The sequence below is a fragment of the Segetibacter aerophilus genome, assembly GCF_007991655.1.
GTDB classification, from domain to species: Bacteria; Bacteroidota; Bacteroidia; order Chitinophagales; family Chitinophagaceae; genus Segetibacter; species Segetibacter aerophilus.
Genome location: NZ_BJYT01000019.1, coordinates 1 through 86604 on the forward strand (window position 1 = coordinate 1; position 86604 = coordinate 86604).

Here is an 86604-nt window from a genome sequence, read left to right on the forward strand (position 1 = left end):
AGTCCCGTTGCAAGAACGAAGCCCAGCGGCTTGAGCGTTAACTAGAGTTCTGAGCTTTTTAAGAAAAAGAAACTTCTAAGAACAAGACCACGAGGCTTTGGTCAAATACTGACAAAAAAAGTTTGATTCGCAGAAAGCCAATTTTTAGGCGGCAAAAGTTTGCCGCTACTGGCAACCATTAATCTTTCTCACATTTTTGAAAACAGCACTCAAATCATTCATTCAATCTATGCTTAACCCTATGTAAAAAAAAGTTAAGCACTCCGCTTTTGCTCAGGAATATATTTTAGATTTGGACAGAATATCTAACAATTGCAATAGCACAATGAAATTAGCTCCCTTCTTTTTTATTTGTTTTCTCCTTTTTACGATTTCGATTTCTGCACAAACTAAGGGATGGCAAAATCTGTTCAATGGCAAAGACCTGACTGGATGGCGACAGCTAAACGGCAAAGCAAAATACGAGGTTAAGAATGGCGAGATCGTTGGAACAACTGTTCCGAATGAACCCAACTCTTTTCTTGCAACAGACATAGATTACTCTGATTTTATTCTTGACTTAGAGTTGCTTGTTGATACTTCAATGAACTCAGGTTTGCAGATAAGAAGCCTCAGCACGCCAGAATATTCTAATGGAAGAGTTCATGGTTACCAGGTGGAAGTAGATCCTTCGGACAGGCAATGGAGTGGTGGATTGTATGATGAGGCAAGACGTGGCTGGTTGTATTCATTAGAACTTAATCCTGCAGGAAAAAAAGCCTTTAAAAAAGATGGTTGGAACAAATACCATATTGAGTGTATTGGCAACTCCATAAGAACATGGCTCAATGGAATTCCAACGTCTAATGTTGTTGATGCTATGACACCTAAAGGTTTTATTGCCTTGCAGGTACATGCTGTTAGAGATGCGGCACATGCAGGAAAGCAAATTAGGTGGAGAAATATCCGCATTAAAACAACCGATCTAAAACCTTCTCCGCCTGATAATATCTTCGTTGTAAACCTGGTTCCTAATAACCTTTCTGCCCAGGAACAAAAAAACGGCTATTCATTTTTGTGGGATGGACAAACGACCAAAGGGTGGCGGGGAGCTTATAAGCCCACTTTTCCCTCCAAGGGTTGGGAGATGAGTAATGGTGAATTAAGCATAGAAAAATCTAACGGCAGAGAATCTACAAACGGTGGAGATATTGTAACAGAGAAAATGTTTAGTTCCTTCGAATTGAAATTCGATTTTAAACTGACTGAAGGAGCTAATAGCGGAGTGAAATACTTTGTAACAGAAACGGAAGGTAACGCCGGTTCTGCCATAGGTCTCGAGTACCAGGTGTTGGATGATGACAAACATCCGGATGCTAAACTGGGGATGAATGGTAACCGAACTTTGTCTTCTTTATACGATTTGATCCCATCTAACAAACCTTCTGCGGCTATAAAGAAAATAGGAGAGTGGAACCAGGGAATGGTTAGGGTGTATCCGAATAACAAAGTGGAGCATTGGTTAAATGGCTATAAGGTGCTGGAATACCAACGCGGTTCTGCAGATTTTTTAAATTATGTATCAAAAAGTAAATTCAAGGATAGACCCAATTTTGGTGTAGCAAAACAAGGACGAATTCTGATTCAGGATCACGGTGATAAAGTTTATTTTAGAAGTATAAAAATTAGGCAACTGTAATTCACCGAAAAACATCTGTCATCCGTCATCATTCATCCGTCAACTCTTATTTCAATGGTACAAGTGAGTGACACAACGAGGTTGAAAAAAGATATAAAGCTCGTAACAGAAAAATCTTCATAAAATCGTAAAACAAATTGTTATGGATAAATCACGCAGAGAATTTTTAAAGCAAACAGCGATAACATCAACAGGAATGATCGTTGGTGCGAATGCTTTTAGTGCAAAAAGCTACGGTCGCATTATTGGCGCCAATGACCGTGTAAGAGTTGGTGTTGTTGGCTACTCCGACAGGCATCGCGGTTCGCACATGCCTTGTTTTATGAACCACTACAAAGAACTGAATTTTGACCTGGTGGCTGTATCAGACATTTGGAAAAAAAGGCGCGAAGATGGGTCAGCAGCATGGAAAGAAAAAATGGGTCATGATGTAGTTGCGTGCCGCAACAACGAAGAGATGTATGATAAGAAACTGGTAGACGCGGTGTTTGTAAGCACAGCCGACTTTCAACATGCGTTGCATGCCATTGAAGCTGTAAAAGCAGGTTGCGACGTCTATTGTGAAAAGCCGTTTGCAGAAACAATGGAAGATAACCGCGCCGCTTTAAAAGCCATTAAAAGCTCAGATAGAATTGTACAAATCGGTTCTCAAAGAAGAAGTGGCTCTAACTATCATGCAGCAAATGACTTTATAAGATCAGGCAAATTTGGGCCTATAACAATGGTTGAATTGACATGGAACGTGAATCAACCGGGACGTTGGCGCAGAACTGCTTTATTGAATCAATTGAAGGAAGAGGATACTGACTGGAAGAGGTTCTTATTGAATCGGCCAGCGGACAAGTTTGACCCGCGTAAATATCTTGAGTTCCGTTTATTCTGGCCTTACTCTTCAGGTTTAGCCGGGCAGTGGATGAGCCACCAAATCGATACAGTGCATTGGTTTACTGGTCTGCAACATCCAAGAAGCGTGGTGGCAAATGGTGGAATTTATGTATGGAAAGATGGAAGAAAGAACTGGGATACGATTTCAGCTGTTTTCGATTATGGTCCTGTAAATGATCCAACCTCTGGCTTCCAGGTTACGTTCGGCTCACGGATGCATAATGGTAGCGATAATCCTACTGAAATTTATTACTCAAACGGCGGAGAGCTAAACCTCGATACAAATAAGGTTACGCCAAAAGGTGGCTTGACAAAAAGACTTGCTGCGGAGATGAATATGGAAGCGAATCTGCTTCCCGAAACATCGCTGTCAGAAGTTGAGAAGGTGGTAACATCTGCAAATACCGGTGGAGACAAACTGACTTCAAACCACATCAGAAACTGGATGGAATGTATCAGGAGTCGCAAGCAACCAAACGCGCCGGTTGAAGCAGGATATAGCCATTCCATTGCTACCATCATGACGAATGCTGCCGTACAAACAGGAGCTAAAGTAACTTTTGATGAGGCAAAGCAGGAGGTTATGGCAAATGGCAAACCTTTTAAATATTATGCATAGTAAGTTGCTAGTCGGAACCTGTTAGTCGCGAGTTGTTAGTTGTTGTTGATCGCTAATTGTTAATCGCTAATCGTTGGTCGCGAGTTCTACAATGTTGATCCTTACTTGCGATTAACGACTTACGATTTCCGACCTCGTGGTTCATTTTTTGATACTATTAGCCAAAAAAACAATATGAGTAATCAAAACAATAATGAGGAGCAAGCGCCGGAACAAAAGTCGAACACGGTAAAAGACCCAGATCAATGGACAACAGGCGCAGAGCCAATGACTGGCGCACAAAAGTCTTATTTGAAAACACTGTCGGATGAAGCAGGAGAGGAAACAGACGAGAACCTGACCAAAGCTGAGGCATCAAAGAAAATAGATGAGCTGCAGCATAAAACCGGACGGGGATTGAATAACGGGCAGTAGTAAAGTTTAGGGTTTTGGTTTGATATGTGTCGAGTTTGAGTTCACGAGCTTTAAAGGAAATGGGAGTAAATATTGAAAACGGTCAATATTTGCTCCCATTTTCATTTCCGTTAATATTCCATTTTGCGAAGGGTGGGAGCTTTAAACCAGGTGATTATAACAACGAGCAAAGTCATTGTACCACCAAAAATTACTGATCGTACTACTCCTAACAGTTTAGCCATTACACCACTTTCAAACTGACCCAATTCATTGCTGCTGTTGATGAACATAGAGTTCACGCTCATGACGCGGCCGCGCATTTCGTCGGGCGTTTTTAATTGGACAATGGTGCCTCGTACAACCACACTTATTGCATCCAACAATCCGCTGACAAAAAGCGCGGCAAAGGAAATCCAGAAAATTTTTGAAATTGCAAAAACGATGATACAAAGGCCGAAACCTGCCACAACAAAAAGTAGCTTTTTGCCTTGCTGCGTCTTCAAAGGGAAAATAGTAAGTGTAATAACCATGAGAATGCTTCCAAAATCTGTAGCTGCATTAAGCCAGCCGAAACCGATCGGGCCAACATGTAAAATATCCCGTGCATATACCGGGATCATCGCAACCGCACCGCCGAATAAAACAGCAAAAAGGTCCAAGGACAGAGCGCCTAATACTTCCTTTGTGTTGTAAACGAAATTCAGTCCTTCACGTACACTTTCCCAGGTCCGTTTATTTACGGAAGTTGAAGCAGCAGGTTTCGACTTGATCTTCGACAGCATAAACAACGCCACCGACAACAATCCTGCAACAATCCCAAGCGTTCCCGTATTTCCAAATAATGCTATACAAAAACCAGCCGAAGCATGACCGACTACTGACGCTGAAAGATAAGTTCCCTGGTTCCAGGTGATAGCGTTTTGTAAAATTACTCTCGGTACCATTTGCCCTATGATCGCCCCGAAAATAGGACCTGCAAATGCCCGGATGATTCCTGAAATAAAGATGACGGTATAGATGCCGGCAATGACAATCGTCTTGGTCGTATTTGTGTTAAAGTACCTGGTTGAAATAAGCAACAACAGGAGGCTGCAACACAGGTAGCCGAAGATGCCTTTTAGGAGTAGTTTTCGTTTCTCGCTCACGTCGATTACATGTCCGGCATACAAAGCAAGAGATAAGGCAGGTATGACTTCAGCTAGTCCGATTAAACCAATTGCAAGAGGCGCATTTGTTAATTCATACATCCACCAACCTACCAAAGTGCCGAGCATTCTTAAGGCTGTAATGAAACAAAAGCGGCCGGCTAAAAGGCTTCGGTATTCAGGTATCTTAACGGCAGCTATTGCATTGTTGCTGTAAGTCGGTTCACTCAAAATCTTGCATTAAGGTAAAGTAATATAATGCTGACCTACCGGATATTTGCGTTGAAGTGCATCGAGGATCACGTCAACATGTTTTTCATTATCAATAAAATCAGCATTCGATGCGTCTACAAAAAGGGTCTTTAGGTTGTGTTGTTTTATGTAGCTCGTATAGGTTTCCTGTATGCTAAACAGGTAGTCATCTGGTATCGCCTGTTCAAATTGGCGCTGCCTTTTTTTAATGTTTTCCTGCAACTTTTTCACAGGCGCGTGAAGATATATAAGAATATCTGGATGTAACAATTGTTGATGAATAATGTCGAAGAGTTTTTGGTACAAATGAAATTCCTGTTCACCCAAATTCACCTTTGCAAAAAGCAGGCATTTGGTAAACAAATAATCGCTAACAGTCACGCTATGAAAAAGGTCCTCGGTGTGCAACAGATCTTTTAATTGCTTATAGCGCTCCGCCATAAAAAACAGTTCAAGCGGAAAGGCATATTGGCCGGGGTTTTCGTAAAACTTAGGTAAGAAAGGGTTGTCAGCAAATTCTTCTAAAATCAATCTTGCATCTAATCTTTTTGAAAGCGCGTTTGCAAGTGTTGTTTTGCCAACCCCAATATTTCCTTCGATTGTAATAAACTTATACTTCATGTGCTGCTTTCGAAACTAAGAGGTCAAACGTACAGCAAAATGATAGAAGAGTGTTGCTATTGACAGAAGAGATTATGAACAGGTAACCAGCAAGATGTTGAAAAGTTCTTTTTAAATATTGTGTTTTTGAAATCAGCTACTTAACTGTAATCAACATCGTTGTGTCACTCACTTGTACCCCAGTTATTTTTTTCGCCCAACAAATCTTATGACTGAACCTTGTCCATTATGAAATACTCCTTCGCTCAACTCAATTTCCTTTTCTACTAATTCAACAATCTCATAATTCTCAAAGTCCGCCTTTAATTCATCAATTGAAAACAACATTCCGAGGTCTTTTGGCCCACCGACCTTTTCGTTCCTTTCAATGTATTCAAGGTGTTTTTTACTAAATGCTTCAAAAATAACCGTCCCGTTTTTACGTAGATATTTGTCGAGAGCCTTGTGATAATACGATTTAACATCAGCCGGGAAGTGGGCATAGATTAAAGCGATCGCATCAAACTGGTCGGCGCTAAATTGTAACGCCTTTAATTCACCCACCTGGTAATCAATTGTCACTTCATTCGCTTCTGCAAGTTTGAGCGCTTTGCTCCGGCCTTCAACACTTATATCAAAAGCTGAGACTTTCCAACCCAGCCTAGCAGCAAAAACGGCGTTGCGCCCTTCGCCTTCTGCCGGAAACAGTATGGCGCCAGGCTTCAACTTCTCCAACTGTTCCTTAAAATAGTTGTTAGGTTCTTCGCCATAGGCAAAGTCTTCGCTTCTATACCTGTCATTCCATCTCTCTGTCCAGGAATCGTTCATGCTTTTTGCAGTTTATGTGAATGTAGTATTTAGTATCTCTTTTCATTCAAACCTATGTACACATTGTGTAGTTGCCTTTTTCTTTAACGTTAGGCAGCCTTCCTTTTTTGATAGGCTAAACTTGTATTACGGTTTTGATGTTTTTAATACCAATTCTTTATTTCCCGAAAAACCCTGCTTCTAACGATGCCTCAATCAATTCCTGTAAAACTTTTATGTCTACATCTTCCAGCTTATTTATGTAGAGGCAGCCAACACCGGTCTTATGCTTGCCTAGCTTTTTTAGAAGCGCCTCCTGTTTTTTAATCACTCCTGTCAGATACAACGAGAAGTTTGCTTTACGGGGAGAAAAACCGATCCGAAGCCACTCAACCTCCCTTCCTGTTCTGGGACTTTTGAGCTTTAAGTTACCAAACCCAATGAGCGAACTACCCCACATTTTTGGTTCTTCGCCGCTTGCCTTTTTCATCAGCTCAACAAGAACGAAACAGTCTTTACGCTTCTGTTCATCCATCACAGTATTGATAAAATCTTCAACACTTTCGGCCGTCGGTTTTGTTTTGATTTCTGCCATTGCAAGCTTTTTTGAAAAAGTGAAAAGGACTTTGGTTATAAGTTGGATTGCGCGGTATACTTTCCGGATCTGCAATCAGAATTAAAAATCACACAACTTAAAGTTGAGAGAAGTTACAACCTTATGATGTTAAAAATATAAACCGGTGGATCAAAATAACCGTCATCTTCAGGCCTGTTATAAATTGTTCTTACAATATTCATCCCTTTTACTACCCGTCCAAAAGCAGCGTAACCTTGCCGGTCAGGATTATTTACTCCACCATAATCAAAACCCGGTTGGTCACCAATACAGATAAAAAATTCGGTTGAACCGGTTCCCGGCTCTAGTCGTGCGAGCGAGATCACCCCGTCCTTGTGCGAGATGCCGGTTTGTTTTGTCGTCTCATGCTCAATACCTTTTACTAGCGGCTTATTCTTTTTCCTATAAATTCCGCCTTGAATTAGTTCAGCCTTTGAAGCATCAGAAGGCTGATTGTCGTAATTCAACACACGATAAAAAGTTGCATTCCTGTAGTAACCAGAGTCAATATAAGATAGAAACGCCGCCACTGTTTTTGGCGCTTTGTCAGCATACAGTTCTACTTCGATACCTCCAATCTTCGTTTGAATCTCTATATGTGGATTCGGGTATTTCTTTTTGCATCCTATAAGGGTGGCACAAAAAATTATGAATAAAATTCTGGTATACATGTTCTCAAAAGTATGAGCTAAAACCGTAAACAAAAGCAACAAAAAGCGCGTTACAATAAATCTAAAAAACTTTTATGGAAACAAATAATTCGCAAAAAATAGAGGTATCAAAGCAATTTTCTGTACCAGTCGAAAAATTGTATCAGGCATGGAACGATCCACAACAGCTAAAGCAATGGTGGAAACCCATGGGTAAAGATTTGAAAGATGTAACCAATGACCTTAAGGAGGGGGGTGAAGTGCGGTATACTTTTGAGGATGAAAGCTTGGTTATTGCCGGGAAATACGAGGAGGTGAAGCCGAATGAAAGGTTAGCTTATACCTGGGATTGGCAGTTTCCTAATGACGCTGCTAAAAATGCAGCTTATAAACTGACTATTGAATTTGCCTCAAAAGGTAGCGGGAGTGAAATTCGTGTGACGCAGGAAGATGCGCAAAGCGAGGAGAATTTACACCCCAATGAAAACGGTTGGGAAAAAGGCCTTTCTGATCTTGAAAGCTTTTTGGGTGGTGATCAACCACAGGGGAGCAGCGGTCAGCAGGAACAATCTAATGCTGCAGCGCATGATGAAGGTTACCAGGGTAGCCCGGAGCAAGAGAAAGTAGGGGGCGGATAAGTTTAAATAATTATTAAATTTTTAGGTCGATTTACTTTTTTAAACGTCAATTCCAACACCGTATTCTGTTGGAATTTTTTTATTTATATAGATTAGGCTTGTTAATACCGTGGCTATTAAGCTCAAATGACTAGAAGGAACAAAAGTTTCGCAGTTTCCATATTCTGTAAGAACAAAATCAACGGCTTTTAGCTAGTTGGCGCATGTTCGTTATTTTCATTATATCAGCGCATTGGCGTATTTTGCGGCTTCAATGAAAGACAGTTTTACAATTTTGCTTGCGGACGATGATCCTGACGACCAGGAGTTGATTATTCACGCATTTTCCGAGGTGGCTTCCACCTTTAACCTACACGTAGTAAACGATGGTCAGCAGGTCTTAGATTTTTTAACTACAACCTCAGATAATAAATTGCCCTGCCTGATTGTTCTCGACTATAATATGCCTGAATTGAACGGTGCGCAGGTCTTGCAACATCTTACTGGTCACGAACGCTACAAAGCCATCCCCAAGATTATTTTAAGTACTTCAAGCAATCCGAAATACATTGATGATTGCATGCATAAGGGCGCACACGCTTACCGGGTGAAGCCGGACAATTTCACCCAGCTAATTGTATTAGCAAAGGAAATGCTTGAGTTTTGTAGCAGTGCTGCTTAAGTAGTACGGGAGTATGCAAACTGCTACCTAAATAACAGTTTTATAACTTTTTTCTTCTTCAATCTTTACGGAGACTTTGAGATAATATTCTAGGCTATTTCAAATAGGCAAATAGTACACAAGTAGGAGGTAAGGTTTGTAGAAATTGTCGCAGTTTCCTGATAATTAGATAAATATCTTGGGGCAAGCTGTTTGTAATATGACTATAGGAAACGTGTTAAGAAAAGATTAGCTTAGTTATATACAAACAGACGAATGAGAAAATACAATGTATTGATTGCCGAAGATGATACGGATGATTATAATTTTTTTGTTGAAGGTTTTGAGAAGATTTCTACATCGTATTGCATTACAAGAGCCAGGAACGGACTTGAATGCATCACCTACCTAAAAACGCATAACAATCCCGAAATAGTTTTTCTCGATCTTAATATTCCCATTAAAAGTGGTTTGGAGTGCTTGAAATTCATAAAAGACTCCAATGCTTTTCAACACATCCCTGTTGTAATTTATTCAACGTCTCACTACATAAAACATATTGATGCTGCTTTTAAAGGCGGCGCACACTATTACATTGTAAAACCATGTAATGCTGATTTGTTGGTGGAAACTTTAAATATTGTTCTTGACCGTTTAGAGGAAAATTTACAAACTCCGGGCAAAGCAGGTTTTGTAGTTCGAAACCTTGTAACTTTAGAACACTAAAACCAAAAAAACATCGAATAAATTCGCATAACTCAACTCTATTCTATGCAAAAAGGAACAAGTTTTAAAAAGAACAGACCGGGTTACTATAACTACAAGTCGCCATTGTTGTTCTCGATACCTTTGGACGTCTACTCAGATGAGGTTGTAAAACTTCGTGACAGGGATTCTTTTAAGAAACTTCAAAAGCTGCAAAAGAAGTGTGAAGAGCTGAGGAAAAGTTTTGAATCTGTAAAGGAGCAACATTGTACGAGAATTGAAACAACACGTGATCTTGTTTTACGAACGATTGCTGTTAATATTAACATTCGCGGAAGAAGAATAGAATACTAATTCTTTTGGTCATTATATAGATTTTACTCCGCCATTAACAACGCTAGTTTTTTAGGGCAGGCATAAAAGCTACTGTCTATATCCACTCCTTCGAAAAAACCTTCTCCAGCTCTATTCTTAAGGCAATCAATGAGCTTGGTTTTGAAATAAAATGTACTGCTCCTAATTTTTTTGTTTGCTCTTTATCTTCCTCTAGCCGGGAAGTAGTATAAATAATAACAGGAATTTTTTTAAAGTTTGCGTCTTTCTTTAATTGTTCCAGACACTGCCTTCCATTCATTCTAGGCATATTCAGGTCTAGAAACACAAAATCAGGAAGAAGTGCCTCTTTTTTCAATACTTCAAGCGCTTCAAATCCATTCCCTGCCTTCAGGCACTTTATATCGGCCTGCAATTCTGCTACAATTTCTAGAAACATTTCCTTGTCGTCTTCGTCATCATCAACAATTAAAATGGTAGAAGTTTTACGCATCAGATAATAGAATTGTAGTTGGTCAAATATAAGAATTGAATACCCTTAATTCGAAAGTTAAAGAAATAATTGATAGTTTTTGTAACATTCGTACTTGTCGGATGGGAACGTTTTGTTACCGATATTTACAGGCACGAAATTTTTTTAAAAACTAGTATTAATGTTTATCGAAGCAATATTGTTTTAGGGGAAATATTGTTGCAGGAAACAGAATATTTTCTCTATACTTGCGCACAATAGAAGCTCTTTTGTCCCTAGAGTTTCAGTAAAATTGAAATTGTAGAAATCGTTGGAGTTTTATCTTCAACTAAGTACCTTTTGAAAGTATAATTAATGATGGATACCCGAGTGGAAGAAAATGGAGTGAACGGTGAAGTTAAACGTTTTCCTATTGTTGCAATAGGAGCTTCAGCAGGCGGCCTTGAGGCTGTTACAGAACTGATGCAGAACTTGCAAGGTGACACAGGGATGGCATTTGTATATATACAACACCTTGATCGTTCTCACAAAAGCGCACTTGGGCAGATTTTGCAGCGAGCTACAAAAATGAAAGTATTGGAAGTGCGTGAGGGAACAGTTCTTGAGCCTGATAGTTTATACATTATTCCGCCTAATACTGATATGACCCTCGATGGTCATACTTTCAGACTTTTTGATCGTGCCGATGCGCCACTCAAACATTCTCCTATCGACGTTTTCCTCCTTTCACTTGCAGAAAAGAAAAGAGAAGCGACAATTGCCATTATCCTTTCCGGGACAGCGTCAGACGGGGCTTTAGGAATGAAAGCTATAAAAGAAATCGGGGGGATTACTTTTGCCCAAGACGAAAGTGCATTATTTCAAACGATGCCGAAAGCTGCTATTGCTGAGGGAGTGGTTGATGCAGTCTTGTCTCCGGCGAAAATGGCAGAAGAAATTAGCCGTATCGGTGAGAACACTTCTCTACTATTAAACCTGGTATCTCCAGAAAACGAAGAAGGAATGGAGGATGATAGGTCTGAAATTTCAGAGATCAACCCCGACGACCTGAAAAAGATTTTACGCCAGGTTAAAGCGTCCACAGGAGTAGACTTCACTCACTACAAACAAAATACTATACGCCGCCGAATTATCAGGCGGATGTTGCTTCATAAGCTTAGTACACTTCCTGAATATTCAGACTACATAAAGAACAAGCCTCAGGAAGTAAACCAGCTTTACCAGGATTTACTCATCAACGTAACTCATTTCTTTCGAGATCCCGACGTGACTGATTATTTAAAAAAAGAGCTGTTGCCCAAATTGCTTAAAAACAAGTCGGTCGGCAACCCTCTGAGAATTTGGGTGCCAGCATGTTCATCTGGTGAAGAAGCTTATTCGCTTGCAATTATGCTTTGCGAAATAATGGACGAAGAAGCGGCGTATAAACCACTTCAAATCTTTGCTACAGATCTTAGTGAGGCAGCTATTACCAAGGCAAGAGTTGGTATGTATACTGTAACTGATGTTATGCAGCTTTCTAGTAAAAGACTGCAGCTTTTCTTTACCAAAGTAGATGGTCATTATCGCATCAATAAACGCATAAGAGATTTTTGCGTTTTTGCGCCTCACAATATTCTTAAAGATCCTCCTTTTTCCCGCGTTGACCTTATTAGTTGTTGCAACCTGCTCATTTATTTTGAGCCCGTTTTGCAGCGAAAAGTGATGGGAAATTTTCACTATGCATTAAATAAGAACGGGTATTTGGTGTTGGGTAAATCTGAAACTATTGGTGCCTCTACCAACTTTTTTACACCGGTTGATAAAACGGTAAAAATTTATTCAAAGAAGCCTGACGCAGTGTCGACCGCCGTTTTTGATATTAATTTCACGCCGGAGGAAATACCTGAAAGTTCCTTGCCAAAGCAACCTATGAAGCCTGTTATTAAAGAGCTAACAGCCTCAGAAAGCCAAGGTCTGGAGGATATCGTTGATAATATTCTTTTAGCAGAGTATGTTCCGGCGGGCGTAATCGTTAACTACGATTTGGACATTATCCAGTTTCGTGGCTCTACGAGTTTATTTCTCGAACCTTCACCAGGAAAAGCAAGTCTCCATTTATTAAAGATGGTAAGAAGCGGGTTGGAACTGGAGCTAAGAAATGCGGCACATAAAGTAATAAAATCAGGGGAACCCCTAAAAGTAACAGGTTTAGATATTACGCATAAGGGAAATATTCACCATATAGCATTTGAAATAATTCCACTATTTGAACGGACAAAGGAAAAATTACTCCTGATTATTTTCGAAGAAGTAAAGACGCCTTCGCCGGCAGATTTAAAAGCTAGTTTTTCAAAGGACAGGCGTGTTAAGCAATTGGAGGCAGAACTTGTTGCGCTTCGGCAAGACATGCGGTCACTCATGGAAGAGCAAGAGGCAGCGAATGAAGAACTGCAGTCAGCAAATGAAGAGATTGTATCGAGCAACGAAGAGCTGCAAAGTATCAATGAAGAGTTGGAAACTTCTAAAGAAGAATTAGAGTCAAGTAACGAAGAACTGATCACAATTAACCAGGAGCTACAGGTAAGAAATGAACAGCTTTCAGAGGCGAACGATTACACTGAAAAGGTAATAGAAACAATAAGGGAAGCGGTAATAATATTGGATAGTCAACTGTTTGTAAAGTTTGCCAACAACGCTTTCTATCGCACTTTCAGTGCAAAAATCCAGGAAACTGAAGGACGGTTAATTTTTGAAATAGGAAACGGTCAATGGGATATACCAAGGCTGAAAGAATTTCTACGGGAAGTACTGCCAAAGCATACCCAGTACTACTCTTACGAATTGAAACACAAGTTTGAGGGTGTCGGCGAAAAAGTTTTGCTGCTAAGTGCCCGAAAGATTGTACAAAAAACCAGTGGTCGGCAAATTGTTTTATTAGCCATAGAAGATATCACCGAGCATAGGCAGGCTAAAAAACTACTTGAAGAGCGGGAAGAGTGGCTGCGAAATATGGCTAACAATGTAACAGCAATGTTATGGGTGGCAGCCGTAGATGAAAGTATCACTTTTGTTAATAAAACATGGCTTGCCTTTACAGGACAGCCACTAAAGAACGAAGTGGGTCTTGGCTGGACGAAGGGAATACACAAAGACGATCTCGAAACGGTACTTACAACTTATCATTCAAGCTTTATTGAAAGAATACCGTTTAGTATAGAATACCGAATGAGGCGGGCCGATGGAGAATACCGTTGGATTTTAAATAGCGGCGTCCCTACGTTTGATGCTGATGGTAAGTTTTCAGGTTATTCCGGTTCTTGCACAGAAGTTCATGATAAAAGGATACAGAACGAGGAGCTTGAAAAGAGGGTAAGAGAAAGAACCCGCGAACTGCTGGAAGTGAATGTCGACCTCGAGCGATCGAATAATGACCTTGCACAATTTGCTTATGTGGCTAGTCATGATTTACAAGAGCCGCTTAGAAAAATAATTACATTCTCCACAAGACTTAAAGAACAGTTTCTTAGTATTATACCTACCCAAGGCAAAGAGCACATCCAAAAGATTAATGGGTCAGCGGAAAGAATGCGCAGCCTGATAGATGACCTGCTTAATTTTTCACGTATCTCCAGGTTCGACAAAAAGCTGATTAAGACAGACCTTAATAAAGTGTTGCGTGATGTGTTGAGTGATTTTGATTTGCTGATACAGGAAAGGAACGCTGATATAACTATCGACAAACTTCCGATATTAGATGCAATACCATTGCAGATGAACCAGCTTTTCAATAACCTCATCAGCAATGCGCTTAAGTTTACTTCACGCGTCTCTGTACCTACCATTTCAATTAAGTGTCGTGAGCTTCCTATGGAGGACCTGAAAAATTACAATCAACTAGAAAAGCACAATAAGTACTATGAGATTACGGTAAGTGACAATGGAGTTGGTTTTTCTCAGGAATTTGCAGACCAAATCTTCATAATTTTTCAGCGGCTAAATGATAAGGAAGATTACCCGGGAACGGGTATAGGTCTTGCCCTGTGCAGGAAGATTGTAAGAAATCATGGGGGAGAAATAGTTGCTTTTAGCGAGGAAGGAAAGGGCGCTACTTTCAATATAATATTACCCGCCGAGCACATTAGTAAAGAAGGCAAGGAGAATGAATATGCCATTTAGATGACTAAATGTTGACTAAAGTTTAGGCATAAGATATTCTCTTACTTTAAAAGATTTCGGGATATAAAACGGAGAATAGCAAAAACAAAGTTGAAGAGTGCGACGCAACAAAAGCTTATTTTTGTCATCAGCCTGGCTCAAAACCTTTCTATTATTTCTCCAAATTGTAAAGACTAAGAGTTGTTAATTCCTTTTGTGCTGCTAGCAAAAACTTTAGTGTTTAATTAAAAATGCAGTGAAAAGGGCGAAAGCTTAAAAACGTAAAATGGATAAAAAAGATATAATAGTAATAGGTGCTTCAGCAGGTGGTGTGAACGCTTTAATAGACTTCGTGAAAGGGTTACCTGCAAACCTGGATGCTTCAATTTTTGTAGTGCTACATGTTCATCCTTCTACACCAAGTAACCTTCCGCAGATTTTAGCGAATTATGGACCTCTGTTGGCCTCTCATGCTGAAGACGGAGAAAAGATAAAACCGCGGCGAATTTATGTGGCGCCTCCGGACCATCACCTGTTGATTGAAAATGGAAGGGTGCTTGTAAGAAAAGGACCTAAGGAAAACAGATTCCGTCCATCGATCGACGTTCTGTTTAGATCTGCTGCCTACAATTATGGTTCGAGGGTTATTGGTATTGTGCTTTCGGGAATGCTAAACGACGGCACTTCTGGAATGTGGTCGGTGAAACACTTGGGAGGTACATGCATTGTACAAGATCCGGAGGAGGCCCTGTATGAAAGTATGCCCGAAAACGTACTGAGGGAGGTAGATGTAGACTTCTCAATGCCTGTATCGAGAATGGGTAAATTGCTTGAAGAATTAGTTAATCAAAATGCACCTAAAATGCATGAAATCACGCCCGAGCAAATGGAGCTCATGAAAATGGAAGTCATTATTGCTTCTAATGACAATGCGTTTGAGTTGGGTATTTTAAATAAGGGAGAACTCACCCCTTTTACCTGTCCTGAATGTCATGGTACGCTTATCAGCCTCAAGGAAGGGACGACCGTCCGTTTTCGTTGTCATACCGGCCACGCCTTCTCATCAAGTACTCTATTAGCTGGCGTTACGCAAAGCATAGAAGAACAGATCTGGAGCACTATGCGGACGTTTGAAGAAGCGGTTATGTTGTTGGAGCAAATTGCAAAAACGTTTCAGCAAGCCGGCAACGAGGAGGCTGCAAAGGAATTTTTTGATAAGGCTGAAGAAAGCCGCAAGCGGTCGAAGATGATGCACAACATGGTAACTACCCAGGAACTAATGAGTGAAGATTTGGCACCGGCAGTATAGGTAAGGCATTAAGCAATTGAAACGGGAGGCGACAATTCTAACCTCTACTAATTATTCTTGCAGCGCGTTTCTGTATTTGCAATCCTTAGTTTCAATCAAATAATGGCAGATTTCCTAAACTGCTTAATTGTTTTAGGCTGTATTAACAAGAAAGTTCTAGAGCTTGTGTGGTTGATTATTTAAATCTCGTTAGGACTTGAAGCTTTTTGATTACCCCTTCGCTTCTTTTGTAAGGAAAAAATTCAACAAAAACATCTTTTTTATTAGGAGTATTTTTAATTAGTATTACACTAGGGCTTCATGGAGAACAAATATGAGTGGCACTCATATTTACTTCAGTAAGTAAACTAATTGCAAAAAGAAACATGAAAGAAAACTTTACTCCAATAGATTGTTCACTAATTAAAAATTGCATCGCCGGTGACCGGAAAAGCCAAAAAAGATTGTACGAGTTGTTATCTCCAAAGATGTATGCTGTCTGCCTAAAATTTTTTAAAAAAAGTATAGATGCAGAAGATGTATTGCAAGAAGGCTTTATTAAACTTTTCAATAATTTACATAAGTATCGTGGAGAAGGATCTTTCGAAGGCTGGGTAAGACGCATATTTGTTAATACTGCTATTCAGTTCTATCGTGTTCAAAAACCTGCCTCTATTTGTGCCAAAGACTTTGAAGATGTGTTACCTTGTTTTAACGCCTCTGCATTAGATAACTTGTACGAAAAAGACGTTATTCATACAACCCAGGAATTAAGTAGCGGCTATCGTACCGTTTTTAATTTGTATGCTGTTGCCGGCTTCTCTCATAAAGAAATTTCCGAGCTGCTTGGAATATCTGAAAGCACAAGTAAGACTCAATACCTCCGTGCTAAGGCGTCTATCCGTCAAATGATAGGCAAACGGGCATAAAAAAGGGGAATCATTTCCACTGTTATCCACGCTATTTCACTTCTACTTTTAACAGTTTGAAACATTTTTGGCTAAATAATCCTTTTGGGGAAAAGTAGTTTTTATACCTGCGACTAACAAGATAACTTCCGAGTTTTCCTTCGGAAAAGGTAGCTGCGGGATGTTTTAATCGACAAGTGGCAAAAGGTCGGTAATTAATCCGTGGAAGATTGTGGCATCATTTTATCAAAGAAAGGGGTGAAAAGAATTTCTCAAACCCTAATTTCTACAAAATGTCTACAGAATACATAAAGCAACCTTTTAACAAAAACACCGGAGACTCTAAGCTGAATGCACAAGAAGGAGAAAGTTTTAAGTCGTTCATTTCTTCAACAAGCGAAGAAGGAGACTTTCATGCTAAGAGAACAGAGACAAACTTTTTAGGTAATGTAAGTGAACAACTGCCTTACGATTTGGAAGGCGAGAGTTTATGGTAGCCTTAAATAATTATGGAAGCCTTGTTAGTTCTACAAGGCTTCATCACTTTCCTTTTTAGTAGGAGTTCTCATTATCCAAACGATATAATAAATAGCAGTAACAATTAATATAATTCCTGTTATTGTACTTAATACAACCGAAGTTTTTCCTTTGGTTACGGAGCTAACTACAATAAGGGCTATTACTAATATTAGTAGAAGTATTTTTCTTTTGAAGACTTTTAGGTATCTCAGTTGCATATTTTCAAAAGTACCAAAATAAATGATTTAAAAGGCTTTTGTTAGAGATGCTTGAAACGTTGAACGGGTTTACGTCATATGGCATTATTGCCTGATTTTCTTATAAAGTATTCATTGCTCTTCGCCAATCTTCATTAGCTTATGATGGAGTTGCAGTACTTGTGGAATAAGTAATTGCTGGTCGTCGTTGACTACTACAAAGTCACACAGTTTCATTTTTATTACTTCACTTATTTGACGGCTCATTCGTATCAATACTTGTTCGCTGTCAACATTGTCTCTTTGCATTACTCGTCTTACACGAAGGTCGTGAGGAGCATAAACACCAATGACATAATCTACGTTTGATGCAGAACCTGACTCGAACATAAGGGCAGCCTCTTTAATTACATAAGGAGTTGTTTGGCGAGCCATCCACCTATTAGCGGCATCTATAGTTGCCGGGTGGACCAGAGAATTTAAAACACTTAGTTTAGTTGGGTTGTTGAAAACAATTTTGGCTAGGTACGGTCTGTTAAGTATGCCATCAGTATAGCTTTCTTCTCCAAATGTTTCTTGTACCCGCCCGACCAACTCCAAGTCAGTCTCCATAATAGTTTTAGCCTCATAATCAGCGTCAAAAACAGGAATACCGAGTACATTAAATATGCGGGACACAGTTGTTTTACCACTGCCAATTCCGCCTGTCAATCCAACTTTAACCATACTCTAAACGCGATTTTGTGGGATAAAATATTAAAATAAAAAACCGACCACTAATTGAGAAGATCTCAAAATTAGTGTTCGGTTCTAAAAAAATATAAAATGAAGTAGCTTATTTAGTATCTGCCACTACTGCCGCAGGTTTATTAAGTGCCTGGCTCCACTCTAGACTGATAGCAGATTTTTCTATCTTGATATAACTACCCGGATTAACTTCCAATTGAATAGTTGTATTGTCGTCGTTTACTTTATGAATTACTCCGTGTATACCTGCAATGGTTACTATTTTGTCGCCTTTCTTTAGATCATTAATGAAGGTTTTTTGCATTTTAGCCTTTTTGGCTTGCGGGCGAATCATAAATAGCCAAAAAACAAGCATGATGGCACCCATCATAAGTAGCTGAACAGAACCGCCGTTTTTTGGATCACCCATCAACAGATAAGAAAATTGAAGCATTGAGATTAATTTTTAGTTGGTTTTAATAAAAGGTTTCTTTTTAGTTCTTTTGATTTTAGTGCATTCAACATTGCAGTGTCTATTTTTCTTCCGGGCGTTGTGTCTCCTGCATTTTTTATTGAGCCGTAAAAGTAAACGTAATGGCTTGTTGTACCATTCGTGTTAGTTGTCACGTGTATATTCTTTCTGAAATCTCCTGTAGTTCCTGAATTTACATTGTATGAGGCAGTTATTACTCCTTCCGAATTAGGGGTAATCGCTTCCTTAGGATAATCAGCAATGGTACATCCACACCCAGGCTCAGCGGAAATAATAAAAAGCGGTTTGGTGCCGGTGTTTTTAAACCTGAATTTTATTTCTGTTTTTTTGCCCGCTTCAATGGCACCAATATCTTTTAGAGAGTCTATCCATTGTATGTTGGTGAATTTAGTACTGTCGTTTACCAGCACAGACAGATCTTTTTTCTTTACATCCTGGTTTTGACAAGCAATGAAGGCTACGGAGGCTGCTATTAGAAATATGTAGGGTTTCATCTAAAGGAAGTAATTAAGCTTTTTGTTTAAAACTTACTTTATGTATTTTATCCTGGCTTGCTAATTCCTTATGAATGTTATCCAGTATACCGTTTACAAACTGTCCGCTCTGTGGAGTGCTATAAGCTTTTGCAAGGTCAATGTATTCGTTAATGGTAACCTTTGTCGGAATTGTTTCAAAAAACAATAACTCACATACGCCCATCTCCATTAAAATCATATCGAGCACTGCAATTCTTTCTGCATCCCAGTTCTTCAACTTTGGTTTTATCAGTTCAAGAACATACTCTCTTTTGGCTATGGTTGTTTGCAAAAGACTTTTTGCAAACAACCATTTTTCGGCGGACAGCATGTCTTGCAGATTATAGCTTGCCGGTTTTTGAAGGTAATTCAGCATCAACTGGTTCATCATATCTGCATCGTCATCCCAATTGGTAAAATGCTCTTCCACATGACCGGTAAAATCTTCCGAGGGAAGCATAAGATTAGTAAAAATGAAAATGACAATTTCTTTCTCTGACTTCTTGTCCCGGCTTTCGAGTTGAATGTAATTCTTATACTCTTCGGTCTTGGTCAGCTCGTTGTAAATCTTTTTGATTTGGGTTGAAGTATCTTCTATGAGATTAGGCTTTTCATCTTCTATCGCCTTTTTAAATGACCCGCCCTCTATTATTTTCCAGAGAAACTCATTGCCTGACAACTTTGTATTCACATTCAAATCCTGTTCGCTTGGGAGATTTTTTGAAGCTCGCTTAATCGCATCTTTTTCTGAATAGCGGGCTACTTCCGTCAACACGTAAAGAAGGTAAACGAATAGTTGTCTAGAAGAATCTACTTGTTTTTTCAACAATTTCACCGGCTCTGAAAAATTTTGCCCATCTGCGGTACTTAGTGTATAAAGCGTCTGCATCACCTTAACTCTAATATTTCTTCTGCTAATCATTTCCTAAAGAGCTTTATTGATTTGGGCAGCGAAGATAGCAATTCGAGTTCTTTCGTAATACCCTTAAGGAAAAATTATGAAATCTGTGAGAGGGAAGGTGAGGGTGACTGAGGTGTTAAGGAAGAGGGAGATGACAGTTGTAAGTTGAGAGATGACAGAAGGGGAAATATTGTAATTACGGAATGACGAGGGGATAAAAGATCACCAATAAAAGTTGACCGATGATAGAAGACACTGTAAGACATTAGTTACCAGAATTGATGGCAGGACTGGCTCACTCTCTACATCTTACATCTGCCCAATCTTATCGAACATCTGTCATCTAACGTCTGTCATCCAACAACTGTCATCTGTCAACTGATCTATGGCCTGTCATCTCTCAACTTCCAACTGTCATCTCCCTTGCCTGCTTCCTGTCATTAATGCAAGCAAGAGGTTAAAAAGTGACAGTTACTGCTAATTTGACTTTTTTATAACGAATGGCACAATAGTCGATGCACAGGAGAAACGAAATCACAATTCTTTTACACTAAATAAAAACTAAAAAGTATGGCTGAAAGTTTAAAAGTTACCCCTTTACATGACAGGGTAATTGTAAAGCCCGCTGCGGCTGAAGAGAAAACTGCTGGTGGTATCATTATACCTGACACTGCTAAAGAAAAACCTCAAAAAGGAGTAGTTATCGCAGCAGGTCCTGGAAAGAAAGATGAGCCGGTAACTGTAAAAGCAGGTGATACTGTTTTATATGGTAAATATGCAGGAACTGAGATTTCTGTCGAAGGTGGTGAATACCTAATCATGAGAGAAAGCGATATTCTCGCAATCGTTTAAATCCAAACCCCTGAAGGGGCTTTTTAAAAGCCGAATTGCGTGATAAACGTACAAGAGTGCGACGCAACGAAAGCTAAATAGTTTTAATTAGTTCGGTTCAAAACCTTACACTTTAAACTAAAAACTTCAAACAATTATAATTATGGCAAAGCAAATCTTCTTCGATATTGAAGCAAGAAATAAGATGAAAAAAGGTGTTGACACACTTGCTAACGCAGTGAAAGTTACACTTGGACCTAAAGGTCGTAACGTGGTTATCGAGAAAAAATTCGGTGCTCCGTCAGTAACTAAAGATGGTGTTACTGTAGCTAAAGAAATCGAACTTGATGATGCTATTGAGAACATGGGTGCTCAAATGGTGAAAGAAGTAGCTTCTAAAACTGCAGATATCGCAGGTGATGGTACTACTACTGCAACTGTTTTGGCTCAGTCTATTATCAGCGAAGGTTTAAAGAACGTAGCTGCCGGTGCTAATCCAATGGATCTTAAGCGTGGTATTGACAAAGCGGTACAAGCCGTTATTGCTAACCTTAGAAGTCAAAGCCAACAAGTTGGTAACGATAGCAGCAAAATCGAGCAGGTTGCGACTATCTCTGCTAATAGCGACGAGACGATCGGTAAATTGATTGCTGAGGCAATGCAGAAAGTTGGTAAAGAAGGTGTAATAACTGTTGAAGAAGCAAAAGGAACTGATACTACAGTTGATGTAGTTGAAGGTATGCAATTCGATCGCGGTTATATCAGCCCTTATTTCGTTACTAACAGCGAAAAAATGGAAGCTGAATTGCAGAACCCATATATCCTTATCTACGATAAGAAGATATCTGCAATGAAAGATATTCTTCACATTTTGGAGAAAGTTGCTCAAAGCGGACGTCCATTAGTAATTATTGCTGAAGACTTAGAAGGTGAAGCACTTGCTACACTTGTGGTAAACAAATTACGTGGTACGTTGAAAGTTGCAGCTATCAAAGCTCCAGGTTTCGGTGATCGTCGCAAAGAAATGTTGCAGGATATCGCAGTTCTTACTGCTGGTACCGTTATCAGCGAAGAGCAAGGTTACAAATTGGAGAATGCCGACCTTAGCTACTTAGGTACTGCTGCTTCTATCACTATCGACAAAGACAATACAACTGTTGTTGGCGGTAAAGGTGAAAAAGAAAATATCACTAACCGTGTTAATCAAATCAAATCTCAAATCGAGAATACAACTTCTGATTACGATCGCGAAAAATTACAAGAACGTCTTGCTAAATTAAGCGGTGGTGTCGCAGTTCTTTATGTAGGTGCTGCTACTGAAGTTGAAATGAAAGAGAAGAAAGACAGAGTAGATGACGCTCTTCACGCAACTCGTGCAGCTGTTGAAGAAGGTATCGTTCCAGGTGGTGGAGTAGCTTATGTTCGTGCTATTGAATCTCTTGAGAATCTAAAAGGCATCAACGAAGACGAAACTACAGGTATCCAAATCGTTAAGCGTGCTATCGAAGAGCCATTACGTCAAATCGTTATTAACAGCGGTATTGAAGGTTCAATCGTAGTTCAAAAAATCAAAGAAGGTACTGCTGACTTTGGTTTCAATGCCCGCACAGAGATTTATGAAAACTTGTTTGCTGCAGGTGTTATCGACCCAACTAAAGTTAGTCGTGTAGCGCTTGAAAATGCTGCATCTATCGCTGGTATGTTGTTGACTACTGAGTGTGTAGTTGCTGACAGACCAGAGCCTAAATCTGCTGCAGGTGCTCCAGGTGGAATGCCAGGTGGAATGGGTGGAATGGATTATTAATATCAGGACTCGAATTAATTCGAAATATAAAAACCCTTGTTGCGTTTGCAGCAAGGGTTTTTTGTTTTGTGGCGGGTCTTGCGATAGATTTTATTTTGAGACAATGCATAATCTGCACTTTAACTATATTAAGAAGCAGGTACGCCAAACTACTACTTAAAATATTAATATAGTTTTGATTTTCTATAAGATAATGGAAGCTAATGAGCTTTATTCTTAGGAACTTGCAGGACTGAAAATTTACTAATCCCGCGATTTCAATATTATAAAAAAGGTGCTTGTATATGTTAAAAGTGAATTTGCTAAAACTGTCTCTTGTTGCTGTGGCTCTGTCAGCTTTCATGGCTTCCTGTAAGAAAGACATGGATGTAATAGTTCCTCCACCATTGCCTCCTGCTGCTCCCGATACAACCGGCACGCTTAAAGATGCTTCAGCCTTTCCAATAGGCATTGCTATAGAATATGCTTTATGGAAAAATGATGCGGCTTATCGCTCTACCATCATACGTCAAGCAAATAGTGTAACCTTCGGATACCAAATGAAGCACGGTGCAATAGTGAAAGATGACGGCACTTTTCACTTTGCGGCGTCCGACGATTTGTTTAACCAGGTAACAAACGCGGGTTTGGATGTTTTTGGGCATACTTTGGCGTGGCACCAAAATCAAAATGGGACATATCTAAGATCGTTAACCGCTGGAACTCCAAATCCAAACGCTCCAAATGTTCTTACGAATGGCGATTTTGAGGCAGCTAGCACAGGAACTCCAATAAATTGGAATGTTTACAACACCAATGGAGCTACCGTATCTACAGGATCATCTGCCGAGGCGCACAATGGAACACGATCATTAAAAATTGTAAATCCAAATAACAACCCGGGCAATCAATGGAAAGTACAAGTTGCAAGTGATGTTTTTAATACCACAGTAAATACCTCTTATAAAGTTTCTTTTTGGATAAAGGCAGCTTCCGCAGGTGGAAGTGGCAGACTATCGACTCTGCCAACAGCGCAATACCAGAATGACTTCAATGTCACTACCGATTGGAGCCAAATAACCTGGACATTTTCTGCAAGGGATGCGCAGTCGAGAATTTCTTTAGACATGGGTGCCGTTGCTAATACTTATTTTATCGACGACGTAACTGTAACAGATGCAAGTTCTGTAGTACCTGCAAACGGTGCACAGGTGGCAGCGGCTGTAGATACGGCGCTTAGCAGGTTTATTAGAAGTACAGTGACCAAGTACGCAGGAAAAATTAAAGCCTGGGACGTAGTAAACGAATCTATGGCTGATGGTGTAAGCGGACTTAGAACAAGTGCTAACTCAGAGATAACTCCCGGTGCAACCGATTACTTTTTTTGGTCCGAATACCTTGGAAGAAACTTTGCTTTGAAAGCTTTCAATTATGCTAAAGCTGCAGACCCCAACGCACTCCTTTTTATTAACGACTATAACCTGGAGTCCAATACTGCTAAACTAGACTCACTTTTAAATTTTGTAAAAGAGCTGCAGGCTAAAGGAGCCAAAATAGATGGTATAGGTACTCAAATGCATATCGGTGTAAATAACTCAACTGCTGCTATAGATGCTATGTTTCAGAAGCTTGCTGCAACGGGCTTAAAAGTAAGAGTGTCTGAATTGGATGTTCGTATTAATCCAAGTGATGCTGCCGGTTTTACACCTACTGCTGCTTCGCTTCAGAGCCAGGCCGAGATGTATAAATATGTGGTACAGTCGTATATGAGAAACGTCCCTGTGGCACAACGTCATGGCTTAACAATTTGGGGTGTTACCGACAAGGATAGCTGGATCATCAATGCTTTGAAGAAAATAGATAATCCGCTTCTTTTCAACCAGGATTATAGTAAAAAGCCAGCCTTTTATAGTTTGTTATTGGGTTTGAAAGGGAAGTAAGAAGGTGACTGCTTTCCAAATAGTACCTTTCCCTTTGCTCCCTAACCGAATGGATTAAACCAATTAATATGATTCTTTATTCAACTGATTTATTAATAGAAAATTTCGTTATTCCATACGAGGTCAACAGAGAAGGAAATCGATTGTTCTTTAAACCTCTGAAAGATATTGACGGTTTAGATGTGCCAATTTTTTGGGTTGCGAAGATAAACGGCAACTGGATGCCACTTAATATTGACGATGCCAAATTTGTACAACAGGTGCAGGATGATATTTTAAATCACAAGATTAACTGATAGTGGCTCGGCGGTTGACAATTCAAGGCTTAGTAGTATGAACGTTTATTTGCCACTTCTGTCAAAAACGTAAAATCGAATTGATTGTATGGAGGATACTAAAATTGTTTCCGGGCTTTTGTTAACTGTTTGGCTTTTGTTGTGTCACTCCCTTGTACCTTAGTTTGCTGCTCAGCGCTCTTAAACCTTCCGCCATCTCCCACTCTGATTAAATTGGTAGGCTTGTTACAAAAGCCGCGGAGCTGCCGCTTATAAAACAAAAGTACAAGTGAGTGACACAACAGAAGATGCTATGAAATTCTTATGCTTGTATCATACAAAATCTCATCACTCGAAAACGTAATTAATTCGAAGCTTCCTGGCTCAAACTTTTCTCAGCATAAGCAAGTAGTTTGAAGCTTTTACCTAGGATTTTAGTTTATCGCTAAAAAAATCTATCGTACGCTTCCACGCTAATTCTGCGGCAGGCTTATCGTAACGCGGTGTTGTATCGTTATGGAACCCATGGTTTACGTTGGGATAGATGTAGGCTGTATATTCTTTTTTATTTTCTTTTAAAGCTGCTTCATATGCAGGCCATCCCTCATTAACCCGTGTATCAAGGGCGGCATAATGTAGAAGGAGAGGTGCCTTTATTTTAGGAACATCTTCTTTAGCAGGCTGGCCCCCATAAAAAGGTACTGAGGCATTTAGTCCCGGAATTCTTACTGCCATTTTATTTGCAATGCTGCCACCAAAACAGAAACCAACTACACCAATTTTACCATTACAATCTTTGTTGTTCTTCAGGTAGTCATAAGCAGCTATAAAGTCTTCTAACATTTCATTCTGGTCACGCTTGCTTTGCATTTCGCGACCGGCGTCATCTGTGCCGGGGTAACCTCCTAACGGAGTTAATGCATCGGGAGCAATGGAAATAAATCCCGCAAGGGCAGCTCTTCTTGCTACGTCCTCAATGTGCGGGTTAAGTCCGCGGTTTTCATGAACAACCACAATGCCGCCCAATTTCTTTTTATTGTCGGCAGGCATCGACAGCAATGCTTTGATCGTTCCGCCACCTTTTGGAGATGGGTAATTGATGTATTCAGATTTTAAACGCGGGTCGTCTTTCTTAATCTGTATGGCCCCCTGGTAGTCCGGCATTAAGAAGCTCATCAGCGCAGGTACTGTTAGACTTCCCACCGCAAAGGCTGACAGCTTCTGCATAAAATCGCGCCTATCAAGCCTGTTGTGCGCATAGTCGTCGTAAAGGTCAAACACGTCTTGTTTGATGTCTTCTTTTTTGATTTCGCTCATGTTAGTTCGGATGTTTAATTTTAAAATTAATCTATTCTCTATAACCACGTAGACTTAACACCTGTCTATCTGCGGTCCTCGCCGATATCTTACCGTCAAGTAAATTTGGGAAAAGTCACTCTTTATAAACTCTAAACTGTCCGAACCTTGTGTAGTTTTTTATGCCAGTAATAATACGAGACAATACCAGGTAGTATCCAAACCAGCATGGTAAGCATCATAGGATCAAACTTACCGTATGTGGCAACGGCGGAATAAACGGCGCCAGTAAGGTCGAAAAATAGACCTGCATAAGCCCATTCTTTTACACTGCGGGGTAAGCCGGGAATGAGTATAGCAATAGAGCCGATCAATTTGGCAATGCTCAGAAACTGGATAAAATATATCGGGTAACCAAGACCGTCATGCATCATCTGAATAGCCTGTTGAGAAGGTTGTAATCCGCCAACAGAGGAGAATATCATCAAGCCGGCAAAAACAAGGGTAGAGATCCAATAAATGAGGTTGGTTGTTTTGGCTGTCATTGGAATCTTTTTAAGTTGGGGAAAATTGCAAATAAAAATAATCGCTTCCCTTCATTTTAAGGAATCGATTTTCATAAGCTACTCTCATGATCATTTTTTTGAAATTCTTGTTCTTTAGGAAGGAGAGGTCTTTTGAAATTTTTAAGAAAGCATGCTAATATCTTTCAAACTGTTCGAAATTTTATAACTTTTAGTTTCAATTTCTGCGTCGATTATTCTGCCCGGAAGGGTAAGATTAAATAGTACTTGCGAAACAAAATGTGTTACTATAATATTAAGGCTATGAGAAAATTTAAAGATCTGTCGTTTCAATTGATTGTACACGTTTTCCTAATAGGGACAATTTATTCAGCAACAGATTGTCTTGCACAAACAACACCAAAGCGCACGTTGCTTGCCCTGTCGAAAGCCAATCATACCCTAGCTTTAGTAGACCCTTCTACGTTGAAGATTATTTCTCAAATACCGGTGGGAACTGATCCTCACGAGCTCGTAGCCTCTTCGGATGGACGCACTGCTTACGTTTGCATTTATGGTGGGGGCGCGCTACATGAAATAAATGTAATTGATCTTGTTGCGCAGAAATTATTGTCAAGTATTGACACCAGGCCTTTGTTTGGCCCGCATGATATAACCTATGTAGATGGAAAGGTTTGGTTTACCGCCGAAGGTTCTAAGGCAATTGGCAGGTACGACCCAGCGACAAGTAAACTTGATTGGAGCATGGGCACCGGCCAGGATAGGACGCACATGATTTATGTGAGTGCTGATGCAAAAAAGATTTACACTACGAATATCTCTTCGGGCACTGTAAGCATTCTTGTTAATAGCTTAATTCAGCCAGGAAGAACGGCGCCACCAAATGCCCGGCCGCGTGAGGAGTGGTTTCATACAGTAGTACCGACTGCAAGAGGATCAGAAGGATTTGATGTCTCACCAAACGGAGATGAATTATGGACAGCAGCAAGTGAAGACGGAACGATTTCGATTATAGATCTTGCTGCAAAAAAGTTAGCAACGAAAATCGATGCTAAGGTGTTAGGCGCAAACCGGGTAAAGTTTACTCCAGATGGAACGCGGGTATTTATTTCGAGTCTGCAAAATGGAGAATTGACTGTTTTTGATGCAAAATTGCGCAAAGAGGTAAAACGGCTCAAGCTTGGTAAAGGCGCAGCAGGAATTCTTATGGACCAGCAAGGTGCACGGGCATTTGTCGCCTGTTCATCTGATAATTATATAGCTATAATTGATCTTACAACTTTGGAAGTTACCGGTCGTTTAGATGTTGGTGGGGTACCAGATGGGCTTGCATGGGCTGTGCGTCCCTGAGTTTTCCCGCTTAAGTTTTCAAACGTATATAAGAATATACATTCACTGTCCTGCCAGCTCATCGTCTTTATTTTCTCAGTGTCAGGACAATGAATGTAATTAGTTATTAAAATTTAAACCCGAGTTTTTACGACTTTTTTGGTTCCTGCATTTTATTCATTTGTTCTGCGACCAATTTGTCAGGAATTACATTGCTCATCCCTACCATTGCTTTATTTTTTAATCCGGAGACTATTTTGTCATCTCCTTTCATCAAGGCCTGGTAGCCATCTTTAGCAACTTTTGCAGGGTCTGATAGTCCGGTGTCTAGTATTTTCGACGACTGCATATCTGCTTTATTAAAGAAGTCAGTGTCGGTTGCACCTGGTTGTAAGGCAGTAAGGGTAACTCCTGTATCTTTTAATTCGCTTATCAGTGCTTCAGTTAAATGCAATACATAGGCTTTTGTCGCGTGATAAACGGCCTGCCACGGACCCGGCAACTCTGAAGCAATCGATGCCAGTTGTAATATTTTACCCTCGTTGCGTGCTACCATATCTTTTAGAAAGAGCTGTGTTAGTACCGTAAGTGAGCAGACGTTTAACTGGATTATTTCCAATAGCCGATTAATGTCCTGCTCTACAAAAAGTCCAAATTGTCCCTGGCCTGCATCATTAACCAACACATCTACTGTTAAGCCTTGACGCTTTACTTCATCGTATAACTCGAAGGCTGCATTGGATTGAAAAAGGTCTTTAGCAATGGTCGTTACGTGTATGTTATACTGTTGCTTTAGTTCAGATGCGCGCTGTTGCAGGTCTGCTTCTGTTCGTGCCGAAAGAACAAGATTGTAACCATCTTCTGCAAAACACTTTGCGAGTTCATAACCGATGCCGCTTGTGCCGCCTGTTATTAGTACGTAACCTTTTTGACCATTATTTTCTGTTGCCATAAACATTGTTTTAATAGTTGAAATAATACAGTTTGAAGCTTTTGGAGCAAGAAAGGTGAAACAAGAATTATTCCTGCTAAAAGTGTTGAAGAACCTTCGGTGGAAAAATTGAAAAAGAAATATTTATTACGAGCAAAGTCTTAAACAAATGAATAAGTAGAACATTCGTGGGGTTTTAGATCAACAGTAAGATTTGGCATATTTTTATTTAATATGTTTCCTTAAGAGATATGAGCTCTCTCAATATAGAAGTCGGACCATCATGGAAGTAAACGAAATGCATCTTGTATGATTTCATCTCCGGAGTGTTTGCAAGGTCCAAGAGTTTTGCCTGTAGCTGAGAAAATAGGTGGTGCCCATGTGCAGAAATTTCTTTCATCCTTTTTTAGTTTTACAACTTTCACTTGAAAAATCTCTTTAACCTTTGCACCACTTTTTCGCGAATAGAATGGACTTTAAAAAAAAGTCGGTTTGACCGCGAAGGCTTAATAAAGATTTGCAGGTACAAGTGAGTGACACAACGATGTTGAAAGCGAACGAATGCCGGGGAACAAAAAATAAAAAGTATTAATGGAATTTGCACAAAGTATATCGGCTAAGCTACATGTGAGAACTGCACAGGTAGAAGCAGTTTTAGGGTTGTTGGAGGAAGGATCTACCATTCCATTTATTGCCCGTTACCGGAAAGACAAAACGGGTAATTTGGATGAAGTCCAAATCCAGCAAATACAGGACGAAGCTAAGTTTTTAAAAGAGTTTACCGAGCGTAAAGCTTTTATAGAAAAAGCAATTACCGAGCAGGGTAAAATGTCCGAAGAACTTCAAGCGAAATTAGATAAGACGACAACTGTTGCAGAGCTTGAAGACATTTATCTTCCTTACAAACCTAAGCGCAAAACCAAGGCGCAAACAGCACGTGAAAACGGACTGGAACTGTTGGCCTTGTTGCTGCTCGAGCAAAAAGATTTTGACATAAATGGAAAGGCTTCAGAATTTATTAATGAGAATGTAAAGAGCGCTGATGAAGCGTTGCAAGGTGCTCGTGATATTATCGCAGAAACGGTGAATGAAGATGCAGAGGTGCGGGCTAAAGTGAGAAAGTTGTTTGAAGACAAAGCAACGTTGCAAAGCAAAGTGGTGGCAGATAAAGAGGCCGAAGGCATTAAATACAAGGACTATTTTGATTTTTCCGAACTGATTTCGAAAGTTCCTTCCCATCGCATACTGGCTATACTACGTGGCTTTTTAGAAGGTTATTTGCGTATTGGCATTTCACCGGATGAGGAGACTGCGGTTGAACTGATAGAAAATAAATACATCAGGGGATTAAGTAATTCTAATGAGCAAATAAAGAAAGCGATTAAGGATGCTTATCGTCGCCTGTTGCAGCCAAGTCTCGAAAGCGAATTCAGAACAGCCTTAAAGCAAAAAGGGGATGAGGATGCGATTAATGTGTTTGCAGAAAATTTAAGGCAATTGTTGCTTAGCTCACCCTTAGGAAGTAAAAAAATTCTTGCCATTGACCCGGGTTATCGGACGGGATGTAAAGTGGTTTGCCTCGACGAAAAAGGTGAATTGAAGAAGACAAGCCTGATCTATATTCATGAAGGCAATAAGCAATACGAGGCGGAGCACATCATAAAAGACCTTGTTTCAAAGTACGAGATTGAGGTCTTTGCAATCGGAGACGGAACTGCGGGGCGGGAAACAGAACAGTTTATTAAGAAATTAAATCTTTGTCTGCCCGTGTTCATGGTAAATGAAGACGGAGCTTCGGTATACAGCGCATCGGAGACAGCCAGGGAAGAATTTCCTAACGAAGATGTTACGGTTAGAGGTTCAGTAAGTATTGGCAGACGACTAATGGATCCGTTAGCTGAGTTGGTAAAAATAGATCCTAAAAGTATTGGAGTAGGGCAGTACCAGCACGATGTAAACCAATTCAGATTGAAGGAGAAACTCGACCAGACAGTGGAAAGCTGCGTGAATGCTGTTGGAGTAAATGTAAATACAGCAAGCAAACACCTGCTGAGTTACGTTAGCGGAATTGGTGGAACGCTTGCGGACAATATTGTAAAATATCGAAGCGAAATTGGCAGGTTCAAGAACAGAAAGGAACTGATGAAAGTACCAAGATTGGGTGGGAAAGCATTTGAGCAGTGTGCAGGATTTCTGCGAATAAAAGAGGGTGAAAATCCACTGGACTCAAGTGCAGTACATCCCGAGGCGTATCCGTTAGTTCAACAGATGGCGAAAGACCTGGAGGTGGATGTAAAATCATTAATTGGTAATGAGACTTTGATAAAGACTATCAATCCAAAAAAATATGTTAGCGAACAGTTTGGTGAACTAACCATTCAGGACATACTGAAAGAACTGCAAAAGCCAGGACTTGATCCGCGAAGTGAAGTTCAACAGTTTGAGTTCGCAAATATTTATAAACTTGAAGATGTTACAGTAGGAATGGTGGTGCCGGGAGTAGTGACTAACATTACCCGCTTTGGAGCTTTTGTAGACATTGGTGTAAAACAAGATGGATTAGTTCATGTTTCTGAAATCTCTCATAAATACATAACTGATCCTAATGAAGCACTGAAACTGAACCAGCATGTACAAGTCAAAGTGTTGGAAGTGGATGTGGCAAGAAAACGTATAGCGTTATCTATCAAACAAACACAGGAAGCACCGGCAAGAACTCAGAGGCCGCAACAGGGTTTTAAGCCGAGTAATAATAGTGGCCAAAATCAGGGTTTCAAAAAGCGCGAGCCGGAAGAGGCGTTGCCAATGAACGACGCACTAGCGATGCTGAAGAAGAAGTTTGGGAAGTAGAACGGGAACTGGGGATTGAAGGGAATTGAAGGGATGCGGGGCTAAGCTGCAATTGCGTCTTTGTTTACAATGTTTCTTAGTTCTTGCTGTAAGAAACCTTTAAGACTTAAGTCTTCATCGAGCATTGGCCAATGTATTCCTTTACCGCCTGCTACCAGTTCATATTGAGCTAAATCTGTGGCTGAGGCATTAGATAGATTTTTATAAGACGAGATTTTTTGACGAAGTATTGCTTTCGTGTTTAAGATGACTAACATAAGGTCTAACTCCTTGTGTATATCGACAGATACAATTGATAAACTCTCTTCAACTATCAACTGCTCTAATGCATCGTATTTATTTTGAGAAGTATTCATTCCATCTGAGTTTAAGTTCTTTGAGATTTGATAACACCGCTTCCATAATTACCTTTTCTTCAGCTTTTGTAAAACCATCAAAGTAAGCTTGTTCGATTTCCGGCTCTAACCAAACTTTTCCTGAAGCATTGCCTTTTGTCACGTGTAGATGCATTGGTTCTCTATTTTCATTACTGTAAAAAAAGAAACGAATTCCATTTATTGTCAGCAATGTTGGCATTACTACAAATATAAAGTTTCCTGCAATAATTTTTCTGAGGCCATTCACCTCGCTCCCTTCACATACTCCATAAACACATCCCTCTCTATCATCCTTGCTCCCAGGCTTTCGAGGTGCTCGGTATATACCTGGCAGTCTATCAGTTGAACGCCTTCTTCTATCAGATGGCCTATATATTTTATAAATGCATACTTGCTGGCGTTACTTACATGACTAAACATGCTTTCACCAAAAAACATATTTCCAAGGCGTACGCCATACAAGCCCCCCGTTAATTCTCCGTTAACCCAAACTTCTGCGCTTTGTGCGTAACCCCTTTTATGTAGGTGCACGTATGCAGCTTCTACATTGTCTGTTATCCAGGTTCCGTCCTGGCCTTCCCGTTCTTTTTCTTTGCAGGCTCTTATTACTGCCGGAAAAGCTTTGTCTATAGTAAATTCAAAAGCGTTGCGCTTGAGAAGCGCTTTCATGCTTTTACTTACTTTTAGTTCATTTGGAAATAATACAAATCGTGGATCGGGACACCACCACATGGGCACGTCTCCATCAAACCAGGGAAAGATGCCTTTATGATAAGCCAATAACAATCGTTCTTCAGAAAGATCTCCACCAATAGCGAGCAGGCCATCCTGCAACGCCTCATTTACGGGTGGAAACCAAAGATTATTATCGAGAACATATAAAGGCATCCTTACTTGGGGGTGTTTTTGATAAAGTCTTATAAAATTCTTTCAGAAGACATTGATACTTACCGGAATGTCTTTGTCAAAGCAAATTACTTCAAGTACAAGTAAGTGACACAACGATGTCGATAAGAATTCCTGAAAATTCGGTTAATAAAACTTCTAACAAGAAATAAACATTTTATCACACCCCAGCTTTCGATCTTTTTTATATGATTACCTGATTTTCTTAAAATATTATGTTTGCAGCTTTATCAATTTAAAACGTGAGCGAATGGCAGTAGTGAAAGTTGAAAAAAAAATTGCAATATTATTATCACCACATGAGCTGGATAGCAAGTTCCGGTTGCTGGAGTCACTGCATATTCAGAAATCTGATAAAGGGATTGAGTACGACCTTTTTGATTTGCATAACAAAGAGCTGAATAAAAATTACCTGCACCTTCCGGAGGTCGTAAGAGATCTGCTTGTTCACTTCAGCCCCGACGCATTCACCAAATTCCAGTATAAAGTAGGTCAACCCTTTCTTGATAAAAAGCCGACAGACGCCGAATTAAATCTTATTCTTACAACAACCCATCGGCACTTTCACCAGTTATTTGATAAGCTAAAACCTTTTTCAGGTCTTCTTAAATGGTATCATAGAACCAGGCTTCCTGACGGTAAAAGTTTTCGAATGTCTCCCTGCGCTTTTAGTAGCTATAAGCCACAGCTCGTTTTTCATGTGGCTAACGAAAATGGCAGGCTTGTTTTAAAAACTGAGGTTATTCTCAATGGAGCGTCGTACAATCTGAAAGAGTTCAACCGGTATCATTTTTTGCTTGAAAATAGTAATGAGTATTTTCTGCTTTCTTATAAGGACTACCAGACTTTGCGATGGCTTGCTGAAAAAAATCGGGGTCAGTATGGTGACGACCCGGTTGCATTTTCACAACACATACTTACTAAACTCGAGCTTGATTATAAAGTAAATCGATATAATTTCTTCAGTAAAAAAGAGATTAGAACAATACCTGTTAACCGGGTGCTTCTTAGTGAATTGAATGGTTCTTTTTTAATGCTAACTCCACAATGGGTGTACGATGGGTTTGTGCTTGAAAACCCTTGGAAAGAAAGTTATGAAACGGTAGTGGACGGTGAGGCGGTAGAGATTGTTCGTAATAAGGAAGCAGAAGATGAATTCCTGAAAAAGTTAGTGGGTATGCATGCAAATTTTTCAAATCAGCGTAATGGGTATTACTATGTTTCTTTTGGGGAGGCACAAAAAAAACAATGGTTCTTAAAAACGTATCATCATCTTCTTGCCGAAGGTATCGAACTGGTAGGAATGGATATGTTGAACCATTTCAGGTACTCGCCATTTGAAGTAGCAACTACAGTAAAAATAAAGCAGGAAGAGAAGGGTAAAGTGCTGATGCAAATGACCGTGTCTTTTGGTAAAGAAGAATTGCGTTTGAGTGAACTACAGAAGATGTTGCTGGCCGGGCAAAAAGCAGTGTTGTTAAAGGATGGAAGTTTGGGGGTTTTACACGAGGAATGGATGCAACAGTATTCGTCGATCCTAAAGCATGGAAAAATAAATAAAGACGAAATAGAAGTTGCGCGGGTGATGGCGATAAGCGAGCAACAATCAAACGGTGAGCGGCAGGTTTTAAAAACACTGATAAAAGATCAGTGGTGGCAGAAGTGGCAGCAGTGGCAAAATGGAAGCGACAATATTTATGAACTTCCCGCCTCTGTGAATGCGAGCCTGAGGCCATACCAGCAAAAAGGATTTGAGTGGCTTACACTATTGGCCGAAGCGGGTGCAGGTGGATGTCTCGCTGACGATATGGGCCTTGGTAAAACACTACAGACAATTTGTTACTTGGCATATTATATTCATCATAATCCAGATTCTGTAAATATTATAGTTTGCCCTTCGTCTCTCATATTTAACTGGCAACAAGAGTTGCAAAAGTTTACTCCTGGAATTACATCCGTTGTATATCATGGTGCCTCCCGAAACGCCACAGATATTGCTAATACTAAAAGCCAGGTTATTATCACCAGCTATGGAACGGTACGTGCAGACTCGGATGTATTATTGGCAAATGATTATGGAGTTGCTGTAATTGATGAGAGCCACAATATTAAAAATCCTTCTGCCCAAATCACTACCGTCGTTAACATGATTCCTGCCCAGGTCCGCATTGCGTTGAGCGGTACACCTGTTGTTAATAATACTTTCGATTTGTACGCGCAACTCAATTTCGCGTTGCCAGGAATGTTTGGCAGTCGCGAGTTCTTTAAACGCGAATATGCAGATGCAATAGATCGAAATCATGATGAAGAAAAAATCAAAGCGCTTCAAAAGCTGACGGCGCCTTTTATCTTGCGAAGAACGAAAGAGCAGGTAGCAAAAGACCTTCCAGATAAAACTGAAATGATCTTGTGGTGCAAAATGAACAGCAGGCAACATGACTTATACAATAACATTAAGGACCAGATCAGGGGAAATATCTTTCTCGATATTAAAAATAATGGCTTAAATAAGAGCAAACTAGCAGTGTTGCAAGGGATGCTTAAACTAAGGCAAATTTGCAATTCTCCGTTATTGTTGCCGGTTTCGGAACAAGAGGCATGTACAGATTCAATCAAGACAGAAGTGTTGATTGGAGAACTGAAAAACATTTTAAAGGAACATAAGGCACTTGTTTTTTCCCAGTTCAGCAGTATGCTTAACCTGCTTGCGGAAGAGTGCGATAAGCAAGACATTGCCTATTATCATTTTGATGGTCAAACTCCCCCTGCAAAACGAATCGAAATGGTGAATGCCTTCCAGGAAAAAGACAACGCCACGAACTTGTTTTTAATTAGTCTGAAAGCAGGAAACACAGGTCTCACACTCACTGCTGCTGACTACGTTTTTCTGTTCGACCCTTGGTGGAACACAGCGGTGGAGCAACAGGCTATTGATAGAACGCATCGTATCGGCCAAACAAAGAATGTGTTTGCTTATAAGATAATTTGTAAGGATACAATTGAAGAAAAGATCATCCAGTTACAACAGCGCAAGAAGAAGTTAGCAGAAGAACTCGTAGGTGAAGATGACGGATTTATTAAAGCTCTTAATGAAGAAGATATAGCCTATTTGTTTAGTTAAGTTTTTGTTGCCGGCTTTGGTACACGCCCAAACATTGTTGTGTCACTCACTTGTACTTTAAAACATTTGGAGCAGAAATTCGTAAAAGAAAAAAATAGGAGTACTTGTCAACCGTGCTTTAAAACTATTTCAGCAAAGTTCTCAAACTTAAAAAGATAAGTAACACTCCAACTAAAATTGTAATTGGTTTTCGTGGTATTTTGTTTACGAGATACGCACTTAATGGAGCACCAATTAGTCCACCTATAACCAAGCCCGCAATTACCCGCCAGCCGCTAATGCCGTCGAATAGTATGAAAGTAATTCCGCTTGCAAAGGAGATTGCAAATTCCGCAGTATTAACTGAACCGATGGTATAGCGCGGATTTCTTCCCTGACCCAAAAGTGTTGAGGTTACAATGGGGCCCCATCCGCCGCCTCCAATAGAGTCCATAAAACCTCCAAAAACAGCAAGGAGACCGAGCTGCTTTGTTTTCTTTTTAATTAGGTTTTTTCGTAGTCCTTTAATGATAATTATAACAGCCAAAACAATCATATAGACTGCTATATAAGGTTTGATCACTTTCCCATCTATTACATCTGCCAGTAAATAAGCACCTAATACCGAACCAATAACGCCAGGAATAACAAGGTTGAGAACGAGCTTTTTATTGATGTTTTTAAACTTGTAGTGCGACAATGCAGAAGCCCCTGTTGTAAACATTTCAGCCACATGTACTCCCATACTACTGGTAGCAGGATTAACTCCAAATGAAAGCAAAAACGAAGTTGAAGTAGCACCGTAACCCATGCCCAATGTACCGTCGACCAGTTGTGCGAAAATTCCAATTAACAGGAAAACAACAAACTCGTAGTTAAGCCCATTTTTTACTTTTTCTATTGTAAAGCTTTCGTGATAATTTATTAGTAGAGTCAATAACAGCCCGGTTAATAAAACTATTGGAATAATATACCATAGGTATTTTTTGGGCTTGGGGGCCAATGGAATAACCTCTATTCTTTCCATGTGCTCAGTACTCATATACCTTATAATTTTACTTTCTGCTCGATAGACCAGCGAATTGTATGTCTGTCGCTGTTATTGAATGATCAAAACTTCTCAAAACGCGAAAGTAATTGTTTTATATAAGTCTATCAAATTAATAGACTTTTTTTAGGCAAAAGCTTGTTAATGGTTTCGACAATGACATGAGTTAAGACCACAGACAGATTTTGACTATGAAGATTTGAAAAACAAAATGTACAAGTGTGTGACACAACAATGTTACTTTTTGGTGAACCGCTTGTTACCAAAAAATTTATAACTCAATCAACTGAAATGGAACATGTAGATTACCTAGCGCCTGCTCGAGTCTTTCTTTGTGTGTATCTGTAATAAACACCTGGCTTCTGTTTTCAATGCATACATGGTGAAGGAGGTTTTGCATTCTGCCTGCGTCCAGCTTCTCAAAAACATCATCGAGCAAAAGAATAGGAGTGAAGCCTTTGGCTATAGCCAACTCATCAAACTCTTTAAGCTTTAAAGCAAAAAGCAAGCTTTTTCGCTGGCCCTGAGAAGCGATGTTTTTAAAATTTTCGTTGTTTAATTTCAGTTCTATGTCGTCTCTGTGTATCCCGATGGTTGTTCTTTGCAACATCAGGTCCTTCTGTTTGAAAGTAGCTAAGAGCTTTTCAAAAGAGTCTTCGAACAGAGGGCTATAATAGGCTAGAATAACAGGCTCATGTGTTCCCGCAATTTTAAGATAGCTTTCTGCTACGCGGGGCAGATAGTTTGAAAGAAATTTTTTTCTGTAGTTAAAAATGTAATTGCCGGGCTTTACCAATTGCTGCGATAAAATATCGAGAAGAGACTCATCAAGGTATCCACGTTCCCCGGCTGACTTCAATAAACTGTTTCTTTGCTGCAGCACCTTATTATAATCGATCAGGTTCTGTAGGTAATTTGAGTCCAGCTGACTTAGCAAGGTATCAAGGTATTTTCTCCTTGTTTCGCTGGTGCCCGTAATTAACTCAACGTCATCTGGCGCAATTACGACTGCTGGAAACTGGCCTATATGCGCACTAAATCTTTTGTAGTCTTCCCCGTTCCGCTGTATTTCCTTCTTATTATTTTCACGTAAAATGCAAACAACTTTTTCGGTTTCACCGTTCCTCGTAAAACTTCCTTCTATCCGCAAACCCTGCAAACCATGATGTACACTTGCGCTGTCGGTCTTGCTAAAATAGCTTTTAGTGAAACATAGAAAATAGATTGCGTCCAGAAGATTTGTCTTGCCAAGGCCGTTATTGCCACAAATGCCTACAATATTTTCCTTGAACTGCAGGCTTTGTTGCCGATAGTTCTTAAACTGGTAAAGCGTAATATTATTTAGCTGCAGCATGTGCCCGCAAGATAATTGGAAAGGCTAAATGTTACCTGAAGTTCTAAACCTCGTCTTATCTGCGATACCTCAGCGAGCCATCTTAATTTAACGAGCGCTTGTTGTAACGACGCTGTAATGTGTACATTTCTTTTCCCTATATTTGCCGCTCAAAATTTTAGACAAGTGCCAACTAAATTTTCAAAGGAAACATATTTGTACTGGTATGAGTTGATGCAATTGATTCGCCAGTTTGAATTGAAGGCAGAAGAGAAATACAAAATGGCAGGAAAGATCCGCGGATTTTTTCATGCGTACGTAGGCCAGGAAGCATTAGCTGCTGGTTGTATGACTGCAACACGCCAGGAAGATCCTTTCATCACTGCTTACCGTGATCATGGTTGGGCATTGGCAAAGGGTGTTACTCCAAATGCATGTATGGCCGAACTGTATGGTAAAGCAACCGGCGCTGCAAAAGGTAAAGGTGGAAGTATGCACTTTTTTGGTGTCAAAGAATATTTCTTTGGTGGACATGGAATTGTTGGCGCACAAATAGGCACCGGTGCAGGATTGGCTTTTGCTGAACAATACAAAGGAACTGATAACGTAGTTCTTTGCTTCTTTGGTGATGGTGCTGCAAGACAAGGTATTCTTCATGAAACCTTCAACATGGCCATGTTGTGGAAATTGCCTGTTGTATTTATTTGCGAGAACAACAACTACGCGATGGGTACTTCCGTCGAAAGAACCAGCAACGTAGTAGACATTTACAAGTTGGCTGATGCTTACGAAATGCCTGCAGACATGGTTGACGGAATGGATCCTGAGACTGTGCATGACGCCGTTGCTCGTGCAGTAAAAAGAGCCCGCGAAAAAGGTGGTCCTACTTTACTTGAAATGAAGACTTACCGTTACAAAGGTCACTCAATCAGCGATCCTCAAAAGTATCGTCGCAAGGAAGAACTGGATGAATACAAGACTAAGGATCCGATAACATTTGTTACCAAAGCAATACTTGACAATAAGTTTGCAACACAAGAAGAATTGGATGCGATAGATGCAAGAATAAATGAGGTGGTTGAAGAAAGCGTTCGTTTTGCTGAAGAAAGCCCTTGGCCTGATGACAGCGAATTGTTGAAAGACGTGTATGCGGATGAGAATTATCAATTTATAGTTGACTAAAAAAGTAAAAAGTAAAAAATAAAAAGTAAAAAGAAGGGAGCGGGAAGTGCAAACGACATTTTTCCTTTTGCCTTTTTCCTTTAAAAACAAACAAACAAAAATGGCTGATACTAAAGTGCAGGAAGTTGTTGATGTAACGCGTAACTCTGATAATGCGACAGGTTTCTGGGAGAAAAATAAAAAATTAATAATAGGGCTTTTGGTAGCCCTTATTGTGGTTGTAGGAGGCTGGTTGTTGTACAAGAATATGATCGTTGCACCAAAGGAGGAGAAGGCTGCTGAGGCGATGTTTAAGGCAGAGGAATATTTTAGAAATGATAGTCTTGCAGTCGCTTTAAACGGTGATGGTCAGAACAAAGGTTTTTTGAACGTTATTAAAAATTTCGACGGAACAAAAGCATCTAATCTTGCCCATTTCTACGCAGGAGTGATTTACCTGAAGACTCACGATTTCAATAATGCCGTGAAGCATTTGAAGGATTTTAGCACAGATTCTAAACAAATCCAAATGGTTGCTTACGGTCGTTTGGGTGATGCGTATAGCGAATTGGGTAAGAAAGATGAAGCGGTTGATTATTACAAGAGGGCAGGTAAGGAGTTCGAAGCTGACCAGTTCAACTCTTCTGAGTTCCTTTTCCGTGCTGGCTACTTGTTGGAAAGCCTGGGTAAAAACAAAGAAGCCATAGATATCTATAAAGAAATAAAAGAGAAATATCCTAAAACCGAAAAAGGATTTTCTATCGACAAATACATCTATCGTCTGAGTGTTGAGAAAAACGATTTTAGCGTAAAATAATATGGCTACAAAAGGCAATACAGAATTAAACAAAGGCATCCCGTTATTACAGGATGCCTTTGTAATTATAGTGAAAACTGAATGGAACGCCCACATCATTGACAGGCTCGAAGCTGGTTGTATAAAGGTGTTAACTGAAAGTGGGGTAAAGTCAAAAACGATTGTTGTGCCTGGTGCTTTCGAAATTCCTTTCGCGATTAAATTGTTCCATGCAAACAGCGCCCAAGCTGCTGATGCATTTATTGCTTTGGGCACTGTAATCAAAGGAGATACACCCCATTTTGATTATGTTTGTAAAGGTATCACCGACGGTGTAATGCAGCTTAATCTAAGCCTTGATGTTCCCACTATTTTTGGTGTGTTGACCGTTAACAACGAAGAGCAAGCTGAAGAACGAATTGGTGGTATTCACGGACACAAGGGAGAAGAAGCAGCTACAACGGCAATTAAAATGATTGCTTTAAAAAGAAGCATTTAATAGTAGAAATTTTTTTTGCCGGACAGAAGAAATTGGCCGTTGCATTGTTGCGTCGCACACTTGTACTTTTAGTCTTTTTATTGATCATTTTTCTTAAGTCCATATTACGGATGTAAGAGTTAAACTCCCTTTAAGGGCTAGGGCATGAAGGTAGATATATTTATTCCTTGCTTTGTTGACCAGCTTTATCCTGAGACAGCTTTCAATATGGTGAAGGTGCTTGAGAAAGCGGGCTGCGACGTCAATTACAACAAAGACCAAACGTGTTGCGGCCAGCCAGCGTTTAACGCCGGTTTCTGGGAAGAAAGCAAAGCAGTTTGTTCTAAATTTTTAAAAGACTTCAAAGAAGCAGAATACATTGTTGCACCAAGTGCAAGCTGTGTTGGCTTCGTGAGGAATTACTACAGCAAATTGTTCGATAATTCCTCCGATCACAACAACGTTATTAAAATAGCAGAAAAAACTTTTGAGTTCAGTGAGTTCCTGGTAAAGGTGCTAGGTATGGATAAGTTTGGAGCTATGCTGGAAGGTAAAGCTACTTATCACGATAGCTGCGCAGGCTTACGGGAGTGCAAAATAAAAGAAGAGCCTCGCCGCTTGCTAGGCAATGTAAAAGGCCTCGAGATATTGGAGATGGATGATGTAGAAACTTGTTGTGGTTTCGGCGGTACCTTTTCTGTGAAATTCGAATCAATAAGCGTAGCAATGGCCGATCAAAAAGTTTCTCATGCATTGGCTACCGGTGCAAAATATCTTATCAGTACGGACCTTAGCTGCCTGATGCACCTTGATGGTTATATCAAAAATAAAGGTTACAACTTACAAACGTTGCATATAGCAGACGTACTCGCAAACGGCTGGTAAGGATAATTTGCAAATGACTCAATTCGAAAATTTGCAAATGACTCAGTTCGAAAATTTGAAAATGAAAACGCAGTTGGCTGCAAATTCCTAATTCATAATTCCTAATTCAAAATTTCCAATCCCCATGGCTCATTGGCTTATAAAATCAGAACCAACAAAATATAGTTGGGACAAGTTTGTAGAAGAAAAGCAGACTTTTTGGGATGGAGTAAGAAACTACACAGCCCGAAATAATTTAAAAGCAATGAAGAAGGGCGATGAAGTTTTCTTCTATCACAGCAACGAAGGATTAGAGATAGTAGGTATTGCCAAAGTGGTAAAGGAAGCCTACCAGGATCCCACAACCGACGACGCAAATTGGGTAGTGGTTGATTTAAAGCCAGTAAAAAAATTAAAGAAACCTGTTACGCTTGCTACAATCAAAGCAGATGTTCGGCTTGAAAAAATTGCACTGGTTAAGCTAGGTCGCTTGTCTGTCTGTCCAATAACAGACGAAGAATGGAAGATCATCCTCGAGTTAGGTGAAACTAAGTGATGATATTAAGCAGATCCTACTCTGTAAGATTCGAAGACATTAATGGGAATATGGCTAAAAAGAAACTTGTAGTACTTACGGGTGCAGGCATTAGCGCAGAGAGCGGGCTTAAGACATTTCGCGACAGTGATGGACTGTGGGAAGGATACAATGTGTACGAAGTGGCTACTCCCACTGGCTTTGCTAAAAATCCTGAGCTGGTGTTGGAGTTCTATAATATGAGGCGCAAGAATGTTGCTGAAGCCAAACCAAATGCAGCTCATATTGGTTTAGCTGCACTTGAAGAGGATTTTAACGTAACGATTATTACGCAAAATATAGATGACTTGCATGAAAGGGCAGGTAGTACTAATGTCTTGCATCTTCACGGTGAGATTTTTAAAATGCGAAGTGTAACTAACCCAACGCTCATCTCAGAGATCAGGGGAGACATACATGTTGGTGACCTTGCAGCAGACGGAGGACAACTGAGACCTCATATAGTCTGGTTCGACGAATTAGTTCCAATGATTGAAGTTGCTGTAGAGGTGGTTAGTACGGCCGAAATCTTTGTGGTCGTGGGTACGTCACTACTTGTTTATCCTGCTGCAAGTTTAGTTAATTACGCTCCCCGGTTTGTTCCAAAATATATTATTGACAAGTCTATTCCATATACGGGTAACATACCCAATCTTACTACTATCGAAAAGCCAGCAACGGAAGGCGTCGCAGAGCTGAAGCGAATTTTATCTGTGGATAGCCTCGATGTTTAATTTACCAGATGTAGAACGTAGTGTGGCCTGTAAATTTGGCAAATCTCCAAAACCGATCTTTATACCCCAGTTACAGCGCATACAGCCCGGGAAGCAGGTGCAACAAGTTATAAAAGTACAAGTGTGCGACGCAACAAAAGATGCCATAACCCCTTTGTTGGTTTCATAAAAACTATCCCATTTTGTTTTAAACCGTTAGCGTACTATAACTTTAACCCTTTTTAAAGCCCTTTTGCAGAATGAATAAAATAATAGAGGTAGAGAAGTTGGTGAAAATGTATGGCGATTTTACTGCAGTCAAAGGCATTAGTTTTAGTGTTGATGAGGGGGAAATATTTGGTTTGCTCGGACCGAATGGAGCAGGAAAAAGTACTACACTTGAGATCATTGAAACCCTTCGTTCGAAAACTTCGGGTAAGGTTTTGGTTGATGGAATGGATCTCGACAAACAGCCAAACGATATAAAAAAGATTATCGGGGTACAGCTGCAAACTTCAGGATACTACCCGGGCCTTAACTTAACAGAGCTGATAGAATTGTTTAACGGGCTGTACAATAGGAGCGTAGATGCAACGCAGCTGTTGCAGATGGTAAACCTAAAGGATAAAGCAAAAGCCAAATTCAAGGAATTAAGTGGTGGGCAGAAGCAACGGTTTTCGATAGCAACTACTTTAATCAATCAACCTAAGATCATTTTTTTAGACGAGCCAACTACGGGTCTCGATCCCCAGGCTCGCCGCAACCTTTGGGATTTAATCAGGGATATTCGCGACAAAGGAACAACCGTAATCATCACTACTCACTACATGGATGAAGCGGAAGTTTTATGCGATAGGGTAGCAGTAATAGATTCAGGCGAAATTATTGCTATAAACTCTCCGGATAAGATGATTGATGACCTCGTGGCTTCAGGCTTTGAAAGAAAAAAAGAAGTTAAAGCTGCGACGCTCGAGGATGTTTTTATTAATCTTACAGGCAAATCTTTACGCGAAGAATAATTTATATTCAAACAATACCATTTATACGACATGAAAAAAGTGTTTTTAGTGCCTTCAGTTTTAATGCTGTGTATTTCGTTACAGGCGCAAACAAAAAAGACTACCAAAACGGTAGCCCAGACAAAAAGTACTGCGTCAACAGGTGCTGCTTTAAGAACCAATACAGACAGCATTAGCTACGCTTTCGGTCTTTCTTTAGGGCAGTATATAAAAAGCCAGGGGCTTTCCTCTCTAAATTATGCAGCGCTAAATAAAGCGATTGAGCAGTGCATTAAAGGTCAGAAAACGACGCTTGACATGAACCAGGCAAACGAAGTAATGCAAGGATTGGCTGAGTCTAAAATGAAGCAAGTTTCTTCTGTTGAAAGACAAAAGGGCACTGAATTTTTGACAAAAAATAAAGCACGTAAAGAGGTGGTGCAAACGCCAAGTGGCCTACAATACGAAATCCTGGTAAAAGGCACGGGTCCTGTTCCAACAAGGTCAGATACCGTTTCTGCTCATTACCGCGGGTCTTTAATCGATGGTAGAGAATTTGATAACTCTTACAAACGTGGTGAACCTTTAACAATCCCCGTTGGGTCTGTGATACCAGGTTGGACGGAAGCTTTGACAATGATGCCAGTTGGCAGCAAATGGAAGCTGTATATTCCTTCTTCAATTGGTTATGGTGATGTAGGCGCAGGGCAGGACATTCCCGGGGGAGCAACACTGGTTTTCGAAGTTGAATTGTTGGGAATTTCTAACAAAAAATAACATTACAACATGCCTGACTTCGCAGCTGATGTTCGTTACCCAATCGGCAAATTTGAAACACTACCATATTCGGAGGAGATTAAAAAAAATTGGATAAATGATATCCGGTTTTTACCAAATGACATCGAACTAGCTATCCAGACGTTTGACGAATACCAACTGGATACTCCCTACCGGGAAGGCGGTTGGACCGTGAAGCAATTAGTGCATCATATTGCAGACAGTCACATGAATGCTTACATCCGTTTCAAGCTCGCGTTGACAGAAGACAATCCCACCATTAAGCCTTATGAAGAAGCCGAATGGGCCAAGCTTCCTGACACGTTTAATGTTCCCGTAAATGTCTCTGTTACCTTGTTACATGCGCTCCATCGCCGTTGGACTGTTATCATTGAAAACATAAGCGAAGAGCAATTTCAAAACAGAACAGTCTTTCATCCCGAGCACCAGAAGCAAATGACCTTGTGGCATTTGTTAGGAATGTATGCATGGCATAGCAGGCATCATCTTGCTCATATAAAAAATCTAATAACGCTAAAGGGTTGGTAACTGACACAATGCAAGACAGAAGTTTGAAATGGAAAACTATTTCATCTGAGTACCTGTTCAACGATACCTGGCTTAAAGCCAGAAAAGATAGATGCGAAAGACCCGATGGTAAAATTATCGATCCCTATTATGTGATGGAGTATCCTACCTGGGTAACTGGTGTAGGATTAACAAGCGACGAAAAAGTAATTTTAATAAGACAATACCGTCATGCATTGGGTGAAGAGTGTATAGAATTACCAGGAGGTTGTGTAGATTCAACTGACAAGGATTACGAGCAAGCAGTACGAAGGGAGTTTTTAGAAGAGACAGGGTATACTTTTAAAACTGCAGAATACCTTGGTCGAAGCTCTGCAAATCCTTCTACTAATTCGAACCTTTTGCATATGTTTTTGCTTACAGGAGGAGAAGCGCGGCAGGAGCAGGAGTTAGATCATAATGAGGAAATTGATGTGTTGGTGGTGACGCTTGATGAGTTTAAACAAATGCTGTTGGAAAATAAGTTCATTCAATCAATGCACGTAACAAACATCTTTTATGCTTTGCAAAAGCTCGGTAAGCTGCAGCTCATGTAGAACCGAGGTTAATTTTAATAATAGGAGTTTTGCCTTTTTGGCAAAACGTTTATCAATTACTTTAAAGTAAAAAGAGCGAAAGCCGAAGCAAGAAATTCTCGGCTTTCGCTCTTTTGTTCTTTTATTATCCAAAGTATCACTACTATACCAGGGCATCATACAACACTTCAACAGTGTGCAGCGCTTTTCTCCCGGTTCCGTCTTTTATCTGGTGGCGGCAGCTGGTTCCAGGTGCAGCGATAATTACTTCTTCAGGTTGTTGCCTTACTGTTGGAAGCAAAACTAATTCTCCTATTTGCATAGATATATCGTAATGCTCTTTTTCGTAACCAAACGAACCGGCCATTCCACAGCATCCGGAAGGGATAGTTTCTACTTTGTAGTTTTCAGGAATAGACAACATTTTTACAGAAGCAGAAAGGGCTGACCAAGCTTTTTGCTGGCAATGGCCGTGCAGCTTAATTAACTTCTGATTACCCGTAAACTGTTCTTTTGTGATATTTCCTTTTGCTGCTTCTTTTGTTAGAAACTCATCTATTAAATAAACGTTAGAAGACAACTCTTGCGCTTTCTCAAGATCTGCATCATCAACCAAATCAACATACTCATCCCTGAAAGTAAGTATGGCAGAAGGTTCGATACCAATCAAGGGAGTTTCCTCAGTTATAATTCGGCTTAGCAGGGCCACATTTTTTTGAGCAATCTTTTTTGCATCCCTTAGAAGTCCTTTTGATAGCCATGCCCGGCCACTTTCTTCATGCTTTGGAATGTCTACTTCGTAACCCAACTTTTCCAATAGCAGAATTGCTTTGATGCCAATTTCCGTGTCGTTATAGTTGGTAAACTCGTCGCAAAAAAGGTAAACTTTTTTTGAAGGCTTAGGTTCAGAAAGGCTTTCTACCTCCTGCCTTCTACCTTCTACCTTCCTATGTTTTTCGAACCAATTTCTTAAAGTTGTTTTATACATTGTAGGCATCGACCGTTCTGCTGCAAAACCTGAGAATTTCTTAACCAGCTTACTAATGCCTTTGTTGGTCATTACGAAGTTGTACATCCCCGGCATTATAGAACCCAGCTTAGCAGAATTAGTGAAATTGGCAATCAATCTCGAACGAAAGGGTACTCCATTCGCGTCATAGTAGTGCTGCAAAAATTCTGCTTTCAGCTTAGCCATATCAACGTTAGAAGGGCACTCGGATTTACATCCTTTGCAGCTGATGCAAAGGTCCATCACATCTTTGATTTCCTCGTGATCGAACCTGTTTAGCTTAGTTGAATTAGTAAGAAATTCCCGAAGAATATTCGCGCGTGCCCTTGTAGTATCCCGTTCACTTCTTGTAGCCATAAAGGATGGGCACATTGTCCCACCGGAAAGCTGGGTTTTGCGACAATCACCTGATCCATTACATTGCTCCGCATGTTGCAACACATCCTGGTTTTGGTATCGGAAAATGGTTTTAAAATCAGGTGTTTTCTGCCCCGGAGTATACCGAAGCATGGTATTCATAGAAGGCGTATCAACAATCTTATTGGGATTGAAAATATTCTGCGGATCCCAACTCTGTTTAATTTCCTTTAGAAGCTGGTAATTCTTTTTGCCAACCATCTGCTCTATGAATTCGCCCCGCAATCTTCCGTCACCATGCTCACCGCTCAACGAGCCGTTATATTTCTTCACCAGCGAAGCAATCTCTTCTGCGATCACTCTAAACAACCTATTGCCCTCTTCCGTTTTTAAGTTGATAATAGGCCGCAGATGAATCTCCCCTGAACCGGCATGCGCATAATGCACAGAATGTAGTCCGTGCTTTTTGAGTATTTCATTAAACTCTCGGATATAAGCCGGCAGGTCATTCACATCAACTGCAGTGTCTTCAATCACCGGAACTGCTTTTTCATCTCCCGGCAGGTTGCTTAACAATCCCAGCCCTGCTTTCCTAAGCGTCCAAATCTTCTTTGTATCTGCCCCAAACAGCAATGGAAAGTGATACCCCAGCCCTTCGGCTCGCATATCAGCTTCCACCTTTTTGGCTATTTCAATCACCTCTTCCTGGTTCGTACGCGCATATTCTATAACGAGTATAGCTCCCGGATCTCCTTGTACAAAAAAGCGATTTTGAATTTGCTCAATGTTGTCTTTGGTACATTCAAGTATATAGTGGTCTATCAGTTCGCTTGCACTAGGATTATATTTTAGTGCAATCAAGTTTGCTCTTAAAGCTTCGTCGATACTGTTGAAGTGCACGCAAAGCAAACCTGCTTCTTTAGGCGGAAGCGGAACAACATTTAGCTTTATCTCCGTAATAAAAGCAAGTGTACCCTCAGAGCCTGCAATGAGTTTGCAAAAATTAAAATCTTCAGCGCCTGCGGTAAAAGGCGCGCTCTCAAGCAATACATCAACTGCGTATCCCGTATTCCGTCGTTCTACACTTTTCTTAGGAAATTCCTTCCTGATCTCTACCTGGTTTTCGTAGTTACTCAGTAGCTTTCTTACGGTTTTATAAATGCCTGCTTCTAAGGTTTCACCCTCACATTTTTCATGGAAATCCTCTATTGATAATGTCTTAAACTCGGCCTCAGAACCGTCGCTTAGCAGCCCCTTTATTTCGATCGTGTGTTCACGCGTACTTCTGTACACAACCGAGTTTGATCCGCACGAGTTGTTGCCAACCATTCCTCCAATCATCGCCCTGTTGGCTGTGGAAGTCTCAGGACCAAAAAATAATCCATGCGGTTTTAAAAACATGTTCAACTCATCGCGTATGACACCCGGTTGTACCCGAACCCAATTTTCAGCGGTATTTAGTTCGAGTATTTTTGTAAAGTTTTTCGATACATCCACAATAATCCCATCGCCTACAACCTGTCCCGCCAGCGACGTACCTGCAGTTCTAGGTATAAGAGAAGTGCCTTCAGCACGGGCAAAAGCAATTAATTTTTTTATGTCTGATACAGACTTTGGTATGGTCACCGCCAACGGCATTTCTCTATAAGCCGAAGCATCGGTGGCGTATAAAATTCGCATCCGCCTGTCATCGTACAATTCACCTTCCAGTTCACCAGCTAACGCCTTTAGCTTCTCCGTCATTACTGTAGTTGTCGCTTTCATAAATCGCCGCAAAAATAAGCTGTTTTTAAAGAAAGGGTGATTATTGAAGTTGGCTTAGAAATAGAAGATTAAAATGTTTTTTATTGGCCAGACTATAGTGCTTCTATCAATCATCCGTTGCGTCGCACTCTTGTACTTTGTATATAAAAGATGGGCTTTTCTTAAACAGCTAAATGTTCTGCATCAGCACGAAGATGACGGGTACAAATTTTGAACTGAACGGTTAGTTAAAAGGGAATTAGACATTACACAAAAACTTAACTAATGAATATCATTACCGAAATATTTGGAGAAGGTAAAGAACTGAACTCGCTTCAAATAGGCACCCGCACAATTGTTATGTACATAGTTGCCCTCATTCTTATTCGTATCGCAGGCTTAAAAACCTTTGGAAAAAATTCGTCTTTCGACAATATCATCATCATTATGTTGGGTGCAGTACTGAGCCGCGGAGTTGTAGGTGCTTCTCCGTTTTTCGGTGTGGTTATATCCGGCTTTGTTATGGTTATTATGACACGGCTTGTTTCGTGGCTTTCTATAAAAAACAAAACGTTTAGCGTATTAGTAAAAGGAAGACATAAAAGCCTCTTCAGAGAGGGAGCGATGGACAAAGAAAATTTAAATAAAAGTCTTTTAAGTGAAGATGATCTTTTAGAAGGCGTAAGGCTACAAGCCAACACCAACTCCCTAAAAGATGTTGAAGAAGCATTCCTCGAAACCAGCGGAGATATCAGTATTGTAAAAAAGAAACAGGATTGAGCTTATTACCAGTTCAAATAAATTTGAGCCTGTTTTTTATAATTGTCAAATTCTTCTTTTTGTTGTTTAATGAAGGTGTTGTCCTCTAGTTTACCTACTACCGCATCCATCTCTTGCTGGTTTTCAAAAGGCATTTTTCTAAAAGAATTAGAGTAGTCTTTTGCCCTCGATTCGTAAATGCCAGTGGTCATCCATTCTTTCGTAGCAACGGCTGATTTCAGTAACGCCTTAAAACTCTCCTTATTCGTTTGGCCGACACGAGAACCGGTTACTTCGTATACTGCTGCTAGTGCATTTGCCAGTTTCTGGCTTTTATACAATCCTGCCTGTTGCTCATAGAATTCATGTAAAGCATCCCACGACTTTATTTTGCCGCCGCGAATCTTTTTTGTCAATTGATTTACTTCAGCCCGAGGTATTAACTGTCCGCCAACATTCATCCACTCTTCGAGGTTGTATTTTGTAGGTAATGAGGTGAGCAAGTCCTGGAAGCTCGATATTTCTTTTTCTTTAATCAAACTCAACAGTTCATTCACGCAGTAATATTGAATAAGTTCTCTAAACAGCTGGTAAGCGCGCAAAACTTTTATCAGTACTACTTTTCGTTTGGTATTCTCGAAGCCTTCGGCTAATATTTCCAGTTCATTTACAATAGGATCATTTGCCTCTAACAATTGTTTTCCTTTGGCGATCGCTTCACTGTCTGACACTGTAGCGTCTGAACTTTCTTTTTTAAACCATGCTTTCCCGGTAAACTTTTGAAACATTGAAAGTGCTCCAACCATTTCGTTTACGCTGTCAGGCGCCAGGTATTCGTTTTCAAGGTGCTGTATTTTTTCTTCGCGTTTGTCGCGGTCAAGATATTTCCAACCGTTTCTTTCCAGTGCGAACATGTTGTACATAAACCAGTAGCCCGGCATTACAACCAGCTTGTTATTGGTCACGTCGTTACTTACAAGGGAAAACGGGATAGGAATATTTAATTCAGCAGGATAATCTCCTTTGGCAACAATTGTAAACGTGGCAAATTTTGTATTGTGTTTCAGGCTTACGCATAAGCCGGGCCAAAATCCTCTTCCTGCCACCAGTTCTCCGTCTGCACTGCGGCTATTGTGATTTGAACCGATGGTTGCGCCCGCAGCAATATTACTTTGTCCCATCACAGTAGCGGCAGTCAAAAATGAATTGTTGTGATGCTGTTCGTGCGCGGGAAAAATAAGTGAGTTTAAAACTTCGCAGCACGATATGGTCGAGTTATTGCCAAGGTAAGAGTTGATTAGACGAGCGCCATATTTCAATTGAGAATGAGACGCCATTACAAACCGCACGGCCTTTACACCGTAGAAAGCTCTGCATCCAAATCCCATTACCCCGTTCACCATTTCGCACCCTTCGCCAATCTGCGATTTACCTTCGGGACCAGAATTGATGGTAAGGTTTTTTAGCTTGTTGGCCCCTTTTAAATAAGCGTCAGAACCGATCCAAACATCTTTGATAATTCTACAATTTTTAATAACCGTTCTGTTACCCACTTTGCCATAGTAGCCTCTTCTCTTGTCAAACTTTGCCTCAGTAAATTCTTTAAACTTTTGTAGGAGCGGTTCATCATCTCTGAATTTTGTCCAGAGGTAAGCATCGCCGGGTAGCATCCCATTAAATGGAATTACTTTGCGTCCGCCGTTTTCGTTGCTCAGTTCCATCCAAATTCTAATGTCTTCAGCTTCACCTTCTTTTAAAATACCATTACCAAATTTGGCATGGTCCGTCGTTACAAGTTCGTTTACATTGGTAATGATTACCTCGCTTCCGATGATGTAGTGAGATAGGTAATTAACGTTGTCGATTACCACGTTGTCTCCGAAGTCGCAGCTGATAATGGTAGAGTTATATAAACCGACGGGAACTTTGAGATCACTAAACTCCAATACAAAAGGTTCCAGCTTTCCAATTCTTACTAATCCAAAAAACTTACAGTTTTTAACCAGCTCAGGATTGAAAGCATCGGAGACCAAAAGCTTATTCCAGTTTTCGGATGTGTTCCTGTTTCTAACCAAAACCTCAATTTCGTAGGCAGACAATTGCCTATAGCTGATGCCGTTTTGGTTTTGAAAGTTTCTTAGATAGTATTCGTCTTTTCCCTTTGGTAAATATTGAGGAGCAACAAAACCGTAACCCAATGAAGTGATGCTTTTTTTACGAATATCGTTAACGTTAGAAGCCATGAAAGAGAAATTTTACTTTAAACCATTTAAGGCATTAAAGTACCAAATGAAATAATGCTGAAATATAAAATTCAGTACAAGTGAGTGACACAACGATGTTGATAGAATTACTACCGGCAGTTACCAAAACATTTTGTTACAACTACCTATTGCTTTATTCTACTGTAACTGATTTCGCAAGATTGCGAGGTTTATCAACATCCAAACCTTTTGCAATGCCAATGTAATAACTAAGTAACTGAAGTGGAATAACACTCAGCAACGGAGCCATCGTCTCATCTGCATCAGGCACGAACATTACATCATCAGCCATGCCCGGAATGATTTCGTCGCCTTCCGTCGCAACAGCAATCACCTTACCCTTTCGCGCTTTAATTTCCTGTACGTTAGAAACAATCTTTTCGTAGTATTTATCTTTTGTAGCTACAAAAACGACCGGCAGTTTATCATCAACAAGCGCGATCGGACCGTGCTTCATTTCGGCAGCAGGGTAGCCTTCAGCATGTATATAAGAAATCTCTTTCAGCTTTAAAGCACCCTCAAGAGCAACAGGAAAGTTATAGCCCCGACCGAGATAAAGGAAGTCCGTCGCATCTTTATATTTCTCTGCAATTGCCTGTATGTTGGAAGTGTCTTTTAGTATCTGCGAAACTTTTTCGGGGACGTCGTGCAATTCAGTTAAGAGGTGCTGGTATTTTTTTTCGTCGATTGTGCCTTTTGCATAAGCTATTTTTAAAGCCATCATAACCAGGACAGCTAGCTGACCGGTAAAAGCTTTAGTGCTTGCTACGCCTATCTCTGGACCTGCATGAGTGTAAGCACCGGCGTTACTCAATCTTGCTATACTGCTGCCAACGGCATTGACTACCCCGAATATAAAGGCACCTTTTTCTTTGGCATTTTCAAGCGCAACTAATGTGTCTGCCGTTTCTCCGCTCTGCGAAATGGCAACAATAACATCACCTCTATTAATCACCGGGTTGCGGTAACGGAACTCGCTTGCATATTCGACTTCAACCGGTATACGACACAAGTCCTCAATCCAATACTCTGCTAAAAGTCCTGCATGCCAGCTCGTACCGCAGGCCACCATGACGATTCTTTGTGCATTGATTAATGCGTTCAAATGATTGTCTACCCCGTTCATAGTGATGGTACCTGCAGCAGGGTTTAAACGACCACGAAGGCAATCTAAAATACTTTGAGGTTGATCATAGATTTCCTTCAGCATGAAATGATCGTAGCCACCTTTTTCAATTGCTGCCAATTCCATGTCCAGCTTTTGGATGAAAGGGGTTTGCTTTTCGTTGCCGAGGTTTTTAAGTATCAATTCATCGGGCCGCACAATGGCGATCTCGTAGTCGTTTACATACACAACCTCCTTGGTATACTCAACGATTGGAGAAGCATCGGAAGCAAGGAAATGTTCGCCCTTGCCAATTCCAATAACAAGCGGGCTTCCTTTCCGGGCCGCAATGATTGTTTCAGGATCATCTTTATCTACCAGCAAAACGCAGTATGCGCCCACCACTCTTTTCAGTGCAATGCGAAGAGCTTGCTCTAACGTACAATTGTTGTTTTGCTTAATGTCTTCGATAAAGTTCAATAGTACTTCAGTATCTGTATCGCTCTTAAACTGGTAGCCTTTGTTTACCAGTTCTTGTTTTATAGAGGCATAATTTTCTATAATGCCATTATGGATCATCGCAAAACTACCTCCGGCACTTTGGTGGGGATGCGCGTTTCTATCACTTGGTTCGCCATGTGTTGCCCAGCGTGTATGTCCGATACCTACGTGTGCATGCATGTCTTTGCCTACCACAGACTCCTCGAGCTCGCTCACTTTGCCTTTCTTTTTGTAAACTTTCAACTCACTGTTTACAAGCGCCACTCCTGAGCTATCATATCCCCGGTATTCCAGTCTTTTCAATCCTTTTAATATAACCGGGTAAGCCTCGCGGGGACCGGTGTAACCTACAATTCCGCACATGATTTCCTTATAATTTTGGGTGCAATATCCTTATTTTTAATTAATAAAGCCAACTCCAACATCACAGCTTATACTATGAAAAATCACATTGACCTTACTAACGAATATGTTCTAGAGAACTCAAACGTATTACTACGCCCATTACGTATTTCCGATCTCAATAATTTGTTGAAGTTCAGCATCGAAGAACCTGATTTATGGAAGTACTCGTTGTTGACTGCTGCCGGTGCCGACAACCTGCAGAAGTATATCCAGGTAGCGGAGAAAGGTCGGGCGCAACAGAAGGAGTATCCCTTTATTGTGTTTGACAAAAAGAGAAACGAGTATGCTGGTAGTACCCGGTTTTATGATATCCAACCCGAGTATCAAACGGTGCAGTTGGGTTACACCTGGTATGGAAAAGACTTCCAGGGAACGGGAGTGAATAAGAACTGCAAATACCTGTTACTCGAATTTGCTTTTGAGATTTGGATGGTGGAGCGGGTTGAATTCAGAGCAGATAATAACAACGAAAGAAGTATCGCCGCAATGAAAAGCATTGGTTGTACAGTAGAGGGTGTCTTAAGGAGCAACATGCCAAAGCGAGAAGGAGGAAGAAGGGATTCAATTGTTTTATCCATTTTACAAGAAGAATGGAAAAATGGGATAAAAGAGAATTTGAGAAGTAGGATATAAAGCTTTACGTTCCGATCGGTATAGCCCTGATTGAACATTGTTGCGTCGCAGTACGTTCATCAGTTGTAGTCCTATTAAGCTGTGCTTAGTAGATGGCATAAAATAAGAACGCGCGCAAAAATCTCTTCTTAACGATACTTGTACCACGAACCTGTGTTGAATAGAAGGATGGTTTCATCTTCCTTTATCCAGGCATTAGTCAAAAGCTTTTGCATCCCTTTATAAGTTGCACTTCCCTCAGGAGACAACAACATTCCTTCCTGGCTGGCTACCTCCCGTATGCCTTGTTGAATTTGATCTTCACTCACTGTTATTACAGTTCCCTTGCTTTCCTGTACTACCTGTATCATTAAATCTTTCGCAAACGGAAAAGGCACAGCGAGGCCATAAGCCAAAGACGGTTGAGGATTATAATTATTTGAAAGTGCACCGGATTTAAAAATTTCCATCATAGGTGCACAAATCTCACTCTGTACAATCACCATTTTAGGAAGCTTTCCCTTTATCCAACCAAGTTTCTTCATTTCTTTGAAAGCCTTCCACATGCCTATTAATCCGGTACCACCACCGGTAGGATAAATAATCACATCAGGGAGTCGCCAGTTTAATTGTTCTGCAATTTCAAATCCCAAAGTCTTCTTGCCTTCCAGCCGGTAAGGCTCTTTCATGGTAGACATATCAAAATAGCCCTTCTCCTCTGATAACTGTTTGGCCAGCTTTCCACATTTGTCAATCAATCCATCTAGCAATATCAGCTCGGCGCCGAACAGCCGGCATTCTTCTTTAAGGGTTTCTGTGGTATGTCTTGGCATTATGACCGTAGCTTTTATATCGGCTTTTGCGCAGTAGGCAGCCATTGCGCCGCCTGCATTTCCTGCCGTGGGTATTACTACGTTTTCAATTCCAAACTCTTTGGCTTTTGAAATTGCCATACTGATGCCGCGCGCCTTAAAAGAGCCGGTTGGGTTTACGCTCTCGTCTTTTATTAAGATCTTAGCTATGTTGGTTTTTTGTGCAAGTTTATCCAGTGAATGAATTGGCGTCCATCCTTCGCCGAGGCTTACAATGTTTTTTTCATCAAACACAGGGAGCAGTTCTGCGTAACGCCACATCGTCAATGGCCTGTTCTTAAGCGCCTCTTTTAGAAAGGGCTGATCAAGATATTCAGTTATTAGGGGCTGATTGCAGCAGGTTGCAAAAGATTGCAAAGAATGAATATCATACTCTTTATTGCAATGCGGGCATTGAAGGTTTTTGGCAAGAGATATGGTTTCTTGAAAAGTTTCGGGTGCTATTGGCATGAAGTAAAAGTAGCCTTCACTTATTACTTTTTGTATTCAATTTGCTTATACACTATAACTCCTGGTTATATACGTCTTTAGCAAATGCTATCAGGTTTTTACTTAGCTCGTTTGTCATTTCGCCTTTTCGCTGTATGAAGTAAAAGTTCCTTTTTATGTCTAAACCTTCGATATTGATTTCTGTGAGTTCCCCGTTTTCCAGTTCCTTTAAAACCGAACGTTTAGGTAAGAAGCCAAGGCAATTTGATTCAAGCAAAAAGTTTTTGAGTGCTTCTGTTCCACCCAACCTCACCTTTACGTTTAGATCGTGCAACGTTATTTTAATTTTTTCCAGGCTTTGTAGCAATGCAGCTAAAGTGCCGCTTCCTTTTTCACGTAGGACAATAGGCAGCGAAGGCAAGTCCTTTAAAGTATACATCCTCTTTTTTGTAAGATCGCTTTTAGAGCTGCAAACGGCGATTACCTTATCGGTGAGAAAAGGTAAAGAAGTTACCTGTTTTGATTTTATCGGTCCTTCGATTATCCCAAGGTTTATGGTTTGTTGCAGGAGTGCATCTAATACAATTTCTGAATTTCGGTTAAGCAAATTGATTTCAACTCCGGGAAATTGTTTGTGAAAAGCTGACAGGATTTTCGGTAAAATGTATAAAGCAACAGTTGTACTTGCGCCAAGTTTTAGGATGCCTTTCGCCTGCAGTTTGTCGTTGAGATAAGAGATCTCAAACTGAGTTTGCTCCTGAATGTTTTTAACCTCTAACAATTTTTGGTACAATAAGCTTCCAACTGCAGTCAGCTCCACTTTCAATCCATGTCTTTCAAACAATTTCGCCTTGTAATCATCTTCCAACGACCTGATGCTTTTGCTAATTGCCGGCTGCGATAGAAACAGTGCTTCGCTTGCCTTTGTAAAGCTTTTCTGAGCTGCTACCTCAAGAAAAATAATATGTTTTGTAGAAAGCATATCGTCGGTTTTATTTCAAGTCGGAGTCTTAATTGCCAGAGAAATAATTGCTTTTTCTTAAGCATAATAAACAACAAACAGTACAAGAGTGCGACGCAACAAAAGCATCATGGTGTGATTAGTTGCTTCAACACAATTTGATTTCAAAGTAAAGAACATATTGAGTTGCCTGCGCAAATCTGCTTTGCCATAGTTGCGTCAAAACCTTTTACTTGTAAATTTTAATTCGGCTTCATGGTCAAGGTTCTACTGTCGCTGTTATGAAATTATAAAGGCCGCAATTGCGGCCTTTATAAAATCTACTAATTTATTTAACTAAACATCTATAGCCTCGCCATAAGCAACGGCTGTCGCTTCTTTCAAACCTTCACTCATAGTTGGGTGAGGGTGGATGGAGTTAAGAATTTCATGAGCAGTTGTTTCGAGCTTGCGGGCGACAGAAACTTCTGCAATCATTTCGGTTACGCTATTGCCGATCATGTGAGCTCCCAGGAACTCACCGTATTTCGCATCGAAAATTACTTTAACAAAACCCTCGGTTGCGCCAGCAGCACTTGCTTTGCCGCTAGCCATGAAAGGGAATTTTCCAACCTTAATGTCATACCCTGCGTCTTTAGCGGCTTTCTCGGTGTAACCGATGCTTGCAATTTCAGGAGTGCAATAAGTACAGCCCGGAATATTATTGTAATCAATTCCTTCAGGCGCATGTGCAAATTTCTTTTCAGTATAGGCTATATGCTCTGATGCATTTACGCCTTCTTTACCTGCCACGTGCGCAAGTGCCTGACCAGGCGTGCAATCACCAATCGCGTAGAATCCTGCAACGTTTGTCTGGCCAAATTTGTCTACTACGATTTTGCCTTTTTCTGTTTTTATGCCCAATTCTTCCAAACCTATATTTTCTATATTAGCTGCGATGCCTACTGCACTTAAAACAATATCAGCCTCCAGGCTAATTTCGCCAGACTGGGTTTTTACTCTTGCTTTTACACCGTTACCTGTCGCCTCAACTGCTTCCACAGTTGAATTGGTCATAATTTCAATTCCCTGCTTTTTATATTGCTTTTCAAGTTCTTTAGAAATTTCTTCGTCTTCAACAGGAACAATGCGAGGCAGAAACTCGACAATAGTAACCTTCGTGCCCATGCTATTATAGAAATAAGCAAACTCAACACCTATGGCTCCACTACCTACTACGATCATGCTTTTAGGTTGTGTTGGTAAAGCCATTGCTTCACGATATCCAATTACATTCTTACCATCAATTGGCAGGTTTGGTAATTGTCTTCCACGGCTTCCCGTTGCTATGATGATGTATTTAGCTTCGACTATTTGTTTGCTATTATCTGCTGCAGTTACTTCAACTTGTCCTTTGGCTTTCAACTTGCCATAACCCATGATAACATCAATCTTATTCTTCTTCATCAAAAACTGCACGCCTCTGCTCATCTTATCTGCCACACCACGGCTGCGTTTTATAACAGCTCCGAAATCATGTTGTGCTCCGCTTACATTGATACCATAAGCAGTGCTGTGCTTAGCATACTCATACACCTGGGCGCTTTTAAGTAAGGCTTTGGTAGGTATACATCCCCAGTTGAGGCATACACCTCCAAGACTTTCCTTTTCTATAATGGCAACCTTAAAACCCAATTGTGAAGCCCGGATAGCTGCAGGATAACCACCTGGTCCGCTTCCTAAAACGATTACATCGTACGCCATAGTTTTCGTTATAATATTAAAATTGAATGATAATTTTTATTGCCTGTTTTACTTCAGCAGTTCCTGTTTCGATGGAATTGTAGTTGTACCAGCGCAACCTTTAAAAAGATGTGCAAAAATACTGGTTACTATGCAAACAACAAATTAGATATAAGTAAAAGCGTTGAAAAGTAATGATTTCGACAGCTGGTTATCCACCGTTAAGCAATCGTATTCGTCTTATTTTTGTTGCTTCCAATTCAATAATTGATATGAGAAAGTGGATGTTGTTGTCTATCGCTGCTTTAGGTTATATGACTTCTTATTGCCAGGACGATATCACTGTCAAAAAGCTTCAAAGTGAGATCAACCGGCAGGTAAAAAAAGAGGTGGCAGATACAACGCCGTGGAACTGGGTAAAAGGAGGCACTGTTGCGTTGAATGGTACCCAGGGTTCATTAAGAAACTGGGCGGCAGGTGGCGACAAATTTTCAATGGCGATTAACAGTTACGTAAACTATTACGTGTTCTACCGCAACGGCAGGCAGAACTGGGACAACAACCTGGATTTCAATTTCGGACTGTTGCAAAGTACCAGCACAGGTACTAGAAAGAATGACGATCGCGTGGACATTTTGTCTAAGTACGGATACAACTTTGACGGGAAGTGGTTTTTGTCTGGCCTGTTTAATTTTCGTACGCAGCTATTTGATGGTTATTCATATTCCTCTGATAATAAGTCGTTGTCTTCTACCTTTCTTTCGCCAGCTTATATACTTACTTCCCTGGGTTTTGACTATAAGCCTTCGGCTAAATTTTCTGCATTCATATCGCCGCTAACGAGTCGATGGGTTATTGTTGCAAGCAGAAAGTTAGCGGCTAAAGGTTTATACGGAGTTGACTCAGGCAGACACGCTATAAATGAATTTGGTGCTTTTGCGTCTATTAATGTAGTTAGGCCGATGAGCAATAACGTCTCTTATAAAGGCCGCCTTGACTTATTTAGCAACTACCGAAACAGGGCTAAAAACGTAGATGTCTTTTTTACAAACTACTTCGCTTTTAAGATAAACAGGTATCTCGCTGCCACCTATAATTTAGATCTCATTTATGATGATGATGTCAGAATATTTGGCAAACAAGGAAGGAGCCCCTCGCTGCAGTTAAAGAGTTTGATCGGGATAGGTTTTACTATGAAGCTTAAATAGAATAAGGGACGACTTACACCTTTGGCCTATCGCCCTATATGCTTCTACAAAGGCCGCGATTTTGTACCAAAAAGTTCCCTTTTCTAAAATTTATCTTCAGGCATAATAGTTATAAAGGAGGCAAATATGGCAAATCCTTCTCCTGTATCAGACGTTTATAAAATCATAAGAGGACAAGTTGAACATGTAGATAACAACCTGGGGCAACGGGTTATATGGCTTGTAATAGCTCAGTCTTTCTTCTTCGGCGCTTATGCGTCTTTAATCAATGGAAAACCTGCAAAGCCAGAACTGGATCTAATCCACGGCGCATTAATCAAAATTTTGCCGATTGCGGCTCTATTAACTGTACTGTTTACTTTCATTGACGTGATTAGTTCCATCGTGTACATGTATGGATTACGGAAGAAATATGAAGCCAGTCTAAATACAGACGTTGATGTAGATAGTGCTTACCCAAATATCACCGGGTCAAAAGCGCAACGATTTTTTATGCATGCATCACCCATTTTGATACCCCTTCTTTTCATTACTGTCTGGATAATACTACTGTATGTTCAATACAAGTCTCCGGCCGCAATGCCCGCACCTACGCCCATGCCGAAATAATTTATACAGACTTTAATACAGGGCCAATCTTTTTTGATAGCCAGCTGTCTTTTACAGGGATTAACCATTTGTCTAACAATTCAGCTTTTGTTTGAACGAGGTTATTGAAATAAATAGTTTCGGGAGTTATGAAGTTATTTTCAACCGCATACTTAAGTTGGGAGAGTGGTAGTAACTCAATTTTATCTTTTACAAGAAATGCGAGATTCTGCCTGTTAAACATATCAACCTTGAAGGTCTCTTCGATTGACTTAATAAGTCTTACACTACTGTCGGTACTGCAACCACTGACACCGGCCTGGGTTTCATCGGCCATCAGAATAATAAACTGGCCGAAAAGAAGGTTGGCATAACCTTTCACTTTTGCTCCGTGGGAGTTCCAGTTTTCGGTGAAGACGTTCATCATATCTTCTATCTCAAGCGCTTCTCCAATTGAAAAGAGGCGGCTTGACTGATAGATCCATACACGTGATGATGGGTGAAAATTTTCAGGGATCAAGTGTTTATATTCTAAGTTCATTTTGTATGATTTTAGTATCAATGGTGGCTACAATGAAAATGTAACCGCCGGAATGTAAGAGTGGTTAATTAAGTGTTGCAGTACAAGTGAGTGACACAACAATGTTTAAGTCATATTCAACTGTCAGCAACAAGGAAACAACCAGTAAAATTTTTACAAAAATAGTTTATACGAGAAAACAAAGTGTTCAATCAACACACAAAACTGTAATCGAAAAATTAAATACTAGCGGCCAGTATCTCCGCAACGTCCATTACCTGGACCTCCGTATCTTTTTCTTTGTTTTTTACACCATCTGTCAACATGGTATTGCAAAAGGGACATGCAGCAGCAATAATTTGTGCACCCGTGTTGATCGCCTCGTTACTTCGCTCTACGTTTACGTACCTGTCGCCTTTTTCTTCTTCTTTAAACATTTGCGCACCGCCTGCTCCGCAGCACAAGCCGTTACTGCGACATCGTTTCATTTCTACCAGGTCTGCATCTAAAGCTTCTAACACCTTTCTTGGCGCTTCATAAATGTTATTCGAACGTCCGAGGTAGCAGCTATCGTGATAAGTAATCTTCTTGCCTTTAAAACTTCCTTCTTCCTTCATCTTAACCTTACCTTCATCTATTAGTTGTTGCAGTAATTGAGTGTGATGAATGACTTCATAATTGCCACCCAGTTCTGGGTATTCGTTTTTTAAAATATTGAAGCAATGCGGGCAAGCCGTAACTATTTTTTTAACTTCATAACCGTTTAAAATCTGGATGTTATTGTACGCAGTCATCTGGAAAAGAAACTCGTTTCCTGCTCTTCTTGCGGGGTCACCTGTACAAGCTTCCTCTTTTCCAAGGATGGCGAACTTGATACCCGCATGATTTAATATTGTGGCAAATGCTTTTGTTATTTTTTGAGCTCTTTGATCGAAACTTCCAGCACATCCAACCCAAAATAAAATTTCAGGTGTTTCTCCGTTTGCAACCATTTCTGCCATTGTAGGAACGTTCATTTGCTTCGAATTTTATCAAAAGCAAAGAAACTATAAATAAATGATGATTGGAGGACGAGGGAGGGTTTGACCTTTTTGAAGGCCTTTTTTCCGTTTCGCTAAAACTGCGGATTTAACGGAGGGACCGGATACAGTGGTACAATAATTTTTTAATTTTTTGACGAAGGTTCTATAAACTATGAGGATCCTTTCATAAATAATTGCTTTCATGCGACTGCTCACAAAGACGACCCTGTATTTCCTGGTTGCAATGGTTCCATTGTTGTTTGCCGGGGGATTTTTTCTATACCAGCAATTCAGTAGAGAAATGAACCATAGAATGGACCAGGAACTGATAGCCGAAGAGATTGAGTGGATAAGGTATCTGCAGACAGAAGCTGATAATGGCGCTACGTTTGTTTTGAGAACGCCTGAAATGGTCATTGCTCCGTTTAACGCTCCTTTGACCGAGTATCCTGTTATAGCTGACGCTTATGGGTTGGGTCGAAATAGCAAGATATTATATAGGCAATTGACGCATACCGTTCCTATAAATGGTATTCCTTATCTTATAAAGATTCGCCGCACCCAAGAACAAAAAGTAGCGATGGAACGAAATGTTACCAGGATAATGCTGCTTGTTTTCGCGGGCTTGTTTGCCGCCACATTGCTTCTCACTTGGCTAATTAGCAAAAGCGTCTGGAAACCGTTCCGACTTTCTCTAAAAAAAATAAGAGAGGCTGAATTGCAAAAGATGGAAGCGGTTCATTTTGAAGAGACGAACATCGTCGAGTTTAATGAACTGAACGCATCGCTTAATATAATGACCGATAAGATTTATAGTGATTTTGTTAGTATGAGGGAATTCACTGAGAATGCCGCTCACGAAATGCAAACACCACTTGCGATCGCTCAAAGCAAGATGGAACTCTTATTACAGGATAGTAATCTCAACGACCAGCAGGTACAAGCAATCATGGATACCGGAACGGCATTAAGCCGCCTAAGCAAACTAAATCAATCTTTGTTGCTGTTAGCGAAAATTGAAAACAACCAGTACGAAACGAATGATTTGATCAGCTTTATTGACGTTACACAAAAATATTTAAAGCTTTTCGATGAGGTAATAAAAGACAAGCAAATTCAAGTAGTATCAGACTTTTTGAAAGATTGGCAAGTCAGACTTCATCCTTTGTTGGCTGACTCTTTAATAAGTAACCTGCTAGGCAACGCCGTAAAATACAACTATAAGGGTGGGCGCATTTCTATAGAGATAAATGAATGCAGATTTGCCATCAGTAATTCAAGCGAATTGCCTGGAATAGAAGAAAAACAATTATTCAAACGCTTTAATAAGGCTAGAAACGGTGGGAATTCATCTAACGGTTTAGGCTTGGCTATTGTGAAAAAGATCTGCGACACTCACAACTTGTCTGTCACATACACCTCGCAAAACAACACTCACAATTTCTTAATACAAACGAAGTAAAGTAGTAGAAGGCAAGAAATGGTTTGAACCTTTTTAGCTTGTATTTCAGAAAGGACGTAAAAACAGTAAGAGCAAAATAAATAGTACTCACTATTCACTTTGCTCTTACTTTTTGAGAGAATTTTATTTTGATCTGGTGACTATTGCTGGTTCCAGTTCTTCGAGAAAACATTTTGTAGAAGTGTCGTACTTCTTGCAGACGCATCACTTCTTACCTGCACCTCTTTCTCTGCTATTTTACGAAACATTGCTTCACTTACAGCGCCAGCCATAAGGGTGGCCAGGTCAAGGTTTAATTTATTTCCAGCCAGTGCTCTTACGGGCTTAATAATATCGTTCCACTGTTCATTTATCTTGTATTCATCCAATGCCGCCTGCATAACCGGCTTGATCGATTGTCTGAGGTTGCTACCGGCAGAACTTCTTAAATAGTCTGTCGCAGAAGTACCGCCATTTTTAATAATTCTGATAGCGTCAGTAAACGTAAGGTTGTTGATACTATTAACGAAAATAGGTGCGGCAGCAGTGGCAGATTTTTGGGCGGCTGTACTTAAAGTTGTTGTAAACCTATCAACCTCACTGGTTAATCCCAGTGTATTTATAGTGTTTAAAGTCTTGCTCACCGACTCAGGAAAAAGAGTCGAAAGAATGGTTTCTTTGCTAAAAGCACTTGAGAGATTTTCCCTTGTACCTAAGTCTAACATCTGCCGAATTGCTGATGCCGCATCAGCTTCGTTTAGTTTATATCCCAAAGAACTCAAAGTGCCGCAGGAGTAGGATAGGGGCATTAGTAAGATTAGCAAGAAGGGGAGAAGAGTTTTTTTCATGGTGTTTGTTTTTAAAATGTTTAACCGATTGTTGGTTTTGACCTAGCGTAAGAAAATAGCTTGCCGAAAAAGAAACATGGTTTGTTAAAAGATAGGGTAAGGTACCTGAGGAAGAATGTTTTAGAGAGCAACGGATACTTTTGTGAACTAGTGCGGTTTAAAGCGAGCAGTAAAAGCTGGAAAAGAAGTATCAAAAAAAACTGTAGCAATATGACTTCCAGAAATAGCAGTTGGGCTAAGCTCCTTTCGGTAACTTATCAAAAAAGTATGATTCCAGTTTTGGGACTAAAGAGTTATAGATGAACTAGTTGAAGAATTAGTGTTTAACTTTTAGTGCTGTTTTCCTTAAGTTAGTTAAATAATACATAACTGTCCGGGCTTTCTTTGTTCAGATGCTTCTGGTGGGTTATCTTGCACCTGCTTTACAGCAATAAGTACCATGTCTGGTACAATCCGTTCCCTACTTTTTAAATTTTATTAAATATATTTAACCACGTAACATTAAATGTCTATGCGAAAGAAATTGTATGTTTTTTTAGCTGCTGCTCTGGTTATCAATTTTCTATTCGTGTATGCAACTAACAAACCTTTCGATACCATTCCTGTGGTTTCGGGCCCGGTTGATACAGTAGTGGCAAGCACGCTTACAGAAGGTGACGTTGCGGTTAAAAACAATACATCTCTTTATGACAGTTTACAGTTAAACCGAATGAATTTGTCTCGCAATGCTTTTGATTTTGCGATGAGAGGTTACAATCACTTGCTTTCTGCAGGAAAACTTGACAATAGTAATTTGATATCAATTGTTGATTTTAGTCTGCCATCCAGCAGAAAACGCCTTTTTATTATTGATTTGAAAAAGAAAGAGGTTGTTTTTAATACGTATGTTGCTCATGGAAGAAATTCAGGAAAAGAAATGGCAAGCCAGTTTTCTAACGAGCCTGAAAGCAATAAAAGTAGCTTAGGTCTTTATGTGACCGGTGGTACATATATTGGTAAACATGGATTTTCACTTCATTTACTTGGCCAGGAAAGAGGCATTAACGACAACGCAAATAGCAGGGCTATCGTAATGCACGCTGCTCCGTATGTTAGCGAGAGTGCAATTAAAATGCAGGGTTTCATAGGCCGTAGTTTGGGATGTCCGGCTCTTCCTGAAAACCTTTATAAGCCAATTATTGAAAAAATTAAAAATGGCAGTTGCTTGTTCCTTTACAGCCCCGATAAGTCTTATGCAGCTCGATCAGTTATTGCAAAAAAAGTAGCATAAAATTCTAAATCCTTAAAATATTTAAATGAGCTTGTCTTCACTGACGGGCTCTTTTTATTTGTAATACTGTCGAAGTCATCCATCATCCATGCAGAGGAAAACTAATTACTCTCTTACCTGAAAAGCATTAGAAATATGCTTAATGTAATTGGAACACCTTTGGCCCGTTTTATTTATTTTCGCGGCTAATTAATCAATCAAGCCTAATGAACGATATATCATTGTTGGATAAAGAAAATTTTTCTGCACAAGAAGATGCTTCTTCGGGAGAAGACTCTGTGAACAATAGTAGCGAAAGCAAGGGTTCTGCGCCAGGTAAAAAGGCTGCAAAGAAAAAGGTTGCTGAAGAGCCAGCAAAAGCAAAAAAAACAGCTCCTTCTAAAGCAGTCATTAAAAAGACGGCTGCTAAAAAAGCGATAGAAAACAAAGTAGAAGCGGCAGCACCACAGCCTGCAAAAATCAAAAAAGCCGCGCCAAAGAAGTCGGGTTTCAAAGAACTGGCAGATTCTGGTGAGCAAGCGCAAAAGCAAAAGAAAGCAGTCAATCAACCGAGACCGGTAAATCAGCCCGTCGAGGATAACAGGGGGAAAGAAGTAATTGAGGATAGAATAGAAAATTTGCAGGTCGAAGCAACTCACGCTGAACCGCAAGCTGCTGCAGTAGCTACTAACGAAGTACCCGAGAATATTTCTAATGAAACAAAATCAACTTTACAGAAGATAACCTTCCAGATAAAATTTCAAACTGTTATTGGCCAAGCTCTTTTTGTTTCAGGGAATCATCCTCTATTAGGTAATAACAATGTTGAAAGTGCCTATCCACTTAGCTACTTAAACGAAAATTATTGGTTTGGTACGCTAGAAATTCCCGAAGAACAACCATTGAGTCATGATGTCCAATATAACTACATACTAAAGAACGGTGACGGCACAACTACTATTGAATGGGGCACAGATAAGGTGATTAGTTCCGGCGTTTTTAAAGCGCAGGAACTCCTCTTAATTGACTCCTGGAACCCATCTTCTTTAATTGAAAATACTTACTATACAGAGCCGTTTCAGGAGGTTCTGCTAAAAGAAAACTTTACCGGGGTAGAAGCCAGTGTACCGGAAAAAGTAACGCATATTTTTAGAGCTAAAGCGCCACTACTCTCAAAAGGCCATGCTTTATGCATGGTGGGTTCGGTTGCAGAACTAGGAGAGTGGGACGTAGAAAAGCCTCTGCTACTTTCAAGAAAGCAGGGAGATGTATGGCACTCCATTTCTTTGGATTTGTCAGAAGCAGTTTTTCCTTTTAATTATAAGTACGGAGTTTACGACACTAATACTGAAACTTTTCTTGAATTTGAAAGTGGTAACAACAGGGTGATTTATGATGGAGCATCTGATAAACTAACCGTTGTTTCTGATGGTTTTGCCGCTATATCAAATAACGGCTTTAAAGGTGCAGGGGTAGCTATCCCCGTATTTAGTTTAAGAAGTGCAAATGGCTTTGGAGTAGGGGAGTTTCCTGACTTAAAGCTGATGGTTGATTGGGCAAAACAAGTTGGTTTAAAGCTTGTTCAACTTCTTCCTGTAAATGACACTACTGCTACGCATACTTTCAAAGACAGTTACCCGTACGCCGCCATTTCCGCTTTTGCTTTACATCCACTATACCTTCATCTGCCAGCGATTGTAAACAAGGAAAACCAGGCATTACTAACGGCATTAGAAGATAGTCGGGCTGAATTAAATAACAAGACCGACGTCGACTACGTGGAGGTCATGCGTTTGAAATGGGATTTGATAAAACAGGTTTTTCCTTCTCAAAAGGAGCTAACCTTTAAAAGCCCTGACTTCAACGACTTCTTTGCAGAAAATTCTCATTGGTTAGTTCCTTATGCAGCCTTCTCATATTTTCGAGAACAGAATAAAACCGCTGATTTCAACCAATGGAAATCAAATCAAAAATTTGACTTAGAGCAGATCAACGAGTTGGCAGGTGCTCCCTTGGAGGCCGACGAACAAATCAGCGTTTATTATTACGTTCAGTATCATTTGCATCTTCAACTGAATGATGCGACAAACTATGCCCACCAGAATGGGATTATCGTAAAAGGCGACATACCAATTGGCATCTATCGTAACAGTTGTGACGCGTGGCAACAGCCTGATCTATTTTACATGGATATGCAAGCCGGAGCACCACCTGATGATTTTGCGGTGAAGGGGCAGAATTGGGGTTTCCCAACCTATAACTGGCAACGGATGCGCGAAGATGGTTTCAGCTGGTGGAAAAAACGCTTCAAGCAAATGAGCTATTATTTCGATGCGTTTAGAATAGACCATATTCTCGGCTTTTTTCGAATTTGGAGTATTCCAATGAATGCAGTGGAAGGAATAATGGGGCATTTTGTTCCGGCAGTTCCCATTCACATTAACGAATTTACTAGCAGAGGAATTCAGTTTAACTACGAAAGATTTTGCACTCCTTTTATTAATGAGGCAATTCTAAATCATTTTCTTGCGGGCGAAGTGCAGCTTGCAATAACACAATTTCTGGAACCTACTTCAGCCGGTAGTTATATTCTTAAACCAGGCTTCGAAACACAGAGAAAAGTGGAGGCTTACTTTGCGTCGCAAGAAGACACTGAGCAAAATCAGAATTTGAAGCAAGGGTTATTCAACCTTATTAGTAGTGTAATTCTATTTGAAGCTGAAGGGTCAGACCAGCAACAATTCCACTTCAGAATTGCTATGTTCGACACACTTTCTTACCAGCAGTTAGACGGGCATTCGAAGCATCATTTGTATGAGTTGTATGTGAACTATTTCTTCCGCCGCCAGGATAATCATTGGGAAAAAGAAGCCCTGATGAAACTTCCTGAATTGAAGCGTAGTACTAATATGTTAATCTGTGGTGAGGACCTGGGAATGGTTCCGGCATGCGTGCCCGGGGTAATGAAAGATCTTGCTATCCTCAGTCTCGAGATCCAAAGAATGCCAAAGGATCCTACCCGTGAATTTTTCCATCCCAATGATGCTCCTTACCTAAGCGTGGTTACACCTTCAACCCACGATATGAGCACGATCAGAGGCTGGTGGGAAGAAGACAGGGCTGCAACACAACGTTTCTTTAATAGCCAACTTGGCCAATGGGGAACTGCACCTTACTTCTGCGAGCCTTGGATCAACAGGATAATATTATTGCAGCACTTGTATTCACCGGCTATGTGGAGCATCTTCCAATTACAAGATCTTTTGGGAATAAGTGCCCAATTAAGAAGAGAAAATCCGCATGAAGAAAGAATAAATATTCCGGCAGATCCAAACCATTATTGGCGTTATAGAATGCACATTCCACTAGAACAATTAATAAACGAAACTGAGTTTATATCTGAATTGAATGTTCATGTTGCTAAAAGTGGTAGATAGTTAGTTGGCAGGAAACATTAAGAGAAGAGCCGAAAATTGAGTAGTTAACAACTAAACAATTTTCGGCTTTTTTTCATGTGACTAGTTCTATTGGTTTAGGACCGGGAGAATTATTTTGCTATTCATAGAACCATTGTGATAAACTTTGATAGAAGCCTTTTGGAAATCATCTTCCTTCGCGTGGTAGATATCGACGAATTTTTGAGGGTTCCTATCTACTAATGGAAACCACGAGCTTTGGATCTGCACCATAATTTTATGCCCCGGCTTAAAAGTATGGGCAACATCAGGAAGGGTAAAGTTTACACCGGTTATTTTCTTTGGTACAAACGGTTCAGGTTTCTCCAGGCTGTTACGAAACTTGCCTCTCATTACTTCTCCGCGCACTAGCATCTGATAACCGTTCATGATGTACATATCCGTATCGCTATATTGAAAATTGTCAGGAAAAACATCAATAACCTTCACTACAAAATCTGCATCGGTGCTGGTTGTACTGATCATTAAATCGGCGATAACAGGGCCTGCTATTGTTATATCTTTTGTTAGAACGTCAGAAGTAAAAGTGACCACATCAGGGCGACGACTTGCAAAACGTTGGTCATCCGACATATATTCCCGCGTTCTTTCCTCGTGCACATCTTCAGTATAGGGTACGGGTGTAGAAGGATCACTCACATATTCAGTGAAAGTGTATTCATCTTTTGGTCTTTGTTGAGTAGCCATTTGAGCAGGCATTTCCCACGTTAGCTTTTTATCTTTTGATAAATACAGTTCTTTTTGTGTTACCTCTGCTGGCGGCCATTGCTTCAATTGATGCCATTGATTTTCTCCGGTGAAAAAAATACTTGCCTCTGCGATGTTTTCAGCAGTTCCTTTCCCTTTCAGGTAAAAATTGAAAAAGGGCAGTTCAATATTCTTTTGGTACCACTCGCTTGTTTTGCTACCAAACTGCACATTACCAAGCCTGCTTCCGTCAGACCTTACCCAGCCTCCATGAAACCACGGCCCCATTACCAACCTGTTATTGGTTGAAGGACTTTTGGTCTCGATCGCTTTATAAGTGTTCCATGCGCCGAAGCAGTCTTCCGCATCAAACAGACCTCCAACAACAAGTGTAGCAGGCTGTATATTTTCAATAAAATTTCTTACGTTTCTTGCTTGCCACCAGCTATCGTAGTTTGAATGATTCATGAGGTCTTTCCAAAAAAGAATACTATCGCCCATGTATCTCTTTGTAAGATTGCTCAGCGTGGCGTTTCTCAAATAAAATTCATAATTGTCTTTAGTGAAAAAATCTACTCTCCCTGGTGCTACTGTAGTTGGCTTTGGGCGCGGCCGTCCAAATGACGAGTAAAAAGAAAACGCATCCATCATCATAAAAGCTCCGTTGTGATGAAAGTCATCACCAGCAAACCAGTCTGTTACCGGTGCCTGTGGGCTTACTGCTTTTAATGCGGGATGATTGCTAAGCGCAGCCATTGTCGAGTAAAAACCGGGGTACGAAATTCCGAAAACGCCTACATTGCCGTTGTTGCCATGCAGGTTCTTCACCATCCAATCGATGGCGTCGTAAGTATCACTTGCCTCATCAATTTGTTTACTGCCATTTTTGTCCCGGTTGAATGGACGTACATCCATAAATGTTCCTTCACTCATCCAACGGCCCCTCACGTCCTGGATAACCATGATGTATTTTTCTTTGATATACTCTTTGTAGAATGTTTGCCAAAAAGGCCTGAATTGGTTCGAACCATAAGGCGCACAACTATACGGAGTTCTTGTGAAGAGGATCGGGTGCTTTTCAACAGTGTCTTTGGGTATGTAGATAGAAGTAAAAAGTCTTACTCCATCCCGCATTGGAATGTATTGCTCTATTTTGTTGTAGTTCTGTTTCATCCAAATACTGTCAGCGTTTTGGCTAAAAGTTGAAACAGGCACAATAAACAGAAGGAGGTAAATGATTAATTTCATAAATAATTTTTATTGGTAGAAGGAGTTAGTTTGAATGTTTTAGCGCCCAGCGGAAAACAGTATTCAAAACATTGAAAGGCTTACTTTGAAACATTTGACAGGTAAATCCAGTTAAAACAAAAATCCCCAAAGTTTTTGCTATTGGGGATTTTCAAAAGTTTGCTTATCAATTATTCAACTTTTGTAAGCTTCAGAATATTCGTTGGTAAGTGAAGTTGAACAGGCGTGCTTCCGGTATTGACTACAGTATCTCCGGATTTAATGTGGCCTTTATCTTTTAGGATGTTTATCTGGTCTTCGATGATTGAATCCAAGCTTTCTTCTTCAGTGTAGTAAAATGCCCTTACACCCCAGCTTAAACTTAATTGATTGATTAACGATTTTTCTTTCGAAAAGATAAAAAGAGGCGATTTTGGTCGATAGCTACTAAGTACAAATCCGGTGTAACCGCTTTTAGTCATTCCTATAACTGCATCGGCGTTTACATCGCGTGCTATTTTACAAGCGTTGTAACAGATGGCGTCGCTTAAGAATGAAGGCGAATGTCCTTGGGGCTTCAAGTCTTCCTCACGATTATAACGATATTCTTTTTCTACTTCTGCGATGATCTTTACCATAGTTTGTACCACTAACGCAGGATGCTGACCTGTAGCAGTTTCACCACTTAACATTACAGCATCTGTGCCTTCCAATACAGCGTTTGCTACGTCTGTAATCTCACTTCTGTTTGGCTTCACCCTGTCGATCATGCTTTCCATCATCTGGGTAGCTACGATAACTGGTTTTGCCCTATGTAAGCATTTCCTGATGATACTTTTTTGGATCATCGGAACCTTTTCAACCGGCATCTCAACTCCCAAATCCCCACGTGCGACCATTATAGCATCGCTGGCATTAATAATATCACGAATGTTAGCAACGGCCTCAGGTTTTTCAATTTTAGCGATGATTTTAGACTTGCTTTCTTTTGCATTTAATTTGTCGCGAAGAATACTAATGTCATTTACGCTTCTTACAAAAGACAATGCAACCCAGTCTAGCTCCTGCTCTATAATAAAATCAAGGTCTTCTAAATCTTTGTCGGTTAATGCAGGCAGAGAGATTTTTGTATCAGGAAGATTGATACCTTTTTTAGAAGATAGTACACCTCCCAATGTTACCTCAACTTTTACGTCTCCGTTCGATAAAATGTCGGCAACCCTTACTTCAAGTTTGCCATCATCAATCAAAATAATATTTCCGATTTTTACATCTCCTGCAAGATTCGGATATGAGACATATATTCTTTCTAAGGTTCCTACGCATTTTTCATTTGTAAAAGTCAGGATATCTCCAGCCTCCACTTTCAACGCATTATTCGCTATTTCACCCACTCTTAACTTAGGACCCTGCAAATCGCCAAGGATCGAAATATTAAGACACTCCGCTTCATTTAAGTTTCTAATATGTTGAATAATCTGCGCTTTGTCCTCATGGCTGCCATGAGAAAAGTTCAGCCTAAAAACGTTTACACCTGCATGTACAAGTTCAAGTAGTTTGTCGTAAGTATCACAAGCAGGTCCTACAGTCGCTACAATTTTAGTTCTGTGGGTCATTTTTTCCATTAAAGCACGGCTTTCCATTTGCTTACAGCTTGTTTCAGTTTCTTGTAACATATTCTGGGTATTGTGTTAAGGATGTTAATTATTTATGGCAGCAATTTTTAAGGAACAAGAATTGTTCCCTCATCATTAGCTGGCTAAGATTTTTACGATTTTGAGCCACTGGTTACTTAATTTTTGTTTTGCTTTTATAGCATGATCAAGCGGAGTATAATGGAGCTTATTATTTACTATTCCCACCATTACGTTATACCGGCCCTGCATTAGGCTTTCGACTGCATGATAGCCCATGCGGCTGGCAATGAGCCTGTCGAGACATGTAGGTGCTCCTCCACGTTGAATGTGTCCAAGAATACACACCCGGGTATCGATATTTGGCAAACGCTTTTTCACAATACGGGCTATTTCATTTCCACCTCCAAATTCATCCCCCTCAGCCACGACAACCAGGTTAACCAGTTTTCTTCTTTTTTCTTTTTCGCCAAGAGACGCAATTAGCTCGTCAATGTTTGTTTTAGTTTCTGGGATGAGTATGTTTTCTGCACCTGTTGCTATACCGCTGTGTAGTGCGATATAGCCTGCGTCACGACCCATTACTTCTACTACAAACAAACGGTCATGTGCATCAGCGGTATCTCTTATTTTATCTATTGCCTCTACAGCCGTATTTACCGCGGTATCAAAGCCGATGGTAAAGTCAGTACCTGCAATATCTTTATCAATTGTTCCGGGTAAACCTATACAAGGGATATCGAATTCGTTGCTAAATTTTTGTGCTCCTTTAAAGCTGCCATCCCCTCCTATAACAACTAAGGCATCAATGCCTCTTTTCTTTAAATTTTCGTAAGCTTTAGCACGACCCGCTGGTTCTCTAAATTCATCGCTACGTGCACATTTTAATATCGTACCGCCGCGTTGAATAATATTAGCGACACTTCTGCTTTCCATTCTAAAAATATCATCATCAATCATCCCGCTATACCCTCTCATCACCCCATATACTTCCAGTTCGTGATATATACCCGTTCTAACCACCGCCCTTATTGCTGCGTTCATTCCGGGGCTGTCTCCTCCCGATGTAAGAACACCTATTTTTGTAACTTTTGTCGCCATGATAAGCTATAGGTTCTTTTAATTTTCTTATAAGCAGTATGAAAAAAAAGACGTGTTTTTACACACGAAGCGCGAAATTAAGCAATTACAACTAAACGAGAACTTTGGCGGTCTTTTGTAGGTCGAATTGTAACATTTATCACGAACGGAATTGGATCTGTTCTAGAGTTATTAAGGAAGGCTTTAATTGTTTTCCAAAGGTTTTTAGCTCTTTGGACTAGGCAGTTCGGAAAAAAAATTACGGCAGATCTTTCATCATTTGCACCATCAAGCAGCATGACTTAAAGCTGTCTCATGTGGAAGTACTTCGTTTCGCCCGAACTTAGAGAGAACAATTAATCGTCTTACTTTAAGAGTATTTTTGGCTGATTTTGTAAATATGAAAAAAGTATTGATCACCGGGGCTAATGGTTTTCTAGGACAGCACCTGACAAGGTTTTTAAATAACGGCGAGTTTAATGTAGTAGCTAGCGGCAAAGGGCCTTGCCGAATTCACGACTTTAATCACTCGCACTATGAAGAAGTAGACCTCTGTGATAAAACATCAGTTGACCAAATGTTACTAAAACATTCTTTTGATGTAATTATCCACAACGCGGCTTTAAGTAAGCCTGACGAGTGCGAAAACGACAAAAAGTATTGCCTTGATGTAAATGTACAAGCAACCAAACACCTGCTTAATGCAGCGGGCGTTCACTTCATTTATATATCTACTGATTTCATTTTTGGAGAAAACGGTCCTCATGCTGAAGATGCTGAAACAGGGCCGCTAAATTTTTACGGAGAAAGTAAATTAATTGCCGAAAGATTGGTAATTGAAAGCGGAAAGAAATTTACCATTGTACGACCTGTATTTATTTACGGGGCAGCGGAAGCTGGAATGAGGCCATCATTTTTGCATTGGGTGAAAGCAAACCTTCAACAGCAAAAGCGGATCAAAGTAGTCGGAGACCAAAAGCGGACACCTACCTATGCAGAAGACATTTGCAAAGGGATAGCAACAATCATTGACAAAGAGGCCACAGGGGTTTTTAATCTTGCTGGAAAAGATATTTTGTCTCCGTACGAAATGGCAATAAAAACAGCTAAAGTCTTACAATTAGATTTATCACTAATAGAGGAGGTAACTGCTGAAACATTTCCGGAGCCGGTTAGAAGAGCAAAAAGGTCTGGGTTAAAAACAGAAAAGGCACAACGCGAGTTGGGCTATTCGCCTGTAAGCTTTGAAGAAGGAGTGAGGCTTACTTTTGGTATCAGCGATGAAAATGATCACAAATCGATGGCGTAGAAATTGCGATTGAACACAAAAAAGATCTATATGGATAAGGATAAAAACAAAGGTTTAGCAGATAACCAGGATGGCGAGTTCATCTTAAACGAAAGCGGTACTTCGGTTTCAATTGATACTGAAGATAATTTTTTTGAGGAAGATAGTACTGACGAAGATCCTGGTGAAACAGACGAAAAAAGCAGTGAACAAAAAGACACGGATACAAATAAGTAAAGGGATTAATCGATGTAAGACAGCTGTTGATGAAAGTTGCTAAGCTACAAGAGTGCGACGCAACGAAAGTTTAATCTGGCTTAATTGCTGGAACAGAAATGTTCCTGTTTCTCTTAATTCATCATCAAAACATTCACACTTCGCTGTAAGATATTAAAGGCAATTTCTGCCATCAGATTTTCCTTGTCTAAGGTTGGATTTACCTCGGTGATTTCGAAGCAGCAGATTTTGCGGTTTTGCATAAACTTGCTTATAAGATCCTCAACCTCTCTTTCGCGCAGGCCATTGCTAACCGGTGTCCCGGTTCCTTTCGAGATTGAGGAGTCAAGGCTGTCGACGTCAAAGCTGATGTATATATCGGTGCAATCACTTAAATATCGAATGACAGATCGTACAATATTTTCCGGTCCTTTACGACGCACCTCGGCGGTTGTGATCACCTTCATTCCATGTTTTTCTATCAGCGACTTTTCTTCACGCTCAAAGTCGCGCAACGAGATAAACACAATGTCTTCTCCCAGAATTTTTGGCGAAATACCACCGAGGTTCTGAAGGTGTCGCCAATACTTTTCTGTTTCCTTATCCAGCTCATGAACACTTTTTTCAATGTTATCCTCAGCCAATGCTGTCGCCAGCGCCATCCCATGCATGTTGCCCGACGGAGTAGTATAAGGGGTGTGTAAATCGGCGTGTGCATCTATCCATATCACACCAATTCTTGCTGCAGGTTTTGCCATCTTTATTCCTGCAATGGTTGCACCCGACGTGCTATGGTCGCCACTAAGCACTACCGGAAAAAAACTATTCTTAATGGTGTTGAAGACAGATTTGCTCACCCGCTCATACATGGTGCATATTCCCCGGACGCGCTTTGCATAAGGCGAGGAAATTGGTTCGAATAGAATATTGTTTTCCGTCTGAATTTTTTCCGAGGGGAAGTGCACAAAAAAGTTGCTCATAAAATCAAGTGCAGCAATTTTGATAGCATCAACTCCGAGGCTGGCGCCACGAGTGCCGGCACCGATTTCAGAAGGAACTTCTATTAACTTAATATTCTTCATACAGATCTTTAGAGTAAATGAGTAGAGAGAGAGATCATGGTAAAGAATAAGACGCTACTCAGGTATGTAATAGTTGACGGGAAGCAATAAGCTGGCAAAAGAAACGGCCTTAATATGAAGGGGAATTGAAAGCATAATTTGAATAAAGTTACTGTTTTCGTTTAAGGGTTGGAACGGGCCGGAAACGCTCTTTAGCCTTCTAAATGGTGCTGGCAAAATAAATTGTAAAGCAAAGGATGATTGCCAGCAAAACGGCTACAAGAACTTTGTACCTGCTCCAGACAGTTTGCATTCTTACTTCACGGGAAAAATTATAAATTTTCCGGTACGTCTGGTTGTCGGTACCGGCTATAGATGTTAGCTGAAAACAAATTCTCTCTACATGCGGAAAGGGCAGGAACCGGGAGCAATACATGATTTCCTCAATTATCCTTTTATTCAATTTCGGATCATTATTTCGCTGAAGTATTGTTATGTTGTGGCGCGAAAGAATATGTTCTATTTGCTGAAATAGGGCGGTCTTATTCATTCTGTCCGGATCAAGTACAGCAATCTTTTTTCTAAAATCAATCGTTTGGTTCAGGATGGTTTGTGGAGTTGTATGCGTCTCTGTCTTCTTTTTTTCGGGTTGAGAATACTGATTTCGACTCCTGTTGTATTCGTCGCGTTGCCTTACATCCGAGAGCACTTTGTACGCTTCTGTAATGTCCTTAAACTTGGCCTCAAACAATTGATTACCGAAATTCTTATCGGGGTGATATTGCAGTGCAAGTCTTCGATAAGATTTCTTAATGTCTGCATGAGTAGCAGTTGGGCTAACCTCTAAAATTTTGTAGTAGTCCTTCAAATATGCCATAACCCAACAGCCTCTTCAGCCTAACTTATTTTTTATAAAAATAGAAATAGTGTGGTGAAAAAACATTTCTATGCTAAAAAAGTTAAAACTGTGCCGAATCATAAATGCCTTTTTATGCAGACCTCATAGCCTGTTGAAATTTTAATATGTATCAAAATTGCTCGGTTCAAATTAAAGTTTAGAGGATAGTAATACTTTTGAAATAATGAGTGAAACAATTCAAATAACTATTGAAGTAAAGGATGAACAGGTTAGAGAGCAATTAATTGCACAATTATCAATGAATGATTTTGATGCATTTGAAGAAAAGGAGTCTGAGTTGATTTGTTTTATAGAAGAAAAGAACTTTAATCCGTCTGTTCTTGAAGAGGTTCTTTCTGTTTACCACCTAAAATATTCGCAAACGGTAATTGCTGCACAAAATTGGAATGCTTTATGGGAGAGTAACTTCGACCCTGTTATCGTGGATGACTTTTGTGCAGTCAGGGCGGACTTCCATCAACCCTTTACTAATAAAAAGCACGAGATTGTAATTACGCCTAAAATGAGTTTTGGCACCGGGCATCATGCAACTACTTATATGATGATTAGCGAAATGAGCAAGCTTGATTTTAAAGATAAAAGTGTTGCAGACTTTGGAACAGGTACAGGCGTTTTAGCAATACTGGCGGAAAAGCTCGGAAGTAGTTATGTGTGGGCTGTTGATATTGACGATTGGAGTATCGAGAATGCGAGCGAAAACATAGAAAAAAATAGTTGCAAAAACATTCTAATCGAGAAAGCTGACCACTTTAGCAGTAAGGACAAATTTGATATCATTTTGACTAATATCAATAAAAATGTAATTCTTGCTAATATAGATTATCTAAGTGCCAGTATTAATCGCCATGGAAATATATTATTGAGCGGTCTGCTGAAAGAAGATGAAGATGATATTGTTGGCGCTTTTGTTGGAAGGAGATTTGAATATGTATCAACTGTAGAAAGGAATAAATGGATTTGCATATTGCTTCGCCACCCAACAAATTAAAACTAAGTTCCCCTTCATTCTATAAATTTGCTTCCTCTAATATTTTTTGTCTAAATCGATGACTGAATTTTTACTTATCATATTAGCATACTTAATTGGCTCTGTTCCCACGTCTGTCTGGGTTAGCAAACATTTTTTTGACGTGGATATAAGAGACTACGGTAGCGGTAATGCAGGCGCTACAAATACTTACAGAATACTGGGCGCTCGCTGGGGAACACTTGTAATGATCGTTGACGTTTTAAAAGGTGTTGTTGCTACTTCCTTGGTGGTTCTTACTCCCTATATGTCTCATCCTTTTGCAAAAACTAACTTTATGGTTGGTTTAGGCCTTGCCGCTATCCTGGGGCACATCTTCCCCATCTTCGCTCACTTCAAGGGAGGTAAAGGAGTAGCGACTTTGTTCGGGATGATTATAGCATTGCAGCCTATTGTTGCCGTTTGTTGTGTGGGGGTTTTTCTCTTAGTATTGTTCTTAACAAGATTTGTCTCTTTAAGCTCCATTCTTGCAAGCGTCGCTTTTGCCGTCTTTATACTTTTTATTTGGAATGAGCAGGAACCTTTGTACAGAATTTTTGCAATTTCGGTTGCGCTAATGGTGATCTTAACTCACCAGAAAAATATCAATCGTATTCTCAAAGGAACCGAAAGTAAAGTGCCTATCTTAAAGCACCGTGACCGGAGAAGAAGTAAAAGAAAAGACTTGGATTAAGGGCTCTCCATCTTCCTGCTATCTATTTTCCCTCTTGCTGTTGTTACTGTTTATCAACTCGTTGTGACTCTTTTTTTCTCTTGGTATTATTATTGTTTATAGCTACGAAAAAAAGAGTATGAAAAACAAATTATTTTTATTAAGTATCCTGGTAATGATGCTTGTAGTGGCGTGCACAACAAATGCTATTACAGGGCGAAGTCAATTATCACTTGTGTCCGACGAGCAAATGCAGCAAATGGCTGTGACAGAATACAAACAATTTTTATCGGAGAATAAAGTAGTATCATCTACCCAGAGTAAAGATGCGGAGATGGTTAAAAGAGTAGGTAGTAGAATTGCTTCTGCTGTTACAAGCTTTTACCGCGGAAAAGGTATTGCGAACGAGTTGCAAAATTATCAATGGGAGTATAACCTCGTAAACAGTAACCAGGTGAACGCATGGTGTATGCCTGGAGGAAAAATAGTAGTGTACACTGGTATTTTGCCTGTCTCTCAAAACGAAGCTGCGCTGGCAGTTGTTGTGGGACATGAAGTAGCACACGCGGTGTTGAAGCACGGTTCGGAGCGTATGAGTCAAGGTTTGGTACAGCAGTTAGGAGGTGTAGCACTATCAGTTGCACTTGCAAATAAACCAGCGGAAACTCAAAATATGTTTATGCAAGCATACGGTTTGGGAAGCTCAGTTGGAGCGATATTGCCCCACAGCAGAAAACAAGAACTTGAGGCTGATAGATATGGCTTAATATACACTGCATTAGCCGGATACAATCCTCGTGAGGCAGTTCCTTTGTGGCAAAGAATGGAGGCGATGGGTAATGGGCAACAAAAGCCGCCTGAGTTTTTAAGTACTCACCCTGCAGAACAAACACGAATTCAAAAGCTACAGGAGCAAATGCCGGAGGCATTGAAATACTACAAACCGATGGCGTCCAGATAGAAATTCTTGTCTTTTTATTCCAAAAGTCGTTTCAATAGCTAAATTGAAACGACTTTTCTTTTATTATAAGCTTCTTTTTTTTACCTTCGCAGCTCATTTCGATAAACCTTAAATCTTTTTGAGGCATGTGTCAACAAACTGTGTTCGAAAAATTAGAAATCTCCAACGAAAAAAATTTTCTTATTCAAGGTCTTCCTTCTTCAATTGAAAAGCAATTCATCAAGTTATCTTATTCCAAAAATGTGACTCCACTTTTAAAGATAAAAAAGATAGATTTTGCGCTCGTTTTTGCTATCAATGGCAGCCAGTTAAATGGCATTATGAAGGACGTTTTACCGATTTTGAATAAAGAAAGCAAACTTTGGGTAGCTTATCCTAAAACGGCAAGTAAAATTGCCAGTGATTTGAACCGGGATTGCAATTGGGAAATATTATCAAGCAACAATTTTGTAAGCGTGTGTGAGGTAACACTAGACCACGTTTGGAGTGCCTTAAGATTTGAAAAAACTGAGCCGGTAAAACCAGTTCCCGCACAAGTAGAAAGATTAGTCGAAACAAAGAAAGTAGAATTAAAAGGAGTGGATTTTGACAAGAAGCTTGTAGTTCCGCCGGCAGAGTTAGAAAAGATTTTTACTGCGCACAAAAAAGCAAGAGAATTCTTTCAAAACCTTTCGGTAAATAACCAGAAGGAATTTGTTGAATGGATTGAAGGCGCGAAAAGACAAGATACCAGGAACCGTAGGTTAGAGGCAACAGTTGAAAAACTGTTGGCAGGTAAGAAAAGTCCTTTAGAGAAATAGACAAGAGGTTTGAACGTTTTTTAAATGCATTCCGTAAAAGGGATGCATTTTTTTTTGCCCGTTGAATGAGCAATCGTTGAAAGAGCTGAATAGAATTGTTTCAGATGAACGTACTGCGACGCAAGCAAAGACCAATAGAGTTGTGCTGCTTGTTCAATAAATATTTGAAATGTGTTAAAATAGAACACATTGGAAGGTTGGAAGGAAAGCAGGGAGATTTTGTATTTAGCCAAAAATTGCAATCGTTTTTCGTACTTCATTTGTTTCAGTCCATTCCTTAGTGGGAGGCTATTTTGTACCTTCGCAACTAAATTAAGAAACATGAGCTTAGGATATTTTAGCTACCCAATACCAGCAAATGAACCGGTTTTAAATTATGCACCCGGAAGCATGGAAAGAGCGACATTAAAACGTGTTTTGGCTGAATTAAAAAAAGAAGAGATTGACATCCCGATGTACATAGGAGCGGAGGAGGTGCGCACGAACAATAAAAGATCTCTTCATCCCCCACATGAAAGAGCCCATACTTTAGGCTTTTTTCATTTTGGTGATGAGCAGCACGTAAAGCAGGCGATCGATGCTGCATTAAAAGTAAAAGAAACTTGGAGTAACACTAGTTGGGAAACAAGAGCTCATATTTTTCTTAAAGCCGCCGACTTAATCGCAACAAAATACCGTGCTCATATGAATGGCACAACGATGTTAGGCCAAAGTAAGACAGCTTACCAGGCAGAAATAGACAGTGCTTGTGAGTTGATTGATTTCCTTCGTTTCAATGTTTATTTTCTTACCGAGATCTATAAGCAGCAACCTATTTCAAGTCCGGGAATGCATAATAGGACAGAGTGGAGAGCGTTGGAAGGGTTTGTGCTCGCTGTTACTCCTTTCAATTTTACCGCAATAGCGGGTAATCTTCCTGCAAGCGCTGCTATGTGTGGAAATGTGGTTGTTTGGAAACCTGCAGACTCGCAAGTTTATGCCGCCCAAATGTTTATGCGAATTATGAAAGAGGCTGGCCTGCCTGATGGTGTAATAAACCTGGTATACGTCGAAGGTGCTGTCTTAGGAGACGTGTGCTTCTCTCATCCTGATTTTGCGGGGGTACACTTCACAGGTTCAACTGCTGTTTTTAACAACATGTGGAAGACTATTGGCCAAAATATAAACAAGTATAAAGGCTATCCAAGAATCGTAGGAGAGACTGGAGGTAAAGATTTTGTAGTTGCACATAAAACCGCAGACGTTGATGTAGTAGTAACTGCCTTAGCACGTGGAGCATTCGAATACCAGGGACAAAAATGTTCTGCTGCGTCAAGAGCATATCTGCCAAGCAATCTTGCCGAAGAAATCAAGCACAAACTGGTTGCTGAAGTTAAGACGATGAAAATGGGAAGTGTTGAAGACTTCACCAATTTCATGGGTGCTGTCATTGACGAAAAAAGCTTTGACAAAATAAAAGGTTACTTAGATAATATTGACGGTACTAAAGCTAAAATACTTGTAGGCGGTAAATGCGATAAAACTACGGGGTACTTTGTAGAACCTACCATCATTGAAACCGATGATCCCCTCTATGCAACCATGTGTGAGGAGATATTTGGTCCCGTTTTAACGATCTATACTTATGACGCTGACAAATTTGAAGAGGCGCTTCAGTTCGTTGATAGTACTTCACCATATGCCTTAACAGGCGCCATTATTTCGCAAGATCGTGCCGCTGTTGAACTGGCAACTCAAAAATTAAGACACAGCGCGGGTAATTTTTATATCAATGATAAGCCAACGGGTGCTGTAGTTGGCCAGCAGCCCTTTGGCGGTGGACGTGCTAGTGGTACGAATGATAAGGCGGGAAGTATGATTAATCTTTATCGCTGGTTAAGCGCCAGAACAATCAAGGAAACTTTTAATCCTGCAACCGATTATCGATATTCATTTCTGCAGGAAAGTTGATTAGAAATGTTTTAAGTGCGTGTAAAAGCTTTCTCTAAATTTTAATTTAGTATACAATTTTCAGTTTTTGATTCAAAGCATTTGCCTTATTTTCGCAACTCGGTTAGAAAAGGTCCTGTGACCGAGTGGCTAGGTAGAGCTCTGCAAAAGCTTCCACAGCGGTTCGAATCCGCTCGGGACCTCTGAAGTAAGGATTACAGAAATGTGATCCTTATTTATTTTTACTCCACTTTACTTTTACTCCTTGATTTTCAAAGTCTTATAACATTTTCCGCTGACTCCGGCTTCCTACCTTTATAGAGGCTTATTTCACTAAAAACACATAGTTGATCGAGTAAAAGATCGAGTAAAAATTAAGCCGTTATGAATTTTCCTATTAAACCTGTTTGCAACAGCCGTTTCATCCGTAAGGATGGAACTTGTTTGATTTACATTCAATATTGCTTTAGTCATGAAAGCCGCACTTTATTGAATACAGCAATTGCTATCCCTCCTGAATATTGGAATCAAAAAAAAGAATGTGTTTCTGATAAGTTACCGGAAGTTTTTGGGGCAGCAGAAGAGATAAATTTTGAGCTCAAGCGAATGATGCGAGCTGTTGAAGACATCATTGATTATGGAATTAAAAAGAAGGTTCCAGAGATTGGAAAGTTTGTCAAGAAAACTTTTACACCTGATTTTAAAATTTCAATCACTCAGAAGGTAGACTTGGATAAACAGGGAGCAGCCAACATAAATATATATGATCAGATAGATGAATACAGTAAGTCAAAGGAAAAAAAAGTTTGTAAAGACATGCCGCGCATTTATCGAAACATGAAAGAGCATTTGAGAGCTTTTGAGGAATTTCGAAACAAGCCGATAACCTTTGATTCACTTGATCTTAATTTTTATGAGGACTTCGTTGACTTTTTAATGTTCGAATATGTGCAACGACGAAGGAAGGGCAATTTGGTTGGATTAAAAGTAAACACCATTGGAAAGACGATTAAACAGTTTCGAACTTTCTTAAGGAACCGGATGAGAAAAAAAATTATAGCGCCAATAGATATGGATGGATGGACAATTTTAGAGGAAGAAGTTGATGCAGTTTACCTTAGCATGGATGAAGTTCATTCAGTTTATAATGTTGACTTGTCGAATTCTCCACACCTCATCAGTTATCGTAATGATTTTGTTCTAGGATGTTTAACTGGGCTAAGATTCTCTGATTTTTCCGAGCTAATGAAAGATGATGTTCGAAAAGATATGCTTTATAAAAAGCAGAACAAATCAGAACATTGGGTAGTAATACCTCTACGAGATGAAGCTCTGCAAATTTTAAAAAACAGGTTTGATAACAAGGTTAGTGTGTTAACTAACGGCGATTTTAATAAGCATATTAAAACAATTGCAAGGATGGCAGGCATTGTCGAATTAATTAAGTTCTCTCATAAAAAGCACGGCAAGGATGTGGTTGAAACGAAGCCTAAGTATGAATGGATAACCTCTCATACGTGTCGCCGGTCTTTTTGTACAAACGAATTTTTAGCCGGAACTCCAGTAGAATTGATTATGAAAATCAGTGGACATAAAAGTGTAAAAGACTTTTATAAATACATACGAATTACACCGGAAGAAGCTGGACAAAAAATGAAGGAGTTGTGGAAAGGTAGAGGTGGAATGAAAGCATTTAGTAAAGAGAATGAAACACTTTCCTAGTTAATATCTTCAAAACAATTATAAAAGCAAAATGATGTCTAATATAACAAAAGATAAAGCCTACAAGAGCTGGTTAGAAGAACTTAAAAAGAGAATACAATCAGCTCAAATAAAAGCTGCTATCAAAGTAAATACCGAACTGCTATTACTTTACTGGCAATTAGGAAAGGAGATAATATTGAAACAAGAAGAAAGTAGTTGGGGTGACTCAATTATGGAGCAACTTTCTAATGATCTAACTACAGCTTTCCCGGGCATGAAAGGATTTTCAAAGCGTAACCTTTTCTATATCCGCCAGTGGTACTTGTTCTATGCAGAAGGATTTAAAAGAGTGCCACAACTTGTGGCACAATTGCGAGAAAATAATATTGATCCTTTAAACTCTGAATTTGTGCCACAGCTTGTGGCACAAATTCCATGGGGTCATAATCGGGAAATTATTTCAAAATGTCATGATGTCGAAGAGGCTACTTTTTATGTACAACAAACAATAAAAAAGAATTGGTCAAGAGCTGTGTTGGTTGCACAAATAGAAACTAAACTATACCAGAGGCAAGGTAAGACGATACATAATTTTGATGTAACACTTGCTCAACCAATGGCAGACTTAGCGCGGGAAACATTTAAAAATCCTTACGTCTTTGATTTCTTGACAATCGGAAAAGAAGCACAGGAAAGAGACCTGGAGCGAGCACTCGTGTTCCAAATTCAAAAATTCTTACTCGAACTTGGACAAGGCTTCGCTTACATAGGTAAGCAATATCCAATTCAGGTTGGTAATTCTGACTTCTTTCTTGATCTGTTGTTTTATCATACTCGTCTAAGATGTTATATTGTTGTGGAGCTAAAGGTGACGGACTTTCAACCGGAGTTTGCAGGTAAGTTGAATTTTTATTTAAACGTAATAGACGATCAATTAAGGCACGCATCTGACCAACCAAGCATAGGAATACTGTTATGTAAAACTCCTGACAAGATAGTTGTTGAGTATGCCCTAAAGAATGTAAACACTCCGCTAGGAGTGGCGGAGTATCAATTAACAGAAGCTATTCCAGACAATTTAAAGGGAGAACTACCTTCAATAGAAGATTTAGAAAGAGAGCTGAAGGACGAATAAACGTTGATTAAAATCAAATAAAATTTTTATCTCACTCGCCTCGTCTTTCATATTTTAAAAACTTTCTATCTTTAAAAAAAGGAAAAGTGATGAAAAATGTAATGCAAAAGATACTTTCTTTTATAACCTTTGATTTCGCTTTTGACAGAAATTGTCTTACTCAACAATTTAATGCAACTCAGGCTTTATACCAAAGCAACATTCCATTTTGGAGTACAAATTCGACAAGGCAAAAAGTAATAGGCAGGTATTGGTTTGAACTTGTACTTACTCACTTTAGTTTTCTTTTTGGGCTTCCTGCTTTGCTGTTTCTTATGACCTCAGCTCATTTTGAGAGCGCTCAGATAACAATAATTTTTTTAGCAGCATTGATTACATTCTCAACATTAATGCTGTTTGTTTATTGGCCAGGCTTCTATAATTCTTTTCTTCCTCAACTTGAAACAATCAAGGAAATTCATGAACGCAAGCAGTTTGACCAATTAGAAAAATGTAAAAGAGCACAGTTTTCAAATCCAGCGCTTGTTCTTATTTATTATGTGTTTGATAAATTAGGTGGTAATAATTCGCTTCAATGTAATGATCGTTACGCTGAGTTACTTACGAAGTTGTTTGGGGTTGACCAGGGAAGCATTAAAAAGAATTTAGAGTTGTTCCTTGGGAAGAGAAAGAATTTATCGGAAAGAAAGTACACTGAAATTAGTAACAGGTTTCAGGAAGCCAGAAGCTTTTTTGAAGAGCTACAGTTTAAAGAAGCCCAACAGATCCTGGATCAACTTGAGCAAAAGTTTAAAGTTAGCTAAACTCGCTTCACCCTTTATTTATTGGATCTTTTTCTACAAAAGCAATCCTAAAAATCTGAGATTGCTCCTATTCGCTATCACGTATTTCCTCACAAGAGCTAGAACAGTTTCAAAGTTTATAAGTTATAAGGGCTTATGAATAATCCCGCCTTTTTGCTCCATTTCTTTTATAAAAAACAATGCAAATCCTCTCTTTTATTCTCTAACTAAATATTACAAGCTCACCATTTTATTTTTTCCAGGATATAAGTATACTTAACTTCTTTTCGCTTGCCTGCCGAGC

General features: G+C 40.0%; 78 protein-coding genes and 1 tRNA gene. 46 read left to right on the forward strand and 33 right to left on the reverse strand.

Going from position 1 to position 86604, the window contains the following annotated elements:
• Positions 1-325: 325 nt before the first annotated feature.
• From SAE01_RS19115 to SAE01_RS19125, 3 genes are all read left to right on the forward strand, one after another.
• The gene (locus SAE01_RS19115; protein WP_147205408.1) at positions 326-1678 is read left to right on the forward strand and encodes a 3-keto-disaccharide hydrolase; all 1353 of its coding nucleotides are present in this window, start codon (positions 326-328) and stop codon (positions 1676-1678) included.
• A gap of 142 nt (positions 1679-1820) precedes the next feature.
• Positions 1821-3182: a Gfo/Idh/MocA family protein gene (locus tag SAE01_RS19120; RefSeq protein WP_147205409.1), complete on the forward strand. Its 1362-nt coding sequence runs from the start codon at positions 1821-1823 to the stop codon at positions 3180-3182.
• Between the two features lie 174 nt (positions 3183-3356).
• Positions 3357-3596, forward strand: coding sequence for a DUF3072 domain-containing protein (locus tag SAE01_RS19125; RefSeq protein WP_147205410.1), 240 nt, complete (start codon positions 3357-3359; stop codon positions 3594-3596).
• Positions 3597-3706: 110 nt separating this feature from the next.
• Here the strand turns inward: SAE01_RS19125 and SAE01_RS19130 are convergent, their stop codons facing one another.
• From SAE01_RS19130 to SAE01_RS19150, 5 genes are all read right to left on the reverse strand, one after another.
• On the reverse strand, positions 3707-4954 hold the full coding sequence (locus SAE01_RS19130; RefSeq protein ID WP_246113282.1) for an MFS transporter: 1248 nt from the start codon (positions 4952-4954) through the stop codon (positions 3707-3709).
• A 9-nt stretch (positions 4955-4963) separates the two neighbouring features.
• A complete protein-coding gene (locus SAE01_RS19135; protein ID WP_147205412.1) occupies positions 4964-5596 on the reverse strand; it encodes a deoxynucleoside kinase in 633 nt (210 codons plus the stop codon).
• Between the two features lie 183 nt (positions 5597-5779).
• Positions 5780-6403, reverse strand: coding sequence for a class I SAM-dependent methyltransferase (locus tag SAE01_RS19140; protein WP_147205413.1), 624 nt, complete (start codon positions 6401-6403; stop codon positions 5780-5782).
• Between the two features lie 157 nt (positions 6404-6560).
• Positions 6561-6977, reverse strand: coding sequence for a DUF1801 domain-containing protein (locus SAE01_RS19145; RefSeq protein WP_147205414.1), 417 nt, complete (start codon positions 6975-6977; stop codon positions 6561-6563).
• Positions 6978-7090: 113 nt separating this feature from the next.
• A complete protein-coding gene (locus SAE01_RS19150) occupies positions 7091-7669 on the reverse strand; it encodes a peptidylprolyl isomerase (protein WP_147205415.1) in 579 nt (192 codons plus the stop codon).
• Between the two features lie 74 nt (positions 7670-7743).
• Here SAE01_RS19150 and SAE01_RS19155 point away from each other — a divergent pair, with 74 nt between their 5' ends.
• The 4 genes from SAE01_RS19155 to SAE01_RS19170 all read left to right on the forward strand — a co-directional run bounded on the left by SAE01_RS19155 (position 7744) and on the right by SAE01_RS19170 (position 9985).
• Positions 7744-8286 (forward strand): SRPBCC family protein, encoded by a 543-nt coding sequence (locus SAE01_RS19155; RefSeq protein WP_147205416.1) that lies wholly within the window; start codon positions 7744-7746, stop codon positions 8284-8286.
• Positions 8287-8539: 253 nt separating this feature from the next.
• Positions 8540-8947 carry a response regulator gene (locus SAE01_RS19160; protein WP_147205417.1) on the forward strand — a complete coding sequence of 136 codons (408 nt, stop codon included), beginning with the start codon at positions 8540-8542 and terminating at the stop codon, positions 8945-8947.
• Positions 8948-9202: 255 nt separating this feature from the next.
• Entirely contained in the window at positions 9203-9652 is a 450-nt protein-coding gene (locus tag SAE01_RS19165; RefSeq protein WP_147205418.1) for a response regulator, read from the forward strand.
• A 45-nt stretch (positions 9653-9697) separates the two neighbouring features.
• A complete protein-coding gene (locus SAE01_RS19170; RefSeq protein ID WP_147205419.1) occupies positions 9698-9985 on the forward strand; it encodes a hypothetical protein in 288 nt (95 codons plus the stop codon).
• Between the two features lie 76 nt (positions 9986-10061).
• Here the strand turns inward: SAE01_RS19170 and SAE01_RS19175 are convergent, their stop codons facing one another.
• The gene (locus SAE01_RS19175; RefSeq protein WP_147205420.1) at positions 10062-10457 is read right to left on the reverse strand and encodes a response regulator; all 396 of its coding nucleotides are present in this window, start codon (positions 10455-10457) and stop codon (positions 10062-10064) included.
• A 333-nt stretch (positions 10458-10790) separates the two neighbouring features.
• On the opposite strand from SAE01_RS19175, the gene SAE01_RS19180 reads away from it, so the two are divergent.
• The 4 genes from SAE01_RS19180 to SAE01_RS19195 all read left to right on the forward strand — a co-directional run bounded on the left by SAE01_RS19180 (position 10791) and on the right by SAE01_RS19195 (position 17266).
• Entirely contained in the window at positions 10791-14594 is a 3804-nt protein-coding gene (locus SAE01_RS19180; protein ID WP_147205421.1) for a CheR family methyltransferase, read from the forward strand.
• Between the two features lie 265 nt (positions 14595-14859).
• The gene (locus tag SAE01_RS19185; protein WP_147205422.1) at positions 14860-15882 is read left to right on the forward strand and encodes a chemotaxis protein CheB; all 1023 of its coding nucleotides are present in this window, start codon (positions 14860-14862) and stop codon (positions 15880-15882) included.
• Between the two features lie 365 nt (positions 15883-16247).
• On the forward strand, positions 16248-16790 hold the full coding sequence (locus SAE01_RS19190) for an RNA polymerase sigma factor (protein WP_147205423.1): 543 nt from the start codon (positions 16248-16250) through the stop codon (positions 16788-16790).
• A 272-nt stretch (positions 16791-17062) separates the two neighbouring features.
• Positions 17063-17266, forward strand: coding sequence for a hypothetical protein (locus SAE01_RS19195; RefSeq protein WP_147205424.1), 204 nt, complete (start codon positions 17063-17065; stop codon positions 17264-17266).
• A 30-nt stretch (positions 17267-17296) separates the two neighbouring features.
• On the opposite strand, the gene SAE01_RS19200 is transcribed toward SAE01_RS19195, so the two are convergent.
• The 5 genes from SAE01_RS19200 to nusB form a co-directional block, all read right to left on the reverse strand.
• Positions 17297-17506 (reverse strand): hypothetical protein, encoded by a 210-nt coding sequence (locus SAE01_RS19200; RefSeq protein WP_147205425.1) that lies wholly within the window; start codon positions 17504-17506, stop codon positions 17297-17299.
• 111 nt (positions 17507-17617) lie between these two features.
• Complete coding sequence (coaE, locus tag SAE01_RS19205) at positions 17618-18211, reverse strand: dephospho-CoA kinase (RefSeq protein WP_147205426.1); 594 nt, start codon at positions 18209-18211, stop codon at positions 17618-17620.
• A gap of 109 nt (positions 18212-18320) precedes the next feature.
• On the reverse strand, positions 18321-18665 hold the full coding sequence (yajC, locus tag SAE01_RS19210; RefSeq protein WP_147205427.1) for a preprotein translocase subunit YajC: 345 nt from the start codon (positions 18663-18665) through the stop codon (positions 18321-18323).
• A gap of 5 nt (positions 18666-18670) precedes the next feature.
• Entirely contained in the window at positions 18671-19198 is a 528-nt protein-coding gene (locus SAE01_RS19215) for a DUF1573 domain-containing protein (RefSeq protein WP_147205428.1), read from the reverse strand.
• A gap of 13 nt (positions 19199-19211) precedes the next feature.
• Positions 19212-20141 carry a transcription antitermination factor NusB gene (gene nusB / locus SAE01_RS19220; protein ID WP_147205429.1) on the reverse strand — a complete coding sequence of 310 codons (930 nt, stop codon included), beginning with the start codon at positions 20139-20141 and terminating at the stop codon, positions 19212-19214.
• Between the two features lie 549 nt (positions 20142-20690).
• Here nusB and SAE01_RS19225 point away from each other — a divergent pair.
• The 4 genes from SAE01_RS19225 (at position 20691) to SAE01_RS19240 (ending at position 24970) form a co-directional block, all read left to right on the forward strand.
• A complete protein-coding gene (locus SAE01_RS19225; protein WP_147205430.1) occupies positions 20691-20972 on the forward strand; it encodes a co-chaperone GroES in 282 nt (93 codons plus the stop codon).
• A gap of 142 nt (positions 20973-21114) precedes the next feature.
• Complete coding sequence (groL, locus tag SAE01_RS19230) at positions 21115-22755, forward strand: chaperonin GroEL (protein WP_147205431.1); 1641 nt, start codon at positions 21115-21117, stop codon at positions 22753-22755.
• A gap of 284 nt (positions 22756-23039) precedes the next feature.
• Positions 23040-24674, forward strand: a complete 1635-nt coding sequence (locus SAE01_RS19235) for an endo-1,4-beta-xylanase (RefSeq protein ID WP_147205432.1) — start codon at positions 23040-23042, stop codon at positions 24672-24674.
• Positions 24675-24742: 68 nt separating this feature from the next.
• Complete coding sequence (locus SAE01_RS19240) at positions 24743-24970, forward strand: hypothetical protein (RefSeq protein WP_147205433.1); 228 nt, start codon at positions 24743-24745, stop codon at positions 24968-24970.
• A gap of 405 nt (positions 24971-25375) precedes the next feature.
• Here the strand turns inward: SAE01_RS19240 and SAE01_RS19245 are convergent, their stop codons facing one another.
• Positions 25376-26266, reverse strand: coding sequence for a dienelactone hydrolase family protein (locus SAE01_RS19245; protein ID WP_147205434.1), 891 nt, complete (start codon positions 26264-26266; stop codon positions 25376-25378).
• Positions 26267-26397: 131 nt separating this feature from the next.
• Positions 26398-26790: a DoxX family protein gene (locus SAE01_RS19250; protein WP_147205435.1), complete on the reverse strand. Its 393-nt coding sequence runs from the start codon at positions 26788-26790 to the stop codon at positions 26398-26400.
• Between the two features lie 282 nt (positions 26791-27072).
• Here SAE01_RS19250 and SAE01_RS19255 point away from each other — a divergent pair, with 282 nt between their 5' ends.
• The gene (locus SAE01_RS19255; protein ID WP_246113283.1) at positions 27073-28119 is read left to right on the forward strand and encodes a YncE family protein; all 1047 of its coding nucleotides are present in this window, start codon (positions 27073-27075) and stop codon (positions 28117-28119) included.
• A 127-nt stretch (positions 28120-28246) separates the two neighbouring features.
• Here SAE01_RS19255 and SAE01_RS19260 read toward each other — a convergent pair whose 3' ends face one another.
• A complete protein-coding gene (locus tag SAE01_RS19260; RefSeq protein ID WP_147205436.1) occupies positions 28247-29050 on the reverse strand; it encodes an SDR family NAD(P)-dependent oxidoreductase in 804 nt (267 codons plus the stop codon).
• 570 nt (positions 29051-29620) lie between these two features.
• On the opposite strand from SAE01_RS19260, the gene SAE01_RS19265 reads away from it, so the two are divergent.
• Entirely contained in the window at positions 29621-31879 is a 2259-nt protein-coding gene (locus tag SAE01_RS19265) for a Tex family protein (RefSeq protein WP_147205437.1), read from the forward strand.
• 41 nt (positions 31880-31920) lie between these two features.
• Here SAE01_RS19265 and SAE01_RS19270 read toward each other — a convergent pair whose 3' ends face one another.
• Genes SAE01_RS19270 through aat form a run of 3 tightly spaced genes read right to left on the reverse strand, consistent with a single transcriptional unit; the run spans position 31921 to position 33144 of the window.
• Complete coding sequence (locus SAE01_RS19270; protein ID WP_147205438.1) at positions 31921-32235, reverse strand: DUF2442 domain-containing protein; 315 nt, start codon at positions 32233-32235, stop codon at positions 31921-31923.
• Positions 32216-32446 carry a DUF4160 domain-containing protein gene (locus SAE01_RS19275; RefSeq protein ID WP_218029200.1) on the reverse strand — a complete coding sequence of 77 codons (231 nt, stop codon included), beginning with the start codon at positions 32444-32446 and terminating at the stop codon, positions 32216-32218. The genes SAE01_RS19270 and SAE01_RS19275 overlap by 20 nt, the downstream gene beginning before the upstream one ends.
• Before the next feature lie 53 nt (positions 32447-32499).
• Positions 32500-33144: a leucyl/phenylalanyl-tRNA--protein transferase gene (aat, locus tag SAE01_RS19280; protein WP_147205440.1), complete on the reverse strand. Its 645-nt coding sequence runs from the start codon at positions 33142-33144 to the stop codon at positions 32500-32502.
• A gap of 268 nt (positions 33145-33412) precedes the next feature.
• Here aat and SAE01_RS19285 point away from each other — a divergent pair, with 268 nt between their 5' ends.
• On the forward strand, positions 33413-36283 hold the full coding sequence (locus tag SAE01_RS19285) for a DEAD/DEAH box helicase (protein WP_147205441.1): 2871 nt from the start codon (positions 33413-33415) through the stop codon (positions 36281-36283).
• A 124-nt stretch (positions 36284-36407) separates the two neighbouring features.
• Here the strand turns inward: SAE01_RS19285 and SAE01_RS19290 are convergent, their stop codons facing one another.
• The gene (locus SAE01_RS19290; RefSeq protein WP_218029201.1) at positions 36408-37304 is read right to left on the reverse strand and encodes a sulfite exporter TauE/SafE family protein; all 897 of its coding nucleotides are present in this window, start codon (positions 37302-37304) and stop codon (positions 36408-36410) included.
• 277 nt (positions 37305-37581) lie between these two features.
• Positions 37582-38664 (reverse strand): DNA replication/repair protein RecF, encoded by a 1083-nt coding sequence (gene recF, locus SAE01_RS19295; RefSeq protein ID WP_147205442.1) that lies wholly within the window; start codon positions 38662-38664, stop codon positions 37582-37584.
• Positions 38665-38829: 165 nt separating this feature from the next.
• On the opposite strand from recF, the gene pdhA reads away from it, so the two are divergent.
• The 10 genes from pdhA (at position 38830) to SAE01_RS19345 (ending at position 46128) form a co-directional block, all read left to right on the forward strand.
• Positions 38830-39825 carry a pyruvate dehydrogenase (acetyl-transferring) E1 component subunit alpha gene (gene pdhA / locus SAE01_RS19300; protein ID WP_147205443.1) on the forward strand — a complete coding sequence of 332 codons (996 nt, stop codon included), beginning with the start codon at positions 38830-38832 and terminating at the stop codon, positions 39823-39825.
• 100 nt (positions 39826-39925) lie between these two features.
• Positions 39926-40621 carry a tetratricopeptide repeat protein gene (locus tag SAE01_RS19305; RefSeq protein WP_147205444.1) on the forward strand — a complete coding sequence of 232 codons (696 nt, stop codon included), beginning with the start codon at positions 39926-39928 and terminating at the stop codon, positions 40619-40621.
• A gap of 1 nt (position 40622) precedes the next feature.
• Positions 40623-41099, forward strand: a complete 477-nt coding sequence (gene ribH, locus SAE01_RS19310) for a 6,7-dimethyl-8-ribityllumazine synthase (protein ID WP_147205445.1) — start codon at positions 40623-40625, stop codon at positions 41097-41099.
• 144 nt (positions 41100-41243) lie between these two features.
• The gene (locus SAE01_RS19315) at positions 41244-41963 is read left to right on the forward strand and encodes a (Fe-S)-binding protein (protein WP_147205446.1); all 720 of its coding nucleotides are present in this window, start codon (positions 41244-41246) and stop codon (positions 41961-41963) included.
• Between the two features lie 124 nt (positions 41964-42087).
• The gene (locus tag SAE01_RS19320) at positions 42088-42498 is read left to right on the forward strand and encodes an EVE domain-containing protein (protein WP_147205447.1); all 411 of its coding nucleotides are present in this window, start codon (positions 42088-42090) and stop codon (positions 42496-42498) included.
• Positions 42499-42548: 50 nt separating this feature from the next.
• Positions 42549-43250, forward strand: a complete 702-nt coding sequence (locus SAE01_RS19325) for an SIR2 family NAD-dependent protein deacylase (RefSeq protein WP_147205448.1) — start codon at positions 42549-42551, stop codon at positions 43248-43250.
• A gap of 239 nt (positions 43251-43489) precedes the next feature.
• Positions 43490-44248 (forward strand): ABC transporter ATP-binding protein, encoded by a 759-nt coding sequence (locus SAE01_RS19330; RefSeq protein WP_147205449.1) that lies wholly within the window; start codon positions 43490-43492, stop codon positions 44246-44248.
• A 30-nt stretch (positions 44249-44278) separates the two neighbouring features.
• Positions 44279-45004, forward strand: coding sequence for a BamJ family beta-barrel-assembly machinery protein (gene bamJ, locus SAE01_RS19335; protein WP_147205450.1), 726 nt, complete (start codon positions 44279-44281; stop codon positions 45002-45004).
• A gap of 9 nt (positions 45005-45013) precedes the next feature.
• On the forward strand, positions 45014-45553 hold the full coding sequence (locus SAE01_RS19340; RefSeq protein ID WP_147205451.1) for a YfiT family bacillithiol transferase: 540 nt from the start codon (positions 45014-45016) through the stop codon (positions 45551-45553).
• Between the two features lie 8 nt (positions 45554-45561).
• Positions 45562-46128 (forward strand): NUDIX hydrolase, encoded by a 567-nt coding sequence (locus SAE01_RS19345; protein WP_147205452.1) that lies wholly within the window; start codon positions 45562-45564, stop codon positions 46126-46128.
• A gap of 142 nt (positions 46129-46270) precedes the next feature.
• On the opposite strand, the gene SAE01_RS19350 is transcribed toward SAE01_RS19345, so the two are convergent.
• Complete coding sequence (locus tag SAE01_RS19350; RefSeq protein WP_246113284.1) at positions 46271-49237, reverse strand: FAD-binding and (Fe-S)-binding domain-containing protein; 2967 nt, start codon at positions 49235-49237, stop codon at positions 46271-46273.
• Between the two features lie 264 nt (positions 49238-49501).
• Between SAE01_RS19350 and SAE01_RS19355 the strand changes: the two genes are divergently transcribed.
• Complete coding sequence (locus tag SAE01_RS19355; RefSeq protein WP_147205453.1) at positions 49502-49996, forward strand: DUF421 domain-containing protein; 495 nt, start codon at positions 49502-49504, stop codon at positions 49994-49996.
• A 5-nt stretch (positions 49997-50001) separates the two neighbouring features.
• On the opposite strand, the gene SAE01_RS19360 is transcribed toward SAE01_RS19355, so the two are convergent.
• Complete coding sequence (locus SAE01_RS19360) at positions 50002-52218, reverse strand: DUF4954 family protein (protein WP_147205454.1); 2217 nt, start codon at positions 52216-52218, stop codon at positions 50002-50004.
• A gap of 154 nt (positions 52219-52372) precedes the next feature.
• Positions 52373-54208 (reverse strand): glutamine--fructose-6-phosphate transaminase (isomerizing), encoded by a 1836-nt coding sequence (gene glmS, locus SAE01_RS19365; RefSeq protein WP_147205455.1) that lies wholly within the window; start codon positions 54206-54208, stop codon positions 52373-52375.
• A 75-nt stretch (positions 54209-54283) separates the two neighbouring features.
• Here glmS and SAE01_RS19370 point away from each other — a divergent pair, with 75 nt between their 5' ends.
• Positions 54284-54883 carry a GNAT family N-acetyltransferase gene (locus SAE01_RS19370; protein WP_147205456.1) on the forward strand — a complete coding sequence of 200 codons (600 nt, stop codon included), beginning with the start codon at positions 54284-54286 and terminating at the stop codon, positions 54881-54883.
• 128 nt (positions 54884-55011) lie between these two features.
• Here the strand turns inward: SAE01_RS19370 and SAE01_RS19375 are convergent, their stop codons facing one another.
• The 3 genes from SAE01_RS19375 to lpdA form a co-directional block, all read right to left on the reverse strand.
• The gene (locus tag SAE01_RS19375; protein WP_147205457.1) at positions 55012-56184 is read right to left on the reverse strand and encodes a threonine synthase; all 1173 of its coding nucleotides are present in this window, start codon (positions 56182-56184) and stop codon (positions 55012-55014) included.
• Positions 56185-56236: 52 nt separating this feature from the next.
• The gene (locus SAE01_RS19380) at positions 56237-57145 is read right to left on the reverse strand and encodes a LysR substrate-binding domain-containing protein (RefSeq protein ID WP_147205458.1); all 909 of its coding nucleotides are present in this window, start codon (positions 57143-57145) and stop codon (positions 56237-56239) included.
• 315 nt (positions 57146-57460) lie between these two features.
• A complete protein-coding gene (gene lpdA, locus SAE01_RS19385) occupies positions 57461-58867 on the reverse strand; it encodes a dihydrolipoyl dehydrogenase (protein ID WP_147205459.1) in 1407 nt (468 codons plus the stop codon).
• A 173-nt stretch (positions 58868-59040) separates the two neighbouring features.
• Here lpdA and SAE01_RS19390 point away from each other — a divergent pair, with 173 nt between their 5' ends.
• On the forward strand, positions 59041-60054 hold the full coding sequence (locus SAE01_RS19390) for a DUF3078 domain-containing protein (protein ID WP_147205460.1): 1014 nt from the start codon (positions 59041-59043) through the stop codon (positions 60052-60054).
• Positions 60055-60180: 126 nt separating this feature from the next.
• Positions 60181-60663, forward strand: a complete 483-nt coding sequence (locus SAE01_RS19395) for a hypothetical protein (protein ID WP_147205461.1) — start codon at positions 60181-60183, stop codon at positions 60661-60663.
• Position 60664: 1 nt separating this feature from the next.
• On the opposite strand, the gene SAE01_RS19400 is transcribed toward SAE01_RS19395, so the two are convergent.
• Both SAE01_RS19400 and SAE01_RS19405 read right to left on the reverse strand, forming a co-directional pair.
• Entirely contained in the window at positions 60665-61183 is a 519-nt protein-coding gene (locus SAE01_RS19400; protein ID WP_147205462.1) for a hypothetical protein, read from the reverse strand.
• A 218-nt stretch (positions 61184-61401) separates the two neighbouring features.
• Entirely contained in the window at positions 61402-62178 is a 777-nt protein-coding gene (locus SAE01_RS19405) for a (Fe-S)-binding protein (RefSeq protein ID WP_147205463.1), read from the reverse strand.
• Positions 62179-62386: 208 nt separating this feature from the next.
• Between SAE01_RS19405 and porY the strand changes: the two genes are divergently transcribed.
• Positions 62387-63646, forward strand: coding sequence for a sensor histidine kinase (gene porY, locus SAE01_RS19410; RefSeq protein WP_147205464.1), 1260 nt, complete (start codon positions 62387-62389; stop codon positions 63644-63646).
• Between the two features lie 140 nt (positions 63647-63786).
• On the opposite strand, the gene SAE01_RS19415 is transcribed toward porY, so the two are convergent.
• Positions 63787-64473: a DUF4197 domain-containing protein gene (locus tag SAE01_RS19415; RefSeq protein ID WP_147205465.1), complete on the reverse strand. Its 687-nt coding sequence runs from the start codon at positions 64471-64473 to the stop codon at positions 63787-63789.
• A gap of 511 nt (positions 64474-64984) precedes the next feature.
• On the opposite strand from SAE01_RS19415, the gene SAE01_RS19420 reads away from it, so the two are divergent.
• Positions 64985-65743, forward strand: a complete 759-nt coding sequence (locus tag SAE01_RS19420; RefSeq protein ID WP_147205466.1) for a murein L,D-transpeptidase catalytic domain family protein — start codon at positions 64985-64987, stop codon at positions 65741-65743.
• Between the two features lie 206 nt (positions 65744-65949).
• Complete coding sequence (locus tag SAE01_RS19425) at positions 65950-69159, forward strand: 4-alpha-glucanotransferase (RefSeq protein ID WP_170234208.1); 3210 nt, start codon at positions 65950-65952, stop codon at positions 69157-69159.
• Positions 69160-69246: 87 nt separating this feature from the next.
• Here SAE01_RS19425 and SAE01_RS19430 read toward each other — a convergent pair whose 3' ends face one another.
• The 3 genes from SAE01_RS19430 to pfkA form a co-directional block, all read right to left on the reverse strand.
• The gene (locus SAE01_RS19430) at positions 69247-71133 is read right to left on the reverse strand and encodes a CocE/NonD family hydrolase (RefSeq protein WP_147205467.1); all 1887 of its coding nucleotides are present in this window, start codon (positions 71131-71133) and stop codon (positions 69247-69249) included.
• Between the two features lie 170 nt (positions 71134-71303).
• Complete coding sequence (gene pyk / locus SAE01_RS19435) at positions 71304-72788, reverse strand: pyruvate kinase (protein ID WP_147205468.1); 1485 nt, start codon at positions 72786-72788, stop codon at positions 71304-71306.
• Between the two features lie 75 nt (positions 72789-72863).
• On the reverse strand, positions 72864-73847 hold the full coding sequence (gene pfkA / locus SAE01_RS19440; RefSeq protein ID WP_147205469.1) for a 6-phosphofructokinase: 984 nt from the start codon (positions 73845-73847) through the stop codon (positions 72864-72866).
• A gap of 379 nt (positions 73848-74226) precedes the next feature.
• On the opposite strand from pfkA, the gene SAE01_RS19445 reads away from it, so the two are divergent.
• Both SAE01_RS19445 and SAE01_RS19450 read left to right on the forward strand, forming a co-directional pair.
• A complete protein-coding gene (locus SAE01_RS19445) occupies positions 74227-75135 on the forward strand; it encodes an SDR family oxidoreductase (protein ID WP_147205470.1) in 909 nt (302 codons plus the stop codon).
• 30 nt (positions 75136-75165) lie between these two features.
• A complete protein-coding gene (locus tag SAE01_RS19450) occupies positions 75166-75351 on the forward strand; it encodes a hypothetical protein (RefSeq protein ID WP_147205471.1) in 186 nt (61 codons plus the stop codon).
• 113 nt (positions 75352-75464) lie between these two features.
• Here the strand turns inward: SAE01_RS19450 and SAE01_RS19455 are convergent, their stop codons facing one another.
• Entirely contained in the window at positions 75465-76412 is a 948-nt protein-coding gene (locus tag SAE01_RS19455) for an arginase (protein WP_147205472.1), read from the reverse strand.
• Between the two features lie 199 nt (positions 76413-76611).
• Positions 76612-77268 carry a J domain-containing protein gene (locus SAE01_RS19460; RefSeq protein WP_147205473.1) on the reverse strand — a complete coding sequence of 219 codons (657 nt, stop codon included), beginning with the start codon at positions 77266-77268 and terminating at the stop codon, positions 76612-76614.
• A gap of 205 nt (positions 77269-77473) precedes the next feature.
• Here SAE01_RS19460 and prmA point away from each other — a divergent pair, with 205 nt between their 5' ends.
• The 9 genes from prmA to SAE01_RS19505 all read left to right on the forward strand — a co-directional run bounded on the left by prmA (position 77474) and on the right by SAE01_RS19505 (position 86321).
• A complete protein-coding gene (gene prmA, locus SAE01_RS19465; RefSeq protein WP_147205474.1) occupies positions 77474-78298 on the forward strand; it encodes a 50S ribosomal protein L11 methyltransferase in 825 nt (274 codons plus the stop codon).
• A 58-nt stretch (positions 78299-78356) separates the two neighbouring features.
• Positions 78357-79010 (forward strand): glycerol-3-phosphate 1-O-acyltransferase PlsY, encoded by a 654-nt coding sequence (gene plsY, locus SAE01_RS19470; RefSeq protein ID WP_147205475.1) that lies wholly within the window; start codon positions 78357-78359, stop codon positions 79008-79010.
• Positions 79011-79128: 118 nt separating this feature from the next.
• The gene (locus SAE01_RS19475) at positions 79129-79950 is read left to right on the forward strand and encodes a M48 family metallopeptidase (protein WP_147205476.1); all 822 of its coding nucleotides are present in this window, start codon (positions 79129-79131) and stop codon (positions 79948-79950) included.
• Between the two features lie 125 nt (positions 79951-80075).
• A complete protein-coding gene (locus tag SAE01_RS19480) occupies positions 80076-80750 on the forward strand; it encodes a YdeI/OmpD-associated family protein (RefSeq protein ID WP_147205477.1) in 675 nt (224 codons plus the stop codon).
• 321 nt (positions 80751-81071) lie between these two features.
• The gene (pruA, locus tag SAE01_RS19485; protein WP_147205478.1) at positions 81072-82700 is read left to right on the forward strand and encodes an L-glutamate gamma-semialdehyde dehydrogenase; all 1629 of its coding nucleotides are present in this window, start codon (positions 81072-81074) and stop codon (positions 82698-82700) included.
• A gap of 111 nt (positions 82701-82811) precedes the next feature.
• Positions 82812-82882: transfer RNA gene (locus SAE01_RS19490), tRNA-Cys, on the forward strand.
• Between the two features lie 181 nt (positions 82883-83063).
• Positions 83064-84401 carry a site-specific integrase gene (locus SAE01_RS19495; RefSeq protein WP_147205479.1) on the forward strand — a complete coding sequence of 446 codons (1338 nt, stop codon included), beginning with the start codon at positions 83064-83066 and terminating at the stop codon, positions 84399-84401.
• 31 nt (positions 84402-84432) lie between these two features.
• Positions 84433-85518: a PDDEXK nuclease domain-containing protein gene (locus tag SAE01_RS19500; protein WP_246113285.1), complete on the forward strand. Its 1086-nt coding sequence runs from the start codon at positions 84433-84435 to the stop codon at positions 85516-85518.
• An 89-nt stretch (positions 85519-85607) separates the two neighbouring features.
• Entirely contained in the window at positions 85608-86321 is a 714-nt protein-coding gene (locus tag SAE01_RS19505; RefSeq protein ID WP_170234209.1) for a hypothetical protein, read from the forward strand.
• The last annotated feature ends 283 nt before the right edge of the window (positions 86322-86604 follow it).

Coding starts and splice junctions, on each gene's coding strand:
- aat (WP_147205440.1), bottom strand. CDS start 33,144: ATGCCTTTATATGTTCTCGATAATAATCTTTGGTTTCCACCCGTAAAT.
- SAE01_RS19450 (WP_147205471.1), top strand. CDS start 75,166: ATGGATAAGGATAAAAACAAAGGTTTAGCAGATAACCAGGATGGCGAG.
- lpdA (WP_147205459.1), bottom strand. CDS start 58,867: ATGGCGTACGATGTAATCGTTTTAGGAAGCGGACCAGGTGGTTATCCT.
- SAE01_RS19445 (WP_147205470.1), top strand. CDS start 74,227: ATGAAAAAAGTATTGATCACCGGGGCTAATGGTTTTCTAGGACAGCAC.
- SAE01_RS19245 (WP_147205434.1), bottom strand. CDS start 26,266: ATGAGCGAAATCAAAAAAGAAGACATCAAACAAGACGTGTTTGACCTT.
- ribH (WP_147205445.1), top strand. CDS start 40,623: ATGGCTACAAAAGGCAATACAGAATTAAACAAAGGCATCCCGTTATTA.
- SAE01_RS19395 (WP_147205461.1), top strand. CDS start 60,181: ATGGCAAATCCTTCTCCTGTATCAGACGTTTATAAAATCATAAGAGGA.
- SAE01_RS19255 (WP_246113283.1), top strand. CDS start 27,073: ATGAGAAAATTTAAAGATCTGTCGTTTCAATTGATTGTACACGTTTTC.
- SAE01_RS19455 (WP_147205472.1), bottom strand. CDS start 76,412: ATGAAGAATATTAAGTTAATAGAAGTTCCTTCTGAAATCGGTGCCGGC.
- SAE01_RS19325 (WP_147205448.1), top strand. CDS start 42,549: ATGGCTAAAAAGAAACTTGTAGTACTTACGGGTGCAGGCATTAGCGCA.
- glmS (WP_147205455.1), bottom strand. CDS start 54,208: ATGTGCGGAATTGTAGGTTACACCGGTCCCCGCGAGGCTTACCCGGTT.
- SAE01_RS19405 (WP_147205463.1), bottom strand. CDS start 62,178: ATGAACGTTCCTACAATGGCAGAAATGGTTGCAAACGGAGAAACACCT.
- SAE01_RS19425 (WP_170234208.1), top strand. CDS start 65,950: ATGAACGATATATCATTGTTGGATAAAGAAAATTTTTCTGCACAAGAA.
- SAE01_RS19345 (WP_147205452.1), top strand. CDS start 45,562: ATGCAAGACAGAAGTTTGAAATGGAAAACTATTTCATCTGAGTACCTG.
- SAE01_RS19505 (WP_170234209.1), top strand. CDS start 85,608: ATGAAAAATGTAATGCAAAAGATACTTTCTTTTATAACCTTTGATTTC.
- SAE01_RS19285 (WP_147205441.1), top strand. CDS start 33,413: ATGGCAGTAGTGAAAGTTGAAAAAAAAATTGCAATATTATTATCACCA.
- nusB (WP_147205429.1), bottom strand. CDS start 20,141: ATGATTAGCAGAAGAAATATTAGAGTTAAGGTGATGCAGACGCTTTAT.
- SAE01_RS19420 (WP_147205466.1), top strand. CDS start 64,985: ATGCGAAAGAAATTGTATGTTTTTTTAGCTGCTGCTCTGGTTATCAAT.
- SAE01_RS19350 (WP_246113284.1), bottom strand. CDS start 49,237: ATGAAAGCGACAACTACAGTAATGACGGAGAAGCTAAAGGCGTTAGCT.
- SAE01_RS19145 (WP_147205414.1), bottom strand. CDS start 6,977: ATGGCAGAAATCAAAACAAAACCGACGGCCGAAAGTGTTGAAGATTTT.
- porY (WP_147205464.1), top strand. CDS start 62,387: ATGCGACTGCTCACAAAGACGACCCTGTATTTCCTGGTTGCAATGGTT.
- SAE01_RS19475 (WP_147205476.1), top strand. CDS start 79,129: ATGAAAAACAAATTATTTTTATTAAGTATCCTGGTAATGATGCTTGTA.
- SAE01_RS19390 (WP_147205460.1), top strand. CDS start 59,041: ATGATTTCGACAGCTGGTTATCCACCGTTAAGCAATCGTATTCGTCTT.
- pfkA (WP_147205469.1), bottom strand. CDS start 73,847: ATGGCGACAAAAGTTACAAAAATAGGTGTTCTTACATCGGGAGGAGAC.
- SAE01_RS19235 (WP_147205432.1), top strand. CDS start 23,040: ATGTTAAAAGTGAATTTGCTAAAACTGTCTCTTGTTGCTGTGGCTCTG.
- prmA (WP_147205474.1), top strand. CDS start 77,474: ATGAGTGAAACAATTCAAATAACTATTGAAGTAAAGGATGAACAGGTT.
- SAE01_RS19265 (WP_147205437.1), top strand. CDS start 29,621: ATGGAATTTGCACAAAGTATATCGGCTAAGCTACATGTGAGAACTGCA.
- SAE01_RS19500 (WP_246113285.1), top strand. CDS start 84,433: ATGATGTCTAATATAACAAAAGATAAAGCCTACAAGAGCTGGTTAGAA.
- pyk (WP_147205468.1), bottom strand. CDS start 72,788: ATGTTACAAGAAACTGAAACAAGCTGTAAGCAAATGGAAAGCCGTGCT.
- SAE01_RS19160 (WP_147205417.1), top strand. CDS start 8,540: ATGAAAGACAGTTTTACAATTTTGCTTGCGGACGATGATCCTGACGAC.
- SAE01_RS19355 (WP_147205453.1), top strand. CDS start 49,502: ATGAATATCATTACCGAAATATTTGGAGAAGGTAAAGAACTGAACTCG.
- SAE01_RS19340 (WP_147205451.1), top strand. CDS start 45,014: ATGCCTGACTTCGCAGCTGATGTTCGTTACCCAATCGGCAAATTTGAA.
- SAE01_RS19185 (WP_147205422.1), top strand. CDS start 14,860: ATGGATAAAAAAGATATAATAGTAATAGGTGCTTCAGCAGGTGGTGTG.
- SAE01_RS19375 (WP_147205457.1), bottom strand. CDS start 56,184: ATGCCAATAGCACCCGAAACTTTTCAAGAAACCATATCTCTTGCCAAA.
- SAE01_RS19150 (WP_147205415.1), bottom strand. CDS start 7,669: ATGTATACCAGAATTTTATTCATAATTTTTTGTGCCACCCTTATAGGA.
- SAE01_RS19400 (WP_147205462.1), bottom strand. CDS start 61,183: ATGAACTTAGAATATAAACACTTGATCCCTGAAAATTTTCACCCATCA.
- SAE01_RS19315 (WP_147205446.1), top strand. CDS start 41,244: ATGAAGGTAGATATATTTATTCCTTGCTTTGTTGACCAGCTTTATCCT.
- yajC (WP_147205427.1), bottom strand. CDS start 18,665: ATGCTTCAATTTTCTTATCTGTTGATGGGTGATCCAAAAAACGGCGGT.
- SAE01_RS19165 (WP_147205418.1), top strand. CDS start 9,203: ATGAGAAAATACAATGTATTGATTGCCGAAGATGATACGGATGATTAT.
- SAE01_RS19415 (WP_147205465.1), bottom strand. CDS start 64,473: ATGAAAAAAACTCTTCTCCCCTTCTTGCTAATCTTACTAATGCCCCTA.
- SAE01_RS19370 (WP_147205456.1), top strand. CDS start 54,284: ATGAAAAATCACATTGACCTTACTAACGAATATGTTCTAGAGAACTCA.
- SAE01_RS19380 (WP_147205458.1), bottom strand. CDS start 57,145: ATGCTTTCTACAAAACATATTATTTTTCTTGAGGTAGCAGCTCAGAAA.
- SAE01_RS19320 (WP_147205447.1), top strand. CDS start 42,088: ATGGCTCATTGGCTTATAAAATCAGAACCAACAAAATATAGTTGGGAC.
- SAE01_RS19215 (WP_147205428.1), bottom strand. CDS start 19,198: ATGAAACCCTACATATTTCTAATAGCAGCCTCCGTAGCCTTCATTGCT.
- SAE01_RS19480 (WP_147205477.1), top strand. CDS start 80,076: ATGTGTCAACAAACTGTGTTCGAAAAATTAGAAATCTCCAACGAAAAA.
- SAE01_RS19250 (WP_147205435.1), bottom strand. CDS start 26,790: ATGACAGCCAAAACAACCAACCTCATTTATTGGATCTCTACCCTTGTT.
- SAE01_RS19190 (WP_147205423.1), top strand. CDS start 16,248: ATGAAAGAAAACTTTACTCCAATAGATTGTTCACTAATTAAAAATTGC.
- SAE01_RS19180 (WP_147205421.1), top strand. CDS start 10,791: ATGATGGATACCCGAGTGGAAGAAAATGGAGTGAACGGTGAAGTTAAA.
- plsY (WP_147205475.1), top strand. CDS start 78,357: ATGACTGAATTTTTACTTATCATATTAGCATACTTAATTGGCTCTGTT.
- SAE01_RS19270 (WP_147205438.1), bottom strand. CDS start 32,235: ATGAATACTTCTCAAAATAAATACGATGCATTAGAGCAGTTGATAGTT.
- SAE01_RS19360 (WP_147205454.1), bottom strand. CDS start 52,218: ATGGCTTCTAACGTTAACGATATTCGTAAAAAAAGCATCACTTCATTG.
- SAE01_RS19140 (WP_147205413.1), bottom strand. CDS start 6,403: ATGAACGATTCCTGGACAGAGAGATGGAATGACAGGTATAGAAGCGAA.
- SAE01_RS19225 (WP_147205430.1), top strand. CDS start 20,691: ATGGCTGAAAGTTTAAAAGTTACCCCTTTACATGACAGGGTAATTGTA.
- SAE01_RS19170 (WP_147205419.1), top strand. CDS start 9,698: ATGCAAAAAGGAACAAGTTTTAAAAAGAACAGACCGGGTTACTATAAC.
- SAE01_RS19120 (WP_147205409.1), top strand. CDS start 1,821: ATGGATAAATCACGCAGAGAATTTTTAAAGCAAACAGCGATAACATCA.
- coaE (WP_147205426.1), bottom strand. CDS start 18,211: ATGGTTAAAGTTGGATTGACAGGCGGAATTGGCAGTGGTAAAACAACT.
- SAE01_RS19155 (WP_147205416.1), top strand. CDS start 7,744: ATGGAAACAAATAATTCGCAAAAAATAGAGGTATCAAAGCAATTTTCT.
- SAE01_RS19240 (WP_147205433.1), top strand. CDS start 24,743: ATGATTCTTTATTCAACTGATTTATTAATAGAAAATTTCGTTATTCCA.
- bamJ (WP_147205450.1), top strand. CDS start 44,279: ATGAAAAAAGTGTTTTTAGTGCCTTCAGTTTTAATGCTGTGTATTTCG.
- SAE01_RS19135 (WP_147205412.1), bottom strand. CDS start 5,596: ATGAAGTATAAGTTTATTACAATCGAAGGAAATATTGGGGTTGGCAAA.
- SAE01_RS19260 (WP_147205436.1), bottom strand. CDS start 29,050: ATGGCAACAGAAAATAATGGTCAAAAAGGTTACGTACTAATAACAGGC.
- SAE01_RS19430 (WP_147205467.1), bottom strand. CDS start 71,133: ATGAAATTAATCATTTACCTCCTTCTGTTTATTGTGCCTGTTTCAACT.
- SAE01_RS19495 (WP_147205479.1), top strand. CDS start 83,064: ATGAATTTTCCTATTAAACCTGTTTGCAACAGCCGTTTCATCCGTAAG.
- recF (WP_147205442.1), bottom strand. CDS start 38,664: ATGCTGCAGCTAAATAATATTACGCTTTACCAGTTTAAGAACTATCGG.
- SAE01_RS19290 (WP_218029201.1), bottom strand. CDS start 37,304: ATGAGTACTGAGCACATGGAAAGAATAGAGGTTATTCCATTGGCCCCC.
- SAE01_RS19195 (WP_147205424.1), top strand. CDS start 17,063: ATGTCTACAGAATACATAAAGCAACCTTTTAACAAAAACACCGGAGAC.
- SAE01_RS19460 (WP_147205473.1), bottom strand. CDS start 77,268: ATGGCATATTTGAAGGACTACTACAAAATTTTAGAGGTTAGCCCAACT.
- groL (WP_147205431.1), top strand. CDS start 21,115: ATGGCAAAGCAAATCTTCTTCGATATTGAAGCAAGAAATAAGATGAAA.
- SAE01_RS19305 (WP_147205444.1), top strand. CDS start 39,926: ATGGCTGATACTAAAGTGCAGGAAGTTGTTGATGTAACGCGTAACTCT.
- SAE01_RS19175 (WP_147205420.1), bottom strand. CDS start 10,457: ATGCGTAAAACTTCTACCATTTTAATTGTTGATGATGACGAAGACGAC.
- SAE01_RS19200 (WP_147205425.1), bottom strand. CDS start 17,506: ATGCAACTGAGATACCTAAAAGTCTTCAAAAGAAAAATACTTCTACTA.
- SAE01_RS19115 (WP_147205408.1), top strand. CDS start 326: ATGAAATTAGCTCCCTTCTTTTTTATTTGTTTTCTCCTTTTTACGATT.
- SAE01_RS19125 (WP_147205410.1), top strand. CDS start 3,357: ATGAGTAATCAAAACAATAATGAGGAGCAAGCGCCGGAACAAAAGTCG.
- pruA (WP_147205478.1), top strand. CDS start 81,072: ATGAGCTTAGGATATTTTAGCTACCCAATACCAGCAAATGAACCGGTT.
- SAE01_RS19330 (WP_147205449.1), top strand. CDS start 43,490: ATGAATAAAATAATAGAGGTAGAGAAGTTGGTGAAAATGTATGGCGAT.